This is a genomic window from Mesorhizobium sp. M0960 (assembly GCF_040319055.1).
Classification (GTDB): domain Bacteria; phylum Pseudomonadota; class Alphaproteobacteria; order Rhizobiales; family Rhizobiaceae; genus Mesorhizobium.
The window spans coordinates 81,246-183,394 of record NZ_JAMYNN010000011.1 but is presented as its reverse complement, the minus strand read 5'-3'; the positions used below and the strand labels follow the sequence as shown (position 1 = coordinate 183,394).

At 62.3% G+C, this 102,149-nt stretch carries 103 protein-coding genes, 1 tRNA gene and 1 pseudogene; 53 read left to right on the top strand and 52 right to left on the bottom strand.

The features are described 5' to 3' along the window. Window positions 1-162: 162 nt before the first annotated feature. Window positions 163-825, bottom strand: coding sequence for a peptide-methionine (S)-S-oxide reductase MsrA (msrA, locus tag NKH63_RS20545; protein WP_352483568.1), 663 nt, complete (start codon window positions 823-825; stop codon window positions 163-165). 72 nt (window positions 826-897) lie between these two features. Continuing rightward, the gene (locus tag NKH63_RS20540; RefSeq protein WP_023719002.1) at window positions 898-1,221 is read right to left on the bottom strand and encodes a hypothetical protein; all 324 of its coding nucleotides are present in this window, start codon (window positions 1,219-1,221) and stop codon (window positions 898-900) included. 420 nt (window positions 1,222-1,641) lie between these two features. On the opposite strand from NKH63_RS20540, the gene NKH63_RS20535 reads away from it, so the two are divergent. Continuing rightward, window positions 1,642-1,731: transfer RNA gene (locus NKH63_RS20535), tRNA-Ser, on the top strand. Between the two features lie 183 nt (window positions 1,732-1,914). Then, window positions 1,915-2,403 (top strand): GNAT family N-acetyltransferase, encoded by a 489-nt coding sequence (locus NKH63_RS20530; RefSeq protein ID WP_352495472.1) that lies wholly within the window; start codon window positions 1,915-1,917, stop codon window positions 2,401-2,403. Window positions 2,404-2,822: 419 nt separating this feature from the next. Here the strand turns inward: NKH63_RS20530 and NKH63_RS20525 are convergent, their stop codons facing one another. The 4 genes from NKH63_RS20525 to NKH63_RS20510 form a co-directional block, all read right to left on the bottom strand. After that, complete coding sequence (locus NKH63_RS20525) at window positions 2,823-3,230, bottom strand: heme-copper oxidase family protein (RefSeq protein WP_023719001.1); 408 nt, start codon at window positions 3,228-3,230, stop codon at window positions 2,823-2,825. A 272-nt stretch (window positions 3,231-3,502) separates the two neighbouring features. Continuing rightward, window positions 3,503-3,775, bottom strand: coding sequence for a hypothetical protein (locus NKH63_RS20520; protein ID WP_031194005.1), 273 nt, complete (start codon window positions 3,773-3,775; stop codon window positions 3,503-3,505). 462 nt (window positions 3,776-4,237) lie between these two features. Then, the gene (locus NKH63_RS20515; RefSeq protein ID WP_352918551.1) at window positions 4,238-4,846 is read right to left on the bottom strand and encodes a YdeI/OmpD-associated family protein; all 609 of its coding nucleotides are present in this window, start codon (window positions 4,844-4,846) and stop codon (window positions 4,238-4,240) included. A 120-nt stretch (window positions 4,847-4,966) separates the two neighbouring features. Beyond that, window positions 4,967-5,392: a cupin domain-containing protein gene (locus tag NKH63_RS20510; protein WP_031194003.1), complete on the bottom strand. Its 426-nt coding sequence runs from the start codon at window positions 5,390-5,392 to the stop codon at window positions 4,967-4,969. 319 nt (window positions 5,393-5,711) lie between these two features. On the opposite strand from NKH63_RS20510, the gene NKH63_RS20505 reads away from it, so the two are divergent. From NKH63_RS20505 to NKH63_RS20440, 14 genes are all read left to right on the top strand, one after another. Further along, on the top strand, window positions 5,712-6,146 hold the full coding sequence (locus NKH63_RS20505; protein ID WP_352483570.1) for a DUF3597 domain-containing protein: 435 nt from the start codon (window positions 5,712-5,714) through the stop codon (window positions 6,144-6,146). A 408-nt stretch (window positions 6,147-6,554) separates the two neighbouring features. Then, on the top strand, window positions 6,555-6,785 hold the full coding sequence (locus NKH63_RS20500) for a hypothetical protein (protein ID WP_023718996.1): 231 nt from the start codon (window positions 6,555-6,557) through the stop codon (window positions 6,783-6,785). 255 nt (window positions 6,786-7,040) lie between these two features. Continuing rightward, window positions 7,041-7,229: a DUF3606 domain-containing protein gene (locus NKH63_RS20495; protein WP_023718995.1), complete on the top strand. Its 189-nt coding sequence runs from the start codon at window positions 7,041-7,043 to the stop codon at window positions 7,227-7,229. Beyond that, a complete protein-coding gene (locus NKH63_RS20490; RefSeq protein ID WP_036244723.1) occupies window positions 7,229-7,411 on the top strand; it encodes a hypothetical protein in 183 nt (60 codons plus the stop codon). Before NKH63_RS20495 ends, NKH63_RS20490 begins: the two co-directional genes overlap by 1 nt. 161 nt (window positions 7,412-7,572) lie before the next feature. Beyond that, entirely contained in the window at window positions 7,573-9,054 is a 1,482-nt protein-coding gene (locus NKH63_RS20485) for a hypothetical protein (RefSeq protein ID WP_352495474.1), read from the top strand. Window positions 9,055-9,389: 335 nt separating this feature from the next. Further along, window positions 9,390-9,479 carry a K(+)-transporting ATPase subunit F gene (locus NKH63_RS20480; protein WP_023675300.1) on the top strand — a complete coding sequence of 30 codons (90 nt, stop codon included), beginning with the start codon at window positions 9,390-9,392 and terminating at the stop codon, window positions 9,477-9,479. A 25-nt stretch (window positions 9,480-9,504) separates the two neighbouring features. Continuing rightward, window positions 9,505-11,208 carry a potassium-transporting ATPase subunit KdpA gene (kdpA, locus tag NKH63_RS20475; protein WP_352495475.1) on the top strand — a complete coding sequence of 568 codons (1,704 nt, stop codon included), beginning with the start codon at window positions 9,505-9,507 and terminating at the stop codon, window positions 11,206-11,208. Between the two features lie 7 nt (window positions 11,209-11,215). Then, on the top strand, window positions 11,216-11,425 hold the full coding sequence (locus NKH63_RS20470; protein WP_031194001.1) for a hypothetical protein: 210 nt from the start codon (window positions 11,216-11,218) through the stop codon (window positions 11,423-11,425). Further along, window positions 11,422-13,515, top strand: a complete 2,094-nt coding sequence (gene kdpB / locus NKH63_RS20465) for a potassium-transporting ATPase subunit KdpB (RefSeq protein WP_352592632.1) — start codon at window positions 11,422-11,424, stop codon at window positions 13,513-13,515. Before NKH63_RS20470 ends, kdpB begins: the two co-directional genes overlap by 4 nt. A 12-nt stretch (window positions 13,516-13,527) precedes the next feature. Beyond that, window positions 13,528-14,097 carry a potassium-transporting ATPase subunit KdpC gene (kdpC, locus tag NKH63_RS20460; RefSeq protein WP_352918548.1) on the top strand — a complete coding sequence of 190 codons (570 nt, stop codon included), beginning with the start codon at window positions 13,528-13,530 and terminating at the stop codon, window positions 14,095-14,097. 52 nt (window positions 14,098-14,149) lie between these two features. Continuing rightward, entirely contained in the window at window positions 14,150-16,888 is a 2,739-nt protein-coding gene (locus NKH63_RS20455; protein WP_352918546.1) for a DUF4118 domain-containing protein, read from the top strand. Next, entirely contained in the window at window positions 16,885-17,577 is a 693-nt protein-coding gene (locus tag NKH63_RS20450) for a response regulator transcription factor (RefSeq protein WP_023718987.1), read from the top strand. Before NKH63_RS20455 ends, NKH63_RS20450 begins: the two co-directional genes overlap by 4 nt. A 147-nt stretch (window positions 17,578-17,724) precedes the next feature. Then, window positions 17,725-18,030, top strand: a complete 306-nt coding sequence (locus NKH63_RS20445; RefSeq protein WP_023718986.1) for a hypothetical protein — start codon at window positions 17,725-17,727, stop codon at window positions 18,028-18,030. A gap of 126 nt (window positions 18,031-18,156) precedes the next feature. Then, window positions 18,157-18,666: an NUDIX hydrolase gene (locus NKH63_RS20440; protein ID WP_352483576.1), complete on the top strand. Its 510-nt coding sequence runs from the start codon at window positions 18,157-18,159 to the stop codon at window positions 18,664-18,666. A gap of 71 nt (window positions 18,667-18,737) precedes the next feature. On the opposite strand, the gene NKH63_RS20435 is transcribed toward NKH63_RS20440, so the two are convergent. The 6 genes from NKH63_RS20435 to NKH63_RS20410 all read right to left on the bottom strand — a co-directional run bounded on the left by NKH63_RS20435 (window position 18,738) and on the right by NKH63_RS20410 (window position 24,751). Further along, complete coding sequence (locus NKH63_RS20435) at window positions 18,738-19,589, bottom strand: citryl-CoA lyase (RefSeq protein ID WP_352483577.1); 852 nt, start codon at window positions 19,587-19,589, stop codon at window positions 18,738-18,740. A gap of 19 nt (window positions 19,590-19,608) precedes the next feature. Beyond that, on the bottom strand, window positions 19,609-20,793 hold the full coding sequence (locus tag NKH63_RS20430; protein ID WP_352642217.1) for a CaiB/BaiF CoA transferase family protein: 1,185 nt from the start codon (window positions 20,791-20,793) through the stop codon (window positions 19,609-19,611). A 15-nt stretch (window positions 20,794-20,808) separates the two neighbouring features. Then, window positions 20,809-22,332: a tripartite tricarboxylate transporter permease gene (locus NKH63_RS20425; RefSeq protein ID WP_352918544.1), complete on the bottom strand. Its 1,524-nt coding sequence runs from the start codon at window positions 22,330-22,332 to the stop codon at window positions 20,809-20,811. 4 nt (window positions 22,333-22,336) lie between these two features. Further along, window positions 22,337-22,870 carry a tripartite tricarboxylate transporter TctB family protein gene (locus NKH63_RS20420; protein ID WP_023718981.1) on the bottom strand — a complete coding sequence of 178 codons (534 nt, stop codon included), beginning with the start codon at window positions 22,868-22,870 and terminating at the stop codon, window positions 22,337-22,339. 155 nt (window positions 22,871-23,025) lie between these two features. Further along, a complete protein-coding gene (locus NKH63_RS20415) occupies window positions 23,026-24,003 on the bottom strand; it encodes a Bug family tripartite tricarboxylate transporter substrate binding protein (RefSeq protein WP_352453995.1) in 978 nt (325 codons plus the stop codon). 208 nt (window positions 24,004-24,211) lie between these two features. After that, entirely contained in the window at window positions 24,212-24,751 is a 540-nt protein-coding gene (locus tag NKH63_RS20410; protein WP_352483639.1) for a GNAT family N-acetyltransferase, read from the bottom strand. 227 nt (window positions 24,752-24,978) lie between these two features. On the opposite strand from NKH63_RS20410, the gene NKH63_RS20405 reads away from it, so the two are divergent. From NKH63_RS20405 to NKH63_RS20390, 4 genes are all read left to right on the top strand, one after another. After that, on the top strand, window positions 24,979-25,434 hold the full coding sequence (locus NKH63_RS20405) for a DUF2214 family protein (protein ID WP_352483580.1): 456 nt from the start codon (window positions 24,979-24,981) through the stop codon (window positions 25,432-25,434). A gap of 184 nt (window positions 25,435-25,618) precedes the next feature. Then, window positions 25,619-26,596, top strand: a complete 978-nt coding sequence (locus tag NKH63_RS20400; RefSeq protein WP_023718977.1) for a tripartite tricarboxylate transporter substrate-binding protein — start codon at window positions 25,619-25,621, stop codon at window positions 26,594-26,596. A 76-nt stretch (window positions 26,597-26,672) separates the two neighbouring features. Continuing rightward, window positions 26,673-27,140: a tripartite tricarboxylate transporter TctB family protein gene (locus NKH63_RS20395; RefSeq protein WP_023718976.1), complete on the top strand. Its 468-nt coding sequence runs from the start codon at window positions 26,673-26,675 to the stop codon at window positions 27,138-27,140. Window positions 27,141-27,149: 9 nt separating this feature from the next. Beyond that, window positions 27,150-28,661, top strand: coding sequence for a tripartite tricarboxylate transporter permease (locus NKH63_RS20390; RefSeq protein ID WP_023718975.1), 1,512 nt, complete (start codon window positions 27,150-27,152; stop codon window positions 28,659-28,661). 34 nt (window positions 28,662-28,695) lie between these two features. Here NKH63_RS20390 and nth read toward each other — a convergent pair whose 3' ends face one another. After that, window positions 28,696-29,517, bottom strand: a complete 822-nt coding sequence (gene nth, locus NKH63_RS20385) for an endonuclease III (protein WP_023718974.1) — start codon at window positions 29,515-29,517, stop codon at window positions 28,696-28,698. Between the two features lie 22 nt (window positions 29,518-29,539). On the opposite strand from nth, the gene NKH63_RS20380 reads away from it, so the two are divergent. Next, a complete protein-coding gene (locus NKH63_RS20380; RefSeq protein WP_023718973.1) occupies window positions 29,540-30,034 on the top strand; it encodes a DUF2244 domain-containing protein in 495 nt (164 codons plus the stop codon). Between the two features lie 3 nt (window positions 30,035-30,037). Here NKH63_RS20380 and NKH63_RS20375 read toward each other — a convergent pair whose 3' ends face one another. After that, complete coding sequence (locus NKH63_RS20375) at window positions 30,038-30,853, bottom strand: class I SAM-dependent methyltransferase (protein WP_352918542.1); 816 nt, start codon at window positions 30,851-30,853, stop codon at window positions 30,038-30,040. Window positions 30,854-30,967: 114 nt separating this feature from the next. Here NKH63_RS20375 and NKH63_RS20370 point away from each other — a divergent pair, with 114 nt between their 5' ends. The 6 genes from NKH63_RS20370 to NKH63_RS20345 all read left to right on the top strand — a co-directional run bounded on the left by NKH63_RS20370 (window position 30,968) and on the right by NKH63_RS20345 (window position 35,972). Beyond that, complete coding sequence (locus tag NKH63_RS20370; protein WP_352717399.1) at window positions 30,968-31,861, top strand: methylated-DNA--[protein]-cysteine S-methyltransferase; 894 nt, start codon at window positions 30,968-30,970, stop codon at window positions 31,859-31,861. Window positions 31,862-31,973: 112 nt separating this feature from the next. Next, window positions 31,974-32,882, top strand: coding sequence for a ribokinase (locus NKH63_RS20365; RefSeq protein ID WP_023718970.1), 909 nt, complete (start codon window positions 31,974-31,976; stop codon window positions 32,880-32,882). Between the two features lie 6 nt (window positions 32,883-32,888). Next, window positions 32,889-34,349, top strand: coding sequence for an amidase (locus NKH63_RS20360; RefSeq protein ID WP_352918539.1), 1,461 nt, complete (start codon window positions 32,889-32,891; stop codon window positions 34,347-34,349). Window positions 34,350-34,452: 103 nt separating this feature from the next. Further along, window positions 34,453-35,067 (top strand): LysE family translocator, encoded by a 615-nt coding sequence (locus NKH63_RS20355; protein ID WP_023675274.1) that lies wholly within the window; start codon window positions 34,453-34,455, stop codon window positions 35,065-35,067. Between the two features lie 98 nt (window positions 35,068-35,165). Then, window positions 35,166-35,486 (top strand): hypothetical protein, encoded by a 321-nt coding sequence (locus NKH63_RS20350; protein WP_352918537.1) that lies wholly within the window; start codon window positions 35,166-35,168, stop codon window positions 35,484-35,486. A 249-nt stretch (window positions 35,487-35,735) separates the two neighbouring features. After that, window positions 35,736-35,972: a hypothetical protein gene (locus NKH63_RS20345; protein WP_023718966.1), complete on the top strand. Its 237-nt coding sequence runs from the start codon at window positions 35,736-35,738 to the stop codon at window positions 35,970-35,972. A gap of 6 nt (window positions 35,973-35,978) precedes the next feature. On the opposite strand, the gene NKH63_RS20340 is transcribed toward NKH63_RS20345, so the two are convergent. Further along, window positions 35,979-36,920, bottom strand: a complete 942-nt coding sequence (locus NKH63_RS20340) for a nucleoside hydrolase (protein ID WP_352483583.1) — start codon at window positions 36,918-36,920, stop codon at window positions 35,979-35,981. Between the two features lie 144 nt (window positions 36,921-37,064). On the opposite strand from NKH63_RS20340, the gene NKH63_RS20335 reads away from it, so the two are divergent. Together NKH63_RS20335 and NKH63_RS20330 are read left to right on the top strand one after the other, a co-directional pair. Further along, window positions 37,065-37,490: an Hsp20 family protein gene (locus NKH63_RS20335; protein WP_023718964.1), complete on the top strand. Its 426-nt coding sequence runs from the start codon at window positions 37,065-37,067 to the stop codon at window positions 37,488-37,490. A gap of 63 nt (window positions 37,491-37,553) precedes the next feature. Further along, on the top strand, window positions 37,554-37,811 hold the full coding sequence (locus tag NKH63_RS20330; protein WP_352483584.1) for a BQ00720 family protein: 258 nt from the start codon (window positions 37,554-37,556) through the stop codon (window positions 37,809-37,811). Window positions 37,812-37,882: 71 nt separating this feature from the next. Here the strand turns inward: NKH63_RS20330 and ptsN are convergent, their stop codons facing one another. The 6 genes from ptsN to lptC all read right to left on the bottom strand — a co-directional run bounded on the left by ptsN (window position 37,883) and on the right by lptC (window position 43,132). Then, a complete protein-coding gene (ptsN, locus tag NKH63_RS20325) occupies window positions 37,883-38,347 on the bottom strand; it encodes a PTS IIA-like nitrogen regulatory protein PtsN (RefSeq protein WP_023718962.1) in 465 nt (154 codons plus the stop codon). A 59-nt stretch (window positions 38,348-38,406) separates the two neighbouring features. Continuing rightward, on the bottom strand, window positions 38,407-38,991 hold the full coding sequence (gene hpf, locus NKH63_RS20320; RefSeq protein ID WP_352483585.1) for a ribosome hibernation-promoting factor, HPF/YfiA family: 585 nt from the start codon (window positions 38,989-38,991) through the stop codon (window positions 38,407-38,409). A 288-nt stretch (window positions 38,992-39,279) separates the two neighbouring features. Next, entirely contained in the window at window positions 39,280-40,806 is a 1,527-nt protein-coding gene (gene rpoN, locus NKH63_RS20315; protein ID WP_023718960.1) for an RNA polymerase factor sigma-54, read from the bottom strand. 196 nt (window positions 40,807-41,002) lie between these two features. Further along, window positions 41,003-41,821: an LPS export ABC transporter ATP-binding protein gene (lptB, locus tag NKH63_RS20310; RefSeq protein ID WP_352918535.1), complete on the bottom strand. Its 819-nt coding sequence runs from the start codon at window positions 41,819-41,821 to the stop codon at window positions 41,003-41,005. Then, window positions 41,821-42,432 carry an LptA/OstA family protein gene (locus tag NKH63_RS20305; RefSeq protein ID WP_023718958.1) on the bottom strand — a complete coding sequence of 204 codons (612 nt, stop codon included), beginning with the start codon at window positions 42,430-42,432 and terminating at the stop codon, window positions 41,821-41,823. The genes lptB and NKH63_RS20305 overlap by 1 nt, the downstream gene beginning before the upstream one ends. Continuing rightward, window positions 42,419-43,132, bottom strand: coding sequence for an LPS export ABC transporter periplasmic protein LptC (gene lptC, locus NKH63_RS20300; RefSeq protein WP_023718957.1), 714 nt, complete (start codon window positions 43,130-43,132; stop codon window positions 42,419-42,421). The genes NKH63_RS20305 and lptC overlap by 14 nt, the downstream gene beginning before the upstream one ends. A gap of 305 nt (window positions 43,133-43,437) precedes the next feature. On the opposite strand from lptC, the gene sppA reads away from it, so the two are divergent. From sppA to lhpI, 4 genes are all read left to right on the top strand, one after another. Next, the gene (gene sppA / locus NKH63_RS20295) at window positions 43,438-44,394 is read left to right on the top strand and encodes a signal peptide peptidase SppA (protein WP_023718956.1); all 957 of its coding nucleotides are present in this window, start codon (window positions 43,438-43,440) and stop codon (window positions 44,392-44,394) included. A gap of 78 nt (window positions 44,395-44,472) precedes the next feature. Beyond that, window positions 44,473-44,757, top strand: a complete 285-nt coding sequence (locus NKH63_RS20290; RefSeq protein WP_006200394.1) for an integration host factor subunit beta — start codon at window positions 44,473-44,475, stop codon at window positions 44,755-44,757. A gap of 49 nt (window positions 44,758-44,806) precedes the next feature. Then, a complete protein-coding gene (locus NKH63_RS20285) occupies window positions 44,807-45,139 on the top strand; it encodes a DUF1049 domain-containing protein (protein WP_352483587.1) in 333 nt (110 codons plus the stop codon). A 51-nt stretch (window positions 45,140-45,190) separates the two neighbouring features. After that, entirely contained in the window at window positions 45,191-46,159 is a 969-nt protein-coding gene (lhpI, locus tag NKH63_RS20280; RefSeq protein ID WP_352918533.1) for a bifunctional Delta(1)-pyrroline-2-carboxylate/Delta(1)-piperideine-2-carboxylate reductase, read from the top strand. Between the two features lie 132 nt (window positions 46,160-46,291). Here the strand turns inward: lhpI and NKH63_RS20275 are convergent, their stop codons facing one another. Further along, window positions 46,292-46,660, bottom strand: coding sequence for a VOC family protein (locus NKH63_RS20275; RefSeq protein ID WP_352483589.1), 369 nt, complete (start codon window positions 46,658-46,660; stop codon window positions 46,292-46,294). Between the two features lie 86 nt (window positions 46,661-46,746). Continuing rightward, a complete protein-coding gene (locus NKH63_RS20270; protein WP_352856874.1) occupies window positions 46,747-47,430 on the bottom strand; it encodes a helix-turn-helix transcriptional regulator in 684 nt (227 codons plus the stop codon). 124 nt (window positions 47,431-47,554) lie between these two features. Between NKH63_RS20270 and NKH63_RS20265 the strand changes: the two genes are divergently transcribed. From NKH63_RS20265 to olsB, 7 genes are all read left to right on the top strand, one after another. Then, complete coding sequence (locus tag NKH63_RS20265) at window positions 47,555-48,040, top strand: DUF1772 domain-containing protein (protein WP_352856872.1); 486 nt, start codon at window positions 47,555-47,557, stop codon at window positions 48,038-48,040. A gap of 89 nt (window positions 48,041-48,129) precedes the next feature. Continuing rightward, window positions 48,130-49,194, top strand: coding sequence for an RsmD family RNA methyltransferase (locus NKH63_RS20260; protein WP_352918530.1), 1,065 nt, complete (start codon window positions 48,130-48,132; stop codon window positions 49,192-49,194). Next, the gene (locus NKH63_RS20255) at window positions 49,195-50,058 is read left to right on the top strand and encodes a TrmH family RNA methyltransferase (protein ID WP_023718950.1); all 864 of its coding nucleotides are present in this window, start codon (window positions 49,195-49,197) and stop codon (window positions 50,056-50,058) included. A gap of 26 nt (window positions 50,059-50,084) precedes the next feature. Further along, complete coding sequence (gene lspA, locus NKH63_RS20250) at window positions 50,085-50,561, top strand: signal peptidase II (protein ID WP_352918555.1); 477 nt, start codon at window positions 50,085-50,087, stop codon at window positions 50,559-50,561. 52 nt (window positions 50,562-50,613) lie between these two features. Continuing rightward, on the top strand, window positions 50,614-51,603 hold the full coding sequence (gene acuI / locus NKH63_RS20245; RefSeq protein ID WP_352918528.1) for an acrylyl-CoA reductase (NADPH): 990 nt from the start codon (window positions 50,614-50,616) through the stop codon (window positions 51,601-51,603). 88 nt (window positions 51,604-51,691) lie between these two features. Further along, window positions 51,692-53,980, top strand: a complete 2,289-nt coding sequence (locus NKH63_RS20240; protein ID WP_352483592.1) for a hybrid sensor histidine kinase/response regulator — start codon at window positions 51,692-51,694, stop codon at window positions 53,978-53,980. Window positions 53,981-54,129: 149 nt separating this feature from the next. Next, a complete protein-coding gene (gene olsB / locus NKH63_RS20235) occupies window positions 54,130-55,005 on the top strand; it encodes a l-ornithine N(alpha)-acyltransferase (protein ID WP_023675251.1) in 876 nt (291 codons plus the stop codon). 9 nt (window positions 55,006-55,014) lie between these two features. Here olsB and NKH63_RS20230 read toward each other — a convergent pair whose 3' ends face one another. Beyond that, window positions 55,015-55,647 (bottom strand): trimeric intracellular cation channel family protein, encoded by a 633-nt coding sequence (locus NKH63_RS20230; protein WP_023718946.1) that lies wholly within the window; start codon window positions 55,645-55,647, stop codon window positions 55,015-55,017. Window positions 55,648-55,722: 75 nt separating this feature from the next. On the opposite strand from NKH63_RS20230, the gene NKH63_RS20225 reads away from it, so the two are divergent. After that, window positions 55,723-56,373 carry a TetR/AcrR family transcriptional regulator gene (locus NKH63_RS20225; RefSeq protein ID WP_084642653.1) on the top strand — a complete coding sequence of 217 codons (651 nt, stop codon included), beginning with the start codon at window positions 55,723-55,725 and terminating at the stop codon, window positions 56,371-56,373. 53 nt (window positions 56,374-56,426) lie between these two features. After that, window positions 56,427-57,206, top strand: coding sequence for a quercetin 2,3-dioxygenase (locus NKH63_RS20220; protein ID WP_352495491.1), 780 nt, complete (start codon window positions 56,427-56,429; stop codon window positions 57,204-57,206). Between the two features lie 119 nt (window positions 57,207-57,325). Here the strand turns inward: NKH63_RS20220 and grpE are convergent, their stop codons facing one another. Beyond that, window positions 57,326-57,961 carry a nucleotide exchange factor GrpE gene (grpE, locus tag NKH63_RS20215; RefSeq protein WP_023675250.1) on the bottom strand — a complete coding sequence of 212 codons (636 nt, stop codon included), beginning with the start codon at window positions 57,959-57,961 and terminating at the stop codon, window positions 57,326-57,328. Between the two features lie 236 nt (window positions 57,962-58,197). On the opposite strand from grpE, the gene NKH63_RS20210 reads away from it, so the two are divergent. Next, window positions 58,198-58,401: a hypothetical protein gene (locus tag NKH63_RS20210; protein ID WP_023718943.1), complete on the top strand. Its 204-nt coding sequence runs from the start codon at window positions 58,198-58,200 to the stop codon at window positions 58,399-58,401. A 121-nt stretch (window positions 58,402-58,522) separates the two neighbouring features. Then, complete coding sequence (locus tag NKH63_RS20205; RefSeq protein ID WP_023675248.1) at window positions 58,523-59,545, top strand: fatty acid desaturase; 1,023 nt, start codon at window positions 58,523-58,525, stop codon at window positions 59,543-59,545. Between the two features lie 146 nt (window positions 59,546-59,691). Here NKH63_RS20205 and NKH63_RS20200 read toward each other — a convergent pair whose 3' ends face one another. The 6 genes from NKH63_RS20200 to cysG all read right to left on the bottom strand — a co-directional run bounded on the left by NKH63_RS20200 (window position 59,692) and on the right by cysG (window position 65,438). Further along, window positions 59,692-60,312: a DJ-1/PfpI family protein gene (locus NKH63_RS20200; RefSeq protein WP_352918526.1), complete on the bottom strand. Its 621-nt coding sequence runs from the start codon at window positions 60,310-60,312 to the stop codon at window positions 59,692-59,694. A gap of 137 nt (window positions 60,313-60,449) precedes the next feature. Continuing rightward, window positions 60,450-60,986 carry a DUF934 domain-containing protein gene (locus NKH63_RS20195; protein ID WP_023718941.1) on the bottom strand — a complete coding sequence of 179 codons (537 nt, stop codon included), beginning with the start codon at window positions 60,984-60,986 and terminating at the stop codon, window positions 60,450-60,452. 215 nt (window positions 60,987-61,201) lie between these two features. Then, on the bottom strand, window positions 61,202-61,966 hold the full coding sequence (locus NKH63_RS20190; protein WP_352717412.1) for a phosphoadenylyl-sulfate reductase: 765 nt from the start codon (window positions 61,964-61,966) through the stop codon (window positions 61,202-61,204). Next, window positions 61,941-63,611, bottom strand: coding sequence for a nitrite/sulfite reductase (locus NKH63_RS20185; protein ID WP_352918524.1), 1,671 nt, complete (start codon window positions 63,609-63,611; stop codon window positions 61,941-61,943). Before NKH63_RS20185 ends, NKH63_RS20190 begins: the two co-directional genes overlap by 26 nt. 73 nt (window positions 63,612-63,684) lie before the next feature. Continuing rightward, the gene (locus tag NKH63_RS20180; protein ID WP_023718938.1) at window positions 63,685-63,990 is read right to left on the bottom strand and encodes a DUF2849 domain-containing protein; all 306 of its coding nucleotides are present in this window, start codon (window positions 63,988-63,990) and stop codon (window positions 63,685-63,687) included. Next, on the bottom strand, window positions 63,987-65,438 hold the full coding sequence (gene cysG, locus NKH63_RS20175; protein WP_352918523.1) for a siroheme synthase CysG: 1,452 nt from the start codon (window positions 65,436-65,438) through the stop codon (window positions 63,987-63,989). Before cysG ends, NKH63_RS20180 begins: the two co-directional genes overlap by 4 nt. Before the next feature lie 441 nt (window positions 65,439-65,879). Between cysG and NKH63_RS20170 the strand changes: the two genes are divergently transcribed. Further along, on the top strand, window positions 65,880-66,329 hold the full coding sequence (locus tag NKH63_RS20170; protein ID WP_023718936.1) for a baeRF12 domain-containing protein: 450 nt from the start codon (window positions 65,880-65,882) through the stop codon (window positions 66,327-66,329). A 420-nt stretch (window positions 66,330-66,749) separates the two neighbouring features. On the opposite strand, the pseudogene NKH63_RS20165 reads toward NKH63_RS20170, so the two are convergent. Continuing rightward, window positions 66,750-67,245, bottom strand: a pseudogene (locus NKH63_RS20165) (GNAT family N-acetyltransferase). Window positions 67,246-67,696: 451 nt separating this feature from the next. Between NKH63_RS20165 and NKH63_RS20160 the strand changes: the two are divergent. Further along, entirely contained in the window at window positions 67,697-69,469 is a 1,773-nt protein-coding gene (locus tag NKH63_RS20160) for a cation:proton antiporter domain-containing protein (protein WP_352592665.1), read from the top strand. Window positions 69,470-69,583: 114 nt separating this feature from the next. Here the strand turns inward: NKH63_RS20160 and NKH63_RS20155 are convergent, their stop codons facing one another. The 6 genes from NKH63_RS20155 to NKH63_RS20130 form a co-directional block, all read right to left on the bottom strand. Further along, window positions 69,584-70,336 carry an SDR family NAD(P)-dependent oxidoreductase gene (locus tag NKH63_RS20155; protein WP_023718933.1) on the bottom strand — a complete coding sequence of 251 codons (753 nt, stop codon included), beginning with the start codon at window positions 70,334-70,336 and terminating at the stop codon, window positions 69,584-69,586. Window positions 70,337-70,433: 97 nt separating this feature from the next. Then, window positions 70,434-70,772, bottom strand: a complete 339-nt coding sequence (locus NKH63_RS20150; protein WP_352483599.1) for a hypothetical protein — start codon at window positions 70,770-70,772, stop codon at window positions 70,434-70,436. Between the two features lie 3 nt (window positions 70,773-70,775). Continuing rightward, complete coding sequence (locus NKH63_RS20145; RefSeq protein ID WP_352918520.1) at window positions 70,776-73,028, bottom strand: transglycosylase domain-containing protein; 2,253 nt, start codon at window positions 73,026-73,028, stop codon at window positions 70,776-70,778. A gap of 291 nt (window positions 73,029-73,319) precedes the next feature. Then, the gene (locus tag NKH63_RS20140) at window positions 73,320-73,571 is read right to left on the bottom strand and encodes a hypothetical protein (protein WP_352483601.1); all 252 of its coding nucleotides are present in this window, start codon (window positions 73,569-73,571) and stop codon (window positions 73,320-73,322) included. Window positions 73,572-73,775: 204 nt separating this feature from the next. Then, window positions 73,776-74,396, bottom strand: coding sequence for a ribonuclease D (locus NKH63_RS20135; RefSeq protein WP_031193995.1), 621 nt, complete (start codon window positions 74,394-74,396; stop codon window positions 73,776-73,778). A gap of 103 nt (window positions 74,397-74,499) precedes the next feature. After that, a complete protein-coding gene (locus NKH63_RS20130; protein ID WP_352592668.1) occupies window positions 74,500-75,885 on the bottom strand; it encodes a M20/M25/M40 family metallo-hydrolase in 1,386 nt (461 codons plus the stop codon). Window positions 75,886-76,330: 445 nt separating this feature from the next. Here NKH63_RS20130 and polA point away from each other — a divergent pair, with 445 nt between their 5' ends. Next, on the top strand, window positions 76,331-79,279 hold the full coding sequence (gene polA, locus NKH63_RS20125; protein ID WP_352592671.1) for a DNA polymerase I: 2,949 nt from the start codon (window positions 76,331-76,333) through the stop codon (window positions 79,277-79,279). A 228-nt stretch (window positions 79,280-79,507) separates the two neighbouring features. Here polA and NKH63_RS20120 read toward each other — a convergent pair whose 3' ends face one another. Further along, window positions 79,508-79,912, bottom strand: coding sequence for a Fur family transcriptional regulator (locus NKH63_RS20120; protein ID WP_023721937.1), 405 nt, complete (start codon window positions 79,910-79,912; stop codon window positions 79,508-79,510). 211 nt (window positions 79,913-80,123) lie between these two features. Between NKH63_RS20120 and NKH63_RS20115 the strand changes: the two genes are divergently transcribed. The 3 genes from NKH63_RS20115 to NKH63_RS20105 all read left to right on the top strand — a co-directional run bounded on the left by NKH63_RS20115 (window position 80,124) and on the right by NKH63_RS20105 (window position 83,509). After that, window positions 80,124-82,325, top strand: coding sequence for a caspase family protein (locus NKH63_RS20115; RefSeq protein ID WP_352918517.1), 2,202 nt, complete (start codon window positions 80,124-80,126; stop codon window positions 82,323-82,325). Window positions 82,326-82,436: 111 nt separating this feature from the next. Continuing rightward, window positions 82,437-82,808: a hypothetical protein gene (locus NKH63_RS20110; RefSeq protein ID WP_352918553.1), complete on the top strand. Its 372-nt coding sequence runs from the start codon at window positions 82,437-82,439 to the stop codon at window positions 82,806-82,808. Further along, on the top strand, window positions 82,805-83,509 hold the full coding sequence (locus tag NKH63_RS20105) for a DUF4760 domain-containing protein (protein WP_352918515.1): 705 nt from the start codon (window positions 82,805-82,807) through the stop codon (window positions 83,507-83,509). The genes NKH63_RS20110 and NKH63_RS20105 overlap by 4 nt, the downstream gene beginning before the upstream one ends. Before the next feature lie 151 nt (window positions 83,510-83,660). On the opposite strand, the gene NKH63_RS20100 is transcribed toward NKH63_RS20105, so the two are convergent. Beyond that, window positions 83,661-84,743, bottom strand: a complete 1,083-nt coding sequence (locus NKH63_RS20100) for a trypsin-like serine peptidase (RefSeq protein WP_031194911.1) — start codon at window positions 84,741-84,743, stop codon at window positions 83,661-83,663. 350 nt (window positions 84,744-85,093) lie between these two features. On the opposite strand from NKH63_RS20100, the gene NKH63_RS20095 reads away from it, so the two are divergent. Then, window positions 85,094-86,227, top strand: a complete 1,134-nt coding sequence (locus NKH63_RS20095) for a S1 family serine peptidase (protein ID WP_352495500.1) — start codon at window positions 85,094-85,096, stop codon at window positions 86,225-86,227. A 73-nt stretch (window positions 86,228-86,300) separates the two neighbouring features. On the opposite strand, the gene NKH63_RS20090 is transcribed toward NKH63_RS20095, so the two are convergent. Continuing rightward, a complete protein-coding gene (locus tag NKH63_RS20090; protein ID WP_352592768.1) occupies window positions 86,301-86,651 on the bottom strand; it encodes a hypothetical protein in 351 nt (116 codons plus the stop codon). Window positions 86,652-86,842: 191 nt separating this feature from the next. Between NKH63_RS20090 and NKH63_RS20085 the strand changes: the two genes are divergently transcribed. Next, window positions 86,843-87,142: a DUF2934 domain-containing protein gene (locus NKH63_RS20085; protein ID WP_352918513.1), complete on the top strand. Its 300-nt coding sequence runs from the start codon at window positions 86,843-86,845 to the stop codon at window positions 87,140-87,142. A gap of 54 nt (window positions 87,143-87,196) precedes the next feature. On the opposite strand, the gene NKH63_RS20080 is transcribed toward NKH63_RS20085, so the two are convergent. The 8 genes from NKH63_RS20080 to NKH63_RS20045 all read right to left on the bottom strand — a co-directional run bounded on the left by NKH63_RS20080 (window position 87,197) and on the right by NKH63_RS20045 (window position 95,499). After that, a complete protein-coding gene (locus NKH63_RS20080; RefSeq protein WP_352918511.1) occupies window positions 87,197-87,889 on the bottom strand; it encodes a molybdate ABC transporter substrate-binding protein in 693 nt (230 codons plus the stop codon). A 133-nt stretch (window positions 87,890-88,022) separates the two neighbouring features. Then, on the bottom strand, window positions 88,023-89,069 hold the full coding sequence (mgrA, locus tag NKH63_RS20075; RefSeq protein WP_352918509.1) for an L-glyceraldehyde 3-phosphate reductase: 1,047 nt from the start codon (window positions 89,067-89,069) through the stop codon (window positions 88,023-88,025). Window positions 89,070-89,200: 131 nt separating this feature from the next. Then, a complete protein-coding gene (locus NKH63_RS20070) occupies window positions 89,201-90,349 on the bottom strand; it encodes a Gfo/Idh/MocA family protein (protein ID WP_352918507.1) in 1,149 nt (382 codons plus the stop codon). Between the two features lie 12 nt (window positions 90,350-90,361). Next, window positions 90,362-91,108, bottom strand: coding sequence for a sugar phosphate isomerase/epimerase family protein (locus tag NKH63_RS20065; RefSeq protein WP_352918505.1), 747 nt, complete (start codon window positions 91,106-91,108; stop codon window positions 90,362-90,364). An 87-nt stretch (window positions 91,109-91,195) separates the two neighbouring features. Beyond that, the gene (locus tag NKH63_RS20060; RefSeq protein ID WP_051409752.1) at window positions 91,196-92,326 is read right to left on the bottom strand and encodes an ABC transporter ATP-binding protein; all 1,131 of its coding nucleotides are present in this window, start codon (window positions 92,324-92,326) and stop codon (window positions 91,196-91,198) included. 5 nt (window positions 92,327-92,331) lie between these two features. Beyond that, window positions 92,332-93,267: a carbohydrate ABC transporter permease gene (locus NKH63_RS20055; protein ID WP_352483609.1), complete on the bottom strand. Its 936-nt coding sequence runs from the start codon at window positions 93,265-93,267 to the stop codon at window positions 92,332-92,334. Next, window positions 93,260-94,153, bottom strand: a complete 894-nt coding sequence (locus NKH63_RS20050; protein ID WP_023721950.1) for a carbohydrate ABC transporter permease — start codon at window positions 94,151-94,153, stop codon at window positions 93,260-93,262. The genes NKH63_RS20055 and NKH63_RS20050 overlap by 8 nt, the downstream gene beginning before the upstream one ends. Before the next feature lie 107 nt (window positions 94,154-94,260). Further along, window positions 94,261-95,499 carry an ABC transporter substrate-binding protein gene (locus tag NKH63_RS20045; RefSeq protein ID WP_031194918.1) on the bottom strand — a complete coding sequence of 413 codons (1,239 nt, stop codon included), beginning with the start codon at window positions 95,497-95,499 and terminating at the stop codon, window positions 94,261-94,263. Between the two features lie 389 nt (window positions 95,500-95,888). Here NKH63_RS20045 and NKH63_RS20040 point away from each other — a divergent pair, with 389 nt between their 5' ends. After that, a complete protein-coding gene (locus tag NKH63_RS20040) occupies window positions 95,889-96,938 on the top strand; it encodes a LacI family transcriptional regulator (RefSeq protein WP_352918502.1) in 1,050 nt (349 codons plus the stop codon). Window positions 96,939-97,339: 401 nt separating this feature from the next. On the opposite strand, the gene NKH63_RS20035 is transcribed toward NKH63_RS20040, so the two are convergent. The 3 genes from NKH63_RS20035 to NKH63_RS20025 form a co-directional block, all read right to left on the bottom strand. Continuing rightward, window positions 97,340-98,563, bottom strand: coding sequence for a 5'-methylthioadenosine/S-adenosylhomocysteine nucleosidase family protein (locus NKH63_RS20035; protein ID WP_352918500.1), 1,224 nt, complete (start codon window positions 98,561-98,563; stop codon window positions 97,340-97,342). Further along, the gene (locus tag NKH63_RS20030) at window positions 98,560-99,036 is read right to left on the bottom strand and encodes a DNA-binding transcriptional response regulator (protein ID WP_352918498.1); all 477 of its coding nucleotides are present in this window, start codon (window positions 99,034-99,036) and stop codon (window positions 98,560-98,562) included. The genes NKH63_RS20035 and NKH63_RS20030 overlap by 4 nt, the downstream gene beginning before the upstream one ends. 211 nt (window positions 99,037-99,247) lie before the next feature. Next, window positions 99,248-102,073 (bottom strand): hypothetical protein, encoded by a 2,826-nt coding sequence (locus NKH63_RS20025; protein WP_352918496.1) that lies wholly within the window; start codon window positions 102,071-102,073, stop codon window positions 99,248-99,250. Window positions 102,074-102,149 lie beyond the last annotated feature (76 nt).

The window sequence follows — 102,149 nt, the reverse complement described above, 5'->3', positions numbered from 1 at the left end:
TCCCCCGCTTTTTCTTGGGCGTTTCGTTTGTTGTTTCCCCCCCCGGTTCCTCCAATTTCCTCCCCTCAAAAAAAAAAATTCTTTTTTTTTTTTTTCTTTTTACTACCGCGGGCCCCCCCCCCCCCGCCCCCACAGCATATTCCTTGCGTCAGGGGCGTAAAATCAGGCGGAGACGGCGGCCGGTATGGCGCAGGAGACGCCGGTTCCCTGCAGGCCGCAATAGCCGTAGGGGTTCTTCGCCAGATATTGCTGGTGGTCTTCCTCGGCGAAGTAGAATTCCGGCGCCGGCGCGATCTCGGTGGTGATCTTGCCGCGTCCGGCACCGCGCAGCGAAGCCTCGTAAGCATCGCGCGAAGCGAGCGCCGCCTGGTGTTGCGCGTCGTTGAACGTGTAGATCGCCGAACGGTAGGTGGTGCCGACATCATTGCCCTGGCGCATGCCTTGCGTCGGGTCGTGGCTTTCCCAGAACAGCTTCAAAAGCTCGGCATAGGACACGATCTTCGGATCGTAGACGACGAGCACGACTTCGGCATGGCCGGTGAGCCCGGTGCAGGTTTCCTGATAGGTCGGGTTGGGCGTGACGCCGCCAGCATAGCCGGCCGCCGTGACCCAGACGCCATCGACCTGCCAGAACAGGCGCTCGGCACCCCAGAAACAGCCCAGCCCGAACATCGCCGTCTCAAGCCCTTCGGGATAGGGACCCTTGAGCGGCCTGTTCGAGACGAAATGCTTCGATGCCGTCGGGATCGGCCGGTCGCGGCCGGGCAACGCCTCGGAGGGCTTCGGCAGGTTGAGCTTCTTGTTCAGCATATCGCTGAGAAACATGTGCGATTTCCTTTTCTTCTTGCTTGAGCCTTCCCCGATCCGGGGAACGCTGGATCCGGGAACGCAGGAATTTTAGGTCGCGGCGAACCGCCCGCTGGGGCGCTGCCGCCTGTAGCCGATGGCATAAAGAACGAAGGCCAGCACCGCGAACACGGCAAAGCCGGGCTGGCTGAGCACCCAGGCGATGGCGCCGTCCCACAGCAGCGGATTGAGCTTGTCGCGGACGAAGCTTTCAAAGGCGCTGCGCGTGTCCGGCGAGACGGCGAGCCAGCTGGTGTTGAGCGGGGTCATCACCAGCGCCGAAGCCGCCACCGACCGGGTCGCGTCGAGCACGGCCATGATGACCGAAACCGAAAGCGCGACCATTGCAGCGAGACGAAAGACGAAGCGAAACATCCAGACCCTTCCTCCCCAGGAGTTTATCGGAATGTCGTGTCGGACTGTTAAATAGGATTTACCTGCTTCGTCTGCAATCGCGACACGCGAAGTTGAACTTACGCCGGCGGCTTGCACCTGGGCCGGCTGACGAGCCAGACGGCGAAGACGCCGCGGCCGACTGGTTTGTAGGCGCCCAACGAGCACACTGATGCCATGGGCTGAGCATCCCTGTCCGGCAAAGCGAATAGAGTGTCTTGGCATTCGGCACCGGATCGACTAGATGAGCCCCGCGCCTGTTGCTTGACGGCTCGGGTGCGGGGAAAGGGTATCCGCTGGTTGACGGCGCCCACGGCCGGAATTCCGGGCCGGAATCCCAAAGGAGATGCATCTCCCCAACCCGCACGGCGAAACCGGCCGCGTCGAAGATGCTAAAAGGACGGAGAGGTGGCCGAGTGGTTGAAGGCGCACGCCTGGAAAGTGTGTTTACGGGAGACCGTAACGCGGGTTCGAATCCCGCTCTCTCCGCCAGCTAATCCCGAGAAACCCTTTATTTTCCGGGCGTTTGGTAAGGTTCGGTTAGTAGCCTACTAACCAGCCTACTAATCACTAGGGTCAAAACTCCGCCAATGGCCGAGATGGGTGGAAGACCGACGTTCGTTGACAGAAAGACATCACCGTCGCAGCGTCGTCTACAAACGGGGAGGTGTCTCAATGTCAGTGGAAATCCGGGCTGCCTCGGAGGCAGACTTTGACGCGCTCGTTCGGCTCAATCAGGTGGTTCAGAGTCTCCATGCTGAATTGCATCCAGACGTTTTCAAACAGGCAGCCGATCCGTCTGCGGTGAGGACATTCTTCGCAGCGAGGCTGGCTGATCCGAAGAGCTCGATCGCGATTGCTGAGATTGATCGTGCTCCAGTCGGCTACGTCTGGTTTGAAATTCAGTCGCTGCCAGAAACGCCGTTCACTTTCCCTCGGCCCCTGATCTATGTGCACCACATCTCGGTTATGCCGGAAGCTCGTCGTCGTGGAGTTGCCGCAGCTTTGATGTGCCATGTTGAACAGCGAGCTGCTTGCGAAGGTTTCGACGAAATTGCTATGGGCATCTGGGCAGCCAATCTCGACGCGCGGCATTTCTTTGGGTCGCAAGGATGCGTTCCGTACAACATTGCACTTTGCAAGAAGCTTGTGAGAGTCAGCTAAGGGTCAGCAAGCGGACGTTTGAATTACGGTGACAGTGCACTTTGAATTACGGCGACAGAATTACGGTGACAGTGCACTATTTGTCATGTTTGCTCGGCTGTCGCTGTGCGTAAATTGAACGCATGGCTCGACTTGCATTACCGCGCCGCCGATGTCGTGCAACCGATGGGCAGCGAAGCACTTCTCGACCGTGATTGCCGAGCAAACCGGAAAGAGCAGTGAAATTGGGAAACGCGACAGGCGGGAAAAAGAAAATGGTGCACTGTCACCGTAATTCGTAATTTGCAGAGGGCGCGAAGGATCGCTACTGAGCGGCTCCATCTGCGCCGCACCCCTTACCCCAGATCAGCCCACAAGCCGAACGACCCGCGCTCCACCAGAGCGCGGGCTTCGACAGGTTCGTTAGTGTCGCTACGCGTCTAGCGCGGAACCGCTTGTATTCCCGAGACCGAACGCTCTGTTTCGCCGGAGAAAACCACGAAGGCAAAGATCAGCACGGCGACAGCGACAATCATTGAGCCGGTGGCGACGATCGGCTCGAGCGCCGGATTTCCCTGCAGCATCAGGTAAAGCGCCGGCAACATCACGACCAGGCCGAGATTGTACACGCCATAGTGGATCATCGCCGTCCTGCGGGCAGCCTTCGCCGGGTTCAGCGCATAGTAGCCGCCGAATATTGCACTAGTGACCCATCCCAGCAGGTTGATGTGCGCGTGAGCCGGAAACGCGCCGTGATCGCCTGAAATTGCCATCTGCAGGCCAGCTGCAATTCCCAGAATAAGAAAGACGATGGCTGTCTTGAAAAAGAGCTCCGAAACCTTAGGCATGTCATTCTCCCAAACCCGTTTTGCCGCCGCATCATGCTTTGTTTCCGGCGACCTTGCCAAGGGGGGACCGTCGGGCCTGCCGAACCATTTGTTGGCGGCCTGACGGCCCGTTGGCGGCCGGCCGCCGGGCCTGGCCGGTTGCGAGTCCAGCCGGTAAAAAATATGCGCTCACGCTAATTTGATTGCAATATCACCCGCCAGGCTTCCACGTCGTTCTCACAAGGGAAGTGTCCTGCACGATGGTGGTGCCATACGCGCCAAAGGTCAGCCCGTCAGTGTTGCAGCAAGGCCTCGCCAAACTTCTCCCACAGCTGTGTGCAATCTGTTGCTCTGAGGCTGGGGGTTCCGAGTGGGCCATATCGGATGACGGCGGCGTGAACATCATAGCCAACGATAGGTGCATTGGCGACAAAGTGGATAGCCTCGCCCAATCGGCGAGAGCCAATTGGCGCATCGGTTTTGTTGGTGATGTCGAAGACACCACAAATATCCACTTCCTGATTTCTGGCTGCCAACGCAGCTTCCATTACCTGTTCGTGCATCATCGAAATCTCTCCTAACGGTCTAAGTCTAAGAACCGCGGCTTTTGCCGGTCCGGCAGCTGACAACCGCCAAGTCGAAGTGCCTTTTGCAGCATCTCGATTGGCTCTTGCTGCGAGCCACTCCGCCCGCTCCCGCGGCAAGCCGATAAGGCAACTGCCCGCGAAATCCGCAGGCACGTCCACGGTCGCATCAAACACGGCCCACGTGCCAGTCGGCTCCTGAACGGGCAAAAACCTCATAACAGCGCCTGCTAATATACCATACCGACTGTGAGGACGGAGCTTTGTTCCTGCATCGATCAAACGAATGAGAGATGTTGTCGAAATGTCAGGCGACGCTGGTCGAAAACAATCGTCTGCGACATCGCCAGGATCGAAGGTGGGCCTGGGCTGCGATCCGGCCGCATTCGGGGCTCACCGGCAGGGACAAGCACAAGATGCGGGAGACAAGCGCGGTCAGAATGTTCAGCCAGAATCGCGTTTTCGTTGCGGATGGATGGTCTCGCCGCGCTTCAGCATCTCCACGAACGCCGCGATCTTCTTCTTGCGTCCGGCTTCGGTCTTCATGTTGTGGGTGCGGAAGGCGAGCGCGAAGCGGTTTTGCTCGCTGAGCTTCGCCAGCATCTCTTTCGCCTTGGGCTCGGCGTCTATTGCCGCCTGGAGGTCGTCGGGGATCTTCATCTCCTTGCCGCTCCTATAGGCGCGCGCCCAGCGGCCGTCGGCCTTGGCTGCCTCGGCCTGCCTCAGCCCATGCTCGGTCATCCGGCCCTCCTCGATCAGCCGGGCGACATTGTCGACGTTGATCTGGCTCCAGGTGCTCTTCTTGCCGCGCGGGGTATAACGCTGCAAATAGCTTTTGCCGTCCAGGGCCTTGCGCACCGCATCGATCCAGCCCCAGCATAACGCCACGTCGATGGCTTGCTTCGGCGTGATCGACGGCAGCCCCGAATCGCGCTTATAGATCTTGATCCAGACTTCGTCCTCGCTGTCGTGATGCTCGCCAAGCCAGGCATGGAAGCGTTCGGCATCCCTGAACTCGCGCACCTTGGCCGGGTCGACCTTGACGGGCGCCATCAGCCGGTCCGCCCGTGACACAGGCGCGTAACGACGCCGAACCGCTTGCCGGCCGCGCGCGCGCTCATCTCAGCTCCAAGTCCGCAATCCGCAGGCCGGATGATTCCCGCTGGCACGCGTTCAGCCTGCGCGATTGGGCGTGCCGAGGACATGGGATTTCGGCGGCAGCATGACGTCGTCGAATGTCTGCGTGAACATCGCCGCCGCAAAGAAAGCGACGGCGCGCAGGGTTTCGGTGCCGGTGTTGACGAGGTCGTGCCGGACCGGCGTCGGAAGTACCAGGACGCTGCCGGGCCTGACCGGGTGGATGCTGCCGCCCTCGATGTGCAGCTCGCCGGTGCCGGCGATGATGTATTGCGTCTCCTCGGTGGCGTCGGTGTGCCAGCCGAGCCGCTTGCCGGGCTCGATCTCGTAGACAATGACTGAGGACTGGGTGGTGCCGTGCCCGCCGTAAACCGCGAAAGCGCCGGCCCATTTGACCGACGGATCGTCCTCTGCCCAAACCAGCGAACGTTCGAGCCTGTCGGATGCGACGACTGCTGTCATGGCTTCGTTCCTCTCAGCGAATGGCGAACACGAATCTAGATGATTTTTCTGGTCTGCGTCAGCAAAACTGGCTGCCAACCGTTTCCTCGCCCATTGCGCGTAACTATTTGTCGTGCCGCGATCTGACCATTCTACTCTGGGATCGGATCACTGAGCCGATTTCACCATGCAACCAAGCCTTTACCTTTCAGCCAGTTTGGAGTTGCCCCTGCGTTGCGTTCGTGGTCCGGTACAACCAGGGCGCTCAATGCGAATTCGGCAACGGTCGCCTCACCGACCGTCAAGGCAACACACCGTGAAGGCAACCCAGGAGATAGCAATGGGCATTTTCGACAGTATCAAAGGTGCGATTTTCGGAAACGCGGTTGCGGCCGAAGCGCCGCCGGCGCAACCGTCTCCCGCGCCTGCTTCGAGCACGGCCACCCAGCCGACGGCGCCTACCCGACCCGACCCGGCTGCAACCCCGGCTCCGGCAACGCCATCCGCGCCGTCCTCTGCTCCTGACATCGCTGCCATTCTCGACAAGGCGGTGGCCGCGAAAGGGCAAAAGCTCAACTGGAAGAATTCGATCGTCGACCTGATGAAGGCTCTGAATATCGATAGCAGCCTCGGCGCCCGCAAGGAGCTTGCTCACGAGCTGAACTACACCGGCGACATGAACGACACCGTAACGATGAATCTGTGGCTGCATGATGCACTGATGAAAAAGCTGGTCGAGAATGGCGGCAAGCTTCCGAGCGATCTGGCCGCCTAGAGTCATAAGACAAGCAATTCCAGGAAAACGTGTGAACGGTTTTCCATCCGGAATTGCGTCAAACAAAAAAGACAGACCGGTTCGGCGTTCCGTGAAACGAAGAACCGTCCTGGTCCTGCCCGCACCGTGGTTCTTGCTGCGCTGACTTCGACCGCAACCGAGCAGACCCGACTGCCAAGCAATCAAACTGCCAAGTAAATAAATTGAGACCCATCCCGGCCGCCGGGATGGGTCTGTGGCGAAGTCGCATGGCACAAAAGTGCTGCCGCCTCGCGCCTGGATTGCCTCACGCAAAACCGACGATTTCGGTCGCTGCCCCGCGCGCTGGTAGGACCACCATTTCGCTGGCGAAACCCGACGTTCGGCGTATCATTCTCGCGGGAGAGGGTTCATGGTGGGAGGAAGCCAATGAACGTGGTGCAGAGGGTGACTGTCGCCGACTTGACGGCCCAAGAGCTTGTTTCATCTGCGCTTTCAAGATTCGGCGCCGGCGACACCATATCGACGAGGGCGATGCTGGACATCGTTCGCCGGACGGCCCCGGCCTGCGGTGACAGTGACGACGATCTGGTCGAGATTATCGTCATGACGGCCGTTGGTAGGACCATGGGGGTCGTGTTCGACCATCGCTACCCTTAGCAATCCGCAACGAATACCAGGCTGCGCCCAGGAGCAGTGGCGGGCGGTTGGCAGCGCGCGGCGGAAATTTACTGGTGCGGCCAAGGAAGCGAGCCTTTTTGTGCGCGAAGGCCAGCCTGGCGCCGTGCCCTTGCTTTGAGCAAAAACCGCCGCTCATGTCGGGTCATGCCCGAGGGTAGGCAACTGGGCGACACGCTCGAAGGAACTCGCTGAAATCTTGCCCGTTATGCTCTCGTTGAGATGAGGAGAGCTGCCATGGCCGACGACAAAACCAGGACCGACAGTCGCGACCGCTCACGAGTGGCGGGCGGCGAAGACTATGAGGTACGCCATTTCGCCGAGGAAGCGGGCATTACCCCTGATCAGGCACGCACGCTGATCAAGCGCCACGGCACCGACCGCAAGGTGCTGAACGAAATCGCCGAGAGCATAAGAGCGTCGTAATGGCTAACAAGAAAACCGCAATGGCCGACCGCAAGACGCGCGATCCGGACGAAAAGAAGGCTCTGCACCTGGCCGAAACCACCGACGTTTCGCCGAAGCAGGCGAAGGATCTGATGCGCAAGCACGGCAAGGACAGCCCGAAAGTCGAGAAGGAAGCCAAGAACTTCAAGGCCGAGGGCTGAACGGCCGGAGGTCTGCCCCTCACCCGCAACTTAGTAGTCGCTGCTCAACGTGCCCAGCCGGTTAGACGCGCGGCACAGGGTTGTGGCCGCAATCCTGCAGCTTATCGGTTTTCTAACAAATTCGGGCTATCCCTTCCGCTATCGCGGCTCAGGGATGCCATATGCGCGGGATGTCTGGTGAGGCGAGGCCGTCGATAGACGACATACGGCATGTGAGGCTGGTGTTTTGCCTGCTGGCGGCCGTCGTGATGGCGACGGCGCTCCTCGCCTTTGCCACCTCCCTCCTGCAGGATCCCGATAGCTGGTGGCACATCAAGGTCGGCATGGATATGCTGGCAAGCCGCACATTCCCCTCCGTCGACATTTACTCCTACACTTTTGCCGGCCAGCCATGGATCGCCAAGGAATGGCTTAGCCAGGTTCTCCTTGCCCTTGCCTTCGAAGCCGGCGGCTGGAACGGCGTGGTACTGCTGGCGACTGCGGTAATCGCGCTGACGGCCTTCTTGACGTCGTGGTATCTCAGCGCGTCGTTGAAGCCGACGCTGGCGATAGCACTGACACTGGTGCTCGCGCTCTTGATCGGGCCAATCTATGTCGCCCGACCCCACATCTTTACCTTGCCCATTATCGTCGTCTGGACCGCCGGTCTTTTCCAAGCCGCACGCAACGAGAAAGCGCCGCCTCTATGGCTGCTGGCGCTGCTTTGCCTGTGGGCCAATCTCCATGCCACCTTCACCTTCGGTTTCATTATCGCCGCCTTCGCCGGCCTCGATCTCGTCATGCGCACGCGCTTGTCGAACTCCCGGCTGCTGGCCAAGTGGATCGCTTTCGGGCTGCTTTGCCCGCTGGTCAGCCTGCTCAATCCCTATGGCGTCAAGGCCATACTCGCCACATTCACCGTGGCCTATGGCAATGAGGCGGTGCCTTACATTGCGGAGTGGCAACCCTTCGACGCCTCGCGGCATACCCTCCAGGAGGTGGCCCTGCTGGTGGCGTTTTTCGGGCTGCTCGTGTCGAGATTGCGTATTGGCTGGGCCAAGGCGCTGTTCCTTGTCTTCACCTTGCACGTCTATCTCACCCACATACGGTTCATGTACCTGTTCTTTCTTCTTGTCCCGGTCGTCCTTGCCGTCGAGGTTGCGCAACAATATCCAGCGCTTTCAGCCCCTACATGGGCCGCGGAAAAGCGCGACGGACTTGAACAATTTTTCGCGCGGCAATTTTCCAGAATTTGCGCTGGACTTGCCGTTTTGCTGGTTTTGGCGGCCGCGGTCTTCCTGGCCTATCCGGTCGTGCCGAGCCAGAAGACTTCGGCGAGGGATGCGCTGGCCTTCGCCCAAGCCCATAATCTGTCAGGCAATCTGCTGAATTCCTACAATTTCGGCGGCACGCTGATTTTCCATGGCATCAAGACGTTTATCGACGGCCGGGCGGATCAGCTCTTCCTGAACGGCTTTACGGAAACGGATGAGCAGACTGGGCACAGCCGGGGCAAGCCGATCCTGAAAGCCCAGCTCGAGAAATATGCGATAGGCTGGGCATTGTTGACCGCCGACGACAGCCGCATTCCGTTCTTCGACGAACTGGGCTGGAAGCGGGCCTATGCGGACGATTACGCTCTGATCTATACCCGCGCAGACTGATCCCCGGCAGCTTCGCGCGCCGGTGCGCACCTCCCCCTGAAGCTGTGGCCAGCGCCGAGGCGGCGAAATCCTTATGGGATTTTGATTTCTTTGCTCCGCGTCCCGTCTCGAACCTTTATGGCACTTTGATCCATATTCGGCAGAGCGATGTATCCGGCCGCCGATGTGAAGCGGTGAGCGGGCTTGGACAGTTTTGTCCAAGTTGAAAAGAACAAACTCAATATAGGAAATTGCACGATGGACATCATTGTTGTCGGGATAGGAATCTCGTTCTTTGCTCTATGCTTCGGTTACATCAAAGCCTGCGACGGGCTGTAAGTTTAGGGGATCGAAACATGCTCTTCGACTATATCCTCGGCGGCGCCGTGACCCTGTTCCTTCTCGCTTACCTGACATACGCCCTCGTTCGCCCGGAACGCTTCTGATCTCCGCTGGCAAGGAGCCAACCCCATGACAATCAACGGATGGCTGCAGATCCTCGTCTATTGCGGGATCGTCGTTTTGCTGGCCAAGCCGCTCGGCGGCTACATGCATCGCGTTTTCAGCGGCGAGCGCACATTCCTGTCGCCAATTCTGGCCCCGCTCGAGCGCGGGCTCTACCGTATGTCCGGGACCAGCGAGCGCGAGGAGCAGCACTGGACCTCCTATGCGGCGGCCCTGCTGTTCTTTAACCTGGCCGGCTTCCTGGTGCTCTATTTCCTGCAGCGGCTGCAAGGCGGCCTGCCCTACAATCCGGGCGGCATGACCGCCGTCGAACCTGGGCTTGCCTTCAACACCGCCGCCAGCTTCATGACCAACACCAACTGGCAGAACTACGGCGGCGAAAGCACGATGTCCTATCTCGTGCAGATGGCCGGCTTGACCGTGCAGAACTTTCTGTCGGCCGCGACCGGCATCGCCATCGCGGTCGCACTGATCCGCGGTTTTGCTAGAGCCTCAGGCAAATCGATCGGCAATTTCTGGGTCGATATGACCCGCTGCACGCTCTATCTGCTTGTGCCGTTCTGCATCGTGTTGACGCTTGTCTATGTCTATCTCGGTATGCCGCAGACGGTTGGTGCTTACGTCAACGCGACGACGCTGGAAGGCGCGCAACAGACGATCGCGGTCGGGCCGGTCGCTTCGCAGGTTGCCATCAAGATGCTCGGCACCAATGGCGGCGGCTTCTTCAACGCCAATGCAGCGCATCCCTTCGAAAATCCCGACGCGATCTCGAACCTGATCCAGATGGTGACGATCTTCGCCTTCGGCGCGGCGCTAACCAATGTCTTCGGTCGCATGGTCGGCAACCAGCGCCAGGGCTGGGCAATTCTGTCGGCGATGGGCGTGCTGTTCATCGCCGGCGTTGCCGTCTGCTACTGGGCCGAGGCCGCCGGCAATCCGCTCGTCCATGCGCTGGGCATCGACGGCGGCAACATGGAGGGCAAGGAAAGCCGCTTCGGCATCGCTCTGTCGGCACTGTTTGCCGTCATCACCACCGCCGCGTCCTGCGGCGCGGTCAACGCCATGCATGACAGCTTCACCGCACTCGGCGGCATGATCCCCATCATCAACATGCAGCTCGGCGAGGTCATTGTCGGCGGCGTCGGGGCCGGCTTCTACGGTATCCTGATGTTCATCGTGATCGCCGTCTTCGTTGCCGGGCTGATGGTCGGACGCACGCCCGAATATCTCGGCAAGAAGATCGAGGCCAAGGAGGTCAAGATGGCAATGCTGGCCGTCCTCTGCCTGCCGCTGGCGATGCTGGTCTTCACCGCCATCGCGGTGGTGCTGCCGACCGGCGTTGCTTCCATCGCCAACGCCGGCCCGCACGGCTTCTCCGAGGTCCTCTATGCCTACACCTCGGCCGCGGCGAACAATGGCTCCGCCTTTGGCGGTCTCAGCGGCAACACGCCCTGGTACAACATAACGCTCGGCATCGGCATGCTGATGGGCCGCTTCCTGGTCATTATTCCGGCGCTGGCGATTGCTGGATCGCTGGTGGCGAAGAAGACCGTCCCTGCCTCCGCCGGCACCTTCCCGACCGACGGTCCGCTGTTCGTCGGGCTGTTGGTCGGTGTCATCCTGATCGTTGGTGGCCTGACCTTCTTCCCGGCCCTGGCGGTCGGACCGATCGTCGAGCACCTGGCGATGATTCACCGTCAGACATTCTGAAACGGCCATGCCCTGGTTCAAGATCATATCTCGAAAGGCCCGGCATCGTCCCGAGCCGGAGGGGGAGAAAACACCTCCTCCTTTCCCGACCCTGTCCACATTCCTCGCTATTGCGGCAGCCTTGATCATTATCTGGCTGCTGGCTTACGGGCCGCCGCACCTTCGTTCGGCACACGATCGACCGGTCACCAACATCGACACTGGAGCCACCAAATGAGCCAGTCGAAATCCGTGAGCATCATGGATCCCCGCATTCTGTTGCCCGCCATCGGCGGATCCTTCAGAAAACTGAACCCGCGCACCTTGATGCGAAACCCGGTGATGTTCGTCGTCGCCGTCGTCTCGGCGCTCACCACCGTGCTGTTCGTCAAAGATCTCGTTACCAGCGGCGGCGATCTTGGCTTCACGCTGCAGATCATCATCTGGCTGTGGTTCACAGTGCTTTTCGCCAACTTCGCCGAAGCGGTGGCCGAAGGCCGCGGCAAGGCGCAAGCAGACTCGCTGCGTCGGGCGCGAACCGAGACGCAAGCCAAGCTGTTGAACGGCGGCGACCGCCGCAAGTTCAAGCTGGTGCCCGGCACCAGCCTGAAGGTCGGCGATATCGTGCTTGTCGAAGCCGGCGACATCATCCCCTCGGATGGCGAGGTGGTCGAAGGCGTGGCTTCGGTCAACGAGGCGGCGATCACTGGCGAATCCGCACCTGTCATCCGCGAATCCGGAGGCGATCGTTCGGCGGTGACCGGCGGCACGCAAGTCTTGTCCGACTGGATCCGGGTGCGCATCACCGCGGCTTCCGGCCATACGTTCCTCGACCGCATGATCTCGCTGGTCGAAGGCGCCGAGCGCCAGAAGACACCCAACGAGATCGCGCTCAACATCCTGCTCGTCGGCATGACGCTGATCTTCGTGCTGGCGACAGCGACGATCCCGAGTTTTGCCTCCTATTCGGGCGGCTATATCTCGGTGACGGTGCTGGTCGCCCTGTTCGTCACGCTGATCCCGACCACGATCGGCGCCCTGCTGTCGGCCATCGGCATCGCCGGCATGGACCGCCTGGTGCGTTTCAACGTGCTCGCCATGTCGGGCCGCGCCGTCGAGGCGGCCGGCGATGTCGACACGCTGCTGCTCGACAAGACCGGCACGATCACGCTGGGCAACCGCCAGGCAACGGCATTCCGTCCGGTCAGGGGCGTCACCGAACAGGAACTGGCCGACGCCGCCCAACTTGCCTCGCTTGCCGACGAAACGCCGGAAGGCCGCTCGATCGTCGTGCTGGCGAAGGAGAAATACGCCATCCGCGCCCGCGACATGGCAAGCCTGCACGCGAGTTTCGTGCCCTTCACCGCGCAAACCCGCATGAGCGGCGTCGACCTGGAAGGCTCCTCGGTCCGCAAGGGCGCAGTCGATGCGGTGCTTGCCCGCGTCAACCTCTCGACCATTGCCACAGGCAGTACGCGCCCCGGCAGCGACACCGTCCGCGACCTTCAAACCATCGCCGACGAGATCGCCAAATCCGGCGGCACCCCGCTGGCGGTCGAGCGCGATGGGCGCCTGCTCGGCGTCGTCCACCTGAAGGACATCGTCAAGGGCGGCATCGCAGAACGCTTTGCCGAATTGCGCCGCATGGGCATCCGCACGGTGATGATCACCGGCGACAATCCGATGACCGCGGCGGCGATCGCGGCGGAAGCCGGCGTCGACGACTTCCTTGCCCAGGCGACGCCCGAGGACAAGCTGAAGCTGATCCGCGACGAACAGGCCAAGGGCAAGCTGGTCGCGATGTGCGGTGATGGCACCAACGACGCGCCGGCGCTTGCGCAGGCCGATGTCGGCGTCGCCATGAACACCGGCACGGTCGCGGCACGCGAGGCCGGCAACATGGTCGATCTCGACAGCGATCCGACCAAGCTGATCGAGATCGTCGAAATCGGCAAGGCGCTGCTGATGACGCGTGGTTCGCTGACGACCTTCTCCATCGCCAACGACGTCGCAAAGTATTTTGCCATCATCCCGGCAATATTCGCCGTCTTCTACATCGCCCCGGGCCAAACCGCCGGGCCGCTGCAAGCGCTCAACGTCATGCATCTGGCAACGCCGCAGAGCGCTATCCTCTCGGCCATCATCTTCAACGCGCTGATCATCATCGCGCTGATCCCGCTGTCGCTGAGGGGCGTCAAATACCGCGCTGTCGGCGCCGGTGCGCTGCTCAGCCGCAATCTCATAGTCTACGGCCTTGGCGGCGTCGTCGTGCCCTTCGTCGGCATCAAGGTGATCGACATGGCCATCACTGCTCTCGGTCTCGCATAAGGAACCACGTCGATGCTCAATCAAATCAGGCCTGCGATCGTCATGATCGTCTTCTTCACCGTTCTGACGGGGTTGGTCTATCCGATCGGCATGACCGGCATTGCCCAGGCGCTGTTTCCGCGCCAGGCCAATGGCAGCCTGATCGAGAAGGACGGCAAACTCGTCGGTTCCGAGCTGATCGGCCAGGCCTTCACCAGCGACCGCTACTTCCATGGCCGTCCGTCGGCTGCCGGCGACGGCTACAATGCCGCCGCCTCGGGAGGTTCGAATCTCGGCCCGACCAACCCGAAGCTGATCGACCGTATCAAGAGCGACGCCGAGAAGTTGAGAGCCGAAAACCCGAACCAGCCGGTACCGATGGATCTGGTCACCACGTCCGGCAGCGGCCTCGATCCGCATATCAGCTCCGATGCGGCCTATTTTCAGGTCGCCAGGGTGGCTAAGGCCAGGGGCGTCGATGAATCCAGGATCAAATCGCTCGTCGACAGCCATGTCGAGGATCGCGAATTGGGCTTTATAGGCGAGCCGGTGGTCAATGTGCTGGCCCTCAACCTTGCGCTGGACGATGCCACGAAACAATGATGGCGGGCGCCGGGATCGACACCGAAGCCGGCGCCGTTCATGATTGATCCTAATGCCAGACGACAGCCGCACCGCCGAAACCAGGCCCTCTCCCGACGCGCTGCTTGAGCATGCCGAGCGGGAGGAGCGAGGTCGCCTGAGGATATTTCTCGGCGCCGCTCCCGGTGTCGGCAAGACCTACGAGATGCTGATGTCAGGCCGCGCCAGGCTGGCCGACGGGATCGACGTGGTGATCGGCATCGTCGAGACGCATGGTCGCAAGGAGACGCAGACGCTGGTCGAAGGCTACGAGGTCATTCCTCGCCTTGAGATCGACTACAAGGGGCGCATTCTCGAGGAGATGGATCTCGACGCCATCCTCGCCCGGCGCCCGGCGCTGGTTCTGGTCGACGAACTCGCCCACACCAACGTCGCCGGCAGCCGCCACCCCAAGCGCTACCTCGACGTCCAGGAAATCCTGACGCACGGGATCGATGTCTACACGACACTGAACATCCAGCACGTCGAAAGCCTGAACGACGTCGTGGCCCAGATCACACGCGTCAGGGTGCGTGAAACCGTCCCCGACTCCATCATCGATCAAGCCGACGATGTCGAGATCATCGACCTCACCCCCGACGACCTGATCAAGCGGCTGGAGGAAGGCAAGGTCTACTTCCCCAACACCGCCCAGCGCGCCATCGAGAACTATTTCTCGCCGGGCAATCTGACGGCGCTCAGGGAGTTGGCGCTTCGCCGCACCGCCCAGCGGGTCGATGAGCAGTTGCTCAACCATATGCAGGCACACGCGATCCCGGGACCGTGGGCGGCCGGAGAAAGGGTTCTCGTCTGCGTCGACGCGCGTCCTGGCGGAGCGGCTCGCATACGCTATGCGCGCAGGCTGGCCGACCGCCTCCGTGCCCCCTGGACGGCGCTTCATGTGGACACCCCTCGCTCAGCCGCCATGCCCGAGGAGGACAAGGATCGGCTGGCGACGCAGTTGCGCCTTGCCGAGCAGCTCGGTGCCGAGGTGACGACCATTCCGGGTCAGAATGTCGCGCAAGACATCGTTCGCCATGCGACGGCGAACAACTTCACCCATATCGTGATCGGCAGGCCGACCCGATCACGCTGGCGCGAATTGATCGAAGGCTCGCTCACCTATGATCTCATCCGCGACGCCGGCAACATCAGCGTCCATGTAATTTCGGGAACCGACCAGGGCACCGACGCACCCTCGAAAAATGTCAGCGCGGCAACCGAGCAGAAGCAGTTTCAGGTTAGGCCCTACCTGCTAGCTACAGCCTATGTCATGGGCTCGCTGGCCTTCAGCACTGTTCTCGACCAGTTTCTCGACGTTCGCAATCTGGCCATTGTCTTTCTGCTGGCGGTGCTCACATCGGCTGTAATGGGCGGGCTCTGGCCAGCGTTGTACGCCTGTGTCGTCAGCGCCCTTGCATTCAACTACTTTTTCCTAGAGCCGCGCTACACACTGACGATCAGGGATCCGGAGAGCATCGTTGCGCTTGCCGTCTTCCTTGTTGTCGCCGTTATCGCCAGCAATCTGACGGCGCGGGTGCAGCGTCAAGCGATCGCTGCCAGCTCACGGGCGCGCGCCACGGAAGACATCTATCAGTTTTCAAAGAAGCTCGCCGGCGCCGGTACCCTGGACGACGTGCTATGGGCCACTGCCTTCCAGATCGCCTTGATGCTGAAGCTGCGCGTAGTGCTGCTTTTGCCCGAGGACGGCACAATCGCGGTCAAAGCCGGCTACCCACCCGACGACACGCTGGCCGAGGCCGACATCGCAGCAGCCCGCTGGGCGTGGGAGTATAACCGCGCCGCCGGGCGCGGCGCCGACACGCTGCCCGGAGCAAAACGCCTCTATCTGCCCTTGCGGACCGGACGCACGGCGGTGGGCGTCGTCGGCCTCGACAACGACAAGCAAGGTCCGCTGCTGACACCCGAGCAGCAACGTCTGCTCGATGCGCTCGCCGACCAGGCGGCGGTCGCCATCGAGCGCATCCAGCTCGTCGCCGATGTTGACCGGGCCAAGCTTGCGGCCGAGGCAGACCGTCTGCGCTCGGCCTTGCTCACCTCCATTTCCCACGATTTGAAAACGCCGCTTGCCGCCATCATGGGCGCGGCCGGAACGCTCAGGGACTTCGAGGCCGCACTGCCCGAGCAGGACCGGGCGGAACTGCTGTCGACCGTGCTTGATGAATCGGAAAGGCTGAACCGCTTCATCGCCAATCTGCTCGACATGACCAAGATAGAATCCGGCACGATGGAGCCGAATTATGCATTCCACTATGTCGGCGACATTGTCGGCTCAGCCCTGCATCGGGCCCGCAAAATCGTCGGCGAGCATAAGACCGAGACCGATATTCCATCGGATCTGCCGATGTTGCGGCTCGACCCCGTTCTGTTCGAGCAGGTGCTGTTCAATCTCCTCGACAATGCTGCAAAATACGCGCCGCCAGGTTCGACGATCCGCCTGCAGGCCTGGGCCGACAATGGCAGCGTCATCCTGCAGATCATGGATGAGGGACCAGGCATTCCGCCAGCGGACCTGGAGCGCGTTTTCGACACTTTCTACCGTGTGCGCAAGGGTGACCAGGTGCGTGCCGGCACCGGGCTCGGATTGTCGATTTGCCGCGGCTTCATCGAAGCGATGGGCGGGACGCTCTCGGCGGCGAACAGGACCGACCGCTCGGGCGCGGTTTTCACCATAAGAATGCCGGTGCCGGCAGAACTCCCCGATGTCGGTGAACCCGATGCTGACGATCGAAACATGGACCACCTGTCATGACGAATTTGGACGTCAGGATATTGGTGGTCGACGACGAGCCGCCGATCCGGAAACTGCTTCGCGTCGGGCTCGGCAGCCAAGGCTATGCGATCAGCGAGGCGCCGAACGCCAGCGCGGCGATTGAACTCATGGAGACGGAAAAGCCGGACCTGGTCCTCCTCGATCTCGGCCTGCCCGGCATGAGCGGGCATGAGCTGCTGCGCAAATGGCGGGATGATGGCCTGGACATTCCCGTGGTTATTCTTTCGAGCCGCACTGATGAGGCCGGCATCGTCTCGGCCCTCGAACTCGGCGCCGACGATTATGTCACCAAGCCGTTCGGTATGAACGAGCTTGTGGCACGCATCCGCGTGGCGCTGCGCCACAAGTTCCAGCAGCAGGGTGAGAAACCGGTGTTCCACACCGGCGACCTCTCCGTCGATCTGGTGAAGCGCATCGTCAAGGTCGAGGACAAGGAGATAAAGCTCTCGCCGAAGGAATACGACATCCTCCGCATCCTCGTACAGCACGCCGGCAAGGTTCTCACCCACCAATTCCTGCTGAAGCAGGTCTGGGGCGATTCCACCGACGTTCAATATCTCAGGGTCTATGTCCGGCAACTCAGGCAAAAGATCGAAAAGATGCCCGACCAGCCCCGTTATATCACCACCGAGACCGGCGTCGGATATCGGCTGCGCGAAGTCGAGTGAAATGGGAGAGCCAGCCTCGCGTACCGCAATGCCTCCTCAAAGCCGGCAGGACGACGTAGCAATTCGCCGCGAATCAGCGGCGGCCATGGCATCGCCGGGCAAAACCCCTATATTAATCTGAGGTCGGTTTTGTGCGGGAATTAATGAATGTCACAGCTTCGTCTATTGACGTTTTTAGGGTCGGCAATGCTGGCAACGGTGATGCTGTCGGGCGTAAATCCTGCCGCATCGGCACAGATCGTCAGCCCCGCCGACCGCAACGCATTGATCCAGCAAAACCAGTTGCAGATGCTGGAGAACAGGCTGCAGCGGCAGCAATATCAGCAGCAGCAACAGCAATACCGTGCGCAGGACCGCCAAATCCCGGCGCCCCAACCGCAGGTGGTGCCGCAGATGAAGCCGACTTGTCAGTTGCTGCCGTCAGGGAGCGGCTTTGTCAGCACTTGCCGCTAACGTTTTCATTTATTTAGCCGACTTATTATGCTTGGATGCCGCCGCACCTGAGATAACATCGAAGGCGGTTTGGATTTAGCAATGCTGCCCTTCGTGCTTTGGGCACCGCTTCGACTGGATTTTTGAATGGCAGCCAGCAGAAAGAAGGTCGTCCGTAAGGCAAGGAAGGGCGCCCGGATTCGCCAGGTCGCGGCGATCCCCTTTCGGCTGAGCGAGCATGGCGATGTCGAGGTTATGCTCGTCACATCGCGAACGACGAGGCGCTTCATCGTGCCGAAAGGCTGGCCGATGAAGGGCAAGGGCGGTCGCAAGGCGGCCACCATCGAAGCACAGGAAGAAGCCGGCGTCCTCGGCAGGATATTGAAACAGCCGGCCGGCACCTATTGCTACTGGAAGCGGCTGGCGAACCGCTTCGTCCGCGTCGACGTCGTCGTCTATTTGCTGGAGGTAACCGAGGAACTTGCCGACTGGCAAGAAGCCAACAGGCGGCAGCGGGCATGGCTGGCACCGGCCGACGCGGCGCTGCTCATCGACGAGCCGGATCTTTCGACGCTGGTGAGGAACATCAGGAGTCCCGAGCTGGAGCATACCCCCAAAAAGCAGAATCCGGCTTTCGGAAAAGATCACGCTCAATAAAACATGGGGGTCTATCCCGACTCTATCGGGAATTGGCTCCAGCGCCCTCCGCTGTCGCTTGAACCGACATCTCACTGACTGCCTTCGTCTTCCTCGGGCAAAGGCCGCGCCGGCGTGCCGGTATAGGCCCACAGCCATTCGCGCGGCAGCGGCCCTTTGTTGCGGTCGCTTTCCTGCGACTGTTCCCATGCATGGGCCAGGATGCCGACCGAGCGCGACAGTACGAAAAGGCCTCGCGTCAGCGGCGGCGGGAAGCCGAGCTCTCCGTAGATGACGGCCGTGGCGCCGTCGATATTGAGCGGGATTTTTTTGCCCTTGCCCCGCGCAACTTCCGCCTCGACCATCTCGGCGATGTCGGCGAAGCGCCCGCTGACGACGCCGCGCGCGGCAAAGTCGCGGGTCAGTTCGATGAGGCGCGGCGCCCGCGGGTCGACCGGGTGGAAGCGGTGGCCCAGCCCCGGCACATAGCCGTCTTCCCCAGCAAGGACACGATCAACCCGCGCCGACACCGCGTCCGCGAGCGGCACGCCGGCGTCCAGTTCGGCGGCGATGTCTCCGTAGAAGGAGAGCGCCTGTTCGCCGGCGCCTCCATGCACGTCGCCAAGCACGTTGACGGCCGACGCCATGGCGCTGTTGATGCCGACACCGCACGTGATCGCCATGCGGGCGATGGCGATGGACGGCGCCTGCGGCCCATGGTCGACGGCGGCACCCAGCGCGATGCCAAGCAGCGCCGCCTGCTCCTCGCTCGGCAGTTCGCCGCGCAGCATCAGCCAGATCATTGCCGGAAAGCTGACGCGGCCGATCAGATCCTGGATCTCATAGCCGCGCAGCCGGATGACGCCGGGCCGCATCTCGATGATGCCGGTCTGCCACCATTCCTCGCCGCGCGCGCGGCCAGTCTTGTTTTCCGTGTCGCTCATGCCTTCTTTTCCGTGCCGCTCATGCCTTCGCTCTTTTCTTGGCGCGTGGCGGCAAACCGGCAAAAACCTCGTCCATATGCTCGCCGAGCCCCGGCGGCGGCCTGCTCGGCAAAGGTGCCTCGCCATCGACCATGAAGCCGCCGCGCACCACGATCAGCGGCCGGTCCATCCCGGACACAGCCTGGAAGCGCGCCGTCATGCCGCGCTGGATCACCTGTTGCTCTTGCAGTACCTGCGGGATTGTCAGCACCCGGCCTGCCGGCACGCCGGCGCGATTGAACGTCTCCTCCCAGGCGGCGGCAGAGCCGCTCGCCAAGGCATCCTCGATCAGCGCTTTCAATGCAATGCGGTTCTGCTTGCGCGTTTCGCGCTCGGCAAAGCGGACATCCGACGCCAGCTCCGGCCGATCGATCAACCGGCACAGTGTGACGAACTGCTCCTGCTTGTTGGCTGCGATGTTGAGCAAGCCGTCGCCGGTGCGAAACGCGCCAGACGGTGCGGCCGTCATGTTTTCATTGCCCATCGGCTGCGGCTCGACGTCCGCCGTCAGATAGTTCGACACCGGCCAGCCGAGCGCAGAAAGCGTGCATTCGAGCATAGAGACGTCGAGGAACGCACCCTCGCCTGTCGTCTTCTGCTTGACCAGCGCGGCGGTAATGGCGAACGCCCCGACCAGCCCGCCAAGCGTATCGGCGACGGGATAGCCGACACGCAGCGGCGCCGTTTCCGGTGTACCGGTGATGCTCATGATGCCGGAAAGACCCTGGATGATCTGGTCATAGGCTGGATTGTCGCGCATCGGCCCGGTCTGGCCGAAGCCCGATATCGCACAATAGACAAGGCTTGGCCGGACCTCCTTCAGCCTGGCATGGCCAAGCCCCAGCCGGTCCATGACGCCGGGGCGGAAATTCTCGACCAGCGCGTCGGCCGAAGCGACCAGATCGAGGAAGCGTTCGCGGTCGGCCTCCTGCTTGAGATCGAGCGCCACCGAGCGTTTGCCGGCATTCTGCGCCAGGAACGAAGCGCCCATGCCCACCCGGTTGAGCTCCGGCGAGGCGCCAAGCTGGCGCGCCAGATCACCGCCTTGCGGCGTCTCGACCTTGATGACGTCGGCCCCGAGCAATGCCAGCTGGTAGGCGCAATAGGGGCCGGCCAGCACATTGGTCAGGTCAAGGATGCGGATGCCGGAAAGCAGGTCTGTCATGACGTCACGAACAGCTCAGGCATCGCCCGGCACGTGCTCCGGTCCGCGCGTGCGCCTGTGCTCGATGTAGGCCCAGATATGCGGTCCAACCAACCCGATGAAGGCCAGCGTCAGCAGCGTCAGCGACAGCGGATGCTTGTAGAACACCGTCCAATCGCCGTTCGAGATGGTCATCGCGCGGCGGAACTGCGTTTCGGCAAGCGGCCCGAGAATCATGCCGATGATGACTGGCGCGGTCGGGAAATCGAAACGCCGCATCAGGAAGCCGGCGGCACCGAGCAGATAGAGGATGATGAGGTCGATCGGCGATTGCGAAATGCCGTAGGTGCCGACCGTGGCGAACACCAGAATGCCGGCATAGAGCTGCGGCGCCGGAATCTTCAGTAATCGCACCCAGAGCCCGATCAGCGGCAGGTTGAGGACGACGAGGATGACATTGGCGATGAACAGGCTGGCGATCAGCCCCCACACCAGGTCGGCCTGCGTCGTCAGCAGCAGCGGCCCCGGATTGATGCCGTAGCTCTGAAATGCCGACAGCATGATCGCGGCCGTCGCCGAGGTCGGCAGGCCGAGCGTCAGCATCGGCACCAGCACGCCGGCGGCGGATGCATTATTGGCCGCTTCCGGCCCGGCAACGCCCTCGATGGCACCGACCGTGCCGAACTCCTCCTTGTGTCTGGAGAGTTTCTTCTCGATGGCATAGGAGAGGAAGGTCGGGATTTCGGCGCCGCCGGCCGGCATGGCGCCGATCGGGAAGCCGATCAGGGAGCCGCGCAGCCATGGCCTCCACGAGCGCGACCATTCAGCCGCGGTCATGTAGAGCGACCCTTTCAACGGCACGATGTCGTCCTTGCCGGCATAGCGGCGCGAGGCCATGTAAAGCGTCTCGCCAACGGCGAACAGGCCAACGGCGACGACGATGACGTCGACGCCGTCCAACAATTCGCTCATGCCGAAGGTGAAGCGCGGCTGCCCCGTCTGCAGATCGACGCCTATCATGCCGACGACGAAGCCGACGAACAGGCTGGTCAGGCCGCGCACCGACGACGAGCCGAGCACCGCCGAAACCGTGATGAAGGCCAGCACCATCAGCGAGAAATATTCGGCCGGACCGAAAGCCAGCGCGAATTTGACGACGATCGGCGCCAGGAAGGCAACGCCGATCGTGCCCAGCGTGCCGGCGACGAAGGAGCCGATCGCCGAGGTTGCCAAGGCCGCACCGCCACGGCCGGAGCGGGCCATCCGGTTGCCTTCCAGCGCGGTGACGATAGTGGCGCTTTCGCCAGGCGTGTTGAGCAGGATCGATGTCGTCGAGCCGCCATACATGGCGCCGTAATAGATGCCGGCAAACAGGATGAACGACGCCTCCGGCGCCACCTGGTAGGTGATCGGCAACAGCAACGCGATGGTCAATGCCGGTCCGAGGCCGGGCAGCACGCCGATCGCAGTCCCCAGCGTGGTGCCGACCAGGCACCATATGAGATTGATCGGCGAGAAGGCGACCGAAAATCCGTGCGCGAGATGGCCGAGCGTTTCCATGGCGTCAGCCCCTCAGCACGGCAACGACCGAATCGACGATCGCGTTCAGCTGGTTTTCGATGAAGCCGGCGCCGATATTGACGCCGAGTGCCCTGGCAAAGCCGAAATAGGCGGCCAGCGCCAGGATCAGACCGAGCAGCACGTCACGCAGCGGACGCCGGCTGCCGAAACCGTGGCAGATGAGAACGAACATGATGACAGATGCGGCGGTAAAGCCGAGCGGCTGGATCAGCACGAGGTTGGCGATCAGTCCGAGGACGACGATGCCCATCGCCTTCCAGTCGGTCGGCGTCTCCTTTTCGTCCTCCGGCTGCCATCCGCCCCGCAAGGCGGCAATGATGAGCAGCAGCGACAGGATCACCATCCCCGTCATGGTGATGTAGGGAAAGACGGTCGGACCGACCTTGGAATAGAGCGGCGACACCGGGATTGCCAGCGTCTGCCAGGCAACCGCACCCGCACAGGCGAGGAGCCCAACGCCGATCAGCAGTTCGGGCACTGCAAGGCGCGGCGGCGCCTGCTGGTCGCTGGTGCTCATCATCGTCCTCCCAATGTCGGTCCCTTGGGGCCGGTTCTCCTTGGACCGGTCTCACTCGGCCGATCTCGGCGTAGTTTCACCTCCGGCGCCGCGTATGTCCATGCGGCTGGCGAAAGTCGGCAAGGGTTGGCGCAGGCCGCCCCTTGCCGAGAGCATCACGCCAGGCCGAGGTCCTTGAGGATCGTCCCGATGCGGGCCGTGTCTTCGGCGACGAATTTCGCATAGTCGTCACCGGTGAGCAGGATCTGCGTCCAGTTGCGGTTCTTGCATTCGGTGGCCCAGGCGTCGCTCTTGGCCATCGTCTCGATCAGCTTGATCATTGCTGCCTTGTCGGCGTCCGAGACGCCGGGCGGCGCGAAGACGCCGCGCCAGTTGAACAGCTCGACGTCGATGCCGGCTTCCTTCATGGTCGGAGCATCGATGCCCTCCTGGCGTTTGTCGGCAGATATCGCCAGCAGCCGCAGCGCGCCCGCCTTGACCTGTTCGGCGAACTCGCCATAGCCCGAGATGCCGGCCGCGACCTGGTTGCCGAGCAGCGCCGACAGCGCCTCGCCGCCGCCGGCGAACGGCACATAGGACAGGTTGGTTGCAGGAACACCGACGGTCTTGGCGATGAGGCCGAACAAGATGTGGTCCGAGCCGCCGGCCGAACCGCCGGCGACTGGAACCTGCGTCGGGTCGGCCTTGAGGGCGGCAACGAAGTCGGCCGCAGTCTTGAACGGCGAGGCGGCCGGCACCACAAGCGCCTCGAACTCGCCGGTAAGGCGGGCGATCGGGGTGACCTCGGTAAGGTTGTTGGCCGCCTTGTTGGCGATGATGGCGCCGACCATGACCATGCCAGCCACCATCAGCGCATTGCCCTTGCCCTTCCACTGGTTGACGAACTGCGGCAGGCCGACGGTGCCACCGGCGCCGCCGACATTGGTGATCTGCGAGCCGGAGATCAGCTTTTCACTGCGCAGCACCTGGTCCATGGCGCGCGCCGTCTGGTCCCAGCCGCCGCCCGGCGCCGCCGGCACGAAAATCTGCAGCTGCGGTGCGTCCTGCGCGAAAGCGGGGATAAAATGCGATGCCGCGAGCCCGGCAGCACCTGCCGCCGCGGTGCTCATCAAGAATCTGCGTCTGTTCAGCATGGGATTCCTCCAAATCGCGACACCTCCTCCGGTGCCTGCCAGAAACGTAGCCTGAATTCAGACCCGCTCGATAAAATTCATGCAGAGTTTGCGTCATCCTGTCAAAGACAGAACACTCCCCATGCGCCACAATCGGCCCGTGCGATGTTCAGGCTGGCGAACTCGACGCCCGACTACGATGTGGCAGGCAGTGCCCAGACAGCATCGGTCAGGGCTGCCGCTGCAGCAGGATGGTCGGCTTGTCTTGATAGACGGTGCGCAGCACTTCGCCATAACCGCATTTTGCCGCGACGTTCAGCGAGCCGGTGTTTTCCGGATCGATGATGCAGACGGTCTTCGCGGCTGCAAATGCCTCATCGCCCCAGGCAAGCACCCGTGCGACGACTTCGCTGGCCAACCCCTGGCCATGCACGCCCGAAACCAGAGCCCATCCGGCCTCCGGAATGCCCTCGATCGACGGCGTCATGTCGCGTTTCAGATCGTGGAAGCCGGCCTCGCCGATGAAGCGGCTGGTCGCCTTTTCCTCGACCGCCCAGAAGCCGTAGCCCAGAAGCGACCACAGGCCGGCATGGCGCAGGAAACGCATCCAGCTTTCCTCCCGCGTGCGCGGCTTGCCGCCGATAAAACGGGTGACGACGGGATCGGCCCACATTGCGACATAGGCGTCGAAATCGTCCAGCCGGTGCGGTCGCAGGACCGTGCGAGAGGTCTCAATCACTGGGGCGACAATCGTCTGCGGACTGGTCATGGTCATGCCTCGGTTGTGTTGCCGGTGCCTAATGCCGGTCATCCAACGGTTAGGACAGCGACATGCATAAAATGGGGAATCAAAATCCGTTGCGTAAAACAAGAACCAAGGCTGTGTAGATCATCTTCCAGGCTGATGTGAATCCCGCCAAGCGGTGTTAGTTTTTCGCCAGTATTTGGTTCACTGCGTTCGGTTTCGGCGCTGCCGTCCGACAGAGGGGAAACAGCATGGACACCACCGACCTTGTGCTTACCATCTTCCATCATCTGCTGGTGTTTTCGCTGGCAGGCATCATCGGCGCCGAATTCGTCCTGATCCGCAGCGACCTGTCCGCCGCGACGCTGAAGCGGCTTGTCGGTATCGATCGCCATTACGGCATCATTGCCATGCTGATCATCGTCGTCGGCATCGGCCGCGTCATCTATGGTCTCAAGGGCTGGGAATTCTACGTCTACAACTGGATGTTCTGGGCAAAGATGGCCGCTTTCGCAATTGTCGGCCTGTTGTCGATTATCCCGACCGTCCGATTCCTGTCCTGGAGCAGGCAGGCGAGCGCCAGTCCCGGCTTCCAGGTGCCTGCGGCGGAGCTAGCGTCCGTTCGCACCTATGTCCGCACCGAGGCATTCATCTTCCTGTTGATCCCGGTGTTCGCGGCGGCGATGGCGCGCGGCTACGGCTATTAAGATAGGTCGGAGGAAGGGCATCGCGCGGCCCGACCTTTCCACTCATTTGCGCGGACAAACGTGCAGTTTGCCGTTTGAGGCGATTGTCATTTGTCGGGTTGCGCTAGTTATTGCTCCATCTACATTCGGTTTGAGAGGAACTCCGCGCAGCGGTTGGTAATTCGTATTCTGGGAGGAAATCACGATGAGAAAATTCGTCGCCGCGCTGGCTGCCGTTGCGGTCGCCATGCTTTACCCGTTGGCCGCGGGCGCGCAGACGTACCCCGAACGCACCATCACCGTTGTCGTGCCGTTTTCGGCCGGCGGCCCAACCGACACCGTCACGCGTCTTGTCGCGGAAGCCATGTCGAAGGACCTCGGCCAGCAGGTCATCGTCGAGAATGTCGGCGGCGCCGGCGGCACGCTAGGCGCCGGCCGCGTCGCGAATGCCGATCCTGACGGCTATACGCTGCTCCTGCATCACATCGGCATGGCGACCAGCGCGACGCTGTATAGGAACCTCGCCTACGACACGCTGAACGCGTTCGAATATATCGGTCTCGTCACAGAAGTGCCGATGACCATCGTCGGCCGCAAGGATCTCGAGCCGACCGATCTGAAGGGACTGGTCGACTATGCCAAGGCCAACAAGGACACCGTCACCGTCGCCAATGCCGGGATAGGCGCGGCCTCGCATCTGTGCGGCATGCTGTTCATGAGCGCCATCGGCACGCCGCTGGTCACCGTTCCCTACAAAGGCACTGGCCCGGCCATGACCGACCTTCTCGGCGGCCAGGTCGACATCATGTGCGACCAGACGACCAACACCACCAAGCAGATCCAGGGCGGCACGATCAAGGGCTATGCCGTAACCTCGGCGCAACGCCTCGACGTGCTTCCGGACGTGCCGACAACGACGGAAGCCGGCCTTCCGCAGGTGCAGGTCGGCATCTGGCACGGAATCTATGCACCCAAGGGCACGCCGGCCGAGATCACCGAGCGCCTGTCGAAATCGCTGCAGGTGGCGCTGAAGGATCAGAACGTCGTCGCCCGCTTTGCCGAACTCGGCACCAAGCCGTCGCCCGAGGCCGACGCCACGCCGGCCGCGCTCAAGGCCAAGCTGGAAAGTGAGATCGCGCGGTGGAAGCCTATCATCGAAGCGGCCGGCCAGTACGCCGACTAAAGCTTGAACGGGGCGCCACCAGCGCCCCGTTTTTACACGGCATGGGCAAGCCCGCGGCGCGGCCCGGGAGGACGTCATGAAACCGTTCGCAATCGACAGAACCAACGGCATTTGCGCAGCGCTGTTCATCTTCCTCGGCGCATTTTTCGCGCTGCAGTCGCTCGGCCTCGAAATCGGCACCGCCTTCCGTATGGGACCGGGCTATTTCCCGCTGGTGCTGGCGATCGTGCTGATCCTGCTTGGCGCCGTCATCCTCGTCCAAGCGGTGCGTTTCGAGAGCGACCCGATCGGCCACATCGCGTGGCGCGGCATGCTGTTCATTCTGCCCGCTCCGATCTTCTTCGGCCTGACGGTGCGCGGCCTCGGCTTTATCCCCTCGATCTTCCTGACGGCGCTAATCGCATCGTTCGGCAGCGGCCGTATGAAGCCGCTGACCGCGCTCGTGCTGTCGGCCGGCCTGACGCTGTTCGCATTCGTCGTCTTCAGCTACGCACTCGGCCTGCCGTTCCGGCGTTTCGGCCCGTGGCTGCCCCTATCATTGTGAGGAGATGAAATGGAACTCCTCAACAATCTCGCACTCGGCTTTTCGACGGCCACATCTTTGGCAAACCTCGGTTTCTGCCTGATCGGCGTCCTTCTCGGCACGCTGATTGGTGTCCTGCCCGGCATCGGCGCCACCGCAACCATTGCCATGCTGTTGCCGATCACCTTCCAGATCGGCGATCCGGTTTCCTCCCTCATCATGCTCGCCGGCATCTATTACGGCGCGCAGTATGGCGGTTCGACTACCGCCATCCTCATCAACATGCCCGGCGAATCTTCGTCGGCCGTCACCGCCATCGACGGCTACCAAATGGCCAGGAACGGTCGCGCCGGGGCGGCACTGGCGACCGCGGCGATAGGCTCGTTCTTTGCCGGCACGGTGTCGACCTTCCTCGTCGCCATCTTTGCCCCACCGCTGACGGCGATAGCGCTGAGATTCGGCGCAGCCGAGTATTTTTCGCTGATGATTGTCGGCCTGGTCTCGTCCGTCGCGCTCGCCCACGGCTCGATCGTCAAGGCACTGGCCATGGTCGTGCTCGGCCTGCTGCTCGGACTTGTCGGCACGGATATCTACACCGGCACGCCCCGCTTCACGCTCGGCATCCGCGAATATGCCGACGGGCTGAATTTCGTCGCAGTGGCGGTCGGTGTCTTCGGCGTCGCCGAGATACTGCGCAACCTCGAAAACGAGCATGAGCGTTCCGTGCTGATCCGAAAGATCTCCGGCCTTATGCCGACCCGCGAAGATTTTCGGCGCATGGCGGCCCCCATCGTGCGCGGAACAATCATCGGTTCGGCGCTCGGCATCCTGCCGGGAGGCGGCGCGATCCTTGCCGCCTTTGCCTCCTACACCGTCGAAAAACGTGTCTCGAAAAGTCCGGGGGAATTCGGCAAAGGCGCAATCGAAGGCGTCGCCGGACCGGAATCGGCCAACAATGCCGGCGCACAAACCTCCTTTATCCCGATGCTGACGCTCGGCATTCCGGCCAACCCGGTAATGGCGCTGATGATCGGCGCGATGATCATCCAGGGCATCGTACCCGGCCCCAATGTTGCGATCGAACAGCCTGCACTGTTTTGGGGTATCATCACCTCGATGTGGATCGGCAATCTGATGCTGATCGTCTTGAATCTGCCGCTAATCGGGCTTTGGGTGAAACTGCTTACGATCCCGTATTACGTGCTCTTCCCGATCATCATGGCGTTCTGCTCGATCGGCGTTTACAGCGTCAACACCAACGTCTACGACCTCTATGCAGTCGCACTCTTCGGCTTGCTTGGCTATCTCCTGACCAAGCTGCGCTGCGAACCCGCGCCGCTGCTGCTTGGCTTCGTGCTCGGCCCGCTGCTCGAGGAAAACCTGCGCCGCGCCATGATCCTCTCTCGCGGCGATCCGAGTACCTTCGTGACGAGACCGATCAGCGCCAGCCTGCTCCTCATCGCGCTCGCCGTGCTCGTCATCGTGTTTCTCCCCGCGGTCAGGAAGAAGCGCGAGGAGGTGTTTGTCGAAGAGAGCTCCTGAACGTGGATGGCGCCACATAGGAGGAACGTCAGAGTCACTTGGCTGGCACTGATTCAGTAGCCGCCTCTACTGGCCCGAGCGGCGCGATCTCGACCAGTGGTGCAGGCACGCTGGTCGTCTTTTCCTTGGCCTTGCAGATATCGGCGATGACGCAGGCAGGGCAATCCGGCTTACGCGCCTTGCAGACATAGCGGCCGTGCAGGATCAGCCAATGATGCGCATGTCGCATATATTCGTCCGGAATGATCTTCAGGAATCCTTGCTCGACCTGTTCCGGCGTCTTGCCCGGCGCCAGGCCGAGCCTGTTGCCGATGCGGAAGATGTGCGTGTCGACCGCCATCGTATGCTGGCCGAAGGCGACGTTGAGCACGACATTGGCGGTCTTGCGGCCGACACCCGGCAGCTCGACCAGTTGATCGCGATCATCGGGCACCTTGCCGCCGTGGTCGCGGATCAGGGCTTCCGACAACGCGATGACATTCTTGGCCTTGTTGCGCCACAGCCCGATAGTGCGGATATGGTCGCCGAGCCTGGTCTCGCCCAGCGCCAGCATTTTCTGCGGCGTGTCGGCGATCTTGAACAGCGCCCGCGTCGCCCTGTTGACGCCGGCGTCCGTCGCCTGCGCCGAAAGCACCACCGCCACCAGCAGCGTGAAGGCGTTGATATGTTCGAGTTCGCCTCTCGGGTCCGGCCGCTGAACGGAAAAGCGCCGGAAAATCTCATGCACCTCGGCCGGGCTGTAAAGCGCCCGCGACCTCGCCGGCCGCGGACGCGGCTTGGCGTTCGAGCCGTCGCGGCGGCCGGGCAACAGGTCTTTTTTTAGCGCCGAAGAGTTTTTGGACTTGGGGCTTGTCATTGCTTTCCTATAATATTCTGTAATGAGCGACACAAACGCCTCATTTCAGGCCGACGAGCCATTCTTCCAGGCGCTGCTGATACCGCACCGGTCGCTGGGCAAGACCGGCTTTGTCATCCTGATGGGCGCATTGCTGTTCGGGTGGCTGGTGACCGGAGCGTTTTTCCTGTCGCGCGGCGCCTGGCCGGTGTTCGGCTTCTTCGGCCTCGATGTTATTGCCATCTATATCGCCTTCCGCGCCAATTATCGTGCCGCTCGGGCTCGCGAGGAGGTGTCGGTGTCTCGCACCAGCCTCGATATCCGCAAGACTGCCCCGTCAGGCAAATCGGAAGCACATCGCTTCAATCCGTTCTGGGCACGCTTTTCGATCGCCCGCCACACCGAAATCGGCATCACCAGAATGGCGGTCGAGGCGCAAGGAAAAACAGTCTCGATCGGTGGCTTCCTCAACCCCGACGACCGCGAAAGTTTTGCCACCGCATTTTCGCGCGCTCTGGCGACCGCCAAGGCGCGCTGACGATCAAAACCGAAATCTCAACAGCCTGCCGACCCTCCGAAGAGCCGGAACGTGGCTCCAGAGGCGAAAGACCAGTCCGGCGAACCAGCTCACACGGGCGGCATGTTCGGGTTTGTACGCCATCATTTCCTCGACCAACCGCAGGCCGGGCACTGACCGTTCCAAGTCGCGCGGATCGTTGATCGCCCAGTGGAGTTCGGCTCCGGTGGCGCGGAACGACCGGTTGAGGCGCACGAGCTTTAGACCCAGGTCGCTGTAGGCATCGCAGATAAATTCGCCGCTGGCCAGATGCGACACAAGCCGCGAAACCAGTCTTGGGCCCTCGTCAGCGGCAAGGTAGGGGGTCAGGCCCTCCGCCACGACCATCGCCGGGCGATCGCCGGGCACTTCATCCAACCAGCCAGGCTCCGTGACGGATGATCCGATCAGGTGGTAATGCTCGCGCATCGGGTAGAGCTTGCGCCTGAGCTCGATGACTTCGGCGTAGTCGACGTCGAACCAGTCGACGCCGGCTGGCGGGTCGATACGGAATATTCGTGTGTCCAGCCCGCAGCCGAGATGCAGTACAATGGCGTTCGGGTTGTTCGCCAGAAAAGCCGAAACCCAGTCGTCCAGCGTCTTGGCCCGGATCGCCAGACCGACGCCGAGATTGTTGTCGACCTTGAGCCGCGAGAAATCGTAGTCGATGCGGCGAACCGCCTCGTCCGCAAAGCGGTCTTTCAGCAGCGAGTTGGGAAGCCGGCTTTCCAGCGCCTTGCCGTAGACGGTGATCAGCAGCGTTTCTTTTTCCTTGGTCAGCTGCATCTTCTCGCCGGCCATGATTGTCCTCCCCATTCAAAGCCAACTCTATCTGGGTACATGCTGCGGGAAAGCAAGTTTCGGGTGGTGATCGGCGCCGCGAAGGACGATATTCGCACTCAAGGAGATACTACCATGAACGCCCAAATGCCTCTCAAAACGACAGCAATCCTTCAGAAAGACATCACGCCTGAAGGCGGCGACTACGAAATCGTCCGTCGTGCCATCGAAAAGATCAGCCTCGACTATCGCGACCAGCCTTCGTTGGAAGTGCTGGCCGAGGAGGTCGGCGAGACGCCGACCGGGCTGCAGAAGCTGTTCACCCGCTGGGCCGGCCTGTCGCCGAAGGCTTTTCTGCAGGCCGTCACCCTCGATCATGCGCGCAAACTGCTGGATTCCGGCATGCCGCTGCTGGAAACTTCGTTCGAACTCGGCATGTCCGGCCCAGGCCGGCTGCACGATCTGTTCGTCACCCATGAAGCGATGTCGCCGGGCGACTACAAGACCCGCGGCGCAGGGCTCACCATCCGCTACGGCTATCATATCTCGCCTTTCGGCATCGCTTTGATCATGGTGACGGACCGCGGCCTTGCCGGCCTCGCCTTCAACGACCCCGGCGGCGAGCGCGCGACCTTTGCCGACATGTCCAGCCGCTGGCCGAATGCGACCTATGTCGAGGACATGGCGGCGACGGCGCCCTATGCCGCGCGCATCTTCGATCCGACGCTGTGGCGCGCCGACCAGCCGCTGCGCGTCGTCATGATCGGCACCGACTTCCAGGTCCGCGTCTGGGAGGCCTTGCTGCGCATTCCGATGGGCAAGGCCTGCACCTATTCCTCGATCGCCGCGCGCATCGGCGCACCGAGCGCCAGCCGGGCTGTCGGTGCCGCGGTCGGTGCCAATCCGATGTCCTTCGTCGTGCCGTGCCACCGGGCTCTCGGCAAGTCCGGCGCGCTCACCGGCTACCATTGGGGCCTGACGCGCAAACGCGCCATCCTCGGCTGGGAGGCGGGACAAGTCTCTTCTTGAATAGCCAACGAATGGAACGATAGGAGCGAAGGGCCCCGAGGGTGACAAGCAGCGATCTTACGGAGTAGCTTCCCGCGCAATTAGAGTGACATGCGCTAGCGGGAGGCACTTCTTGATCGTCGTCATCGGTTCCATCAATCTCGACCTCATCGCCAGTGTCGACCGCTTGCCCGGTCCCGGCGAAACGGTGCGCGGCTCCGGTTTCGCCACCGCCCCCGGCGGCAAGGGAGCCAACCAGGCGCTGGCCGCCGCCCGCGCCGGCGCCAAGGTGCGCATGGTCGGCGCGGTCGGCAAGGACAGCTTCGCCGGCGAGGCTTTGGCGCTGCTGCGCGACGGCAAGATCGACCTGTCCGGCGTCGGCGAGACCTTTGCCTCGACGGGTACCGCGTTGATCATGGTCGGCGCCGACGGCGAGAACGTGATCGCCGTCGTGGCGGGCGCCAATGATTCGGTCGTGCCGGGTGACCTTTCCAAGGCTTTCCTGAAAAACGGCGATGTCGTGCTGCTGCAGTTGGAGGTCCCGTTGCAAACGGTCGAGACAGCGCTTGACGCGGCAAGGACGGCCAACGCGGTCACCGTGCTCAACACCGCACCTTTCCACGGCGACGCGGCCGGCTTCCTCGGCAAGGCCGACTATCTCGTCGCCAACGAGACCGAGTTCGACCTCTATGGTGAGGCGCTGTCGTTGAGTGGCCGCGACCGCCCGGCACGGATGCGCGACTATGCCTCGAGAACTGGCCGCACCATCGTCGTCACGCTTGGCCCAGACGGCGTTCTCGCCGCGACGCCGGACGATCTCCTGATGGTTCCGGCGCTGAAGATCACTCCGCTCGACACGGTCGGCGCCGGCGACACGTTCTGCGGCTATTTTGCTGCCGGACTGGCGGCAGGCCTGCCGCTCGACCAGGCGCTTGCCCGCGCTGCCGCAGCCGGTTCGCTGGCCTGCCTGAAAGCCGGCGCCCAGCCTGCCATCCCGCTGGCCAGGGATGTCGACGCCGCCATGCCGACATCTGCCGGCTGAAGCGCGATGACAGCCACGCGCCCGACCACCAGGCATGCCGTGCCGCCCGCCGGCGACATCTGCCGCCTGTCCGCCGTGGAACTGGCCGACAGGATCAGGCGCCGGCAGCTTTCGGTGCGCGAAGTGATCGCTGCATTCCTGGACCGGATCGAGGCGGTGAACCCACAGGTCAACGCCATCGTTTCATTGCGTGAGCGTGCCGACATCCTGCGCGAGGCCGACGAGGCAGACGCTCATTTGGCGCGAGGAGCAGATACCGGATCGCTGTTCGGTCTGCCGATCGCGATCAAGGATCTTGCGCTGACAAAAGGCCTGAGAACCACCTTCGGCTCGCCGATCTTCGCCGATTTCGTGCCTGAGGAAGACGACTTCTTCGTCGAGCGTGTTCGGCAGGCCGGCGCCATCATCATCGGCAAGACCAACGTTCCCGAATTCGGGCTCGGCTCCAACACCTACAATACCGTGTTTGGACAGACGCTCAACGCGTTCGACCCAGCGCTGACCGCCGGCGGCTCGAGCGGCGGCGCGGCGGTCGCGCTGGCGCTCGACATGGTTCCCATTGCCGATGGCAGCGACTTCGGCGGTTCGCTGCGCAATCCCGCTGCCTACAACAATGTCTATGGCTTCCGCCCGTCGCAGGGATTGGTACCGGCCGGCCCTGATCTTGATGTGTTTCATGCGCAAATGGGCGTCGAAGGGCCGATGGGGCGTAACGTGCGCGACATCGCCCTGCTGCTCGACGTTCAGGCCGGCTATCATCCTCGCGCGCCGCTGTCGCATGATAAGCCAGGCTCGTTCCTCGAAGGGCTGGAATCGCGGGCGGCCGGCGGGCGCATCGCCTGGCTCGGCGATCTTGACGGTCATCTGCCGATTGAAGCAGGCATTCTACAGCTTTGCGAGGCAGCACTCGGCCGGTTAGCGGATCTATCCTTCGAGGCCGAGCCGCTGATGCCGGAATTCGAGTTCGAAGCGCTGTGGCAGGCCTTTGTAACGCTTCGCCAGGCGAGCAGCGGTTGTGCGCTCAAGGTGCATTACGACGATCCCTTGAAACGCCGCCTTCTCAAGCCGGAGGCCGTGTGGGAAGTGGAACATGCACTGGGCCTCACCGCACCGCAGATCCACGCCGCCACGGTGAGGCGCTCGTCATGGCACAAAACCCTGCTGTCGCTCTTCGATCGATTCGATCTCATCGCGCTGCCGACCGCGCAGGTCTTCCCTTTCGAGGTCTCCACCCACTGGCCAAGGGAAGTGGCCGGGCGTGCCATGGACAGCTATCATCGCTGGATGCAGGTTTCAGCGTTCGCCACGCTCGGCGGCTGCCCGGCGATCAATGTGCCGGTGGGCTTCGACCCCAAGGGCAGGCCGATGGGCATGCAATTGATCGGGCGGCCACGCGCTGACCTCTCGGTGCTGGGGGCGGCTGCCGCCTATGAGGCAACGCTACCATGGCAGGCCGGCGCCTGCTGAAATCAGCTCCGCATTGTCGGCGCCTCGCCGGCTTGCACGCAACTCATCGCCATGCATTGATCGCGACAGCGCGCCGCACGAGCGGCATTCTGCGGAGGGAAAAATGTCGCTGGAACTCTACGCCACCTACGTCGTCGCTTGCATCGTCATCATTCTTGTGCCGGGGCCGACGGTCACGCTGATCATCGCCAACAGCATCCGCCACGGCTCGCGCGCCGGCCTCGCCAATGTCGCCGGCACCCAGGCCGGGCTGGCCATCATGATCGCCATCGTCGGCATCGGGCTGACCTCGCTTATCGCCGGCATGGGCCACTGGTTCGAATGGGTCCGGCTGATCGGCGCCGCCTACCTGATCTGGATGGGCGTGCAGATGTTCCGCTCGAAAGGCAAGCTGAACGCCGACGGATCGGCTAAAAAGCCGCGCGGCGGCTTCTTCCTGCAGGGCCTGCTGGTGGCGATCAGCAATCCGAAGACGCTGGTGTTCTTCGGCGCCTTCTTTCCGCAGTTCATCGCCCCCGAAGGCAATTACGCGTTACAGATCGGCGTCATGGGTCTCACCGCCATGATCTTCGCCGCCGTCTCGGATTCGACCTACGCGTTGGCCGCCGGCCGCGCCGGACGCCTGCTCTCGGCCGGCCGCGTCAAGCTCTTGTCGCGAATCAGCGGCAGCTTCCTGGTGGGCGGCGGCCTGTGGCTGGCGTTTTCCAAGGCGAAGTAACAGCCGCGAGCCGGGACGCAAATAGCAATCTCCTGGAACAGGAAGCCCGATTGAAAGTCAGCCTTCTGTGCACCACATGAATCGACAGTTGGGGATTCATGCCGGTGCCGTGGACTTTTGTGGATGTGAAAAGGCACGCGATCGGCGTGATCCTGATTGTTGCTTTGTTTGCGGCGGTGTTGGCCCTCGATCCGCTCAAGTGGACGAATAACGCCAGCCCGATCCGCTCGGTGGACCCAATCGATGCAGCCGTCAAAAGTGCCCATTGGGGCAAAGGCCGAAGTGTCTACATGCTGGTCCTTGAAGACGGTTCATCTGTTTTCATCGACGACGATCGTCCGCGCCTGATCGGCTCGCACGTCGGCATCGAGCGCGTCACGCGCGACAATGGCTTTGTCTTCTACCAATTTCCAAATTGAACGGCGATCGATCAATGAAGCTGTTTTCGAAGGTAAACGAGTGACAGAGCTCTCTTCGAAGAAATCGCTCTTGAACAAAGCCCTTACGCTATTCAACTCTAAGTGATGGGGCCGACGAATCTTTCTCTTAGAAACCGCCTTCTTCTGCTTCGGGAAGAGTTTCGCGATACAGTCGTTGGCGTCGCTTTCTTTTGCTCATTCGCTCTTGTGGCCGCCGTGGCGATTGTAACAAGACAGAATAGCCCGATCATGGGCACGCAACGCATAGGAGGCATCGTCGAAGATGTTGCGACGATGCCTCTAAATCCGAAAGGTTCCGTCGGCCATGGACTTTATTATAGATATGAAGTCCGTCTCCATGACGGCAACGCACTGGTATTTATCGATGGTGAGGTGGAGACGCCCCACATGATCGGATCGGAAGTCTCGATCGAACAACAGCACCGCAATAACGGCACCAGCACCTACCGCCTGCTCAATGACTGAGCGGCACTAAAGCCGCCCCAGCCTTTCCAGCAACAGCGCGAAAAACGCATCATGATCGATGTCGCGCATCACCATGGCGTTCTTCGGCCGCTTGGTCACTCCCCACCAGTCGATCACCGTCATGCCCATGGTGAGCTCCGAGGCAGTTTCCACGCTGACATTGCAGTTGCGGCCCTTGAACAGCTTCGGCTTCAACAGATAGGCGATGACGCAAGGATCGTGCAGCGGGCCGCCATCGGTGCCGTATTTCTCTTCGTCGAAGCGTTCGAAGAATTCCAGCATGTCCGCCGTCGCCGTGCCGACCCTGGTGCCGAGCTTGCGGAAAGCCTTCGTGCGCTTGGCGGTGGTCAGCGCCTTGTGGGTGACGTCGAGCGGCATCATCACGATCGGAATGTCGGATTTGAACACGACATCGGCGGCATGCGGGTCGACATAGATGTTGAACTCGGCAGTCGGCGTGACGTTGCCGCCCTCGAAGAAGCCGCCGCCCATCAGCACGATCTCCTTGATGCGCGGCGCGATTTTCGGCTCGCGGATCAGCGCCAGCGCAACATTGGTGAGCGGCCCGAGCGCGCAAAGCGTGATCGTGCCGGTCTCCTCCTTCATCAGCGTCTCGACGATGAAATCGACCGCATACTGATCCTGCAGCTTCATCTTTGGCTCAGGCAGTTGCGGTCCGTTGAGGCCGGTCTTGCCATGCACTTCCTCGGCGGTGACGAGTTCACGCGCCAGCGGCCGGATGGCGCCTGCATAGACCTTGACATCCGGCCGGCCGGCCAACTCGCAGATCTTGCGTGCGTTTTTTTCGGTGAGTTTCAGCGGCACGTTGCCGGCCACCGCGGTGATGCCGACGATCTCCAGCTCGGCGCTGCCGAGCGCCAGCAATATGGCGACGGCATCGTCCTGGCCGGGGTCAGTGTCGATGATGATCCTGCGGGATTGGGGCATTTCAATTCCTTGTTTTGGCAAGTCTTTTTGGGCGGGACGTGTGACGGCTTGAAGTCTGCCGGGCGGCGGACCATATCAAGACCATCGGGAAAAATGCCATCCGGGTTTTTCCACTTTATGTCGCTCTTGAGAGGACACTGTAACATGAGCCGAATGACGCCTTTTTCCAGCCCGCTTCTCCTCGGTTTCGATTCCATGGAAAAGACACTGGAGCGCTTGGCGAAGTCGGGTGACAGCTATCCTCCGTACAACATCGAGCGCCTCAGCGGTGCCGACGGCAAAACCGAAAGGCTGCGCATCACGCTCGCCGTCGCCGGTTTCGCGGAAAGCGATCTCGATGTCTCCACGGAGGAGAACCAGTTGGTCGTGCGCGGCCGTCAGAACGACGACACCGAGCGCGAATTCCTCCACCGCGGCATCGCCGCGCGCCAGTTCCAGCGCTGTTTCGTGCTGGCCGACGGCATGCGGGTGATTGCGGCGGAATTGAAGAACGGCCTCTTGTCGATCGATCTCGATCGGCCGGAGTCGGAACGGCTGGTACGAAAAATAAACATATCGGTGAAAGACTGAGTTTTGCCGATAGCTCTCATGCGGGATGGCCTTGAGCGGCGTCTCGCGGCAAGGAGGCTTGAAATGACCAGAACTGACGAAAATATCATCATGACCAGCGGCGAATTCGCTCATCTCGGCGAAGGTTCGGTCGCCTATCTCAGGAAAGTGTCGAGCGACGATCTGCGCGGCCGTTTCCCGGGCCTCGGCGAAATCGCGCCCGGGCTGGAACTGTGGGCCCTGTTTGCCGCCAACGGCCAGCCGATCCTGCTTTCGGATGCTCGCGACCGGGCGCTGGCCGGCGCCTTGGAAAACGATCTGACCCCCGTCGCTATCCACTAACAACACGGCGCGCCGATCTGGCTGAAACGGACAGGGCCGCTCACGGCGGCCCTTCAACGGGTCCAATCAACTCAGGCGGCGTGCGAGGCCTGTGTATCCGACAGCAGCGCGTGGATAGCCACGGCATCGCGCGTGCCCCTGATCTTGGCAACCGTGTCGGCATCGCGCAGCACCCGCGCGATGCGCGACAGCGCCTTGAGGTGGTCGGCGCCGGCACCTTCGGGGGCCAAAAGCAGAAACACCAGGTCGACCGGCTGATCGTCGAGGGCCTCGAAATCGACCGGTGTCTCCAGCCGGGCAAAAACTCCAGCGATCCGCTTCACCCCGGCCAGCTTGCCATGCGGAATGGCGATGCCGTTGCCGACGCCGGTCGAACCCAGCCGCTCGCGTTGCAGGATGGTGTCGAACACCTCCCGCTCCGGAATGCCGGAAATTGCCGCCGCCCTTTCAGACAGCAATTGCAGCAGCTGCTTTTTGGAGTTCGCCTTCAACGCCGGCATGATTGCCGGAACGTTGACGAGATCGCTCAGATCCATGCTTGAAATCCCTTGTTCGCCTGCCGTCGCCAGTCCCCACGCTTGCGTGCGGCTGGTTTTTACCCCTGCGCGACCTTGGCCGTAGACGGGTCGATCCAGCCGATATTCCCGTCCGGCCGGCGATAGACGATGTTGAGATGGTCGTTTCCGGCATTGCGGAAGACCAGGACCGGGCTGTCCTTGGTGTCGAGCTCGATCACGGCTGACGCCACCGACATGGTCCGCAGCGTCATGGTCGATTCGGCGACGATGGCCGGCGCGAAATTCTCCGGTATCTCCTCGTCGTCATCGGCAAGCGGGGCCATCACCGTATAGGCGACGTCGGTGAGTTCGCCATTGCTATTGCCTGAATTGTGCGACTTCAGCCGGCGCTTGTAGCGCCTGAGGCGGGTTTCCAGACGGTCCGCCGCGGCATCGAAGGCAAGCGTCGGATCCTGGGCATCGCCGGTCGCCTGCAGCGAAGCACCGGAATCCAGCCGGATCATGCAATCGGCCGTGTAGCGCGACCCCGATTTGACGACTACGATTTGCCCTGAAAAGCCCCGATCGAAATATTTCCCGATCACTTCCCCGACACGGTCGTTGATGCGCGTACGGAACGCATCGCCGATATCCATGTGTTTTCCCGATATGCGCAATGTCATCTGAAAACTGACCTTCCTTGCTCAGGCTTCAAACTGTCCCGAGTTTATACTCGTGGTCCGTGCGCACAAGCTTTGCGGCGTCACTTGCGCCGATTTTAAATCCGAACTTTCCGGTTGATCACAAGCCGCCTTCTTGGCCGTCCGTGGCCTACGTCGTGACGGACCATCTCTCGTGCGGGCATCAGCGAACTCAAATCCACTCGCCAGCCCGTCTCATGCGGGCGGGCTTCTAGCCACTTCGTTGCCGCTTGTCAATGAACGCGAAAGCTGTGGAAATTCTGCCGGAGTTCAACGGCCGGCGCTGGCCAAAGCGCGTTTTTCGCGCCGCCGTTGCACCGAAGAGGGTATGTTCATGCCTTCCCGGTATTTGGCAACCGTGCGCCTGGCAATGTCGACGCCGCTTTCCCGCAGCATGTCCACGATGGCATCGTCGGAAAGCACATCGACGGCTTTCTCCTCGTCGATCAGCTGCTTTATGCGGTCGCGCACCGCTTCCGACGAATGCGCATCGCCGCCACCCGACGAAGCGATCGAGGCGGTAAAGAAATAGCGCAGCTCGAACACGCCGCGCGGCGTCAGCATGTATTTGTTTGCCGTGACCCGGCTGACCGTCGATTCGTGCATGCCGATAGCGTCCGCCACCGTGCGCAGGTTGAGCGGCTTCAGGTGCCGCACGCCGTGGACGAGAAAAGCGTCCTGCTGGCGCACGATCTCGGAGGCGACCTTCAGGATAGTCTTCGCCCGCTGGTCGAGGCTGCGCGTCAGCCAGTTGGCATTCTGCAGGCATTCGGCGAGGAAATCCTTTTCCGCTTGGTTTTTCGCATGCGGCGTGACCTGAGCGAAATAGATGTGATCGACCAGCACGCGCGGTAGCGTCTCGGCGTTGAGCTCGACCGTCCAGCTGCCGTCATTGGCTGCGCGCACCTCGACGTCGGCCACGATCGCATCGCTGGCACCGCGCGAAAACGCCATTCCCGGCCGCGGGTCGAGCGCCCGGATCTCGGCCAGCATGTCGAGCAGATCCTCCTCGTCGACACCGCAAATCCGCTTCAGCGTCTGGAAATCGCGCCGTGCCAGGAGTTCGAGATTGGCGATCAATGCCCTCATCGCCGGATCGAGCCGGTCGCGCACGGCAAGCTGCAGCGACAGGCATTCGGCGAGGTCGCGGGCGAAGATGCCGGCGGGCTCGAATGTCTGGCAAATCGCCAGCGCCCTTGCCACCGCCGTGGCGTCCGTGCCGAGGCGGGCCGCGATCTCGGCCATGTCCGCACGCATGTAGCCGGCCTCATCGACGCCGTCGGCAAGCTCGCTGGCGATCAGGCGCGCGGCCGGATCGGCGAAGGCGAGCGCCACCTGCTCGCCAACATGGTCGCGCAGCGTGATGGCAGCCGCCGCCATATCCGCGACGTCGAAGCCGTCGGAGGAAGAGGCGGAACTATTGCCGGACGCCGATTTCCATTGCGCCGTCAGGTCGGGGCCGAGCCGCTCGCTCGTTCCAGGATCGTCGGGAAACAGGTTTTCCAGCGACGTATCGAGCTTTTCCGAGATCGCCTCGGCGCTCCACGCCGTCTCCGCTTCGAACCAGTCGCCGTCGGCTGCCGGTTCCGATGCGGCGTCGCTCTTCTGCGCCTGGTCGCTGGCGGCGTCGTCCTGCGGTTCGGCGCGTTCCAGCAGGGGATTGCGTTCGATCTCGTCGTCGATGAAGCGTTCCAGCTCGAGGTGGGTGAACTGCAGCAGGCGGATCGACTGCATCAGCTGCGGCGTCATCACCAGCGACTGCGACTGTCGTAGCTGTAGTTTTGCCGCCAACGCCATGGTTCGGTTCAACGCCCCGTCTACGCGCCCGCACTGCTGGAAAGAATTTTCCAGGCCAGCATAGAAACTGGCCCGGCTTTTGCTTGTCAAGGCGAGGTGCGGAAAAACTCGCCTGCCAGCGCGTTTTTCAGGCAGAAAATCGAAGAAAAAGCTGCCGGACTACGCCGGAAATCCCGTTCGAACCGGAATTTCGCATTTAGAGCGTAAATCCCTCGCCAAGATAAAGCCGCCGCACATCGGCATTTGCGACGATTTCGTCGGCTCGGCCATGGGTCAGCACCTGACCGGCATGGATGATGTAGGCGCGGTCGATCAGGCCAAGGGTCTCACGCACATTGTGGTCGGTGATCAGCACGCCGATGCCACGTGCCGTCAAGTGGCGCACGAGCTGCTGGATGTCGGCGACGGCGATCGGGTCGATGCCGGCGAACGGTTCGTCGAGCAGCATGTAGGCGGGGCGGGTTGCCAACGCACGGGCAATTTCGAGGCGCCGCCGCTCACCGCCGGAGAGCGACAGCGATGGAGCCTTGCGCAGATGGCTGATGTGGAATTCCTCGAGCAATTCGTCGAGCAGGCGCTCACGCTCCTTGCGGCTCTTTTCGACCACTTCGAGCACGGCCCGGATGTTTTGCTCGACGTTCAGGCCGCGAAAAATCGACGCTTCCTGCGGCAGATAGCCGATGCCGAGACGGGCGCGGCGATACATCGGCATCGACGTGACGTCGAAGCCGTCGATTTCGATGGTGCCTTCGTCGACCGGCACCAGCCCGGTCACCATGTAGAAACAGGTGGTCTTGCCGGCGCCATTGGGGCCGAGCAGCCCAACCGCCTCGCCGGCGCGCACGCCCAGCGTCACGCCGCTGACGACTGTGCGGCCCTTGTAGCTTTTGGTCAGCCCCTTGGCGATCAAGGTTCCCTTGAACTTTGCCGCTTCGACGGTGACCCTGGCCGGTGCCGCAAGTTTGCTGGCGGCGCGCCCTGGAAGACGCGCCAGGAGCGACGATATGCCGGTCATCAGGGTTTCGCTGCTCCAGACTTCGCCTGCGGCGTGATCGACATCATGACGCGGCCGCCGCAGGCGTCGACCTGGGCAAGGCCGCTCTTCATCTGCACGGTAAGCTTGCAGCCGACAAGCACGTTGTCGCCTTGCGAGAGCACGACCTTGCTGCCCGAAAGCACCAGCACCTCGGTCTTCATGTCGAAGGTGCCGCGGTCGCCGGTGGCAACCTGATTGTCCGATTTGATGTAGACCTTATCGTCGACCACGAGATGGTCGATGTTGGCGGATCCGGTCATCGCCGCGGCACCCGCCGGCTCGGCGCCTTTGGCGGCGGCTGCATCCCTGACGTAATAGACCGTCATTTTGCCGGCCTTGAGTACGGTTGGACCCTGGACGACGTTGACGTTGCCGGTGAAGACGGCGACGCTTTCCGCCTGGCGCACCTCGAGCTTGTCGCTTTCGATCTGGATCGGCTTGTCGCCCGACAGCCTGAGGCCGGACATTTGGCTGGTGGCGCTGGACTGCGCCAGCGACGAAGCCGTCCCCAGGGTGAGCCCCAATGGCAGCCCGAGGGTCAGCAACGCCGAAACCGCGGCGAGGCGCCGTGCCGAACTACTGAACCGCATTGGTCTCTCCGCTCTTTGCCTCTGCCGCCTTCAAACTGGCGGGATCGATGTCGACGCGCACCTTGTTCTCGAAAACCAGGACCTTGCCATTGTCCTGGACCGACATCGAATCCGCCCTGATCCGCGACCCGCCGCGGCTGACATCGACGGGTTCGCTTGTCTTCATAGTGCCTTCGCCCATGTCGAGATAGACTGATTTGAATTTTGCCACCACGCCATCCGTGGTCGATACCGTCACGTCGCTGGTCAGGCTGAACGTGTTGCCGTCGCGATCATAGGTGCCGCGCGCGGCATCGATGGCGGCCGTGTTGTCGGCCGCAATCGGCAGCCTGGCCTTGATGCCTTCCAGATCGATGATGCCTTGTTTGCTGACGTCCTGTATGGCGCGCAGGGCCGTCATCGAATAGGGCAGGTTCTGCTTGGTGAAGCCGTTGAGCTTGGGATTGGCCATCACCAGCTTGCCATTGGCAAAGGAGCCGCCGTCGGCCTGCACCTCGATTGCAGCGGGAGCCATGAGATAGGAATAGACCGGAAACGCGACCGCGATCAGGGCGGCGACCAGCGGCACGGCCAGCTTGAGGATCCGCACCCGGCGCGAATGACGCTGCGCGATGTCAAAGGCGTCGACCCGCGCCCGGCCTGCGGCCTTGGGAGCCAACTCCGTCTCGGTGTTGGTCGGTTCGATTGGTCCCGCTAACATGACTGCTTCTTCTAAACCCCTGCCCGCCAGGCCGCCCTATAGGTGGGGTGCCGGCGCCCTCAAGCAAGCACAAGCCGAGGAAAACCGCAAAAATATGACAGCCGCCCCTATACAACGAAAATGGCCCCAGCGCAGCCTGAACCTCATACCAGATATGGGCGCACAGTGTTAGAGCCTGTGGAACGCGACAGGTTGAAGCTTGCCCGAACGCCGAAGACGGCTTTGGCGAAGGCCGTCAGGAAACGGTAGCCGGGCGCGAATGGTTGCTTTAAAAGCATCTGCTCCCACCGACTACGAGGCTGACCATGGCATTGAGAGCCGACGACCTGATCGACCGCCGCCGCTTGCGCCGCAAGCTGACATTCTGGCGTGTTGCGGCGATTCTTGTCGCCGCAGCCGGGCTGATCGCCTTTTCCGCGTGGATTTATGGTGACGAATTCACCGGCGCGGCTGTCGACCACATCGCTAAGGTCAAGATCGAAGGTACCATCACCGAAGACGAAGAACTGATCAAGCGGCTGGAAGCCATCCGTCAGTCGCCGCGCGTCAAGGCTGTGATCCTGTCGATCGATTCACCCGGCGGCACCACCGTCGGTGGCGAGTCGATCTACGAGGCAGTGCGCAAGCTCGCCGCCGACAAGCCGGTGGTGGCCGAGGTCGGCACGCTCGCGGCGTCGGCGGGTTACATGATAGCCACCGCGGCCGACCATATTGTCGCACGCAAATCCTCGATCGTCGGCTCGATCGGCGTTCTGATCCAGTACCCGGACGTCAGCGGCCTCATGGACAAGCTCGGCGTCAAGCTGGAGGAGGTGAAATCCTCGCCCTTGAAGGCCTCGCCTTCCCCCTTCAAGCCGACCAATGACGATGAACGCGCCATGGTCCGCAAACTCATTCTCGACAGCTACGACTGGTTCGTCGGCATCGTCGCCGAGCGCCGCAACATGACCAAGCCGGAGGCGCTGGCGCTCGCGGACGGGTCGATCTTCACCGGCCGGCAGGCGGTCACCAACAGATTGATCGACGCGGTCGGCGGCGAGGCCGAAGCGATCGACTGGCTTGCAGGCAAGGGTGTCGATGCCAAGCTCAAGGTGGTGGAATGGAAGGACACGGAAAAACGCGGTGGTTTCCTGTTCTCCAAGGCGATGGCGCAGACCGTCGGCGCTGCGCTTGGCCTGCCTGGCCATGGCGGCGACGTCCTTCACGAAATTGGAGCGGACCGCTTGTTTCTTGACGGTCTCGTTTCCGTCTGGCACCCTTGAGGAGCCGCTTGGGAGTGAAAAAGCAAATAAAATCATTCTGATAATTTCGGCGGCACTGCTTTCACGGGGAGCCTTTTCATGATCAAATCCGAACTTGTGCAGATCATCGCCACGCGCAATCCGCATCTTTTCCTGCGCGATGTCGAAAACATTGTCGGCGCCATCTTCGATGAAATCACCGACGCGCTTGCCGAGGGCAACCGGGTCGAGTTGCGCGGCTTCGGCGCGTTTTCGGTGAAAAACCGCCCTGCCCGCACCGGCCGCAATCCGCGCACCGGCGAATCCGTAGAGGTCGAGGAGAAATGGGTGCCGTTCTTCAAGACCGGCAAGGAATTGCGTGAAAGGCTGAATGGAGGCAAATAGGCGCGGCGCCCGCCGACCCGTTGCTGCCTTTTCTTCCGAACGGAAAAACATGTTCAATCGCTTCATCCTCATCGTGGTTTTCGTGCCGCTGGCCGTCATCCTGATTGCGCTGGCCGTCGCCAACCGCGAACCGGTGGCCTTCACGCTCGATCCGTTCAATCCCGGCAATCCGGCGCTGACGCTGACCGTGCCGCTGTTCATTTTCCTGTTCCTGGCGCTGGCCATCGGCATGATCGTCGGCAGCCTGGCGACCTGGATCAAGCAGGGCCGCTACCGCAAGCTGGCGCGCCAGCGCGGCGCCGAGGCCGAGAACCTGCGTCTGGCAGTCAGCCGCGCGCCCACGGCGGCGCAGGGCCCGGCCTTGCCGAAGCCGATGAACTGAGCCGCGGCTCGGGCAGGAAGCGCAACCGGCCTATTTCTCCACGGAGCCATCATGCTGACCATTTCCGCCGCCGAGGTCGACCGCGCGCTGACCTTTCCCGGGCTGGTCGAGACATTGCGCGCCGCTTTTCGCGACGGCGCCGTGCAGCCGGTCAGGCATCATCACACGGTCGAGCGGCCCGACGGTGCCGCCTCGACGCTGCTTCTGATGCCGGCCTGGACCGACTTCAACGCCGCCGGCACCTCGGTCGGTGGCCATATCGGCGTCAAGATCGTCACCGTGTCGCCCGACAACAACGCCGTCGGCAAGCCTGCGGTGATGGGCCTCTACCTGTTGCTGGACGGCGCCACCGGCGAGCCGCAGGCCTTGATCGATGGCCAGAGGCTGACGCAGTGGCGCACCGCCTGCGCCTCGGCGCTGGCCGCCTCCTATCTGGCCCGCGAGGACGCATCACGGCTGCTGGTGGTCGGCGCCGGCGCGCTGTCGCCATTCCTTGCAAAGGCGCATTCGGCGGTACGGCCAATCAAGAACATCCGCATCTGGAACCGCACGCCGGCCAATGCCGAAAAGGTCGCGGCAAATTTGCGTGCCGAGGGTTTTGCGGCCGAAGCAGCAGGCGATCTCGACGTCGAACTCGGCCAAGCCGATATCGTGTCATCGGCGACCATCACCACCGCGCCACTGATCAAGGGGGCACTCTTGAAGCCGGGAACCCATGTCGATCTGGTTGGCGGCTTCACGCCGGCGATGCGCGAAAGCGACGACGACGCGATTGCACGCGCCCGCGTCTATGTCGACACCCGCGCCGGCGCCACCAAGGAAGCCGGCGATATCGTCCAGCCGCTGGCCTCCGGCGTGCTGAAGCCGCAAGCCATCGTCGCCGACCTCTATGAACTGGCGCGCAGCCGGAAAAAAGGCCGGCAGGGCGATGACGAGATCACGCTGTTCAAGTCGGTCGGCGCGGCCCTCGAGGACCTGGCCGCCGGCATTGCCGTGTATCGCGCAAGCGTAGGGCAGTAGGGCAGTAGGGCAGTAGGCAGTAGGCAGTAGGCAGTAGGCAGTAGGCAGTAGGCAGTAGGAAACCATGCTAATCGTGCGGCGCCGCGCCTAGTGCTACTTTGCTCTCGCCTACTCACCTACTGCCCTACTGCCTTACTCCTTTTGCCAATAAACCCGCAGCCGGTGGTTGTCCGGATCGAGCGCGACGAAGGTGCGGCCGAAATCCATGTCGGTCGGGCTCTGCAGGATGGTCAGCCCGCGGCCGGCCCACTCGGCATGGGTGGTGTCGACAGCGCCAGGCGTATCCAGCGCAAAGACGACCTCGGCGCCACCGCCTGCGGCCGCCGCGGCCGGCTCTACGGTATGACGCGACCAGAGGCCGAGTTTGAAGCCGTTGTCGAGCACGAACAACACGAAGGTCGGCGAGGTGTCGACCGGCTCGCGTCCGAGCAGCGCGCTGTAGAAGGCGCCGCTTTGCTCAGGCTTGTCGACATAGAGGATGACGAAATTGGGCGGTGTCATGAATTGCTCTCCAGATGGTTTCGACTGGAGGAGCATAGCGTGCACCACTGCCAGATTCTGGCAACAGTCTTAACTGAGCGGCAGCCTTAGCTTGGCTTGTCGAGCGTCGCCCGCCATTCTTTGAGCAGCACCTGGCGACGGCGCGGATAACGCGTCTCGGTGGCGTTGAGGCCGGATATCCGATCGGCGCGAAAGTGCCTGAAATCCTGGCGCATCTCGCACCACGCCGCGACGACGCGCACCTTGTCGAAGAAGCCGAGTGCAAACGGCCAGACGGTGCGCTCGGAGGCAGCGCCGCCGGCATCGCGATAGACAAAGCTCAACTTGTGCTCCTCGCGGATGGCTTGCCGCACCATGCCGAGATCGATGCCTTCGGTGACCTCGGTGCGCGACCCGACCAGCAGCGTCGAGGCATCGAGCTCTTCGCGCAAATCGTCCGGCAGCACCGCGGCGATCTTGGCCAGCGCGTCGGTGGCGGCGTTGGCAAGCCGCCAGTCCGGCTGCTTGGCCACCCAGCGCGAACCGAGCACGATCGCCTCGATCTCCTCGTCGGTGAACATCAAGGGCGGCAGCATGAAGCCTGGCCTGAGCACGTAGCCCAGCCCCGCCTCGCCCTCGATCGGCGCGCCCTGCCCCTGCAGCGTGGCGATATCGCGATAGAGCGTGCGGATCGACACACCCATTTCGCCTGCAAGGCTGCGGCCGCTGACTGGCCGGCGATGCCGGCGCAGGATCTGGATCAGGTCAAGCAGGCGTTCGGCGCGGGACATGGATCGCAACCCGATTTGGATGGATGCCCAATTTGGATGGACGATAGTGCGCCTGCGCTTTCGGCGGCAAGCAGGATGATCGCCGACCGGAACGTATGCGGCCTGACGCCGTTGTCTGGCCATTATGGATATACGCGGTTTTCTGTTGTTCTGGTCGGTTTTGACCGCCACCGTTGCTGCCCTAAGCCTCGGACCATCCTTCGCCCACGTACTGGAATCGGTGCCGCGGCTGACCAGATGGCCGCCTTCGCTCTGGCGAGAAACCACGGTCTTCAATGCTCAGTTCCAGTTCTTTTTGACTGTCGGCGCACCGCTGGACGTGGCGGCCGTCGCCTGTCCCGGGCTCCTCGCATGGATGCTGCGCGGCGACCGCCCGGCATTCTGGTGGGTGTTGGCCGCCACCATGCTTTATCTGATGGCGCTTGTCGCGTGGGTTGCGCTCGTCAAACCGGCAAACGATGTCCTGGCCACCTGGGTGCCTGGACCGATCCCGGGCAATTTCGAAGCTATCCGGAGCCGCTGGGAAGCCGGCCATATGGTCGTCACCGGCTTCAAGGCCGTCGGTTTCATCGCGCTCGCAGTCGGGCTGCTGTCGATCAGGCGTGGCTGATCCGTTCGCAAACGCCTGCAGCCCTTTTGTTGCGCCGGTCAATTCGCTGTGGCAGAAGCGGCGCAGCCGCCGTCCGGAGATGCGCCTTCTTGAAACCTTTTCGCGACAAACGCCGCGACAGCCGCCCGCCCGCGAAAAAAGGCGGGATAGAGCAGCCGCGGCGGCGCGACCCCAATCCAACCGCTGGTCCGGAGACGAAACCGCAGGACCGGTCCGAGCAGAAAGCAGCGCCGCGCCCACTTTCGCGCCGCGATGGCGCGCTGCCTGCCGAACATCTGCCGCTGATCCTCGAAGTCGGCGCCAGTCAGGATTACGCGCTGCTCGACAGCGGCGCCGGAGAAAAGCTCGAGCAATACGGCCCCTACCGCATCGTTCGGCCGGAGGGCCAGGCGATCTGGCAAAAGGCATTGCCGGCCAGGGACTGGGAACGCGCCGATGCCATTTTCACCGGCGATACCGACGAGGAAGGCATCGGCCGCTGGCGCTTTCCGAAGACGCCGCTCGGCGAGACCTGGCCGATGAAGCATGACGGCATGGACTATCTCGGCCGCTTCACTTCGTTTCGCCATGTCGGCGTCTTTCCCGAGCAGGCCTCGCACTGGGACCACATGGCCGGGCTGATTGCGGCGGCAAAACGGCCGGTGAAGGTGCTGAACCTGTTCGGTTATACCGGCCTTGCCTCGCTGGTGGCAGCGCGTGCCGGCGCCGAGGTCACCCATGTCGATGCTTCCAAGAAGGCGATCGGCTGGGCGCGCGAAAACCAGGAGATGGCGGGCCTGTCGCAAAGGCCGATCCGCTGGATCGTCGACGATGCCGTGAAATTCGCCGAGCGCGAGGAGCGCCGCGGCAGCCGCTACGACATCATCCTGTTCGACCCGCCCGCCTATGGCCGCGGACCGAAGGGCGAGGTCTGGCATCTGTTCGAAGATTTGCCGGCGCTGACCGACATCTGCCGTGCGATCCTGACGCCGAAGCCGCTCGCTGTGGTGCTGACCGCCTATTCGATCCGCGCCTCTTTCTTCGCCATCCACGCCTTGATGCGCGACACCTTCGCCGGCATGGGCGGCACGGTCGAATCCGGCGAATTGATCATCCGCGAGAAATCCGCCGGCCGGGCGCTTTCGACCTCGCTGTTCTCGCGCTGGGTGGCCTGAATGAGTGCGTACGAACGGCACGCGGGCGCGCCAGGGCAGGTGAAGGAAGTCACCAGCCTCGCCAATCCGCTGGTCAAGGACATCAAGGCGCTCGCGCAGAAGAAATTCCGCGACCAGCAGAATGCCTTCATGGCCGAAGGCCTGAAGCTGGTCATCGACGCGCTCGATCTCGGCTGGTCTATCAGGACATTGGTTTTCGCCAAGGCCGGACGTGGCAATGCGGCGGTTGAAAAAGTTGCGGCGCGCACGGTTGCCGCCGGCGGCACCGTACTTGAAGTTTCGGAAAACGTGCTGGTCGCCATCACCCGCCGCGACAATCCGCAAATGGTCGTCGGCGTGTTCTCGCAGAAATTGCTGCCGCTGAAGGACATTCGCGCCCATGATGGCGACGTCTGGGTGGTGCTCGACCGCGTCCGCGACCCCGGCAACCTCGGCACCGTCATCCGCACGGTCGACGCCGTCGGCGCCAAAGGCGTCATCCTGGTCGGCGAGACCACCGATCCCTTTTCGGTCGAGACGGTACGCGCCACCATGGGCTCGATCTTCGCCGTGCCGGTCGCCAAGGCGTCGGCCGAGGCTTTTCTCGCCTGGCGAAAGAGCTTTCCCGGCCTCGTCGCCGGCACCCATCTTAAGGGTGCGGTCGATTACCGCTCGGTCGATTTTTCAAAAGGCCCGGTGCTTTTGATGATGGGCAACGAGCAGCAAGGCCTGCCTGACGAGCTTGCCGCAAGCTGCGACAAGCTGCTGCGGATACCGCAGGCAGGCCGCGCCGATTCGCTCAACCTTGCGGTGGCCACCGGCGTCATGCTGTTCGAGATCCGGCGCGGCGCGCTGAAGCTCGGCCCGGAGGATGCCCGATCGTGACATCCCAAACCGTGAAACTGCAAACCATGAAGTCCTGGAGCCCCTACGCTTTTCTGGTTGTCGCCGCGATAGCGCTCGACCAGTGGCTGAAATATCTGGTCGAGACCGGCCTTGCCTTCCAGGAAAGGCTCGATCTCCTGCCGTTCCTGGCGCTGTACCGCACCTACAACACCGGCATCGCGTTTTCGCTGTTTTCGTCCTTCGGCGACACCGGCCTGGTGGTCGTCGCGGTTCTGGTGGTCGCTTTCGTTCTCTATCTTGCGGCCCGCACGCCGCCCGGCCACCTGCTTGCCCGCGTCGGCTTCGCGCTGATCGTCGGCGGCGCGCTCGGCAATCTGATCGACCGCGCTGCCTATGGCCATGTCATCGACTATATTCTGTTTCACATGCCGGTCTGGTCCTTCGCGATCTTCAACCTCGCCGATGCCTTCATTTCGGTCGGTGCCGTGCTGGTCGTCTTCGATGAGCTCATTGGCTGGTGGCGCGGAACATCGAGCGATTGACCTCACTCGCCCGGCACCGCACATTTCTTATTTGCAAGCCCGAGGAGAAAAAATGCCCGAAGCCTTCAAAGCCATCCTCGTTTCGCGCGACGCCGAGAAAAACCAGTCGGTCGCGGTGACCGAGCTCACCGAGGCAGACCTGATGGAAGGCGACGTCACCGTCGCGGTGGAGGCGACGACGGTGAACTACAAGGACGGCCTTGCAATCACCGGCAAGGCGCCGGTGATCCGCCGCTGGCCGCTGGTGCCGGGCGTCGATTTCGCCGGCACCGTCATCTCGTCTTCCAATCCCGACTGGCGCGAGGGTGACAAGGTCATATTGAACGGCTGGGGCGTCGGCGAGACGCATTTCGGCGCCTTTGCCGGACGCGCCCGCGTCAAGGGCGAGTGGCTGGTACCGCTGCCGGACGGCATGAGCCCGCATGATGCGATGGCGGTCGGCACAGCCGGCTACACCGCCATGCTTTGCGTCATCGCGCTGGAGCGCCACGGCATCGTGCCCGACCGCGGCCCTGTGGTGGTGACGGGCGCTGCCGGTGGGGTCGGGTCGGTCGCGGTCTCGATCCTGTCCAGCCTCGGGTATCACGTCATCGCCTCGACCGGCCGCAGTGCCGAAAGCCCCTATCTGACCGACCTCGGTGCCGCGGAAGTGATTTCACGCGACGAGCTTGCGCAGCCTGCAAAACCGCTAGCCAAGGAACGCTGGGCCGGCGGCATCGACGCTGTCGGCAGCCACACGCTGGCCAACGTCCTGTCGATGACCTCCTATGGCGGCGCCGTTGCCGCTTGCGGCCTCGCCGGCGGCATGGACCTGCCGGCAAGCGTCGCCCCGTTCATCCTGCGCAGCGTCTCGCTGCTCGGCATCGATTCGGTGATGGCGCCCAAGGCGGTCCGCATCGAGGCCTGGCGCCGCATCGGCACCGATCTCGATCACGCAAAGCTTGCCAGCCTGTCGACGAGCATCGGCTTCGACGGCATCATCGGCGCCGCGCATGACATCGTCGAGGGCAAGATCCGCGGCCGCGTGGTGGTGGACATGTGAGGCTCCAAAGGGAAAAAAAGAGCGCGACCGCTAAAATTCGAACGATCAACCACAACCTTCAATAAGCTCTGTCTGGCAGGAATTCCGTATGATTGCGGAACCCGGCATCAGAGAGGCGGAACCAGCCGAACGGGCCGACCGGGCGGCCCCCGAGGCGTCAGGGCGGCAGCTTGTCGCCGCGCCGCCGCTGGCGCCGGAATTGCCGGACGCCAACCGCCACGGCCTGCCCTTCCTGACTCTCGTCGCCATCGTCGTGCTGGCAGGCCTGTCGCATCTGACCGGAGCGCCGATCTTCATCACCATTGGCCTTTTGGCGACAGCCATCGCCGGGCTCGCCATGCATCTGCGCAACAGGCGCACCCAGCGTCGCGCGGTGGCCCTGCTCGATGCCACGACCGCCCGCAGTCGCGCCGAGATCGAGACGCTGGCCGACCGCATGTGGGAGATGCAGGAGAGCGAGGAGCGCTTTCGCGGTCTGATCGATGCACTCGGCGATCTCGTCGTCCACCGCGACCGCGACGGCCATATCGTCTACGCCAACAAGGTTTTCGCCGACCTTGTCGAAACCGACCAGCGCGACCTCGCCGGCAAGACCCTGGCCGAACTAGGCATCGATGTCGGCATCGTTCCCGACGCCGCCTTTTCCGACCATGAATGCCTGAGTTCCACTGATGTCGCCATTCGCACGCCGGACGGCCCACGCTGGTTCTCTTGGATCGAGCTGTCGGTGCGCGACAAGGACAGCGGCGCCGTTTCGCATCGCGCCATCGCCCGTGACATCACCGCCCGCAAACGCGCCGAATCCTCGCTGATCACCGCCCGCGAACGGGCCGAATATGCGAGCCAGGCCAAATCGCGCTTCCTCGCCACCGTCAGCCACGAGATACGCACGCCGATGAACGGCATCATGGGCATGGCCCGGCTTCTCGCCGACACCAGCCTTTCGCCCGAGCAGCGGACCTATGTCGGCGCCATCTCGACCTCGGCCAGCGCGCTGCTGGCGCTGATCGAGGACCTGCTCGACTATTCCAAGATCGAGGCCGGCCGCTTCGATCCCGAACCGCAACCGATGTCGGTGCGCGAGATCGCCGACAATGTCATCGAGCTTTTGGCGGCGCGGGCTTTTGCCAAGGATATCGGCCTCGGCTGCCATGTCGAACCCGACGTGCCGCAGCTGATCACCGCCGACCCCGGCAGGGTCAGGCAGGTGCTGCTCAACCTTATCGGCAATGCCGTCAAGTTCACCGACAGCGGCGGCGTCCTGGCAAGCATCGGCCGCGTCCGCACCGAAACCACCAACCGCATCCGCTTCACCATCAGCGACACCGGCCCCGGTCTGCGCGAGGAGGACATGGAGCGCATCTTCGAGGACTTCGAACAGGCTGACGGCACCTCGACCCGTACGCATGGTGGTGCCGGCCTCGGTCTCGCGATTTCCAAGCGCCTGGTGACGGCGATGGGCGGCACTATCTCGGTGTCGAGCCGGCTTGGCCAGGGATCCGAATTCGTCTTCGAGATTCCCGCTATTTCCGCCGTCGAGGCGCTGCAGATCCGCCAGAACGCGCTGTTGGGCCGGCATGCGGTAATCGTGTCGAAGAACCTGGTCGAGGCCGAAGCCATCGCCCGCACCATTCGCGCCAATGGCGGAACGGTCGATCTGGCCGCCGCCGCCGCCCAGGCCGCCCCTTTCGCCGAGGGCTGCAACGTGCTTCTGGTCGATGCTGCCATGGAGCAAAGCGACGGCAGGCTGCTCAGGCGCCTGCGCCAGAGCGGATTTGTCGATTGCGAGGCGGTGACGCTGATCGCGCCGACCGACCGCGGCATGCTTGGCGAGTTCCGTGCCAACGGTTACGCCACCTTCCTGGCGAGGCCGGTGCGCGGCGAGACATTGCTGCGCGTGCTTTTGACCAGCCACGCACCGGTCATCGCCGAGCCGCAACCGCAAAAGCGCGGCGCGCAGGCTGGGCACGCCATTGGCGGCCGCCAGCAGGGCCTGTCGGTGCTGATCGCCGAGGACAACGACATCAACGCCATGCTGGCCCGCGCCACCCTCCTGAAGGCCGGGCATCGGGTGAAAGTGGTCGGCAACGGCAAGGCCGCGGTCGAGGCGGTCATCAGCACCGGCCATAAGCACCGCTACGACGTGGTGCTGATGGACCTGCATATGCCTGTCATGGACGGGCTGGACGCCATCGCCGCCATCCGCCGCCATGAGGAGGAGACCGCGGTTCCGCCGGTGCCGATCATGGTGCTGTCGGCCGACAGCCAGGAAAAGACCCGCCACGCCGTGCTCGCCCACGGTGCGAGCGGCTTCGTCACCAAGCCGCTCGACCCTGATGCCCTGGTTCATGCGGTTGAAGGGCAAGTGGCCGCCTGAGGCACAACATAGACGGTCGATAGATTACCCAGCCGACGAAGTATTGCCCGCAGAGCCGTATCACGGTACTGTCACAATCCTGTTGCACCTACACCGTATCCCCGTGCCAAGAGGGATGGCTCGAAGGAGAATCACTCGTGCATACAGTCATGCCGGAATGTGATGCTCGGCCGAACGCCAGCGGGCCTTTGCTCGTCGGCCGGAACGCCGATGCCGTCATAAAAGGCGCATCGCTCGGCCGCATCGGCAATCTCGAAGTGCGGCTCGCCCGCAACGAGGCCGAGATCGCTGCCGCGCAGGAAGTGCGCTACCGGGTGTTCTACGACGAGCTTGGTGCCAGGAAGGACCTGTTCCAGATGCAGGACCGCCGCGATGCCGACCGCTTCGATCCCCTCTGCGACCATCTGCTGGTCTTCGATACTTCGCTTTCCGGTCCCGAGCATCGCCGCATCGTCGGCACCTACCGCCTGCTGCGGCAGGAGATTGCCGCGGCGGCGGGCGGCTTCTATTCCGAAGGCGAATTCGAGTTGACCAAGCTGATCGCGCGACATCCCGGCCAGCGCTTCCTCGAGCTCGGCCGCTCCTGCGTTCTGCCGGAATACCGCTCCAAGCGCACCATCGAGGCGCTGTGGCAAGGCATCTGGGCCTATATCAATCATTACGGCATTGGCGTGATGACCGGCTGCGCGTCGTTCCACGGCACCGTGCCGGCGGCACATGCAGAGGCGCTGACCTATCTTGCCCACCACTGCCGGACGAATTCATCGTGGGACGTGCGTGCCGTCGCCGGGCGCTATTGTTCGATGGATCTGATGCCGATCGAAGCCGTTAACACCAAGGCGGCGATCGCCGCGATGCCGCCGCTGGTCAAGGGCTATCTGCGCGTCGGCGCGCGCATCGGCGACGGTTGCGTCATCGACCGTGAATTCTCGACGGTCGACGTGTTCGTGGTGATGCCGGTCAAGGAGATCGGTGCCCGCTACGTCAATTATTATGGCGGGGAAGCGCAGCGGTTTGCAGCCTGACACCTTAAATCAGGGAATATCTTCCGGACGCCGGCCAGGCTTGCTTTTGTAGGACGGAAAGGCCCAGCCGAATTTCAGCGCGCCGCCGCGTACGCAGAAAGCCGCCATGAAACCTGCCAGGCCCGACGCAAGCGGCGGCAGTCCGGCGAAATCGCCAAGTGTGTAGAGGCCGGCGCCGGCAAGCGCTGCGGTAACGTAGATTTCCGGTCTCAGGAGCACCGAAGGCTCGCCTGTCAACAGATCGCGCAGAATGCCGCCAAGGGTTGCGGTGAGCATGCCGGTGACGATCGAAACTGCAGGTGACCCGGTGATCGTCAGCCCCTTGGCCGCGCCAATCACCGAAAATGCGGCAAGACCTATGGCGTCGAGCCAGAGCAGCAATTTGTAGCGCGACTCGAAACGATGTGCGCTGAAGAAGACGACGACCGCCACCGCCGCACAGATTAGCACATAGTCGCGGTTTCCCACCCAGAACACGGGCACGTTGAGGATGACGTCGCGAAACGTTCCGCCCCCGATGCCGGCAACGCTAGCCAGAAACAGGTAACCGATAATGTCGAGCTGTTTGCGCGAGGCGGCCAGCGCACCGGTCGCCGCGAAGACGGCGACGCCGGCATAGTCGAGAAGCTCGATCGGGTTCATGGAGGGAATAATGAAATACCGAGTGGGGAATAGCGAGTGGCTCCTGCGAATCTGGATTGACTCCAGATAAATTAAATGATTGAATTGTTCATTCAATTATTTGGGTGGACGTCTATGTCCCCTCGCCGCTACAGCATGGCTTCCCGGACTGCCGCCTTCGCCAAGACGAGGCAGCGCATTCTCGACGCGACAATCAAGCTGCACACCCAGAACGGCATCTTTGGCACGACTTGGAAGGATATCGCTACGGAAGCCGATGTCGCCGTTGGCACCGTCTACAAGCATTTTCCTACTCTGGATGACCTGGTGCCGGCGTGCGGCGAATTGCTGATGGAGCGCCTGCGTCCTCCGTCGCCCGAAGCAGTGAGGGAGATAATCGGCGACGCGACCGATCCTGAAGAACGGCTACGCCGGGTCGCCAACGAGCTGTTCGCCTTCTACCAACGTGGCGGACGGCATCTCGAAAGCGACCTGCGCGAGCGCGAGCTTCCGGCCATGCGGGAATGGGAGGAATACCTGCGACACATGGTGGCCGGATTCGTGCGTGAGGCACTGGCGCACGACGGTCCGGGCGATGATGTCGTGCAGGCAATCAGCTTTCTATTCGACTTTCCGACGTTCAACGCCATGCGGATACGCGGTATGACGGTGGACCTCGCCGTCGAAACGGCAACGACAATGGCGCTCTGCTGGCTCAAAGGCAGAGGCCGGACGAGCACGTCTTGAGCGAACAGAATGCGGGAGGCGAAACAAAGGTCAGATGGCAAAGGGAGGAAGTCATGGACACGAATGTCGTTGAAATCACTGAATTTGCATTGAAGCCCGGATTCACCGAGCAGATGTTCCTGCAGACTAGGGATGAAGTGAATGACGAGGTGCGAAAGCTCAGGGGTTTCCTCAACCGTCGCCTGCTCAAATCCGCAGGCGGCTGGACGGAGATATTCGAATGGGCGGACATGGACAGCGCCAAGGCGGCTGGCGAGGTCTGGTCCTCCCTGCCCGGCATCAAAAACTATTGCTCGATGGTGAATTCCGCCTCGATCAAGGTCGGCTACCATTCTGTGGCGGCCGTGGCTGGCGGCGAAGCTGGCAGGAGCACTCCCCACGCCTTTTGCAGTCACGCCTTGGAAGGAGAGGCGCGCTGGTGGCTTGGCTCGCTAGCGGTGATCAAGGCGACAGCGGTCCAGACCGCGGGCCAGTTCACGCTGATCGAAGTGCTCGAGAGCGAAGGTGAGGCGCCGCTGCATGTGCACCATCGCGAGGACGAGTCATTCCTGGTGATGGAAGGCGAGATCGAGTTCGAGATCGGCGGTAAGGCGATTATGGCTGGACCCGGTTCGTTTCTCTTTGGGCCACGCGATGTGCCGCACCGCTATACGGTCAAGCGTGGGCCGGCCCGGATGCTGTTCTTCTTCACGCCTGGCGGTTTCGAGGAACTTCTGAGGGCGACCAGTGTGCCCACCGCCGACAGGCGCATTCCTCCGGACGGCGAAGGAATGCCGGACATGGAGACATTCCCCGACGTGGTCCGCCGCTATGGCTGTGAACTGCTGAGCTGAGGGCAGGAAAGCCTGCACGGCGAACTGTTTGATCGCCCTGAAATCGGATAGGTTGGGGGCGGTCGATCATCCCTCACGCTTTGATGGCGGTTGCTGGCTAACGGAGCCCTACTCCCAGTTCACGCATCCTTCTCAGCCTGCTCGTTCACCGGCCCCGGCTCCACCGGCGCTTCGCTTGCCACATGCTTGGGGCCGCCCTTGGCGACGCCGACCATGGCCGGCCGCAGCACGCGCTCGCCGATCGAATAGCCGGGCTGCACGACCTGGACGACCGTGTTGGCCGGCACGTCGGGATTGGGCACCTCGAACATCGCCTGGTGGAAATTCGGATCGAATTTCTCCCCCTCGGGCTCGAGCTTCTTCACGCCGTGGCGCTCCAGCGCCGACAGCATGGCGCGCTCGGTGATCTCGACGCCGTCGATCAGCGCCTTGAAGCCGGCATCACCCGACGCCTTGGCCTCCTCCGGGATGGCATCCAGCGCACGGCGCAGATTGTCTGATACCGACAGCATGTCGCGGGCAAAATTGGCGACCGCATAGGCGCGCGCATCGTGGACGTCTCGGGCGGTGCGGCGGCGCAAATTCTCCATGTCGGCCGCCACGCGCAGCGCGCGATCCTTCAGCTCTTCGTTTTCCTTCAGAAGCCGCACAAGCGCTTCATAGTCGCCGTCGACGCCGCCTTCCCTTGGCTCCGCGGCAGCCTCGGTCTTCTCGGCTTCATCGGGCGCGCGTTCGTCTTTTGCCTGGTCGCTCATCGCCGTTTCCCGTCATTTTCAAATGGTGTGGATTTGCGCCCGATATCGAGGTTTAGCGGCCAAAAATCAAGGGGCAAGCGATACTGCAGCCGCTGTTGCGGCTCGATGGCGGACGGCGCAAACCTTTCGATTTAATTCAAACTTTACCGTAACCGCCGGCTTTGCTTGCCAGGCTACTACAATGCGGGAACCATTCCTCCCTTGGAAGAGTTTCGAAGCCGACACAGGATTTTGAGATGATGCCCCGCAGGAACGGCGAAAAACGCAACGGGCTCGCCGCCGATATCCGGCGCCAGCTCGGCACCGAAGCGACCAAGCGCTTTCTGCGCACCTTGCCGGCCTTCCGCACCGAGTCCGATATTCCCGACCGTCTGAAGGAATTGCTCGACCGCCTGGACGGCGTGGAAGCCAAGGTGGTCGCAGGCGGGCGCCGTCGGTAGCGCGCCGTTGCCAGGGACGCGACCGGCAATTGTGGCCGGTTGCCATCGCGCGACGTTTACGCGCAGTAACTTTGCGTGATCTCCGTCTTGCGGCAGCGCCCTGCTCCGCCTATGTTTCATGATGAACATGATTTCCCCCGAAGCTGTGGCAAACAGCAAGCGCGCCTGGTTGAAAATCCTGTCGCGCTATAAAAAGCCCGACAGACGTCGCAGCGCTGTCGAACTCGCCATCACCCTCATCCCTTTCGCCACGTTATGGGCGCTGTCCTCGGCCGCCTATGCCTATGGCCATTGGTGGGGTCTGGTCCTCATCCTTCCGGCCGCCGGCTTTCTGGTGCGGATCTTTATGATCCAGCACGATTGCGGTCACGGCTCCTTCTTTGCCAATCGCTATGCCGACGACTGGATCGGCCGCGTCCTTGGCGTGCTGACGCTGACGCCCTACGATTGCTGGCGCCGCGCCCACGCAACCCATCACGCCAGCGCCGGCAATCTCGACGAGCGCGGCACCGGCGACATCAAGACACTGACCGTCGCCGAATACCGGCAACTGTCGTGGCGGGGCCGGCTCGCCTATCGCCTCTATCGCCATCCGCTGGTGATGTTCGGCCTTGGCCCGATATGGATTTTCATTTTCGAGCAGAGACTGCCCTTGGGCATGATGCGGGGCGGCCTCACCCCTTGGGTGTCGTCGATGTCCACCAACCTCGCCATCGCCGTCATCGCCGCTCTGCTCATCTGGTTCGTCGGCCCCGGCGCGTTCCTGGTCGTGCATCTGCCGATCGTCATTCTCGCCGGATCGGCCGGCATCTGGCTGTTCTACGTCCAGCATCAGTTCGAGGAAACGGAGTGGACAAAGGACTCCGAGTGGGAATTCCAGCACGCTGCCCTGCACGGCTCGTCCTATTACGACCTGCCACCGGTTCTGAACTGGATCACCGGCAATATCGGCGTCCACCATGTGCACCACCTCTCGGCCAAAGTGCCGTGTTACCGGCTTCCGGAAGTGCTGAGGGACTATCCGGAGTTGCGTGAGATCGGCCGCGTCACGCTTCTCGACAGCCTGCGCTGCGTCAAGCTGGCGCTATGGGACGAGAGCCGCAGCAAGCTGGTCTCGTTCCGCGAAGCGCGGATGGCCGTGTAGACGCACCGCCGCACCTAAAGCGCGTCGCGCTCGACCGGCCTCATGCGACGCGCTTTAAGTTCTTGTTTATGCATGCCGTTATCGCAAAACCGCTGCACACTTTTGCGCGACATGCATTAGGGGCGCGGCGGCTCCAAATTCCGAGCTTAAGCCGCCTGGCGTTGGTCGCGCATCAGGATCTCTCCCTGGCGGATCTCGGTGCCCAGCACTTTCAGACATTCGCGCATGAAGGCGGCAAGGCCCGGCCAGCCCTTGGCCGACACCAGATTGCCGTCGACATGGGCACCGGTCGGCGCAACATCGATATAGATGCCCCCGGCCAGCGTGACTTCCGGCTCGCAATATTGCAGCGCCGCGACTTCCCTGCCGCGCACCACGCCGTCGACCGCGATCAGGATCTGCACGCCGTGGCAGATGGTGAAGATCGGCTTGCCGGCCTCATGGAAATGCCGCACCAGCGCCTGCACGCGCTTGTCGATGCGGATATATTCCGGCCCGCGCCCGCCCGCCGCGTAGACGGCGTCGTATTCGGCCGGGTTGACCTCGGAAAACGCCTTGTTGAGGATGTAGTCGTGGCCGAGCTTTTCCGTATAGGTCTGGTGGCCTTCGAAGTCGTGCAACGAGGTCTTCAGGATGTCGCCGGCCTTCTTGTCGGGGCAAACGACATGGACCGTATGGCCCACCGCATGCATGGCCTGTTCAAAGACGAAAATCTCGTATTCCTCGCTGAACTCGCCAACGAGCATCAATATCTTCTTGCCAGCCATACCCGGTTCCTCCCTTCTGGCCACATTTATTCGGATCGCGAAATAATGGACCTATCCTAAGACGGGGACGGGCAAAATAAAAGATCGAATCGGCAATGTGGTCCGACCAGATCGTGCTTCTGGTCCCCTGGAGCAGATCAGCTGGCGCGCACCCGCCGCCAGGAATATTTCGGGCCTTTGGCCTCCGGCTTCACCGCCGGCTGGTAGAACAGCGGCAGTCCGCCGGTGCGGCCTTGCTCGAGCCGCTTCAGCAGCACCGGGTGCGAGATCTCGAATTCGTCGAAGCCGAGGCGCAGCATGTGCGGCAGCTGGTCGATAAGCACCTGCCCGGTGGCGCGCATGGCGCCGGTGAAATGGTAACGGCTGCGCAGCAATTCGCCCTTGGAGAACGAGCGGCCGTCATTGAACGCCGGGAAGGCCAGCGCCACCAGCGACAGCTGGTCGAGCAGGCCGGCGATCTTCTCGAGCTGATCGCCGGGCTGCAGCAGCACGCCGATGCGTTCCTTCGCCGACCGCCGCACCTCCCGATCGAGGCCGAGAAACGCCTGCAGCGGCAGGATGAAGCGGCCATTGCCGACCAGCGCCTCGGCGCTTTCGGCATGAACCCACTCGTCCTCGCAAAAACCATTCGGCGTCCACAGCCGGGTGGCGTTTTCCGCTATCAATTCGCTCATCAAGAAATTCCCAAGTCCACAAGGTTCTAAAGTGCAAAACACCTCAGGGGGTGTTGAGATTCAGGTCAGGCCGAGCCGGAGCCGAAGGCGGGCGCGAAGCGACCAAACTGCGTGGCTTCCGAGAACCGGAGCGGAGCGTACTTTTAGGTACGTGAGCGCCGGAAGCGCAGGAAGCCGCCGTTTGCAGGCCGGCATCACCTGAATATCAATATATCCTAAAGTGAGGCATCGGTCAGCGACTTCTCCAGCCCCGACAAATGGATGCCGCATTCGGTCTTGGCGTGCCCGGCCCAGCGGCCACTGCGCGCGTCGTCGCCCGGCTGCACCGGCTGCGTGCAAGGGAAACAGCCGATCGACAGATAGCCATAGGCGACGAGCGGGTTTTCACGCAGCGCATGTGCGCGCATGTAGCTGGCCTGGTCTGATGTCGTCCAGTGCGCCAGCGGATTGATGCGGATGCGCGAGCCGACCGCCTCGAACACCGGAAGCGCTGCCCGGGTCGCGGCCTGGAAGCGCTTGCGTCCGGTGAACCAGGCGCGGAACGGCTCGACGCCGCGCGCCAGCGGCTCGACCTTGCGCACGTCGCAGCAGGCGTCGGTATCGGTCTCGTTCAGATTGCCGGTCGGGTCGATCCTTGCCAGCGCCGCATCGTCGGGCCTGATCACCCGGATATCGGTCAGCCCGAAATCGGCGACCAGCGCGTCACGATAGCCGAGCGTTTCCTCGAAATGCTTGCCGGTGTCGAGAAAGATCACCGGCAGCGTGCGGTCGATCTCCGCGATCATGTGCAGCAGCACCGCCGAATCCGCGCCGAAGGACGAGACGGCGGCGATTTCGCCGTGAAAGAATTCCCGGGCCGACCGCTCGATGATCTCCAGCGGCTTCAGATGGCCATAGAGCGCATCGAAACCCGCCGCTTCGGCGGCGATGCCGGCCTCGACGTCGACGATCCGGTCAAGCGGCCTTGGTTTCGCCAGCATAGAGCGCCTCCTTGAACGGCGCGGGACCGACACGGCGGTAGGCGTCGATAAATCTTTCGTTTCTGTCCAGCCGAAGCCCGAGATAGGTCTCGACGATCTGCTCGATGGCATCGGTGATCTCTTCCGAACTGAAGCCGCGGCCGATGATCTCGCCGACCGAGGTGTTCTCGTCGGCCGAGCCGCCGAGCGTCACCTGGTAGAGCTCGGCGCCTTTCTTCTCGACGCCGAGGATGCCGATATGGCCGACATGGTGATGGCCGCAGGCATTGATGCACCCGGAAATCTTCAGCTTCAATTCGCCGATCTCGCGCTGGCGCTCCAGCGAGGCGAAGCGCCGCGAGATTTCCTGTGCCACGGGAATCGAACGCGCTGTCGCCAGCGCGCAATAATCGAGGCCGGGGCAGGAGATGATGTCGCTGATCAGGTTGGAATTGGCCGTCGCCAGCCCGATATCGACAAGCGCGTCATAGACCGCCTTGAGGTCGGCACGCGCGACATGCGGCAGGATCAGGTTCTGCTCGTGACTGACGCGCAGCTCGTCGAAGGAATATTTTTCGGCAATGTCTGCGACCGCTTCCATCTGGCTGTCGGAGGCGTCGCCGGGCGTCTCGCCAATGCCCTTGAGCGAGATGGTCACCGCCGCGTAGTCGGGATGGCGATGGGTGACCACATTCTGGTCCAGCCATTCGGAAAAGCTCTTCGAGTCGAGTCGGGCAAGCTTGACCGCCTCCTCGCCTTCCGGCCGATCGACAAGCGCCGGCGGCGCGAAATAGGCGTCGATGGCGCGGATGTCTTCTTCCGGCAGCCTCAGCTCGGCGTCCTTCAACTCCTGCCATTCGGCCTCGACCTGGCGGGTGATCTCCTCGACGCCGGTCTCGTGGACCAGGATCTTGATGCGCGCCTTGAACTTGTTGTCGCGACGGCCGTAGAGGTTGTAAACGCGCAGGATCGCCGTGCAGTAGGACAACAGATCCGCTTCGGGCAGGAAGTCGCGGATCTTCTTGGCCACCATCGGCGTGCGGCCCTGGCCGCCGCCGACATAGACGGCGAAACCAAGCTCGCCGGCGGCGTTCTTCTTCAGATGCAGGCCGATGTCATGCGTCTGGATGGCGGCGCGGTCGCGCTCGGCGCCGGTCACCGCGATCTTGAATTTTCGCGGCAGGAACGAAAACTCCGGATGCACCGACGACCATTGCCGCAGGATTTCGGCATAGGGGCGCGGATCGGCAACCTCGTCGGCGGCGGCGCCGGCGAAGTGGTCGGCGGTGACGTTGCGAATGCAGTTGCCACTGGTCTGGATGGCGTGCATCTCGACGCTTGCCAGGTCCGCCAGGATCGCCGGGATGTCCGACAACGCCGGCCAGTTGAACTGGATGTTCTGGCGGGTCGTGAAATGGCCATAACCCTTGTCGTATTTGCGTGCGATGTGGCCGAGCATACGCAGTTGCTTGCTGTTCAGCGTGCCGTAGGGCACGGCGATGCGCAGCATATAGGCATGCAGCTGTAGATAGACGCCGTTCATCAGCCGAAGCGGCCGGAACTGGTCCTCGGTGATCTCGCCGGCAAGCCGCCGTGCGACCTGGTCGCTGAACTCGGCGACGCGGGCCTTGACGAAATCGTGGTCGAACTCATCGTAACGGTACATTTTCAGGTCTTTCCGGGCGCGTCCGCCCGTTATTTTCTTCGTTCGAGCACGATCGGGATCATGCTTGTGTCATCTATGCCGCGCGTGCGGCCTGCGGACGGGCCTGCTTGCCCAGATCGTGGCGGGTGGTCGGGCCGGCGGCACGGATCTTTTCGCGCAGCCGGACCGCCTCGACAGTGCCGTTGACCACAGTCACGTCGATCAGATTGACGTCGACCACCTCGTTGTCGGCGGAGGCCTTGGCGCCGATCGCCTCCAGCCGGTCCTCGGCCGCCTTGTCATGGGCGATGTCGGCATGGTCGATGATCTCGGCCCAGCCGCCATTGGCGTACCAGACGGCTATGCCGTCGGCGAGACGGTTCGCGGTCAGCACTTTCATTGGTTCACTCCTTCCGCGGCAGCACGGGCCACGCTGTCCTGCCTGTGTGCGGCCAGCGGCTCGGACCGTTCGAAATTGGCGCCGGCGACGGCGTCGCCGATGATCGTCATCACCGGGCCGCTGAGGTCGGCGCGCGCCTCCAGCGACGGCAGGTCGGCGAGCGTGCCGTGGAAACGGCGGCGGTTGGCAAGACTGGCATTCTCGACCACGGCGACGGCCGTGTCCGGCGACAGGCCGGCTTCGATCAGCCGGCCGGCGACCTCGGCGGCGACCGAGCGCCCCATATAGACGGCGACCGTCGCGCCCGAAATGGCGAGCTTTGCCCAATCGGGCAGCGAATTTCCCTTGAGGTCGTGGCCGGTGGTGAACACCATCGACGACGACACGCCGCGCAACGTCAGCGGCAGTTCGAAATCGGCGGCGGCGGCGAAGGCCGCGGTGACGCCCGGAACCACTTCGTAGGCGACGCCGGCATCGCGAAGTGCCGCCATCTCCTCGCCGGCCCGGCCGAACACCAGCGGGTCGCCGGACTTCAGCCGCACGACGCGCTTGCCGGCGTGGCCAAGCTCGACCAGCAGCGCATTGATTTCGGCCTGGCTCTTGGAATGGCAGCCCTTGCGCTTGCCGACCGGCAGGCGTTCGGCATCGCGGCGGCCCATGGCGACGATGGCCTCCGGCACCAGCGCGTCATGGACGATCACGTCGGCTTCCATCAGCAGGCGATGGGCGCGCAGCGTCAAAAGGTCCTCGGCGCCGGGACCGGCGCCTACAAGCGCGATATGGCCCGATGCCGGTTCGTTCGAAAGCAGCAGGCCGACGGCCGCATCATGCGCCTGCGAAAGCTCGCCGGCCTCCACGGCACGGGCCGGCGCGCCGCCAAAGAAATCGCTCCAGAAGCGGCGGCGGGCATTGCCTTTCGGCAGCAGTTTTTCGGCAGCGCCGCGAAACGACGCGGCAAGTGCCGCGAGCGGCCCGAGCGAGGGCGACAGCATGCGGTCGATGCGGCTGCGCAGCATCTGCGCAAGCACCGGGCCGGCACCTTCCGTGCCGATGGCAATGGCGACCGGCGCGCGGTTGACCAGTGCCGGCGTGAAGAAATCGCAGAGCTCCGGCCGGTCGACGGCATTAACCGGAATGCCCAGCCGGCGCGCATCCCCGGCAACGCGCCGGTCGAGCGCCTCATCGCCGCTGGCGGCAAACACCATCACCGCACCATTGAGATGTGCTGCATCATAGGCGTCGGCAATGTGGGTGGCGCCCGTCTCGGCGATGCAGGCCAGCAGATCGGCGCTTGCGGCATCGCTGACGATGCGCAGCACAGCGCTCGACTGAGCGAGCAGCCGCGCCTTGGCCAGCGCTTCCTCGCCGCCGCCGACGATGGCGACGGCTTCGCCCTCGACCCGCATGAAGACGGGAAAGGCATTGAGCTTAGGCTTGGCTTGCGGCATGACGAGCGGAATCCTGGAACCGTTTGCCAGTTCTACGCGGGGCCGCGAAAAACCAGAAGGCACCCACTCGCGCATCGCTTCGTAGCAGGCAATCTCTTTTCTGCAAGCATAACGGCCAAGAGAAAAATATTCCACATTCAGATGCGGAGCGGATTGAAGCTGCTGTTGCGGCCCTTGATCCGCTGCCTTTCTAGCGGCTTGCCGAGCCAGCCACAAAACAGATTTTTCCAATTTCTACCAATTTAGTAGATTAAAGCCGCCGCATGCCAGCCGAGCCATCAAAGACAGCCTGGCGCTCTCGCCGGCTCCTGTCGGAGATACCGGGTCCGAGTACCGGAACATTCACGCCTCGGCACGCGTTTGCTCTATAGGGCCAAGCCCGGTCATGCCCCTGCGGCAAAGGCCCGGCTATGGGCTTGAAAAATCAAAAAGGAGCGCCCCATGAGCAACGTCAGACTGAAACGCGGACTGTGGATCGTGGTGGCAGATGGCGAAAAGGCGCTGTTCCTCGAGAACCGTGGAGACGTCCAATATCCCGACCTTCAGGTCGTGCACGAGATGGAGCAGGAAAATCCGGCAACCCGAGAGCAAGGCACGGACCGCCCCGGCCGCTACAGCGACGGCCCTTCCGTCCACCGCAGTGCGGTCGAGGACACCGATTGGCACCGCCTCGGCAAGGAGCGTTTTGCCGACGAGATTGCCGACCGGCTCTACAAGCTCGCGCATCGCGGCACCTTCAAGGAGATCGTGCTGATCGCACCGCCGCCAGTGCTGGGCGACATGCGCCGGAAACTGCACAAGGAGGTCACCGACAAGATAACGGCCGAAATTCCAAAGACGCTGACCAACCACAGCATACCCGATATCGAGAGCCTGCTGCAGGCGACCTGATCGGGCATCGGCGGTGCGTACATTCCTTATTGATCGTGAGGCTGAAGCAGCCCAGGGCAATCGCATCAGGTTTGTGCTGCCCCTCACCCTTACCCATTCCGGGGCGAGCCGCTTGTCTCGCCCGTCCTTCGGCCCCCCGTGAAAGACGGGGAGAGGGGGTTGCCAGCGTTGCGTCCAAGCCCCTTCTCCCTGTCACTTACGGGGAGAAGGTGCCGGTAGGCGGATGAGGGGCAGCGTTCCGCCCTCCCACCCCGACGCAAGGGTGAGGAGAGAAACACAAGGCGGCACGTTCACCCTCCAAGCCTCGCTCCGGAAGATGTCGAAATGGGCCTCCTTCGCCACGTTCCAATCGGTTCAAAGCTGACCGGGGGCCGGATCACGGCGACAAAACGTACTGTCGGTCGGGATGCGCCAGCATCGTCATTGACCGTCGAGCATCACGGCCATGCAGATGGTGTCGACATAGCGACCATCAATGCAAACGCTACGCCTGAGGACACCTCGTAACGAAACCAGTTTTCTCATACAGCGTTATGGCCCGGCTATTATCGGCGTGCACCGAGAGTTCAACGCGAACGAAGTTTTCTTGCCGAGCCTTTTCTAAGGCGGCGGTGATAAGGCGACGGCCCAATCCTTGTCCACGATAATCGGGTATGATTCCTATCGCTAAACTTCCGCGATGAGCGTGAGATGGAAAGAAATGGCGGGTGATGTCGCACCATCCCACAACGCGGTCTCCTTCCGTCGCCACGATATGCGGGTTTCGCTGCTTAATCATATTCAAAACGAAATCGCGTGTCTCAGGAAGCGGGAACGCTTCAAGCATGGTCAGGTATTTTCGCTCCCGCGCGACAACGTCGAGAGCCGCATGGAAACTCTCAATGTGCTCTGCGGCTGTATTGGCGATTTCAACCATACTTCCTCCAAGGTTCTCCGCTTTCCCAAAGTCTTTGTCGAAGATTGTCTCATCCGCAAGCGCCCGGCTTCAAAAACGCCTGTGGCGCAGTAGGAGGCTGCCACGATCTGACAGGACACGGGTTGGCGAATCGTGCCTGATGCGTCGCACCCATCTTCCATCCCGAGGACCGCTTCGGTCTGCTAACGGATGAATCCCAGTTCTATCAATGCACAATTAGCAGCGTCTGCCTGCGCGAACGGGATAAGCCCTTTTCCGTATCAATCGCCTGCCTAGAGCAGGCCGCGCCGGGTGGCAACGCTTACCGGCTCTCTGCCTTTTGCTTCTTTGCCATCGATTTCATGGGGATTGCGGGTTGTCTCGCGACTGTCCGAGCCCCCATACTGCCGAGGCGGCGGCTTTCGGGCGGCGCACGTCCGACATGGCAATTCCTGAAGGCGCTCCATAGACAATGCCGCATGACACGCCCCTTATCGCCACCATCGTTGCCGGTCTGGGGCTGGCTTTCGTCTTCGGCGCACTTGCCAACCGTTTTCGCGTGCCGCCGCTGGTAGGCTATCTCATCGCCGGCGTTCTGGTTGGACCGAACACGCCGGGTTTCGTTGCCGATGCCGGCCTCGCCAATGAACTGGCCGAGATCGGCGTCATCCTGCTGATGTTCGGCGTCGGCCTGCATTTCTCGCTGAAGGACCTGTTGTCGGTCCGCGCCATCGCCGTGCCCGGCGCCATCGTGCAGATCGGCTTCGCGACAGCCCTTGGCGCCGGCCTCGCCTGGATGCTCGGCTGGTCGATGGGCGCCGGGCTGGTCTTCGGCCTGGCGCTTTCCGTGGCCTCGACCGTGGTGCTGTTGCGCGCGCTGCAGGAGCGGCGGCTGATCGAGACCGAGCGTGGCCGCATCGCTGTCGGCTGGCTGATCGTCGAGGATCTGGCGATGGTGCTGGCGCTGGTGCTTTTGCCGGCATTGGCCGGCGTGCTCGGCGGCCAGGAGCAGGTGGGGGTGCACTCCGGCGGTCTGCTGTCGCTGCCGGCGAGCTACGGCGTCTGGGGCGTCGTCGGCATCACACTGGCCAAGGTCGCGGCCTTTGTCGTGGTCATGCTGGTGGTCGGCCGCCGGCTTATCCCCTGGATCCTGCACTACGTCGCCCATGCCGGATCGCGCGAACTGTTCCGGCTGGCGGTGCTTGCGATTGCGCTTGGCGTCGCCTTCGGCGCGGCCAAGCTGTTCGGCGTGTCGCTGGCTCTCGGCGCTTTCTTCGCCGGCATGATCATGAGCGAATCCGAGCTCAGCCATCGGGCGGCCGAGGAATCGCTGCCGCTGCGCGACGCCTTTTCCGTGCTGTTCTTCGTTTCGGTCGGCATGCTGTTCGACCCGTTCAGCCTGATCAGCAATGGCTGGCCGATCCTGGCGACGCTGGCCATCATCGTTATCGGCAAGTCGCTGGCAGCCTTCGTCATCGTCGTCGTTTTCCGCTATCCGGTCGCAACGGCATTGATGATTTCGGCAAGCCTTGCCCAGATCGGCGAATTCTCGTTCATCCTGGCCGAACTCGGCGTCGGGCTGAAACTGCTGCCCGAACAAGGCCGCGACCTCATCCTCGCCGGCGCCATCCTGTCGATCGTCCTCAATCCGCTGATGTTTCTTGCCGCCGACCGGATGAAACCCTGGCTGGGAGCACGCGCCGGCAGGACGGCGCCGTCCGGCGAAGCAAGGCCGATCGGCCCGGCGACCGAACCCGGCCAGGTGGCTTCGGTCGCGGCGCCCGCGAAGGAGGATGGCCCGCCGCCCAGGACGAGGCTGACCGGCCACACCATCCTGATCGGCTACGGCCGCGTCGGCAGCCTCGTCGGCGCGTCGCTGAAGCAGGCCGCCCTGCCCTTCCTCGTCATCGAGGATGCCGACAAGACGTTGGCGAAGCTCAAGGCCGAAGGCGTCGAAACCGTGGCCGGCAACGCGGCGAATGGCGACGTGTTCGCCGCATCCAATGCCGAGGGCGCGAAGCGGCTGATCCTGGCCATCCCCAACGCCTTCGAGGCCGGGCAGGTCGTGCTGCGCGCCCGCGCCGCCAATCAGACAATCGAGATCATCGCCCGCGCCCATTCCGATGCCGAGGTCGAGCACCTCAAGGGCCTTGGTGCCGACACCGTCATCATGGGTGAACGCGAGATCGCCCGCGGGATCGTCGAGGAGGTTTTGGCAGCACCGAAAGCGCCCACGGCAGCCTAAGCCTGCGCTGCCCCGCCAGCGTAGCGGTCAAGCCCCTTCTCCCCGTTCTTCACGGGGAGAAGGTCCCGGCAGGGGGATGAGGGGCAGCGTCAACGATTGATCAAAACCAACCGCTCAAACGTGCTGGCCGCCGTTGATGTGGATTTCTGAGCCGGTCACGTAGGACGCCTGCTGCGAGCACAGGAAGAAGATGATGTCGGCGACTTCCGCGGTGGTGCCGAGCCGCCTCAGCGGAATGGTCTCGACGATTTTTTCCGTGCCCGGCGACAGGATCGCGGTGTCGATCTCGCCCGGCGCAATGGCGTTGACGCGAATGCCGTGCGGACCGAAATCATGCGCCATCTCGCGCGTCAGCGAGCCGAGTGCCGCCTTCGAGGTCGCGTAGGCGGTGCCGGCGAAAGGATGCACGCGGGTGCCGGCGATCGAGGTGACGTTGACGATCGAACCCTTGGCTGACGCCAGCTCCTTGAACAGGCCCCGCGCCAGCATGATCGGCGCGAAGAAATTCACCTGGAAGACGTCGCGCCAGACATGCATCGGCGTGTCGATCGAGTTCATGCGGCTGTTGCCGTCCTTGAGCTTCGGCGAGATGCCGGCATTGTTGACCAGCGCGTGCAACTGCCCGCCATGGGCCTCGAGCCGGTGGCGGATCTCGGAGATGGCGATGCCGACATCTTCCTGGTCGGCGAGATCGACCTTGATGTGGTCTTCCGGGCCGGCCGGCCACGGGCAGTCCTCGGCAAAGGCCTGGCGCGAGCAGGTGATGACGCGCCAGCCTTCGCGTGAAAAGCGCTTGACCGTGGCATGGCCGATGCCACGGCTGGCGCCGGTCAGCACGATGGTTTTTCTGGTGTCGGGTTCAGCCATGTCGCGGTCTCCGGCGCGTGATCTAACCGAATATGGTTACAATGACGAGAGGCCGCCAGAAGATCACAGGGCCGGTTGCGTGGCTGCTGGCAACCGTTCAATAGCAGGTCGGACACTGCACATACAGGCCGAGATTGAGAACAAAGACCAGAGCCGCCAACGTCCAGATAACCCCTAAGAACGCGCCACGCGAGCGCCCGGCCAGACGCGCAACGCCCCAGGCCACCCCATAAGGCAACAAAAGACCCATGATGACGGAGCCGTATACCGCTCCGATTCTTTCCTGATCGAGGTATGCCGGATTGGGGAAATAGAGATACGGCAGATGCCGAATGACCACGACACAAACGGTCATCCCGAGCAGCAAGAGCCACTGCCACGTGCTTAGACGCTTGTATCCTTTGACGTCAGCCGGCTTGGCCGGTTCACCGGACATCGCCTAACCTCCGCCCAGAATGTCCAGGATCGAGGTCTGCCGCTTCTTGACCGGGCCGCCAACTTCGCCGGGCGGCACCGGATGCTTGATCGATCCGGTGGCACTGTCGACGCCCGGCATGGCAAGGCCGCCGGCATCGACCGTCTCAGCAGGGCGCACGGGACGCGAAGCGGGCTGCGTAGCTGCCGCAGGCGGCGCCGATTGGCCAACGGACGCGACCGGCGCCGGCGGTGCCGTGTCGGCCGGTATCTCGTCCGGGACGACGGTGTCGGGCGGCGTCGATTTCCAGGTTCCGGGCAGCGGCCGCACCGGCACGCCCTCATGCGCGGCGACCATGAACTCGTGCCAGGCCTGCGCGGGCAAGGCGCCGCCGGTGACCTTCTTCATCGCGCTGCCGTCATCATTGCCGAACCAGACGCCGGTGGTGAGGTTGGCGGTATAGCCGATGAACCAGGCGTCGCGCGAGTTCTGGCTGGTGCCGGTCTTGCCGGCCGCCGGCCAGGCGAACGCCGCCTTCCTGGCCGTGCCGATCTCGACCGTGCCGGTCATCATCGAGTTCATCATGCCGACGACATCGGGCTTGACGACGCGCGGCGCACCGCCGCCATTGTTTTCGTAGAGCACCTTGCCGTCGCTCGTCGTGACGCGGCGGATGAAATGGATGTCGGGCTTATAGCCGCCATTGGCGAAGGGAACATAGGCCGAGGTCAGTTCCAGCGGCGTCACTTCCGAGGTGCCCAGCGCGATCGAAGTGTTGGCCGTCAGCTCGGACTGGATGCCCATGCGGTGCGCCGCCTCGACCACCGCATTCGGTCCGACTTCCATGGTCAGCTGCGCGGCCACCGAGTTCAGCGATTTTGCCAGCGCCGTCGCCAGCGTCACCTTGCCGAAATATTTGCCGCCGTAATTGTCGGGCGTCCAGTTGCCGATCTTGATCGGCGCGTCATTGCGCACGCTGTCCGGCGTACGGCCGGATTCCAGCGCCGCCATATAGACGAACGGCTTGAACGCCGAGCCCGGCTGGCGGCGCGCTTCCGAGGCGCGGTCGAACTGGCTGGTCGAATAATCATAGCCGCCGACCATGGCGCGCACCGCGCCGGAATTGTCGATCGACACCAGCGCGCCCTGGCTGACATTGAGCTTCTTGCCGCTCTGGTCGATCAGCCGGCGGATCGATTGCTCGGCGAGCTTCTGCAGCGTCAGATCGACGGTCGTGTCGACGACGATGTCGCGGCGCACGTCACCGATCAGGTCGGGCAGTTCTTCCATGATCGTATCGGCGACATAGTTTTCCGAGCCGGTCCAGTAGGACGGCGCGCGCGTCGCCGGCGCGCTCATCGCCGTGGTCATCTCCTTGGCGCTTATCTTGCCCTCGTCGCGCATCGCGGCGAGCACCAGCTGCGAGCGCTGCTCGGCCGCCTTTGGGTCGCGTGCCGGCGACAGCCGCGACGGCGCCTTGAGCAGACCGGCGAGAAGTGCCGCCTCCGACAGCGTGACGTCGCGCGCGCTCTTGCCGAAATAGCGGCGCGAGGCCGCTTCGACGCCATAGGCGCCCGAGCCGAAATAGACCCGGTTGAGGTACATTTCGAGGATCTGGTCCTTCGTATGCTTGTGCTCGAGCCACAGCGCCAAAAGCACTTCCTGCACCTTGCGCTCCAGCGTGCGGTCCGGCGTCAGGAACAGGTTCTTGGCCAGCTGCTGGGTCAGCGTCGAGCCGCCCTGCGAAAAATGCCCGCCGAGCACATTGGTCATCATTGCCCGGGAAAGGCCGATCGGGTCGATGCCGAAATGCGAATAGAAGCGGCGGTCTTCGATGGCGATGACGGCCTCGGGAATATAGGGCGACATTTCGTGCAGGCCGACGGCCTCGCCGCCGCTCATGCCGCGATTGCCAAGCAGCTGGCCGTCGACCGAGACGATCTTGATGTTGGGGGCGCGGTCGGGAATGGCCCAGGTGGTGGCCGCCGGCATTTTCGCGCCGTAATAGACGACGATGCCGGCAGTGGCGATACCGCCCCAGATGGCCAGCACGAAGCACCAGTAGAACAGCCGGCCAAGCACGCCGAACGCGCCGCGCCGGCCTTTGCCGCGCCCGCCGCGTGACGGCTTGGCCTTGGTCGATTTGCGCTTTGCGGCGGCTTTGCGGTTGTTCGGCACGACGCGGTCCTCCTCGCTCACCGAAAAACCGGCCGAGGATCTCGCCCCCGGCGATGTCTCGAAGCTGGGTTCGATGCGACTGTCTTTCCGGTTCGTCATGCGCTGTGCTGTCTTCCCCATGCCTATGGCGTTCGGGTTGAAGACTAGATGCGGCGATTTAAGGGCGGGTTAAGTCGGGAAAAATCGAAGTAAACTGTATTCAATCACTTGCGAAGCACGCCCGGCTCGCGACAGTGCCAAAGCCGAAACGAAAAAACCCGCCTCGGCAGGCGGGTCGTTGGCGCCAATAAGCACCATAGCGGGATTAATAGCATAGCTGCCGGCACAAAGCAAGAACAAAATATGCTTCGCCTCAGAATAATCACTTCAGTTCGACGGTTGCGACCACCCTCAGTCGTCCGCGTCCGGGTCGTCGGAGGCGGGCCGCCAGCTGATCGGTTCGATCTTCTTTTGCGTATGGCCGTCCGTATAGGCCCACCAGCCGGCGTCGCTTTCGTCCCAGTCGCCGCCGGCCGCCTTCAGCCGGTCGAGCGAACGGTATTGCGCGATGCTTTCGTTCATCACGCCGTCCCTATCCTGCCAGTAGACGGTGACCTTGGAACCGTCCTTGGGTGCCGTTTCGATCGGTTTTCGCGCAGCCATTTCCATTCCTCCCGGTGAAGCGAACGGAGCGCCGGGACAAGCGCCCTCGGTTCCTGGCCGATGGCCTTTATGAGAATTCGCTCCGGCGAGACATATGGCGTGGTTTTCGAGAACCGGAGCGCAGCGGACATTTGGGTCCGTGAGCACCGGAAGCGGAGAAAACTGCGCCAGATGGCCGCCGGAGTAGAATTATCATGAAGGCCATTAGCTGTGGGCGAAGATATCCTCCTCATCCCAGCCCATCAGGTCGAGTTTCGCACGCGTCGGCAGGAAGCGGAAGCAGGCATCGGCCTCCCTGGTCCGGTTGTCGCGCGCCAGCCGCGCGCTCAGCACGTCGCGCAGCCGGTGCAGGTAGAGCACGTCGGAGGCGGCATATTCGAGCTGCTCGGGCGACAGCGTCTCGGCCGCCCAGTCCGAGGATTGCTGCGCCTTCGACAGGCCGACCCCGAGAAGCTCGAAGCAGATGTCCTTCAGCCCGTGCCGGTCGGTGTAGGTGCGCGTCAGCCGCGACGCGATCTTGGTGCAGAACACCGGCTCCGGCATGACGCCAAAGGCGTTGTAGAGTACGGCGAGATCGAAGCGGCCGTAGTGGAAGAGCTTGGTGATGCTGCGATTCTTCAGCAGGCTGACGAGGTTCGGCGCCTTCCTCTGGCCGGGCGCGATCTGGATGACGTCGGCCGAGCCGTCGCCCGGTGAGATCTGCACGACGCAGAGCCGGTCGCGATGCGGGTTCAGCCCGAGCGTCTCGGTGTCGATAGCGACCGCCCCGACATCGTAATGCAGCAGGCCGGGCAAATCGTTTTTGTGGAAACGTATGTCGCTCATCGTCTTCTCCGGTCGCGGCCCCGTGCAGCGATACGCGACGGGCCGTGCCCGTCCTTGCCGTGATCCGGTGAAAAATCAACACAAAGTTGATTGTGACGCAATTTCAGCGTGTCAGCGCCTCGAGAATGCGCGCCCAGGAGCGCTGGCCCTTGTGGAAAGAGCTCATCTCGTACTTCTCGTTCGGCGAGTGGATGCGGTCGTCGTCAAGACCGAAACCGACCAGCAGCGATTCCATGCCGAGATAGGTCTGGAAATCGCCGACCACCGGGATCGAGCCGCCGCTGCCGGTCACCACCGCCGGCTTCGGCCACTCGTCGGACAGCGCCTGCTTGGCCTTGGCGAGAAAGGGCGAGTCGTAGGAAAGCTGGATCGCCGGCGAGGCGCCGTGCGGATGGAATTCAACCGAGCAGTCGGCCGGAACGCGCTGCCTGACGAATGCCTGGAAGGCGGCGCGGATTTTTGCCGGATCCTGTTTGTGGACGAGGCGGAAGGAGACTTTTGCCGAGGCTTGCGCGGCGATCACCGTCTTGAAGCCCTTGCCGGTATAGCCGCCGATGATGCCGTTGAACTCGGCCGTCGGGCGCGCCCAGGTCAGTTCGAGCACCGAGCGGCCCTTTTCGCCGGACGGAATCGACAGGCCGATCGGGCCGAGGAAGGTCTCGGCGGTCTCGCCCAGCGACAGCCACGACTGCAATATCTGCGAGGGCGTTTCCCCGACGCCGTCATAGAAACCCGGAATGGTGACGTGACCATCCTCATCGTGGATGTCGGCCAGGATTTTTGCCAGGATGCGGATCGGATTGGCGGCCGCACCGCCATACAGCCCGGAATGCAGGTCGCGGTCGGCGGCCGTCACCGTGATCTCCTCGCCGACCAGCCCGCGCAGCGAGACGCAGATCGACGGCGTATCGCGGTCCCACATGCCGGTGTCGCAGACCAGCGCGAAATCGGCCTTGAGCTCGTCCGCATTCGCCTCGAGAAACGGTTTCAGCGACGGCGATCCGGACTCCTCCTCGCCCTCGAACAGGATCGTGATTCGGCACGGCAATCCGCCATGCACCTGCTTCCACGCGCGGCAGGCCTCGACGAAGGTCATCAGCTGACCCTTGTCGTCGGCCGCGCCGCGGCCGGTGATCACCTTGTGGCCGGGCTCGATCTCCTTGACCGCCGGTGCGAACGGGTCGCTTTCCCACAGCTCGACCGGATCGACCGGCTGGACGTCGTAATGGCCGTAAAACAACAGATGCGGCGCGCCTGCCGGCCCGTCGTGATGCGCGACCACCATCGGATGCCCCGGCGTGTCGCGCACGCTGGCGTCGAAGCCGATCAACTTGAGCTCGGCGACCAGCCATTCGGCGGCCTTGCGGCAGTAGGCCGCGTAGTCCGGATCGGTGGAGATCGACTTGATACTGAGCAGGCCGAACAGGCGTTCCAGGCTCTGGTCGAAGTTCTTGTCGAGGCGGTCGAGGACAGGGGAAACTGCGGACATAGGCGGGCCTTTCGATTCTGGCGGCGAATCTAGAGCCCATGCGGCCAAACGGAAAGCCCGCGAACGTTGGGCCACGGGCAGGATCGGGTCGAAAGGCAAAAAAATGCCGCCGTGGTGGAGGGGGAACCACGGCGGCCTTACTCGAAACGATGCGGCAGCCCGGAGAGGGGGGATAGGCTGCCGCAAGTGCCCGGGATAGGCGGGGGACGGGCCTTGCTCCGGACTTCGGCGAAAACTGCCGATGGCGTTTATCTGTGTCTGCGAACGTGGCGATTCAAGGGCACAAAAATTACACTTTTGTAACATAGGCGTGAGCGAACAAAGCTCCGGCCAAGCCGCCAGGCCGGCCAAGCTCACACGCCATTTGTCAGGGTGTTGCCGGAACCCTTGGCGCAAGCCGCCTTTGGCATGGACCGCGGCGCTGCGCCGCGCTATCCCTCGTGCCATGAAAAAAGGCGATCATCTCTTCCTTGTCGACGGCTCCGGCTACATCTTCCGTGCCTATCACGCGCTCCCGCCACTGTCCCGCAAGTCCGACGGGCTGCCGACCAGTGCCGTGCTCGGCTTCTGCAACATGGTCTGGAAGCTGACCCAGGACGCCCGCAACACCGATGTCGGCATCGTGCCGACGCATTTCGCCGTGATTTTCGATTATTCGTCGAAGACCTTCCGCAACGACCTCTACCCCGAATACAAGGCCAACCGCTCGGCGCCGCCGGAAGATTTGATCCCGCAATTCGGCCTGATCCGCCAGGCGACCAGGGCCTTCAACCTGCCATGCCTTGAGACGGAAGGCTACGAGGCCGATGACCTGATCGCCACCTATTGCCGGCTTGCCTGCGAAGCCGGCGCCGACACCACCATCATCTCTTCCGACAAGGATCTGATGCAACTGGTCGGCCCAACGGTTGCCATGTACGACCCGATGAAGGACCGCCAGATCGGCGTTCCCGAGGTGATCGAGAAATGGGGCGTGCCGCCGCAGAAGATGATCGACCTGCAGGCGCTGACCGGCGATTCGGTCGACAATGTGCCGGGCGTGCCCGGCATCGGGCCGAAGACGGCGGCGCAATTGCTCGAACAGTTCGGCGACCTCGATACGCTGCTCGCCCGCGCCGGCGAGATCAAGCAGGACAAGCGGCGCGAATCGATCATCGCCAATGCCGACAAGGCGCGCATCTCGCGTGACCTGGTGACGCTGAAGAACGACGTGCCGGTGACCGAGGGGCTCGACGAGTTCGTGTTGCACGCGCCGGACGGCCCCAGGCTGATCGGCTTTCTCAAGACCATGGAATTCTCGACGCTGACCCGCCGCGTGGCCGAAGCGACGGGAACCGACGCGGGCGACGTTGCGGCCACTCCCGTCACAATAGAGCGTGCCGATACCGCGCATGGCCCCGATATGGGTTTTGGGCTGCCCGCGGCCGCCGAGAGCGCACCGCCGTCGGACGAAGCGGCACTCGAAGCCCCGGCCGCAGCCAGGCAAGGCGACACCCCATCCCTGCTTTCGGCGCTTCGCCTGGAGGCTGCCACCGCCCGCAAGATCGACACCAGCGCCTACGCCTGCATCCGCGACGCCGCGACGCTGAAGGCCTGGATCGCCGAGGCGATGGAGAGAGGCATCGTCGCCTTCGACGTTAAGGCCTCCTCGCCCGATCCGATGCGGGCCGAACTGATCGGCCTTGCCATGGCCGTCGCGCCTGGCCATGCCGCCTACGTGCCGCTTGCCCATAAAAACGGCAATGGCGACCTGCTCGGCGGCGGCGCGGTCGACAACCAGATCTCGATCCGCGACGCACTAGCGTTGCTCAAGCCGCTGCTCGAGGACAAATCTGTCCTCAAGATCGTGCACGACATGAAATACCGCCTCGTCGTCATGAGCCGTCATGGCATCGAGATCGGCCCCTATGACGACACCATGCTGATCTCCTACGTGCTCGAGGCCGGCACCCATGGTGGCCATGGCCTGGAGGCGCTGGCCGATAAATGGCTCGGCCACGCGACCATTCCGCTGAAGGAACTGGCCGGTTCGGGAAGAAACTTCGTCGGCCTCGATCAGGCCGACCTCGGCAAGGCGACGGCTTACGGCGCCGAGCACGCCGACGTCGCGCTCAGGCTCTGGCAGGTGCTGAAGCCACGCCTTGCCGCCAAGGGCCTGGTCTCGGTCTATGAACGGCTGGAACGGCCGCTGGTGCCAGTCCTGTCACGGATGGAACAACGCGGCATCTCCGTCGACCGGCAGATCCTGTCGCGGCTCTCCGGCGAACTGGCACAAGGTGCGGCGCGGCTCGAGGACGAGATCTACCAGCTGGTCGGCGAGCGCATCAACATCGGCTCGCCAAAACAGCTCGGCGACATCCTGTTCGGCAGGATGGGCCTGCCCGGCGGTTCGAAAACCAAGACCGGCCAATGGTCGACCTCGGCGCAGCTTCTCGAAGACCTCGCCGCCGAAGGCCACGAATTGCCGCGCAAGATCGTCGATTGGCGCCAGCTGACCAAGCTGAAATCGACCTATACCGATGCCCTGCCCGGCTTCATCCATCCCGACACCAAGCGCGTCCACACCTCCTACGCGCTTGCCGCGACGACGACCGGCCGGCTGTCGTCCTCGGATCCCAATCTGCAGAACATCCCGGTGCGCACCGTCGAGGGGCGAAAGATCAGGACGGCCTTCATCGCCGACAAGGGCAACAAGCTGGTTTCCGCCGACTACAGCCAGATCGAATTGCGCGTGCTCGCCCATGTCGCCGAAATCCCGCAGCTAAAGCAGGCCTTCGCCGACGGCGCCGACATCCACGCCATCACCGCCTCGGAAATGTTCAACGTGCCGGTCGAGGGCATGCCTTCGGAAGTGCGCCGCCGTGCCAAGGCGATCAATTTCGGCATCATCTACGGCATTTCGGCCTTTGGCCTCGCCAACCAGCTGTCGATCGCACGCGAAGAAGCCGGTGACTACATCAAGAAATATTTCGAGCGCTTCCCCGGCATCCGCGACTATATCGACGCCACCAAGGCCTATGCGCGCGAGCACGGCTTCGTCGAGACCATCTTCGGCCGCCGCATCCACTACCCGGAGATCAGATCGTCAAACCCCTCGATCCGGGCGTTCAACGAGCGCGCCTCGATCAACGCACGCCTGCAGGGCACCGCCGCCGACATCATCCGTCGCGCCATGATCCGCATGGACGAGGCGCTGGAGAAGGCGAAGCTTTCCGCCCGCATGCTGCTGCAGGTGCATGACGAACTGGTCTTCGAGACGGCCGAAGCCGAGGTCGAGGCGACGATTCCCGTCGTCTGCCACGTCATGGAGAACGCCGCCATGCCGGCGGTATCGATGTCGGTGCCGCTGCACGTCGACGCCCGCGCCGCCAACAACTGGGAAGAGGCGCATTAACGTCCCGTCTGCAGCCGGCTAAGTCGCGATCCTTCCCACCCCCCTCTGTCCTGCCGGACATCTCCCCCGCAAGGGGGAGATCGGATGTCGCCCCGGCTTTCGCCAACCGTCGGCGTTGCAAAAATGGGCGGTGAAATTGAAGCTGCCAATCTCCCCCCTTGCGGGGGAGATGTCCGGCAGGACAGAGGGGGGCGCTGTCCCGCCAGCATCTCGCGGCTTAGTAAGCCCTCAAGCCGCTTCAGCCAAACACTTCGCACAAGTCCCACGAAACTCGATCACCGCCTTCTTGGCGGCGAAGCCGGTCGAGCGCACCCATTCGTCGAGCCGGTGGCCGACATCGTGGTCGGAGAACTCGGTCACCTGGCCGCAGCTGTCGCAGATGGCAAACGCCGTCATCGAATGGCTGTGGTCGTGCGGCTCGGCACAGGCGACGAAGGAATTGAGGCTTTCGAGCCTGTGCACGAAGCCGGACTTCACCAGCGTGTCGAGCGCCCGGTAGACCTGCAGCGGCGCGCGAAAACCGCGCTCGCGCAGTTGGTCGAGCAACGTATAGGCGCTGAGCGGCCCGCTGGCGGCCTCGAGTTTCTCGAGAACGCAAAGCTGGTTCTTCGTCAGTACATCCCTTGCCGCCATGATCCTGTTCCAAGCCGCTCTGTGCCGATCACTGCCAGTTCGCATGCAATCCGGCCTCGTCCACTGAGATAGCGACGAACGGCCATTTTTGCTACTGTTTCTATTCGCAGCCGGTGGTCGGCTGGCTGGCGGCGTCATATTCAAAATACTGACAAAATCCTCGGCCAGGCTGGCCGTGCTTGGAAATTCGATCGGGCTTGGGGAAGCAATCATGATCAAAGTGACACGGCGGACGCTGCTTGCCGGCACGTCCGCGCTGGCCGCCGCCGGCCTGGTGCCGTTTCGGGCATTCGCAGCGGCGCGCACCTATCATGCGCTGCTTGTTGCCTGCACCGATTATCCGAACCTGCCGAAGAAAAACTGGCTGATCGGACCGAAGAACGACGCCGGCCTGGTGCGCGACTACCTTCTGAAAAACACGCCCGCGCCGGTGAAATTCCTGGCCGAAAACGTTACGCTACTCGCCAAGGATGTCGAAGGCACCAATGGCCCGCCGACACATGCGGCGATCAAGGCGGCGTTGGCCGATCTTGCCGCCAAGGTCCAGCGTGATGATTTCGTCTATCTGCATTTGTCCGGTCACGGCGCGCAACAGCCCGCGGCGACCAAGGGCGACGAGACCGACGGCCTCGACGAGATTTTCTTGCCGTCCGACATCGACAAATGGGTCAACCGCGAACAGGGCGTGCCCAATGCGCTGGTCGACAACGAGATCGGCACCGCACTCGACGCCATCCGCGACAAGGGCGCCTTTATCTGGGCCGTATTCGACTGCTGCCATTCCGGCACGGCGACGCGCGCCGCCGAGGTCGACGACGAGCTGGAACGCAAGGTCGAGTTCGCCGATCTGGTCGGCGGCGACGATGCTGCCAGGGCGGCTGCGGTGAAAGCCTATGACGGGATTGCGTCGGCCGCGCCGCGCGGCTTTGACGAGGACGGGCAGCGCAAGCCGGCCTTTAAGCTGGCGCCGACCGGCGCCGAGCCGACCACCAAGGGTAAATTGGTCGCCTTCTACGCGGCGCAGACGGTGGAGACGACGCCTGAGATGCCGCTGCCCAAGGGCACGGCCGATGCGCCGCGTTTCGGGCTGTTCACCTTCACCATCCTGTCGAAACTGGGCGAGAACCCCAACATCACCTACCGCCAGCTCGGCCAGGCCGTGCTGCAGCAATATTCGGCGGACGGCCGCACCCGGCCAACGCCGCTGTTCGAGGGAGAACTCGACGCACGCGTCTTCGGCACCGACAAGACCGATGCGGTCATGCAATGGCCGATCGTCGTCAAGGACGACAAAGCCACCATCGGCGCCGGACTGCTGCATCGCCTCACCCCCGGCAGCAAGCTGGCAATCTTGCCGTCGGCGCTGTCGCCGCTGTCCGAGGCGCTTGGTTATCTCCAGGTGCGATCGGCAAAGAACCTGGAGAGCCGGGTCCAGCCGGTCGAGTTCGGCGGCAAGCCGGCGCTCAAGCTGGCTGACATCCCCGCCAATGCCTATGCCCGGCTCGCCGAGCTCGCCGTCGACTACAAGCTCGTGGTCGCGCGGCCGGCAGCGGCCAAAGGCCTCGAGAAAGAGGCTGCGCTGGCGAACTCGGTTCTCGACGATCTGGCGGCCAGGGAGAACTCAGGGTTCCACATCGCGCTGGTCGAGCCGGGCAAGAGCGCAGATCTGCGTCTCGCCGTGCTGCGCGAGAATGCCATTGCCGGCGCCGCAGAAGACGCCACCGACGCGCCGGCGCTGTGGTTCCTGCCAGCTTCGGGCGACATGACGCTCAAGGATGGCAGCAAGCCGCCGCTGATCGTCATTCATCCGGACGGCCGCGAAAAGCTGATCGACGCCGCGGCCAGGAACCTGACGAAAATCTTCCGCGCCATCGGCCTGTCGAGGCTGGCCGCCGCTTCGGATTATCGGCCGGAAGAGGTCGACGTCGAGTTCCGGATCAAGCGTCTGGACAGTGACGCGCTGCAGCCTATCGAGCCGTCGACGGTGCCGCGTGTTTCGCCCGACGATCAGGTGCATGTGCTGGTCTGGAACGGCTCGACCAACCTGGTTGACATCAACGTGCTCTATGTCGGCTCCGACTATTCCATCCAGCATTTTCTTGCCGAGCGCCTGACCGAGGGCGCCGTGCTCGAGGAAGGCCTGTTCAAATTCACCGACACCAGCTTCGGCATGGAGCAGATGATCGCCGTCTTGACCGAGGCGCCGCCGCAGAGCGAGAAGCAGGACCTGAGCTTCCTGGCGCAAGCGGGGGTTGTCTCGGTAACGCGCGGACTGGGACAGCCAAGTTTCTCCGATATGCTGGCCGATATCGGCATGGCGCCGGCGACGCGGTCGGCCATGCGGCTCACCGACGACAAGGCATCGAAGGGCGCCGTGATGATCTTCCCGATGGAGACGGTGCCGCGCGCCTGAGGCGGGATCAAGCGCCCGGCCAGGCCTCTTGCCTGATCGGCTGATAATGAACATTCTTCGACCGCCGCTGTCGGCGGCCGAACGGAACGGATGAGGGCGTTCGTGAACAGGATGGTATTTTCGTGGCGCGCAACAACCGCCGGCCTTGTCGCCGGGCTGTTGCTGGCCGCCAATGCCTCGGCGGACGAGGCTTGCGGCCTTTGCGCCAAGGAGGTCGTCATCAACTCCGAACTGGCGAGTTGCTTTCTCGATCAGTACGACCAGATCGCCAAAACCGGCAACACCGCCGTCGTCGTCGATCTCAGCAGCTGCACCTCACGCGGCGTGGTCGAGCCGTTGCCGTCGCCTGGCAAGCCGCAGGTGGAGCCTGACGTGCAGTTCATCGTTTCGCGGGCGCAGCTGGATTGCCTGAAGAAGAAGCTGGAGACGCCGGGCATCGTGCTCGACCCGTCAGCCATCATCGAGCTGGACAGCTGCGGATGACGAAAGGAGGGAGCGACGCAACGCAGCAGGCAGGGGCGGCGCCGGTACCGCAAAAGAAGCCGGCGTCACTGCCGGAAACCGTCGAAGGCCTGCCTTGGGTGAGCAATCACGAGGTCAAGAAGGAGGCGAACCCGTTCACCGATCGCGACTGGCGCATGCTTGTCTATGCCTGGTCCGGATTGCTGGTACGGCTGGCGATCATCTTCACCTTGATCTTTTCGGTCTACCAGTTCCTGGCAAACCAGGAGCAGAAGCGTGTCGAACAGACGATGTCGCTGGTCGAGCTCTGGGAAAGCAAGGATTACCAGCAGGCGCAACGGGCCCTCAAGCAACGCCTGGCGACGCTCAATGCCAAATACGGCAATCTGCTCAGCGCCAATCCCACGCCGACCGAGGAACAGGTCTATCGGCAACGCATCGGCATCGAGGCGATGAGCGCAACCGGCGGCGACATGCCGCTTGCCGAGTTCAGCGACAATTTCGACCGCATCGTCTATTTCCTCAACCGTCTTTCCTTCTGCGTCGAAGGCAGGCTTTGCTCGCGTCAGGTCGCCGACTCGTATTTCCGCGACTATGCCGCCTCGTTCTGGAGCTATTTTGCCGGCTATATCGACAAGGAGCGCAAGGCCGGTTCGCCGACCTTCGCCCTGCCAATCGAGAACTATGTCCGCCAGGCGCCACCCCCGGCCCAATCCAGATAATCCCCGAAAATGCGAAAGCCGGCGACGGAAATGCTCCGCCGCCGGCTTTGATTGGAGCATTTTGCAGCCAAGTGTGATCATATTTGGCGTCGCAGAAATGCCGCTAAAATAGATAACCCGCCCCGATGATCGCGGCGCGCACTCTGCAGGCCTATTTGTACAGGCTGTTGATCCACTGGACGTTGATGGCGTTCAGGCGCACGGCGGTATTGGCATCCGGGCTCTCGGCCACGTTCACGCCGGTGATGACGCGCTGCTTGGAGCCATTGTCATAGGCATAGACCGAGCTGCCGCTCGAACCTGGATACGTGTCGCAGTCGTACTGGAAATACTCGGTGGCGATGTTTTCGGCGTGCACTTCGCAGGTCGCCTTCCACATCGTGCCCATCGGCTTGTCGCCGGGATAGCCGATGATGTTGGCGGTGAAATCGCCGAGATCCACATAGTTGGCATAGCCCAGCCAGCCGAGATTGGTGCCGACATCCTGCTTGAGAGTGACGATGCCGAGATCCCACGGCACGACAGAGCCGTAAAAGCCTTGGTAATTGTCGATGAAGCCCTGGACGATATAGGCGCTTTCATAGGTGAAGGCGCCGAACGGAGCGTCGTCGGCGGTCTTGCCATTGAGAGCCGGCACGAACAGGATATCGTCGAGCCAGGCCTTGTCCTCGTGGCTGTAGAGGCAGTGCGCCGCGGTGAGCACCGTGCGCGGGCCGATCAGTGTCGCCGAGCAGCTGCCATAGCTGCCGCTCTTCGATTTGCCTTCGAGATAGCCGATCGCGGTGAACGGGTAGGTTTTGGTATTCTTGATCTGCTCGCGGTCGTCCGTCCCGAACACCTGGCGGCCGGCCTCTTCGCCTCCGCTTAGTCCGGAATTATCGGACTTCTGCCCGTCGGCGGGCGCGTTCATTTCCTTGATGACAAGGTCCTTCAGCGTCTCGTTCGGGTCGATCTTGATGTCCTTGCCATCGGCGGAGCGGCCGACGATGCCATAAGATTTGACTGCCGTTGCTTCGTCGGCGAGCGGCGCGGCGCGGTTGGCCTCGTCGTCGGTCAGTTTCGGCGGGGCGATCGGTTTCGCCCGGCCGGGCTTGTAATCGCCCGATGTCACGTCCCGCATGCTTTCGCCGTTGCCGGCATTGGCGGAGCCTGGATCGGCAGCCAAGGCAGGAACCGCCCACATTGCGGTGGAAAGCAACGCGGACGCAATAATGCTATGTGTCAGTTTTGTCATGGTGAGACTCTCCCAAAAGTCAGCAAGGACTGGATCAAGATAGAGAAATATTGTCGAGATCGTGGTGGTGACGAAAAATGAAATTGGTTGCCGGCGCCTTTACCGGGCCATTATTCAGTGCAGCCAGTTTAGGTCCCCGCCAAAAATGCCCGCATCGGTATACTGCCTAAATTAATCCAACATTGGCAATGACAAATTGCTTTCACATAGCCCGTGGGGGGCTATAGGATTTGGGCGGGCTTGGTTCGACAGCACGATTAGCAAAAGTGGTGCTCGGTTTTGTGACGGATCGCGCTCCGCCTTGGAGCATGATCTCACCGGCCGGTTCCATTTCAGTGGATCATGCGTCCGTGGCTGACCTGTCGGAATATTGTCTCAGGGGGTTCGAGGTGAAGATCATCCATAGGTTCAGACCGATTGCCGCCGCCGCGCTGCTTGGCATCGCGGCGGCCTTGCCGGTCGTTGATTCCGTTCATGCCACGGACGCGGCCGCCCGGCCGGAGGCGGCGATCTCGCCGATGAAACGCGTGGCCGAGGCCAGGGCAAAGGCCAGGGCGGAGAACCCCGACGGCGCCGATCGCGTCTACGGCGGCAAGCAGGCCGAGACGGGCGCGTACCCGTTCCAGGTGGCATTGCTGACCACGGGCAAGCTGGACAAAAGCCCGGCCTCGCAGGCGAATGCGCAGTTCTGCGGCGGCAGCCTGATCGCGCCGCAATGGGTGCTGACAGCGGCGCACTGCCTCAATGACGACGGCGAGCCGATTTCGCCTGATGTGGTCACCGTGCTCACGGGCGCCACCGATCTCAGCGAGGGCAAGCGCTACAAGGCGGTGGAGATCATCGTCAACGAGGGCTACAGCGAGCAGACGCTGGACAACGATCTCGGCCTGATCCGGCTGGCCGAGCCGGCCGATGCCCCGACCATCAAAATTGCCAGTGAGCCGACCCCCGACGCCGGCAAGACGACAGTCACCGGCTGGGGCAAGATGCAGGACGGAACATTTCCCACCGCGCTGATGGTCGCCGACCTGGACCTCCAGCCGAACGCAACCTGCAACAGCGGCATCAAGGCGATTTATGCGCATGATTTGAAAGCAGCGCTCGGCGAGCTCGCCCGCCGCATGCGTTATTCGGAAAGGGGCATCGAGGCGGCCGCCAACGCGATTGCTGCCGACATGGCGGATCCGCTGACCGGCAACATGATCTGCGCCGGAACGGCCAGCGGCGAGCGCGACGCCTGCAATGGCGACAGCGGCGGACCGCTGTTCATGACCGGCGCCGATGGTCCGGTGCAGGTCGGCGTCGTCAGCTGGGGCGAAGGTCCGGCCGACGGCGGCACCGCCTGCGGCCACAAGAACGCCTACGGCATCTACACGCGGCTGGCCAATTACACCGGCTGGATCGAGGAGAAGATGAAAACGGCAGCGCCCGTGCCCGCAGCACCCAAAGCCCTCGGCACGGCGCAGAAGCCGGCGACGCCCTGACCGGCGTCACTTGCTGAACCAATGAACAGCGGGAGCAATCCCGCTGTTTCTGTCCCAAAACCTGGGGTCGGGACTAGAACCAGCGATCGCGGCGCTGGTCTGTGGCGGCCAAGGTGAGGCCCAGTAGCGCCCCTACTGCCGCTCCGAGTATGAATGCGGACGATACTGTGCCAGGATTCTCCTGGACGACCCCGGAAACCGTTTGCGCCCTGTTGCGCAGGGCTTGCGCCGTCCGGGACGCGCGGTCAGCAGCGCTGTCATACCAGTCGCCGGCCTCTTCGATCGTCTCTTCCGCGCGTTCGGCCAAGGTCCGATTGATCTTGTTGATCTCACGCCTCAGCTGCGCGACCTGCTTCTCCAGGGCTTCCTGAGCTTCACGTTGAGTCATCTTCGGTGCTGCGGATTCGTTCGGGTCGTCGGCCATGGTAATCTCCTTTGCGGAAGGCTCGGCTCAACGGTCGGCCCACTGTACAGGTTCCTCGGCAAAACGATTCTGTCCGGTGTTTGTTCTGTGAGAACCCGGGATTTGTCCGGCATGTGTGCGAAATCGGCTTGAACATCGGATCGTTCCGGCGCTCCCCGCGTTGGTGAAAACGCCACAAGGGAGGAGCCGTCATGGACAACGATCGGCATGAAAAGATTCGGCAACGAGCCTATGAAATCTGGATGCGCGAGGGCCGCCCGGATGGCGCGCATGAGCGTCATTGGCAGCAGGCGAAGCAAGAGCTTGACCTCGACGACGCGGATCGCGGTCCCGCTGGAGTGATCGCCAGTTCCGACGTTCTGACAGTCGAGGCACTGGCGATGCGCACCGGGATAACCGGTGATCAGGCGCAAGAGCTGATCGACAGGCTCGGCAACGACAGAGCCGCACTCGAAGAAGCCGCGCGGAACCTCAAGGCAGCCGAAAGTTAAACCTGTTTGAGCAGGGAATCTCCAGCGTGCCTGTGGCGTGATTCATCGCACGCTCTAGCGGCGCTCGACACCCTTTGCCGCCAGGATGTCATCAACGGCTGCCGACATCAGAAATTCCGACAGCTGCTCGGCAGCTTCTGCGTTCGTTGAACCGGCACTGATGCCAATGGCGAAGTCGACGTAACTTTGGAGTTCTGCCGGAAACTGACCGACAAGCATGACCTCGGGAGCGGCCGCGAGAATCGAAGTCACGGGAACGACCCCCAACTCGGCTTCCCCACGGCCCACGGCCGGCGCTGTCTGCCCTCCTGGTATGGCCACCAGCTTGGGCTTCACCTCGTCCGCTATCCCCAACCGTTCCAGCAAACCGGAGAAGTAGCCACCGCTGGTTCCTTCACTGGCGTAGGCGATCGATCTGGCGCTCTTCAACGCCTGTTCGAATGCTTGCACGGACCCAATGTCGAGCGGTCGACTGCCTGACTTGGCCGCCACTCCCATTGCTATCCGGCCGAACGCTACCTGGCTTCCCGCCTTGACCTTTCCCAAGGCGGTCAGATCCTGAACCAGGTTCGGATTGGTGATGACGATGTCAAGAGCTTCCCCAGCTTCAATCTGCTTCTTTACTGCCGGATTGAGCTCCCACCTGACCGCAACTGTGAACCCCGTGGCCGTTTCGAACTGGGATATGAGAGCAAGGACGGCGGGGCGGACCGCAATAGCGCCAAAAAGCCGGATTTCCTGATTCATCGCCTAACCCCGGATCGGTCGAAAACGACCTTCTTGCGATACGCATCCGGCCTTTCATTCCACGGCTGCCCGGCCATTCCATGCTCAGCGTCCCGGAAGCAGTCGCCCTTCGGCGGCCGGATGCCGGAGTCGCCTACTTCCTTGGCGGACCCTTGCGCTCGGCCGACGCCGCCCAGAGGTTGATGTCCGACTCGCGGGCAAAGGTGTCGATCTCGGCGAGCTCGGCATCGCTGAAGTCGAGCGCCTTCAGCGCCTCGACGCAATCCACGACCTGTTCCGGCCGGCTGGCGCCGATCAGCGCCGACGTCACCCTGCCCCGGCGCAACACCCAGGCCAGCGCCATCTGCGCCAGCGTCTGGCCGCGGCGACGGGCGATGACGTTCAGCGCCTCGATATTGGCGATCGATTTGTCGTTGATGAATGCCGGGCGCAGCGACTTGCCCTGGCTGGCGCGGCTGCCATCGGGGATGCCGCCGAGATATTTGTCGGTCAGCATGCCTTGCGCCAGCGGCGAGAACACGATCGAACCGACGCCAAGCCCCTCGAGCGTGTCGAGCAGGCCGTCGTCCTCGACCCAGCGGTTGAGCATCGAATAGCTCGGCTGATGGATCACGCAAGGCGTGCCGAGCTGCTTCAAAATGTCGGCGGCTTCGCGGGTGCGCTGTGAATTATAGGAGGAAATGCCGGCATAGAGCGCCTTGCCCGAGCGCACCGCGTGATCGAGCGCGCCCATCGTTTCTTCCAGTGGGGTGTCGGGGTCGAAGCGGTGCGAATAGAAGATGTCGACATAGTCGAGCCCCATCCGCTTCAGACTCTGGTCGAGGCTGGCCAGCACATATTTGCGGCCGCCCCACTCGCCATAAGGCCCGGCCCACATTTCGTAGCCGGCCTTGGTCGAGATGATCAGCTCGTCGCGATAACCGGCAAAGTCCGTCCGCAGGATCTCGCCGAACGCCCGCTCCGCCGAGCCGGGCGGCGGGCCGTAATTGTTGGCGAGATCGAAATGCGTGATGCCGAGATCGAAGGCCTTGCGCGTGATCGCCTGCTTGGTTCTATGCGGCGTGTCGTCGCCGAAATTGTGCCACAGCCCGAGCGAGATCGCCGGCAGCTTCAGGCCGGACCGCCCGCAGCGATTGTAGACCATCTTTTCGTAGCGGTTTTCGGCGGGAACATAGGGCATGGAAAATCCTCATATCGAAACGAGCCCGACGGCTGCCGCCGCGATGACGGGCAAGTCGAGTTCGGCCCACCCTTAGCCTCTCCCCGCTTAAACGGGGAGAGGCTTTTTGCGGTGCTTGGGAGATGCGCCGCCTACTTGGTTTTCTTCTTCGCCAGCAGCTCCTTCGCTGCCTTGACGCCGAGTGCCGCAGGCCGCTCGCAGCTGGTCTGCATGGCGACGAACTTTCCGGTCTCGCCAGAGCGCAACAGGCCGGTCATGACGTCGACGGCATGCAGCGCCAGTTCCATCGAGCAGCGATGCGGCCGGCCTTCCCTGATCGCGATCGCCATGTCGGCCAAACCGGCGGTGCGGTAGTTGGCCATCATGCCATGCGAATGCATCTCGTTGGGCACGCCGAACGGATGCCGCCATTTCGGCAGCTTCTTCACCGGCTTGGCGGCCTCGGTGTAGCGCACCTCGCCGCCGAAGAAATTCGGATCCGGCACGAACACCGTGCCTGCCTCGCCATAGAGCTCCATCGGCGCGTGGCCATGGCTCCAGACATCCCAGCTGGTGTTGAGCGTCACCACGGCGCCGTTCTCGAATTCCAGCACGCCATGGATCGTCGTCGGCGTGGAGACCGGGATCTTTTCGCCGGCGCGCGGCTTCGAGCTGATGATGCGTTCCGTCATCGGGATCGAAGCAAAAGCCGCGACCTGCTTCACCGGCCCGATCAGCTGGATCAGGTTGGTGATGTAATACGGTCCGATATCGAGCACCGGCCCGGCGCCCGGCTGGAAGAAGAAGTCCGGATTGGGGTGCCAATGTTCCATCCCATGGCTCATCACATGACAGGTGCCGCTGGTGATCCTGCCGAGCCTGCCGGTGTCGATCAGGTCGCGGACAAGCTGGTGCGCGCCGCCGAGGAAGGTGTCGGGCGCCGAACCGATGCGCAGCCCCTTGCTTTCGGCCCGTTTCTTCAGGTCGAGCCCTTCCTTGACCGAGAGCACGAAGGGCTTCTCCGAATAAACATGCTTGCCGGCGTCGAGAATCTGCTTCGACACCTCGTAATGCACCGCCGGAATGGTCAGGTTGACGATGATGTCGATATCGTCGGCCTTGAGTAGCCCCTCGACGGTCTCGGCGCGCAGCTTGAACTCTTCTGCCCGCGCTTTCGCCGCTTCCATGTTGATGTCGGCGCAGGCGCGCATCTCGATGCCGCGGAACAGCGGCGCCAGCGAGAAATACGCCTTCGAGATGTTGCCGCAGCCGATGACGCCGATGCCAAGTTTTGTTGCCATGCTGGTGTGCTCCTAATAGGTCTTGGCGGCTGCGATCGAGCGGCGGGCGAAGCGCTCGATGTCGTTGGGGTTGTCCTGTTCCATGACGTAGTATTTTGCAGCGCTTTTGGCGCGCAGCGCCTTGATCAGGCCGGGCCAGTCGATGGTGCCGTGGCCGACGTCGGACCAGCCGTCCTCGTCGAGGCCCTCGCCCGCCTTGGCCATGTCCTTGACGTGGACGGCGACGATGCGCTTGCCGTGCTTCTCGATCCAGGGCAGCGGATCGACGCCGCCGCGCACCACCCAGGCGACATCCATCTCCCAGCCGATGTCGGGCGCGGAGGAAAGGATGTGGTCTTGCGGCACCGAGCCGTCGGCGAGCGCCTTGAACTCGAAATCATGGTTGTGCCAGGCAAAGCCATAGCCGGCTTTCTTGGCCGTCTCGCCGACCTTGGCCAGGCGTTCGCCGAAGCCGCGCCAGCCGGCTGTGTCAGCCGGCCTGAACTCGGCGTTCAGGAACGGGCAGATGAGCAGCGTGATGCCGAGCGCGTCGGCCGTCCTGCGCACGCCGTCGAAATCCTTCTCGAGCGCGTCGATCGAGAAGTGCCCGGTCGGCATGGCAAGCCCGTTCTTGTCGAGTTCCGCACGGAATGCCTTGGGATCGTCATAGACACCACCGAACCCTTCGACTTGGCTGTAACCAAGCTCGCCCAGCATCTTGAGCACGCCCTCCCAGGGCTGGAAATTGCGGGCACTGTAAAGTTGGAATGACCAGTTCATCGTCTCTGTCCGTTTTCTTGTGGATGGTTAGTCTTGGGGGGATGAGTCTTGGGGGGAATGGAAGAGTCTTGGGTGGCTAGATCTGCTCTAGAGGCGGTTACCTGTGGCGGCGTCGAACAGCGAGGCGCGCATCGGATCAAAACCGATGCCGACCGCCTCGGCGTTGTTTGGCGTGCGCTCGGCTGTCACCCGTACCGTGAAATTCTGGCCGCCGAGCTTCAGCCAGACCAGCGTGTCGGAACCCATGGGCTCGACGACCTCGACACTTGCCGTGGCTGCGAATGGCCATCCCGTGCCGCTGTTGAACGCGACGTGCTCGGGGCGGATGCCGAACACGGCCGGCCCCGGCACCGGGTCCTTCTCGAAAGCATAGGTGGCAAGCGGAATCCGTACATCCTCGGCGACGAAGTGCCAGTCGCCGTCCGCCTGCTCCAGCCTGCCGTCGAGGAAGTTCATCGCCGGCGAGCCGAGGAAGCCGGCGACAAACCGGTTGACCGGCCGGTTATAGATGGTCTGCGGTGCATCGAGCTGCTGGATGACGCCGCCCTTCATCACCGCGATGCGGTCGGCCAGCGTCATCGCCTCGATCTGGTCGTGGGTGACGTAGATCATGGTGTTCTCGAGCTTGCGATGCAGCAGCTTTATCTCGACGCGCAATTCCGCGCGCAGCTTGGCGTCGAGGTTGGAGAGCGGCTCGTCGAACAGAAAGACATCGACGTCACGCACAAGTGCGCGCCCGATCGCCACGCGCTGGCGCTGGCCACCGGACAGAGCCGCCGGCTTGCGATGCAAAAGCGGCTCGATCTGCAGGATCTCGGCGGCCCGGGCGATGCGCTTGGCGATCTCGTCCTTGGCGAGGCCGGCAACGCGCAGCCCAAACGACAGGTTCTTCTCCACCGTCATCTGCGGATAGAGCGCGTAGGACTGGAACACCATGCCGATGCCGCGATCCTTGGGCTCTTCCCAGGTGACGTTCTTGCCCTTGATGAAGATGCGGCCTTCGGAAACGTCCAGCAGCCCGGCAATGCAGTTGAGCAGGGTCGACTTGCCGCAGCCGGACGGGCCGAGCAGCACGATGAACTCGCCTTCTGCGACATCGAGGTTGAGCGTCTGCAGCACCGATATCGCGCCGAAATTCAGCGACAGGTTCTGGATCGAGACGCTGGTGCCGTTTGCCCCGCTGCTGCCGTTTACCTCAACACTGCCGTTTGCGTTCATCGCCATCATCCTTTCACCGCGCCGGCGGCGATGCCGCGCACAAACAATTTTCCGGACAGGAAATAGACGATCAGCGGCACCAGGCCGGTCAGGATGGTGGCTGCCATGTTGACGTTGTATTCCTTCACGCCTTGCACCGAGTTGACGATGTTGTTGAGCTGCACCGTCATCGGATAGGTGTCGGGGCGGGTGTAGACGACGCCGAACAGGAAGTCGTTCCAGATGCCGGTCACCTGCAGGATGATGGCGACGACGAAGATCGGCAGCGACATCGGCAGCATGATGCGGAAATAGATGCCCCAGAAGCCGGCGCCGTCGACACGCGCTGCCCGGAACAGCTCCTCCGGCATGGAGGTAAAGTAGTTGCGGAACAAAAGCGTGAGGATCGGCATGCCGAAGATGGAATGGACGATCACCAGGCCGCTGAGGCTGCCGTAGAGGCCGACCTCGCGCAGGATAATGACGATCGGATAGATCATCACCTGATACGGGATGAAGGCGCCAACGATCAGGATGATGAAGAAAGTGTCGGCCCCTTTGAAGCGCCAGTTGGCCAGCGCATAGCCGTTCACCGAGGCGAGCGCGATCGACAGGATCACCGACGGGATGGTGATGCGCACCGAATTCCAGAAGCCACGCGACAGCCCGTCGCAGTTGAGCCCGGTGCAGGCGCTCGACCAGGCCTTGACCCAGGGCTCGAAGGTGATCTCCATCGGCGGCGAGAAGATGTTGCCAAGGCGTATCTCAGGCATGCCTTTAAGCGATGTCACCACCATGACGTAGAGCGGCAAAAGATAGTAGAGCGCCACCACGATCAGCGTGCCGTAGAGGAAGATGTTGCGGCGCGAGAACGTGTGGCGCGGCTTCGGTCCGCTCGGCCCGTAGGCTTCGAGCCCGCCGGCGCCGCCAATGGCAGGCAATGAGACGGCATGGTCAGACACGCTTCTTGCCTCCGAACTCGAGATAGGCCCACGGCACGATGACGATGATCACCGACAGCAGCATCATCGTCGAAGCGGCGAACCCTTGGCCGAGGTTCTGGGCGAAGAACATGTAATCATAGACATATTTGGCCGGGACTTCGGAGGCGATACCGGGCCCGCCGCTGGTCTGGGCGACGACAAGGTCGTAGACGCGAACAATGTTGGAGGCGACGATGACCAGCGTGGTGATGAAGACCGGCCGCATCATCGGTATGATGATGAACAGATAGGTCTTCCAGGTCGGTATCCCGTCGACCCGCGCGGCCTTCCAGATATCCTCGTCGATGCCGCGCAGGCCGGCCAGCATCAGGCACATTATCAGCCCGGTGCCTTGCCAGAGAGCGGCGATCAATATGCCGTAGATGACGATGCTGGAATCATAGAGCGGATTGAAGCTGAAGCTCGTCCAGCCGAGGCTGCGCACCACTGCCTGGACACCGAACTCGGGGTTGAGCAGCCATTGCCAGACGAGACCGGTGACGATGAAGGACAGGGCGAAGGGATAGAGGAAAATGGTCCGGAATGTGTCCTCGAACCGGATCTTCTGGTCGAGCAGGGCAGCAAGCAGGAAACCGATTACCAGCGAGAACACCAGCGACAGCACGCCGTAGATCAGCAGGTTCTCGATCGAGATCAGCCAGCGCGGCGTCGCCCACAGCCGGTAATACTGGTCGAGACCGACGAAGTGCAGCCGCGGCAGCAACTTGGAATTGGTGAAGGAATAGAACACCGTCCAGACGGTGCCGCCAACAAAGATCACCAGCGCGGTGAAGATCATTGGGATCGAGGCGATTTTCGCATTGAGGTTGCGAAAGAGTTGGCTGGGGCGTTCGCTCTTGCTCATCTGCACAACCGCGCTGGATCGGGTAAGGGCGGGAGGGTCAAGAGGTCTTGACCCGAGTTCCCGACCCTGCGCTCGCAGGGGCGGGAGTGAGGCGCTTGATCGATCGCTTAATCGGCCGAACCGACGATGGCGGCGAAGCGCTTCTGCGCATCTTCCACGGTCATGTCCTGCTTGGCGAAGAACTCGGAGAACAGATCCTCCTTTTGCTTCTGCGTATCCTGCGAAAGCAACTGGTCCGTCCAAGGCATGACATTGCCCTTGGCGAGGATTTCGAGGCCCTTCTTCATGCAGTCGTTCGCCGCCTTGAGGTCGACGTCGCCGCGCACCGGCAGCGAACCCTTCTTGAGATTGAAGGCGACCTGCGTCTTGGGATCAAGCAGCGTGTGGGCCAGCACTTCCTGCGCCTTCGATTTTTCGGGATCCTTCAGCAGCGGGAAGTAAAAAGCGTCGCCGCCGGTGGCGATCATCTCGTTGAGGCCGAGGCCCGGAAGGCAAGTATAGTCCTTGCCGGCGGTCTGGCCGGCAACCTGGAACTCGCCCTGCGCCCAGTCACCCATGATCTGGCCGCCGGCCTTGCCGGTGATGACCAGGTTGGTGGCCTGGTTCCAGTCCTGCACATTGGTGTTCTTCGCCATCTTGCGGGCGTCGTCCGCGGCCTTGAAGACCTTGGCGACTTCGGGCCCGGCGGCGAATTCCGCGTCCTTGTCCTTATAGACCTTGAGGAAGGCATCGGTGCCGCCGACCGCCGCGAGCAGCACGTCGAAAGCGCCGGAGGCCTGCCAGGGCTGGCCGCCGACCGCGAGCGGCTGGATGCCTGCTTTTTCAAGCGCGGGCGCCGCAGCGACATATTCATTCCAGTTCTTCGGCACCGGCACGCCGGCTTTTTCGAAGGCGGCGTTCGACAGCCACAGCCACTGCCAGGAGTGGATATTGACCGGCACGCAATAGATTTTGCCATCGAGGGTACAGCCGTCGAGCAGGCTCTTCGGCTGCACGATTTCCGTCCACTTTTCCTTGGTGGCGAGATCGGTGAGGTCGCGCATCAGCCCGGCCTGCACCAATTCTTCCGCCTGCCGGCCGTGATTGAACTGGGTCGCGCCCATCGGGTCGCCGCCGGTGATGCGGCTGATCATGATCGGCCGCGCTGTGCCGCCGGAGCCGGCGATGGCGCCGTCAACCCAGTGATTGCCGGTTGCGTCGAAAGCCTTGGCGAGTTCGGCGACCGCTGCCGCCTCGCCGCCGGAGGTCCACCAATGGGTGACTTCCAGATCCGTCGCGGCCGCCGGGCCGGCGAATTGCAGCGCGGTCGTCAATGCCAGCGCAGCAGTCATGAGTTGGTATCGCATTTCGTTCCTCCCAGAATCTGAAACGTTACAGATTTTGGATACGGCAATTGCTTCGGACGCGCAACCCCTCAGGCAAATCCGGCGCCAAATTTTTTCGAAGCGCGAATAAAATCACCTGGCCCGTCGAGCTACCGCATCGCAACAAGAGAGGTTGCACTGCAAAAAATTGATGCTGCGACGCCAGAAACCCGGAAAAGCCCGTTTCAATCGTTCTTTTTTGCGCCGACCGGAGTACCGCTCGTTTTGCGCCTATCACCAGTGATATCGCGACGGCAGTGACAATCTGTAACGTTTCAGTATATAGCGCTCTCATTCGGTGAAGGCCCGCGGCGTACCCGCCGATTGCCGGCCTGCCCGGCAACTGCTATGCGCCTGACGGGGCGGGACGAATGAACAGGCATCAAAAAGAGAAGGCCGACGAAGCGTCGGGGCAGGGCCGGCCGACACTGAAGACGCTCGCCTTCATGACCGGGCTGGGCGTCACCACCGTGTCGCGCGCGCTGAAGGACGCGCCCGAGATCGGCGCCGAGACCAGGCGTCGCGTCCAGCTTGTCGCCAAACAAATCGGCTATCGGCCCAACCGTGCCGGCGTCCGCCTGCGCACCGGCAAGACCAATGTCATCAGCCTGGTGCTCAACACCGAGCACGAGATCATGAGCTTTGTCTCGGACATCATCTACGGTGTTTCGGAAGTCATTGCCGATACGCCCTATCACTTGATCGTGACGCCCTATTCACGCTCGCAGGATCCGCTCGACCCGATCCGTTACCTCGTGGAAACCGGTTCAGCCGACGGCGTCATCATTTCGCGCACGCAGCCGAACGATCCGAGGGCCCGTTATATGCTGGAGCGCGGCATCCCCTTTGCCACGCATGGCCGCACCGACATGGGGCTGATCCATCCCTATCATGATTTCGACAATTACGCTTTCGCAGCCGAGGCGGTGCGCCATCTGGCCGGCCTCGGCCGCCGCCGGCTGGCTCTCTTGGCGCCGCCGGTCGAGCTGACCTATCACGGCCACACGCTCGCCGGCTTTGCCGATGCGCTGAGCGAGGTCGGCGCCAGCGAGATTCCGTTCAACACCGTTTCGATCGATCATTCGATCGAGCAGATCAGAATGCGGACGGCGCAGCTGATGCGCCGCGAAAGCCGCCCGGACGGTTTCATCAGCAGCGCCGCCGCCGCGACGCTCGCCATCGTCGCCGGCATCGAAGACGCCGGCCTCAAGCTTGGCCGCGATGTCGATGTGGTGTCCAAACAATCGTCGGAGCTTCTGCACCTGTTTCGCAGCGAATTGCTGGTCGTCAACGAGAACTTCCGGCTGGCCGGCGCCGAACTCGCCCGCTCGGTGCTGGGCTGGATCGGCGGCGCCGCACCTGGCTCCCTGCAGAGCCTGAGCAAGCCGGGCGAAGTGCAGGCTTATCGCCGCCCGGCGTGAGCGGGAAGTGTTCAAAGTGAACTCCCGCTCCATCTATTGTCATAGCCGCATTTCTGCGGCGCCAAGTGGTTCCACTTGGCTGCAAAATGCGCGCTGCCGACTGGCTACCTTGGGGCCGCGAGCGGACTGACAGCTTTTAGACTCAATGTGTCTAACCTGCCGCTCTTTGCGGACCTTGTCGGTCGTCCAGTATTGAATTCAAGCGCAGGCCAGCTTCGTCCGTGGCGGCACGGTCTCGGCGGGATGTGTGAACTTCGACAGAAGGACGCGATAGTCTACATTTAGTGCTCGTCGCACGAGGCCAAGTCCGAGGGCTCCGAGAGTGGAGTTAATTTAGCGTCCTACGATGGTAGAAATGACAAAAGTGGTTGACAGCTATTCACTCGAAGAAAAGGCGCAAATCACGAGAAATCCCACTCCCTCGTTACAATGTGATGCGCCAATTCGGCACTAGCGTAGCAACAAGCCTCATGTAGGCGGTCATCTTTATCTGGCTTGCAGTGATCAGCTACTGACTTGATACACATAAATTCCGCCCTAGCTGCTCTGGAGTATCTACTCGCATAGTAAAAGCCATAAGATTCCATATCGACGCCACCGATGTCTTCGTTGAGACCTCGGAGGGTTTCCAATACGTTGGCATCTGCTATCACAGCAGAGCCAGAGGCGAATGGCGTTAGCTTGATACTGGGGGAAGTAATCTCTTTTGCGCTCCGCCTGAATAGGCCCTCTTGCAACCCGTCTATCCTGCCAATCCCACCGTCGACGAGCCGACGAGCGATCCGATGGGTTGTGGAACCCCGAATAGTTATTGGCTCAGGTCTCGAATAGAGTTTTGCGGCAGAAGCATTGGGCTTCCACTTTCCAAAGTCCCAATCGATCGCCGTTTCAGCGACCAAGATATCTCCAAGTTGCACCTTGCCCTCTACGCCGCCGCAAAAGCCGACCATGATTGCGAGCTTCGGACGCAACTGGCAGATCAGACCCTCTGCTTCCGCGGCCGCCGACGCCTGACCGGCCCGTCCGATCGCAGCGCATGCTGCGCGACGAACTCTTCCTTCCCTATCGTTGAACACAAAGTCGAAGACGCCCGGCAACCCTCGCTGCTCCGACAATTCAAAAATCGACTGGAGCGGCCTAAGCTCCTTATCAAGTGCAGATAATATGAAAAGGTCATAATCGTGCTTTGTCAGCCAAGCCGATGAACGCGCACGCTGACTAAGCTGAACATACGATATCCTGTCGGCCAACTCGGTTTGCCAACCTCCTTCGTCGTCCTCACGGACAATCGACATGAGATGGGAGCCGATTTTAGTTGATACCCGCTTCAAGGCATCGGGATCCCTCGTAATCCCAACAATGTTCCCGGGCGCGAATATTCGGCTTGGCGTAAAAACCTCCTCCAAAAGTCCTTCTACGGCCTGATAACTTACCTCCCCTCGGCCGGACACATTTGCGATAGTCAGATCAATAATCATAAGATCGAAGTAATCTTCAGTCAATTTATCGCGCGCACCGACGGCATCTTCAACAATATCGATAGCTGCGGCAGCACTTACCCCAACAACAACATCCCGGATTTGAGACGCAATCTCGCTCCGATCATGAACAACAAGAATCTTCATGTATTCTCCCACGCCGATAGGACACTGATGAGTTCCTCCCGCCAATCATCCCGACCATACCTAATTACCCCTAGATGACAATTTCCGAGTAGTCCTCTAACTAAACTATCAACGTCCCGAATATACATAATATCATTGTCAAATCTATCCGGGTCCTGAAAACTGTCAAATCCAGTAACTATTACGACCGGAAGATTCATCTTAAGTAACGCTATCCGCTCAACGACATCAATACCCGCGAGCGTCGCATGGCCAGACCCTAAGTCCATTGATCCCGACGCGCTTATGTCCATGGATAAATCTAGTATCAAAAGGCCCCAAGCCTCGTTCATCACCAAATCTTCAGCATCATTCAGGTTTCTGGCTCTAACACACTCATCGGGTGAAATCGTTTCCGAAATCACCTTGGATAGATCGGCAAATTTTCCATCGACGTCCTCGGCAACGAGAACTCTTCTGATCGGTGAGCTCATGCGGAATCCAATGGGATTACTACGTGAAATGACCTCCGTCGTCTCTGCACTTTCGTTGCCAGGGGGCGTCGCATAATTGAGGCTGTCAGATACGCAATTTTTTTACATCCGGTGTTCCCTTCACCGAACAAACTGTCGTGCAGAGTTTGGTAGGGATGACCGGTTATTTCAGTTTGCTCGGGGTCACCCTTAGGACACCCGTTACTTGCAATCAGCACCGACTGGTTGTCTTTTTTGCCTGCCGAAACCGAATCCGAATTCGGTCACGGCCGCCGTGCTTTATCGCGTTTTGCACGATCTCACTCAGGAGATCGTACATCTGCCGAATATGCGCTGGCTGCAGAATTTTGCCGACGTATGCCGGCGGCAATGGGCCAAACACGATATTGGTGAGCTTTCCTGTCGTTAGAAAACGCGCCTGAACGGCGAGGTAGATCTCCCGCAACGTCAGAGTTTGATCTCTTGCGGCTTCAGGGATGCGAAACCACTCAATAAGCGACATCAGTCGTCGCTCCACAACTGCCGTCGCATTCGCCGCAATCTTGTCGACGTCCGCCTGGCGATCAGCGTTTTGTGCAACTAGTGCCTTGGTCTGGTGCAATTTAGCCTTCAGTCGGGCGGCTAGATCAGTGATCAGCGCCACTCGCGCCCTCTCAAGCTGGACGTCTAGCCGCGGCTTAACCCAATCCAAGACGAGACGCACAACTCCCTCAAGGGTCGTCGCTGACATTGACGCTGCCACAAGTTCCGCCATCTCCGCCCGCGTGGGCACAAAATCGAAGAGCGCTGCTTCCTTGCTCTTTCTTAGAGTGTGCATCCGCGCATCCAGCCACCCATTTATTTCTCGCGAGAGCGCTGCTGTAGCTGCATCCACGAACTGAGTTTTCGTGCTGCGACGAACTCCTATTATTGGTGCCGTCTGAACTTCTTGGATTGCGTTCACCAGCTCTCGTCGGAATGCGTCGTGGCGGATTCTTACCGACAAGATGGCTTCTATGCCACCAGTCGGGTGGCTAAGAAAAGTGTCAACAACTCCCGCAATCGTTAGTATTAGCGGCCATTCTCGATTGCGACCTTCGTACTCACCAATTGCACCGTTTGAAAATGGGTAGGTTGATACTCTCTTAGCGTTGGTGACAGCTGAACTATCTCCCACAGCTGACAGCATCGTAGAGTACGCGTCATACGTAGCCTGGTTACGCAGCACCGCGTCCGTTTGAAGCGTATCCCATGGCAGTTCGAACTGACGCGCTCCAAGGCTCATTCGTGACAGCGAGGCGGTCAGCGCGAGGGCCTCACGATTTAGATCATCCTCTGAAAGTACACCTTCTATAAAATTGAAGCGTTTTACGCCAGCTTCAAGAAGAGATAGCCTCGCTGTCAATGCGGCGGTGTAGTTGTCCGCCAAGCGAAGTTTGAGAATTGTTTCAGGGATGAGGATGGTTCTGACCATCGCCAGCCCATCTCGACCGAACTCTTTGGTGAACCACTCGAACAACTTCTCAGGCTCACCGCGAACCACTCGCGGCTCAAGCGCTAAACGGAGTGCCGTATACTCGTGTAGACGCTCCTCCAACAACCGGAGGAAGAGCACGTAGATGCCGCTCGGCTCCCCGCGAAATGGCATAATGCCGACCTGATCGACGACGTTGGTGAGCCAACGCCAATCCAGACCAGAAAGGTAGCGGGGCTCAAGCCATACTGGGAAGGTATGCCGTGCTTCTGCCGCCCACTCTTGCAACTTCCCTTGACGCTGCAAGTGTGCGATTGACCAGTTAGATACTGATATCCATAGCCGATCTGTCCGCTGCTTTCCGGCGCCGAAAGTCGCCTCTACGAAAGGCCTTACTGTGGACGCCCCAGGCGCTATTGAGTTTGACCAGGATTCGATCGCCGGCGGACCATGTGGCCCCATCATCAGAAGCGGTAGCAATCCATCGCACATTAGGCAGCCACGAAGTAACCAGAGCGCCTCAAGCTGGTAGGAGTCGCGCTCGAATAGGAACAAACTCCTCGCAAGCCAATTAACAAATGTGCCGGCCGACAGCATTGCGAAGCGGTAGCGATAGACACCAATGACGTCGTAGTCGGCAGCTACGGGGTAGAGGTTCCAGCGGAGGGAGCGGAATGCATCGAGTAGCGGATAGTCAGATTTGATGTCCGGCTCCGTCCGCCGTGCGTCGAGCAACTGGATGATCTCTTCCGATACTGCGCCACCTTCAAGGTGAAAAAGCTGCGGAGCAGTTTCAAGCACAGATAAACGTCCCCCCGAAAGCAACCTCAGCAACCTTGCGATCCTGTGCTCTGGGAAAGCTTCGGCTAGCTGATCAACAAGCTTCAGGATGTCTCCCCCAACGTCCATATTCCGCGCCAAAAGCGATTCTAGGTGCTGAGTGACATACTCCAGCGCGTCATAAGGATGGCCCATTAGGCCAACATAGCATCTGTAAGAAAGCGATGCGTCCAGGTCGTCTTGGGGAGAAAGCAAAAAGCGTATCAGTGCTCGCTCAGAACTGCTGTCCTCTCCAGTTGGCATTAGATGCTCTAACATTTGCGTGAGGGCGATCGGCGCTGGCTGGTTTATCGCGTAGAAAATAAGGGGATAGAGCAATCTGCCTTTCACCCAGTTCGAAGTTAGATTGGTGTTCAAGTAGCTTTTTATCACGTCATCCGAGTATGCATGTAACGAAGCGTAAAGCCGCATTGAGTAAGCAGACTGCTGGTCGATCGGAGTGAGACTTAGGAGCTTTTCTGCCACTTTAGTCGGCTCCCCGCTAATGATAAGCGCAGATGCTTGCCGGTCGAAGTCAATCCATTGCCTGACACGCTCTGCGTTCACCGTTGCGTATGCCACAACGAGTTGTAGCCAGTTAAGTTCTACACACTCGGATGCCCGCTTCCGCAGTTGCCAAAGCTGCTTGAGATGCGAAGAAGAAAATCGCAGAGCGACGCCATATTCTTTATTGTTTAGATGGAAGCACGACCTGATCAAAAATGGATTGATTTCACCTACCTTTTCATCAGCATGACGATTCACTAACGGACCAAACTCGAGTAAAATATCCGGAGTACTTTCGCCCCCACGAAAAACCGCTGCTACCTGCGACGGGAGC

Excerpts from the sequence above, each read along its gene's own strand:
- msrA (WP_352483568.1), bottom strand. The coding sequence starts at position 825 with ATGTTTCTCAGCGATATGCTGAACAAGAAGCTCAACCTGCCGAAGCCC.
- NKH63_RS20540 (WP_023719002.1), bottom strand. The coding sequence starts at position 1,221 with ATGTTTCGCTTCGTCTTTCGTCTCGCTGCAATGGTCGCGCTTTCGGTT.
- NKH63_RS20530 (WP_352495472.1), top strand. The coding sequence starts at position 1,915 with ATGTCAGTGGAAATCCGGGCTGCCTCGGAGGCAGACTTTGACGCGCTC.
- NKH63_RS20525 (WP_023719001.1), bottom strand. The coding sequence starts at position 3,230 with ATGCCTAAGGTTTCGGAGCTCTTTTTCAAGACAGCCATCGTCTTTCTT.
- NKH63_RS20520 (WP_031194005.1), bottom strand. The coding sequence starts at position 3,775 with ATGATGCACGAACAGGTAATGGAAGCTGCGTTGGCAGCCAGAAATCAG.
- NKH63_RS20515 (WP_352918551.1), bottom strand. The coding sequence starts at position 4,846 with ATGGCGCCCGTCAAGGTCGACCCGGCCAAGGTGCGCGAGTTCAGGGAT.
- NKH63_RS20510 (WP_031194003.1), bottom strand. The coding sequence starts at position 5,392 with ATGACAGCAGTCGTCGCATCCGACAGGCTCGAACGTTCGCTGGTTTGG.
- NKH63_RS20505 (WP_352483570.1), top strand. The coding sequence starts at position 5,712 with ATGGGCATTTTCGACAGTATCAAAGGTGCGATTTTCGGAAACGCGGTT.
- NKH63_RS20500 (WP_023718996.1), top strand. The coding sequence starts at position 6,555 with ATGAACGTGGTGCAGAGGGTGACTGTCGCCGACTTGACGGCCCAAGAG.
- NKH63_RS20495 (WP_023718995.1), top strand. The coding sequence starts at position 7,041 with ATGGCCGACGACAAAACCAGGACCGACAGTCGCGACCGCTCACGAGTG.
- NKH63_RS20490 (WP_036244723.1), top strand. The coding sequence starts at position 7,229 with ATGGCTAACAAGAAAACCGCAATGGCCGACCGCAAGACGCGCGATCCG.
- NKH63_RS20485 (WP_352495474.1), top strand. The coding sequence starts at position 7,573 with ATGCGCGGGATGTCTGGTGAGGCGAGGCCGTCGATAGACGACATACGG.
- NKH63_RS20480 (WP_023675300.1), top strand. The coding sequence starts at position 9,390 with ATGCTCTTCGACTATATCCTCGGCGGCGCCGTGACCCTGTTCCTTCTC.
- kdpA (WP_352495475.1), top strand. The coding sequence starts at position 9,505 with ATGACAATCAACGGATGGCTGCAGATCCTCGTCTATTGCGGGATCGTC.
- NKH63_RS20470 (WP_031194001.1), top strand. The coding sequence starts at position 11,216 with ATGCCCTGGTTCAAGATCATATCTCGAAAGGCCCGGCATCGTCCCGAG.
- kdpB (WP_352592632.1), top strand. The coding sequence starts at position 11,422 with ATGAGCCAGTCGAAATCCGTGAGCATCATGGATCCCCGCATTCTGTTG.
- kdpC (WP_352918548.1), top strand. The coding sequence starts at position 13,528 with ATGCTCAATCAAATCAGGCCTGCGATCGTCATGATCGTCTTCTTCACC.
- NKH63_RS20455 (WP_352918546.1), top strand. The coding sequence starts at position 14,150 with ATGCCAGACGACAGCCGCACCGCCGAAACCAGGCCCTCTCCCGACGCG.
- NKH63_RS20450 (WP_023718987.1), top strand. The coding sequence starts at position 16,885 with ATGACGAATTTGGACGTCAGGATATTGGTGGTCGACGACGAGCCGCCG.
- NKH63_RS20445 (WP_023718986.1), top strand. The coding sequence starts at position 17,725 with ATGTCACAGCTTCGTCTATTGACGTTTTTAGGGTCGGCAATGCTGGCA.
- NKH63_RS20440 (WP_352483576.1), top strand. The coding sequence starts at position 18,157 with ATGGCAGCCAGCAGAAAGAAGGTCGTCCGTAAGGCAAGGAAGGGCGCC.
- NKH63_RS20435 (WP_352483577.1), bottom strand. The coding sequence starts at position 19,589 with ATGAGCGACACGGAAAACAAGACTGGCCGCGCGCGCGGCGAGGAATGG.
- NKH63_RS20430 (WP_352642217.1), bottom strand. The coding sequence starts at position 20,793 with ATGACAGACCTGCTTTCCGGCATCCGCATCCTTGACCTGACCAATGTG.
- NKH63_RS20425 (WP_352918544.1), bottom strand. The coding sequence starts at position 22,332 with ATGGAAACGCTCGGCCATCTCGCGCACGGATTTTCGGTCGCCTTCTCG.
- NKH63_RS20420 (WP_023718981.1), bottom strand. The coding sequence starts at position 22,870 with ATGAGCACCAGCGACCAGCAGGCGCCGCCGCGCCTTGCAGTGCCCGAA.
- NKH63_RS20415 (WP_352453995.1), bottom strand. The coding sequence starts at position 24,003 with ATGCTGAACAGACGCAGATTCTTGATGAGCACCGCGGCGGCAGGTGCT.
- NKH63_RS20410 (WP_352483639.1), bottom strand. The coding sequence starts at position 24,751 with ATGACCAGTCCGCAGACGATTGTCGCCCCAGTGATTGAGACCTCTCGC.
- NKH63_RS20405 (WP_352483580.1), top strand. The coding sequence starts at position 24,979 with ATGGACACCACCGACCTTGTGCTTACCATCTTCCATCATCTGCTGGTG.
- NKH63_RS20400 (WP_023718977.1), top strand. The coding sequence starts at position 25,619 with ATGAGAAAATTCGTCGCCGCGCTGGCTGCCGTTGCGGTCGCCATGCTT.
- NKH63_RS20395 (WP_023718976.1), top strand. The coding sequence starts at position 26,673 with ATGAAACCGTTCGCAATCGACAGAACCAACGGCATTTGCGCAGCGCTG.
- NKH63_RS20390 (WP_023718975.1), top strand. The coding sequence starts at position 27,150 with ATGGAACTCCTCAACAATCTCGCACTCGGCTTTTCGACGGCCACATCT.
- nth (WP_023718974.1), bottom strand. The coding sequence starts at position 29,517 with ATGACAAGCCCCAAGTCCAAAAACTCTTCGGCGCTAAAAAAAGACCTG.
- NKH63_RS20380 (WP_023718973.1), top strand. The coding sequence starts at position 29,540 with ATGAGCGACACAAACGCCTCATTTCAGGCCGACGAGCCATTCTTCCAG.
- NKH63_RS20375 (WP_352918542.1), bottom strand. The coding sequence starts at position 30,853 with ATGGCCGGCGAGAAGATGCAGCTGACCAAGGAAAAAGAAACGCTGCTG.
- NKH63_RS20370 (WP_352717399.1), top strand. The coding sequence starts at position 30,968 with ATGAACGCCCAAATGCCTCTCAAAACGACAGCAATCCTTCAGAAAGAC.
- NKH63_RS20360 (WP_352918539.1), top strand. The coding sequence starts at position 32,889 with ATGACAGCCACGCGCCCGACCACCAGGCATGCCGTGCCGCCCGCCGGC.
- NKH63_RS20355 (WP_023675274.1), top strand. The coding sequence starts at position 34,453 with ATGTCGCTGGAACTCTACGCCACCTACGTCGTCGCTTGCATCGTCATC.
- NKH63_RS20350 (WP_352918537.1), top strand. The coding sequence starts at position 35,166 with ATGCCGGTGCCGTGGACTTTTGTGGATGTGAAAAGGCACGCGATCGGC.
- NKH63_RS20345 (WP_023718966.1), top strand. The coding sequence starts at position 35,736 with ATGGGCACGCAACGCATAGGAGGCATCGTCGAAGATGTTGCGACGATG.
- NKH63_RS20340 (WP_352483583.1), bottom strand. The coding sequence starts at position 36,920 with ATGCCCCAATCCCGCAGGATCATCATCGACACTGACCCCGGCCAGGAC.
- NKH63_RS20335 (WP_023718964.1), top strand. The coding sequence starts at position 37,065 with ATGAGCCGAATGACGCCTTTTTCCAGCCCGCTTCTCCTCGGTTTCGAT.
- NKH63_RS20330 (WP_352483584.1), top strand. The coding sequence starts at position 37,554 with ATGACCAGAACTGACGAAAATATCATCATGACCAGCGGCGAATTCGCT.
- ptsN (WP_023718962.1), bottom strand. The coding sequence starts at position 38,347 with ATGGATCTGAGCGATCTCGTCAACGTTCCGGCAATCATGCCGGCGTTG.
- hpf (WP_352483585.1), bottom strand. The coding sequence starts at position 38,991 with ATGACATTGCGCATATCGGGAAAACACATGGATATCGGCGATGCGTTC.
- rpoN (WP_023718960.1), bottom strand. The coding sequence starts at position 40,806 with ATGGCGTTGGCGGCAAAACTACAGCTACGACAGTCGCAGTCGCTGGTG.
- lptB (WP_352918535.1), bottom strand. The coding sequence starts at position 41,821 with ATGACCGGCATATCGTCGCTCCTGGCGCGTCTTCCAGGGCGCGCCGCC.
- NKH63_RS20305 (WP_023718958.1), bottom strand. The coding sequence starts at position 42,432 with ATGCGGTTCAGTAGTTCGGCACGGCGCCTCGCCGCGGTTTCGGCGTTG.
- lptC (WP_023718957.1), bottom strand. The coding sequence starts at position 43,132 with ATGTTAGCGGGACCAATCGAACCGACCAACACCGAGACGGAGTTGGCT.
- sppA (WP_023718956.1), top strand. The coding sequence starts at position 43,438 with ATGGCATTGAGAGCCGACGACCTGATCGACCGCCGCCGCTTGCGCCGC.
- NKH63_RS20290 (WP_006200394.1), top strand. The coding sequence starts at position 44,473 with ATGATCAAATCCGAACTTGTGCAGATCATCGCCACGCGCAATCCGCAT.
- NKH63_RS20285 (WP_352483587.1), top strand. The coding sequence starts at position 44,807 with ATGTTCAATCGCTTCATCCTCATCGTGGTTTTCGTGCCGCTGGCCGTC.
- lhpI (WP_352918533.1), top strand. The coding sequence starts at position 45,191 with ATGCTGACCATTTCCGCCGCCGAGGTCGACCGCGCGCTGACCTTTCCC.
- NKH63_RS20275 (WP_352483589.1), bottom strand. The coding sequence starts at position 46,660 with ATGACACCGCCCAATTTCGTCATCCTCTATGTCGACAAGCCTGAGCAA.
- NKH63_RS20270 (WP_352856874.1), bottom strand. The coding sequence starts at position 47,430 with ATGTCCCGCGCCGAACGCCTGCTTGACCTGATCCAGATCCTGCGCCGG.
- NKH63_RS20265 (WP_352856872.1), top strand. The coding sequence starts at position 47,555 with ATGGATATACGCGGTTTTCTGTTGTTCTGGTCGGTTTTGACCGCCACC.
- NKH63_RS20255 (WP_023718950.1), top strand. The coding sequence starts at position 49,195 with ATGAGTGCGTACGAACGGCACGCGGGCGCGCCAGGGCAGGTGAAGGAA.
- lspA (WP_352918555.1), top strand. The coding sequence starts at position 50,085 with ATGAAGTCCTGGAGCCCCTACGCTTTTCTGGTTGTCGCCGCGATAGCG.
- acuI (WP_352918528.1), top strand. The coding sequence starts at position 50,614 with ATGCCCGAAGCCTTCAAAGCCATCCTCGTTTCGCGCGACGCCGAGAAA.
- NKH63_RS20240 (WP_352483592.1), top strand. The coding sequence starts at position 51,692 with ATGATTGCGGAACCCGGCATCAGAGAGGCGGAACCAGCCGAACGGGCC.
- olsB (WP_023675251.1), top strand. The coding sequence starts at position 54,130 with ATGCCGGAATGTGATGCTCGGCCGAACGCCAGCGGGCCTTTGCTCGTC.
- NKH63_RS20230 (WP_023718946.1), bottom strand. The coding sequence starts at position 55,647 with ATGAACCCGATCGAGCTTCTCGACTATGCCGGCGTCGCCGTCTTCGCG.
- NKH63_RS20225 (WP_084642653.1), top strand. The coding sequence starts at position 55,723 with ATGATTGAATTGTTCATTCAATTATTTGGGTGGACGTCTATGTCCCCT.
- NKH63_RS20220 (WP_352495491.1), top strand. The coding sequence starts at position 56,427 with ATGGACACGAATGTCGTTGAAATCACTGAATTTGCATTGAAGCCCGGA.
- grpE (WP_023675250.1), bottom strand. The coding sequence starts at position 57,961 with ATGAGCGACCAGGCAAAAGACGAACGCGCGCCCGATGAAGCCGAGAAG.
- NKH63_RS20210 (WP_023718943.1), top strand. The coding sequence starts at position 58,198 with ATGATGCCCCGCAGGAACGGCGAAAAACGCAACGGGCTCGCCGCCGAT.
- NKH63_RS20205 (WP_023675248.1), top strand. The coding sequence starts at position 58,523 with ATGAACATGATTTCCCCCGAAGCTGTGGCAAACAGCAAGCGCGCCTGG.
- NKH63_RS20200 (WP_352918526.1), bottom strand. The coding sequence starts at position 60,312 with ATGGCTGGCAAGAAGATATTGATGCTCGTTGGCGAGTTCAGCGAGGAA.
- NKH63_RS20195 (WP_023718941.1), bottom strand. The coding sequence starts at position 60,986 with ATGAGCGAATTGATAGCGGAAAACGCCACCCGGCTGTGGACGCCGAAT.
- NKH63_RS20190 (WP_352717412.1), bottom strand. The coding sequence starts at position 61,966 with ATGCTGGCGAAACCAAGGCCGCTTGACCGGATCGTCGACGTCGAGGCC.
- NKH63_RS20185 (WP_352918524.1), bottom strand. The coding sequence starts at position 63,611 with ATGTACCGTTACGATGAGTTCGACCACGATTTCGTCAAGGCCCGCGTC.
- NKH63_RS20180 (WP_023718938.1), bottom strand. The coding sequence starts at position 63,990 with ATGAAAGTGCTGACCGCGAACCGTCTCGCCGACGGCATAGCCGTCTGG.
- cysG (WP_352918523.1), bottom strand. The coding sequence starts at position 65,438 with ATGCCGCAAGCCAAGCCTAAGCTCAATGCCTTTCCCGTCTTCATGCGG.
- NKH63_RS20170 (WP_023718936.1), top strand. The coding sequence starts at position 65,880 with ATGAGCAACGTCAGACTGAAACGCGGACTGTGGATCGTGGTGGCAGAT.
- NKH63_RS20160 (WP_352592665.1), top strand. The coding sequence starts at position 67,697 with ATGCCGCATGACACGCCCCTTATCGCCACCATCGTTGCCGGTCTGGGG.
- NKH63_RS20155 (WP_023718933.1), bottom strand. The coding sequence starts at position 70,336 with ATGGCTGAACCCGACACCAGAAAAACCATCGTGCTGACCGGCGCCAGC.
- NKH63_RS20150 (WP_352483599.1), bottom strand. The coding sequence starts at position 70,772 with ATGTCCGGTGAACCGGCCAAGCCGGCTGACGTCAAAGGATACAAGCGT.
- NKH63_RS20145 (WP_352918520.1), bottom strand. The coding sequence starts at position 73,028 with ATGACGAACCGGAAAGACAGTCGCATCGAACCCAGCTTCGAGACATCG.
- NKH63_RS20140 (WP_352483601.1), bottom strand. The coding sequence starts at position 73,571 with ATGGCTGCGCGAAAACCGATCGAAACGGCACCCAAGGACGGTTCCAAG.
- NKH63_RS20135 (WP_031193995.1), bottom strand. The coding sequence starts at position 74,396 with ATGAGCGACATACGTTTCCACAAAAACGATTTGCCCGGCCTGCTGCAT.
- NKH63_RS20130 (WP_352592668.1), bottom strand. The coding sequence starts at position 75,885 with ATGTCCGCAGTTTCCCCTGTCCTCGACCGCCTCGACAAGAACTTCGAC.
- polA (WP_352592671.1), top strand. The coding sequence starts at position 76,331 with ATGAAAAAAGGCGATCATCTCTTCCTTGTCGACGGCTCCGGCTACATC.
- NKH63_RS20120 (WP_023721937.1), bottom strand. The coding sequence starts at position 79,912 with ATGGCGGCAAGGGATGTACTGACGAAGAACCAGCTTTGCGTTCTCGAG.
- NKH63_RS20115 (WP_352918517.1), top strand. The coding sequence starts at position 80,124 with ATGATCAAAGTGACACGGCGGACGCTGCTTGCCGGCACGTCCGCGCTG.
- NKH63_RS20110 (WP_352918553.1), top strand. The coding sequence starts at position 82,437 with ATGGTATTTTCGTGGCGCGCAACAACCGCCGGCCTTGTCGCCGGGCTG.
- NKH63_RS20105 (WP_352918515.1), top strand. The coding sequence starts at position 82,805 with ATGACGAAAGGAGGGAGCGACGCAACGCAGCAGGCAGGGGCGGCGCCG.
- NKH63_RS20100 (WP_031194911.1), bottom strand. The coding sequence starts at position 84,743 with ATGACAAAACTGACACATAGCATTATTGCGTCCGCGTTGCTTTCCACC.
- NKH63_RS20090 (WP_352592768.1), bottom strand. The coding sequence starts at position 86,651 with ATGGCCGACGACCCGAACGAATCCGCAGCACCGAAGATGACTCAACGT.
- NKH63_RS20085 (WP_352918513.1), top strand. The coding sequence starts at position 86,843 with ATGGACAACGATCGGCATGAAAAGATTCGGCAACGAGCCTATGAAATC.
- NKH63_RS20080 (WP_352918511.1), bottom strand. The coding sequence starts at position 87,889 with ATGAATCAGGAAATCCGGCTTTTTGGCGCTATTGCGGTCCGCCCCGCC.
- mgrA (WP_352918509.1), bottom strand. The coding sequence starts at position 89,069 with ATGCCCTATGTTCCCGCCGAAAACCGCTACGAAAAGATGGTCTACAAT.
- NKH63_RS20070 (WP_352918507.1), bottom strand. The coding sequence starts at position 90,349 with ATGGCAACAAAACTTGGCATCGGCGTCATCGGCTGCGGCAACATCTCG.
- NKH63_RS20065 (WP_352918505.1), bottom strand. The coding sequence starts at position 91,108 with ATGAACTGGTCATTCCAACTTTACAGTGCCCGCAATTTCCAGCCCTGG.
- NKH63_RS20060 (WP_051409752.1), bottom strand. The coding sequence starts at position 92,326 with ATGAACGCAAACGGCAGTGTTGAGGTAAACGGCAGCAGCGGGGCAAAC.
- NKH63_RS20050 (WP_023721950.1), bottom strand. The coding sequence starts at position 94,153 with ATGAGCAAGAGCGAACGCCCCAGCCAACTCTTTCGCAACCTCAATGCG.
- NKH63_RS20045 (WP_031194918.1), bottom strand. The coding sequence starts at position 95,499 with ATGCGATACCAACTCATGACTGCTGCGCTGGCATTGACGACCGCGCTG.
- NKH63_RS20040 (WP_352918502.1), top strand. The coding sequence starts at position 95,889 with ATGAACAGGCATCAAAAAGAGAAGGCCGACGAAGCGTCGGGGCAGGGC.
- NKH63_RS20035 (WP_352918500.1), bottom strand. The coding sequence starts at position 98,563 with ATGAAGATTCTTGTTGTTCATGATCGGAGCGAGATTGCGTCTCAAATC.
- NKH63_RS20030 (WP_352918498.1), bottom strand. The coding sequence starts at position 99,036 with ATGAGCTCACCGATCAGAAGAGTTCTCGTTGCCGAGGACGTCGATGGA.